The 114251-nt window shown below is 66.9% G+C and carries 105 protein-coding genes, 1 tRNA gene and 1 riboswitch (1 of these 107 running past the window's edge); of the genes, 56 read left to right on the forward strand and 50 right to left on the reverse strand.

Annotation, left to right across the window (positions count from 1 at the left end; genetic code table 11):
* Window positions 1–268: 268 nt before the first annotated feature.
* Together C8261_RS08580 and C8261_RS08585 are read left to right on the forward strand one after the other, a co-directional pair.
* Window positions 269–811, forward strand: coding sequence for a gamma carbonic anhydrase family protein (locus tag C8261_RS08580; RefSeq protein ID WP_107493272.1), 543 nt, complete (start codon window positions 269–271; stop codon window positions 809–811).
* A complete protein-coding gene (locus C8261_RS08585) occupies window positions 808–1308 on the forward strand; it encodes a GNAT family N-acetyltransferase (RefSeq protein WP_107493273.1) in 501 nt (166 codons plus the stop codon). The genes C8261_RS08580 and C8261_RS08585 overlap by 4 nt, the downstream gene beginning before the upstream one ends.
* A gap of 308 nt (window positions 1309–1616) precedes the next feature.
* Here C8261_RS08585 and C8261_RS08590 read toward each other — a convergent pair whose 3' ends face one another.
* The 4 genes from C8261_RS08590 to C8261_RS08605 all read right to left on the reverse strand — a co-directional run bounded on the left by C8261_RS08590 (window position 1617) and on the right by C8261_RS08605 (window position 8163).
* The gene (locus C8261_RS08590; protein ID WP_235864874.1) at window positions 1617–3227 is read right to left on the reverse strand and encodes a methyl-accepting chemotaxis protein; all 1611 of its coding nucleotides are present in this window, start codon (window positions 3225–3227) and stop codon (window positions 1617–1619) included.
* A gap of 442 nt (window positions 3228–3669) precedes the next feature.
* Window positions 3670–5880: a patatin-like phospholipase family protein gene (locus tag C8261_RS08595; RefSeq protein WP_107493275.1), complete on the reverse strand. Its 2211-nt coding sequence runs from the start codon at window positions 5878–5880 to the stop codon at window positions 3670–3672.
* The gene (locus C8261_RS08600; protein ID WP_107493276.1) at window positions 5880–7052 is read right to left on the reverse strand and encodes a hypothetical protein; all 1173 of its coding nucleotides are present in this window, start codon (window positions 7050–7052) and stop codon (window positions 5880–5882) included. The genes C8261_RS08595 and C8261_RS08600 overlap by 1 nt, the downstream gene beginning before the upstream one ends.
* Before the next feature lie 124 nt (window positions 7053–7176).
* Window positions 7177–8163 carry a glucokinase gene (locus tag C8261_RS08605; RefSeq protein ID WP_107493277.1) on the reverse strand — a complete coding sequence of 329 codons (987 nt, stop codon included), beginning with the start codon at window positions 8161–8163 and terminating at the stop codon, window positions 7177–7179.
* Between the two features lie 152 nt (window positions 8164–8315).
* Here C8261_RS08605 and C8261_RS17745 point away from each other — a divergent pair, with 152 nt between their 5' ends.
* Window positions 8316–8573: a DUF2934 domain-containing protein gene (locus C8261_RS17745; RefSeq protein WP_107493278.1), complete on the forward strand. Its 258-nt coding sequence runs from the start codon at window positions 8316–8318 to the stop codon at window positions 8571–8573.
* Between the two features lie 5 nt (window positions 8574–8578).
* Here the strand turns inward: C8261_RS17745 and glgB are convergent, their stop codons facing one another.
* Window positions 8579–10729, reverse strand: a complete 2151-nt coding sequence (glgB, locus tag C8261_RS08615; protein ID WP_219905167.1) for a 1,4-alpha-glucan branching protein GlgB — start codon at window positions 10727–10729, stop codon at window positions 8579–8581.
* Between the two features lie 89 nt (window positions 10730–10818).
* Here glgB and glgC point away from each other — a divergent pair, with 89 nt between their 5' ends.
* The 15 genes from glgC to C8261_RS08690 all read left to right on the forward strand — a co-directional run bounded on the left by glgC (window position 10819) and on the right by C8261_RS08690 (window position 29525).
* Complete coding sequence (gene glgC, locus C8261_RS08620) at window positions 10819–12078, forward strand: glucose-1-phosphate adenylyltransferase (RefSeq protein WP_107493280.1); 1260 nt, start codon at window positions 10819–10821, stop codon at window positions 12076–12078.
* Window positions 12075–13763 carry a glycoside hydrolase family 57 protein gene (locus C8261_RS08625; protein ID WP_107493281.1) on the forward strand — a complete coding sequence of 563 codons (1689 nt, stop codon included), beginning with the start codon at window positions 12075–12077 and terminating at the stop codon, window positions 13761–13763. The genes glgC and C8261_RS08625 overlap by 4 nt, the downstream gene beginning before the upstream one ends.
* Before the next feature lie 15 nt (window positions 13764–13778).
* Window positions 13779–16325, forward strand: a complete 2547-nt coding sequence (gene glgP, locus C8261_RS08630) for an alpha-glucan family phosphorylase (RefSeq protein ID WP_107493282.1) — start codon at window positions 13779–13781, stop codon at window positions 16323–16325.
* A 25-nt stretch (window positions 16326–16350) separates the two neighbouring features.
* A complete protein-coding gene (gene pgi, locus C8261_RS08635; RefSeq protein WP_107493283.1) occupies window positions 16351–17931 on the forward strand; it encodes a glucose-6-phosphate isomerase in 1581 nt (526 codons plus the stop codon).
* Window positions 17928–19370: a glycogen synthase GlgA gene (glgA, locus tag C8261_RS08640; RefSeq protein ID WP_107493284.1), complete on the forward strand. Its 1443-nt coding sequence runs from the start codon at window positions 17928–17930 to the stop codon at window positions 19368–19370. The genes pgi and glgA overlap by 4 nt, the downstream gene beginning before the upstream one ends.
* An 8-nt stretch (window positions 19371–19378) precedes the next feature.
* Window positions 19379–21478 carry a 4-alpha-glucanotransferase gene (malQ, locus tag C8261_RS08645; protein WP_107493285.1) on the forward strand — a complete coding sequence of 700 codons (2100 nt, stop codon included), beginning with the start codon at window positions 19379–19381 and terminating at the stop codon, window positions 21476–21478.
* 190 nt (window positions 21479–21668) lie between these two features.
* Window positions 21669–22094 carry a c-type cytochrome gene (locus tag C8261_RS08650; RefSeq protein WP_107493286.1) on the forward strand — a complete coding sequence of 142 codons (426 nt, stop codon included), beginning with the start codon at window positions 21669–21671 and terminating at the stop codon, window positions 22092–22094.
* Window positions 22095–22133: 39 nt separating this feature from the next.
* Window positions 22134–23513 (forward strand): cbb3-type cytochrome c oxidase subunit I, encoded by a 1380-nt coding sequence (locus C8261_RS08655; RefSeq protein ID WP_107493287.1) that lies wholly within the window; start codon window positions 22134–22136, stop codon window positions 23511–23513.
* A 186-nt stretch (window positions 23514–23699) separates the two neighbouring features.
* Window positions 23700–24293 (forward strand): cytochrome c oxidase subunit 3 family protein, encoded by a 594-nt coding sequence (locus tag C8261_RS08660; protein WP_107493288.1) that lies wholly within the window; start codon window positions 23700–23702, stop codon window positions 24291–24293.
* A gap of 8 nt (window positions 24294–24301) precedes the next feature.
* Window positions 24302–24580 (forward strand): cytochrome C oxidase subunit IV family protein, encoded by a 279-nt coding sequence (locus C8261_RS08665; protein WP_107493289.1) that lies wholly within the window; start codon window positions 24302–24304, stop codon window positions 24578–24580.
* Window positions 24580–25380: a CbbQ/NirQ/NorQ/GpvN family protein gene (locus C8261_RS08670; RefSeq protein WP_107493290.1), complete on the forward strand. Its 801-nt coding sequence runs from the start codon at window positions 24580–24582 to the stop codon at window positions 25378–25380. Before C8261_RS08665 ends, C8261_RS08670 begins: the two co-directional genes overlap by 1 nt.
* 65 nt (window positions 25381–25445) lie before the next feature.
* Complete coding sequence (locus C8261_RS08675; protein ID WP_107493495.1) at window positions 25446–25853, forward strand: hypothetical protein; 408 nt, start codon at window positions 25446–25448, stop codon at window positions 25851–25853.
* A gap of 9 nt (window positions 25854–25862) precedes the next feature.
* Complete coding sequence (locus C8261_RS08680; RefSeq protein WP_107493291.1) at window positions 25863–26873, forward strand: 4Fe-4S binding protein; 1011 nt, start codon at window positions 25863–25865, stop codon at window positions 26871–26873.
* A 26-nt stretch (window positions 26874–26899) separates the two neighbouring features.
* Complete coding sequence (locus tag C8261_RS17850; protein ID WP_107493292.1) at window positions 26900–28759, forward strand: nitric oxide reductase activation protein NorD; 1860 nt, start codon at window positions 26900–26902, stop codon at window positions 28757–28759.
* 4 nt (window positions 28760–28763) lie between these two features.
* Complete coding sequence (locus tag C8261_RS08690) at window positions 28764–29525, forward strand: Crp/Fnr family transcriptional regulator (RefSeq protein ID WP_107493293.1); 762 nt, start codon at window positions 28764–28766, stop codon at window positions 29523–29525.
* A 13-nt stretch (window positions 29526–29538) separates the two neighbouring features.
* Here the strand turns inward: C8261_RS08690 and C8261_RS17155 are convergent, their stop codons facing one another.
* The 27 genes from C8261_RS17155 to C8261_RS08805 all read right to left on the reverse strand — a co-directional run bounded on the left by C8261_RS17155 (window position 29539) and on the right by C8261_RS08805 (window position 50765).
* Complete coding sequence (locus tag C8261_RS17155) at window positions 29539–29790, reverse strand: hypothetical protein (protein ID WP_146161662.1); 252 nt, start codon at window positions 29788–29790, stop codon at window positions 29539–29541.
* A 64-nt stretch (window positions 29791–29854) separates the two neighbouring features.
* The gene (locus tag C8261_RS08695) at window positions 29855–30295 is read right to left on the reverse strand and encodes a nucleoside deaminase (RefSeq protein ID WP_107493294.1); all 441 of its coding nucleotides are present in this window, start codon (window positions 30293–30295) and stop codon (window positions 29855–29857) included.
* Window positions 30295–30708: a cupin domain-containing protein gene (locus C8261_RS08700; protein ID WP_107493295.1), complete on the reverse strand. Its 414-nt coding sequence runs from the start codon at window positions 30706–30708 to the stop codon at window positions 30295–30297. The genes C8261_RS08695 and C8261_RS08700 overlap by 1 nt, the downstream gene beginning before the upstream one ends.
* A complete protein-coding gene (gene arfB / locus C8261_RS08705) occupies window positions 30701–31105 on the reverse strand; it encodes an alternative ribosome rescue aminoacyl-tRNA hydrolase ArfB (protein ID WP_107493296.1) in 405 nt (134 codons plus the stop codon). Before arfB ends, C8261_RS08700 begins: the two co-directional genes overlap by 8 nt.
* Window positions 31106–31307: 202 nt before the next feature.
* Window positions 31308–33452 carry a coiled-coil domain-containing protein gene (locus C8261_RS08710; RefSeq protein WP_146161663.1) on the reverse strand — a complete coding sequence of 715 codons (2145 nt, stop codon included), beginning with the start codon at window positions 33450–33452 and terminating at the stop codon, window positions 31308–31310.
* A complete protein-coding gene (locus C8261_RS08715; RefSeq protein WP_107493298.1) occupies window positions 33449–33664 on the reverse strand; it encodes a hypothetical protein in 216 nt (71 codons plus the stop codon). Before C8261_RS08715 ends, C8261_RS08710 begins: the two co-directional genes overlap by 4 nt.
* Before the next feature lie 29 nt (window positions 33665–33693).
* Window positions 33694–34239, reverse strand: coding sequence for a hypothetical protein (locus C8261_RS08720; RefSeq protein ID WP_107493299.1), 546 nt, complete (start codon window positions 34237–34239; stop codon window positions 33694–33696).
* A 128-nt stretch (window positions 34240–34367) separates the two neighbouring features.
* A complete protein-coding gene (locus tag C8261_RS08725) occupies window positions 34368–34850 on the reverse strand; it encodes a hypothetical protein (RefSeq protein ID WP_181358896.1) in 483 nt (160 codons plus the stop codon).
* On the reverse strand, window positions 34847–35875 hold the full coding sequence (locus C8261_RS08730) for a phage major capsid protein (RefSeq protein ID WP_107493301.1): 1029 nt from the start codon (window positions 35873–35875) through the stop codon (window positions 34847–34849). Before C8261_RS08730 ends, C8261_RS08725 begins: the two co-directional genes overlap by 4 nt.
* A gap of 72 nt (window positions 35876–35947) precedes the next feature.
* Window positions 35948–36328, reverse strand: coding sequence for a hypothetical protein (locus C8261_RS08735; RefSeq protein WP_107493302.1), 381 nt, complete (start codon window positions 36326–36328; stop codon window positions 35948–35950).
* Window positions 36321–36788 carry a transposase gene (locus C8261_RS08740; RefSeq protein WP_181358897.1) on the reverse strand — a complete coding sequence of 156 codons (468 nt, stop codon included), beginning with the start codon at window positions 36786–36788 and terminating at the stop codon, window positions 36321–36323. The genes C8261_RS08735 and C8261_RS08740 overlap by 8 nt, the downstream gene beginning before the upstream one ends.
* 60 nt (window positions 36789–36848) lie before the next feature.
* On the reverse strand, window positions 36849–37085 hold the full coding sequence (locus C8261_RS17160) for a hypothetical protein (protein ID WP_146161664.1): 237 nt from the start codon (window positions 37083–37085) through the stop codon (window positions 36849–36851).
* A gap of 244 nt (window positions 37086–37329) precedes the next feature.
* Window positions 37330–38688, reverse strand: a complete 1359-nt coding sequence (locus tag C8261_RS08745) for a DUF3987 domain-containing protein (protein WP_107493304.1) — start codon at window positions 38686–38688, stop codon at window positions 37330–37332.
* Complete coding sequence (locus C8261_RS08750; RefSeq protein WP_146161665.1) at window positions 38685–39077, reverse strand: hypothetical protein; 393 nt, start codon at window positions 39075–39077, stop codon at window positions 38685–38687. Before C8261_RS08750 ends, C8261_RS08745 begins: the two co-directional genes overlap by 4 nt.
* Window positions 39078–39136: 59 nt before the next feature.
* Window positions 39137–39409 (reverse strand): hypothetical protein, encoded by a 273-nt coding sequence (locus C8261_RS08755; protein WP_107493306.1) that lies wholly within the window; start codon window positions 39407–39409, stop codon window positions 39137–39139.
* Window positions 39410–39508: 99 nt separating this feature from the next.
* On the reverse strand, window positions 39509–39673 hold the full coding sequence (locus C8261_RS17310) for a hypothetical protein (RefSeq protein WP_181358898.1): 165 nt from the start codon (window positions 39671–39673) through the stop codon (window positions 39509–39511).
* Entirely contained in the window at window positions 39663–39884 is a 222-nt protein-coding gene (locus C8261_RS17165; RefSeq protein ID WP_146161666.1) for a hypothetical protein, read from the reverse strand. Before C8261_RS17165 ends, C8261_RS17310 begins: the two co-directional genes overlap by 11 nt.
* 93 nt (window positions 39885–39977) lie before the next feature.
* Window positions 39978–40316 carry a hypothetical protein gene (locus tag C8261_RS08760; protein WP_146161667.1) on the reverse strand — a complete coding sequence of 113 codons (339 nt, stop codon included), beginning with the start codon at window positions 40314–40316 and terminating at the stop codon, window positions 39978–39980.
* A 331-nt stretch (window positions 40317–40647) separates the two neighbouring features.
* On the reverse strand, window positions 40648–40890 hold the full coding sequence (locus C8261_RS08765; RefSeq protein WP_107493308.1) for a helix-turn-helix transcriptional regulator: 243 nt from the start codon (window positions 40888–40890) through the stop codon (window positions 40648–40650).
* 118 nt (window positions 40891–41008) lie between these two features.
* Window positions 41009–42205: a tyrosine-type recombinase/integrase gene (locus tag C8261_RS08770; protein ID WP_107493309.1), complete on the reverse strand. Its 1197-nt coding sequence runs from the start codon at window positions 42203–42205 to the stop codon at window positions 41009–41011.
* Between the two features lie 186 nt (window positions 42206–42391).
* Window positions 42392–42467 (reverse strand) — tRNA-Val (locus C8261_RS08775).
* A 45-nt stretch (window positions 42468–42512) separates the two neighbouring features.
* Window positions 42513–42911 carry an HU family DNA-binding protein gene (locus C8261_RS08780; RefSeq protein ID WP_328588068.1) on the reverse strand — a complete coding sequence of 133 codons (399 nt, stop codon included), beginning with the start codon at window positions 42909–42911 and terminating at the stop codon, window positions 42513–42515.
* Window positions 42912–43031: 120 nt separating this feature from the next.
* On the reverse strand, window positions 43032–45446 hold the full coding sequence (gene lon, locus C8261_RS08785; RefSeq protein ID WP_107493311.1) for an endopeptidase La: 2415 nt from the start codon (window positions 45444–45446) through the stop codon (window positions 43032–43034).
* 74 nt (window positions 45447–45520) lie between these two features.
* Window positions 45521–46789, reverse strand: a complete 1269-nt coding sequence (gene clpX / locus C8261_RS08790; RefSeq protein WP_107493312.1) for an ATP-dependent Clp protease ATP-binding subunit ClpX — start codon at window positions 46787–46789, stop codon at window positions 45521–45523.
* Window positions 46790–46808: 19 nt separating this feature from the next.
* On the reverse strand, window positions 46809–47447 hold the full coding sequence (gene clpP / locus C8261_RS08795; RefSeq protein WP_107493313.1) for an ATP-dependent Clp endopeptidase proteolytic subunit ClpP: 639 nt from the start codon (window positions 47445–47447) through the stop codon (window positions 46809–46811).
* Window positions 47448–47467: 20 nt separating this feature from the next.
* The gene (tig, locus tag C8261_RS08800) at window positions 47468–48778 is read right to left on the reverse strand and encodes a trigger factor (protein ID WP_107493314.1); all 1311 of its coding nucleotides are present in this window, start codon (window positions 48776–48778) and stop codon (window positions 47468–47470) included.
* 190 nt (window positions 48779–48968) lie between these two features.
* Window positions 48969–50765 carry an EAL domain-containing protein gene (locus C8261_RS08805; protein WP_107493315.1) on the reverse strand — a complete coding sequence of 599 codons (1797 nt, stop codon included), beginning with the start codon at window positions 50763–50765 and terminating at the stop codon, window positions 48969–48971.
* A gap of 124 nt (window positions 50766–50889) precedes the next feature.
* Between C8261_RS08805 and C8261_RS08810 the strand changes: the two genes are divergently transcribed.
* The 3 genes from C8261_RS08810 to C8261_RS08820 are packed head-to-tail and all read left to right on the forward strand — an operon-like array spanning window position 50890 to window position 54571.
* Window positions 50890–52398, forward strand: coding sequence for an NAD(P)H-hydrate dehydratase (locus tag C8261_RS08810; protein ID WP_107493496.1), 1509 nt, complete (start codon window positions 50890–50892; stop codon window positions 52396–52398).
* A gap of 20 nt (window positions 52399–52418) precedes the next feature.
* On the forward strand, window positions 52419–53672 hold the full coding sequence (locus C8261_RS08815; RefSeq protein WP_107493316.1) for an HD-GYP domain-containing protein: 1254 nt from the start codon (window positions 52419–52421) through the stop codon (window positions 53670–53672).
* 14 nt (window positions 53673–53686) lie between these two features.
* Window positions 53687–54571 (forward strand): DMT family transporter, encoded by an 885-nt coding sequence (locus C8261_RS08820; protein WP_181358900.1) that lies wholly within the window; start codon window positions 53687–53689, stop codon window positions 54569–54571.
* 2 nt (window positions 54572–54573) lie between these two features.
* On the opposite strand, the gene C8261_RS08825 is transcribed toward C8261_RS08820, so the two are convergent.
* A complete protein-coding gene (locus C8261_RS08825; protein WP_107493317.1) occupies window positions 54574–55443 on the reverse strand; it encodes a DMT family transporter in 870 nt (289 codons plus the stop codon).
* A 250-nt stretch (window positions 55444–55693) separates the two neighbouring features.
* On the reverse strand, window positions 55694–56809 hold the full coding sequence (gene chrA / locus C8261_RS08830) for a chromate efflux transporter (RefSeq protein WP_456238934.1): 1116 nt from the start codon (window positions 56807–56809) through the stop codon (window positions 55694–55696).
* A gap of 73 nt (window positions 56810–56882) precedes the next feature.
* Between chrA and C8261_RS08835 the strand changes: the two genes are divergently transcribed.
* From C8261_RS08835 to C8261_RS08845, 3 genes are all read left to right on the forward strand, one after another.
* Window positions 56883–57374, forward strand: coding sequence for a flavodoxin family protein (locus tag C8261_RS08835; RefSeq protein WP_181358901.1), 492 nt, complete (start codon window positions 56883–56885; stop codon window positions 57372–57374).
* Window positions 57375–57511: 137 nt separating this feature from the next.
* Window positions 57512–58360 (forward strand): carboxylating nicotinate-nucleotide diphosphorylase, encoded by an 849-nt coding sequence (gene nadC, locus C8261_RS08840; RefSeq protein WP_107493318.1) that lies wholly within the window; start codon window positions 57512–57514, stop codon window positions 58358–58360.
* A 525-nt stretch (window positions 58361–58885) separates the two neighbouring features.
* The gene (locus tag C8261_RS08845) at window positions 58886–59326 is read left to right on the forward strand and encodes a DUF6678 family protein (RefSeq protein ID WP_107493319.1); all 441 of its coding nucleotides are present in this window, start codon (window positions 58886–58888) and stop codon (window positions 59324–59326) included.
* A 188-nt stretch (window positions 59327–59514) separates the two neighbouring features.
* On the opposite strand, the gene thrC is transcribed toward C8261_RS08845, so the two are convergent.
* The 4 genes from thrC to C8261_RS08865 all read right to left on the reverse strand — a co-directional run bounded on the left by thrC (window position 59515) and on the right by C8261_RS08865 (window position 64302).
* The gene (gene thrC / locus C8261_RS08850; RefSeq protein ID WP_107493320.1) at window positions 59515–60957 is read right to left on the reverse strand and encodes a threonine synthase; all 1443 of its coding nucleotides are present in this window, start codon (window positions 60955–60957) and stop codon (window positions 59515–59517) included.
* Between the two features lie 28 nt (window positions 60958–60985).
* Window positions 60986–61555, reverse strand: coding sequence for a Uma2 family endonuclease (locus C8261_RS08855; protein ID WP_107493321.1), 570 nt, complete (start codon window positions 61553–61555; stop codon window positions 60986–60988).
* 79 nt (window positions 61556–61634) lie between these two features.
* A complete protein-coding gene (locus C8261_RS08860) occupies window positions 61635–62945 on the reverse strand; it encodes a homoserine dehydrogenase (RefSeq protein ID WP_107493322.1) in 1311 nt (436 codons plus the stop codon).
* A gap of 58 nt (window positions 62946–63003) precedes the next feature.
* Window positions 63004–64302: a pyridoxal phosphate-dependent aminotransferase gene (locus C8261_RS08865; RefSeq protein WP_107493323.1), complete on the reverse strand. Its 1299-nt coding sequence runs from the start codon at window positions 64300–64302 to the stop codon at window positions 63004–63006.
* A 150-nt stretch (window positions 64303–64452) separates the two neighbouring features.
* On the opposite strand from C8261_RS08865, the gene C8261_RS08870 reads away from it, so the two are divergent.
* The 6 genes from C8261_RS08870 to C8261_RS08895 all read left to right on the forward strand — a co-directional run bounded on the left by C8261_RS08870 (window position 64453) and on the right by C8261_RS08895 (window position 70017).
* A complete protein-coding gene (locus tag C8261_RS08870; RefSeq protein ID WP_107493324.1) occupies window positions 64453–64833 on the forward strand; it encodes an Mth938-like domain-containing protein in 381 nt (126 codons plus the stop codon).
* A 76-nt stretch (window positions 64834–64909) separates the two neighbouring features.
* Entirely contained in the window at window positions 64910–65356 is a 447-nt protein-coding gene (locus C8261_RS08875; protein WP_107493325.1) for a peroxiredoxin, read from the forward strand.
* Between the two features lie 28 nt (window positions 65357–65384).
* Window positions 65385–66803, forward strand: a complete 1419-nt coding sequence (locus C8261_RS08880; RefSeq protein WP_107493326.1) for a PhoH family protein — start codon at window positions 65385–65387, stop codon at window positions 66801–66803.
* An 80-nt stretch (window positions 66804–66883) separates the two neighbouring features.
* A complete protein-coding gene (locus tag C8261_RS08885) occupies window positions 66884–68782 on the forward strand; it encodes a DUF294 nucleotidyltransferase-like domain-containing protein (protein WP_107493327.1) in 1899 nt (632 codons plus the stop codon).
* A complete protein-coding gene (locus C8261_RS08890; protein ID WP_107493328.1) occupies window positions 68779–69411 on the forward strand; it encodes a 3'-5' exonuclease in 633 nt (210 codons plus the stop codon). Before C8261_RS08885 ends, C8261_RS08890 begins: the two co-directional genes overlap by 4 nt.
* Before the next feature lie 57 nt (window positions 69412–69468).
* On the forward strand, window positions 69469–70017 hold the full coding sequence (locus C8261_RS08895; protein ID WP_107493329.1) for a C40 family peptidase: 549 nt from the start codon (window positions 69469–69471) through the stop codon (window positions 70015–70017).
* A gap of 28 nt (window positions 70018–70045) precedes the next feature.
* Here the strand turns inward: C8261_RS08895 and C8261_RS08900 are convergent, their stop codons facing one another.
* Window positions 70046–70387, reverse strand: a complete 342-nt coding sequence (locus C8261_RS08900; RefSeq protein ID WP_107493330.1) for a DUF2325 domain-containing protein — start codon at window positions 70385–70387, stop codon at window positions 70046–70048.
* 131 nt (window positions 70388–70518) lie between these two features.
* On the opposite strand from C8261_RS08900, the gene C8261_RS08905 reads away from it, so the two are divergent.
* The 5 genes from C8261_RS08905 to C8261_RS08925 all read left to right on the forward strand — a co-directional run bounded on the left by C8261_RS08905 (window position 70519) and on the right by C8261_RS08925 (window position 74160).
* Window positions 70519–71541, forward strand: coding sequence for an extracellular solute-binding protein (locus tag C8261_RS08905; protein ID WP_107493331.1), 1023 nt, complete (start codon window positions 70519–70521; stop codon window positions 71539–71541).
* A gap of 83 nt (window positions 71542–71624) precedes the next feature.
* The gene (locus C8261_RS08910; RefSeq protein WP_107493332.1) at window positions 71625–72527 is read left to right on the forward strand and encodes an alpha/beta hydrolase family protein; all 903 of its coding nucleotides are present in this window, start codon (window positions 71625–71627) and stop codon (window positions 72525–72527) included.
* Window positions 72524–72988 (forward strand): YaiI/YqxD family protein, encoded by a 465-nt coding sequence (locus C8261_RS08915; RefSeq protein ID WP_107493333.1) that lies wholly within the window; start codon window positions 72524–72526, stop codon window positions 72986–72988. Before C8261_RS08910 ends, C8261_RS08915 begins: the two co-directional genes overlap by 4 nt.
* Window positions 72989–73086: 98 nt before the next feature.
* On the forward strand, window positions 73087–73767 hold the full coding sequence (locus tag C8261_RS08920) for a hypothetical protein (RefSeq protein WP_107493334.1): 681 nt from the start codon (window positions 73087–73089) through the stop codon (window positions 73765–73767).
* Window positions 73768–73815: 48 nt separating this feature from the next.
* Window positions 73816–74160 (forward strand): zinc ribbon domain-containing protein YjdM, encoded by a 345-nt coding sequence (locus C8261_RS08925; RefSeq protein WP_107493335.1) that lies wholly within the window; start codon window positions 73816–73818, stop codon window positions 74158–74160.
* A gap of 7 nt (window positions 74161–74167) precedes the next feature.
* Here C8261_RS08925 and C8261_RS08930 read toward each other — a convergent pair whose 3' ends face one another.
* Together C8261_RS08930 and C8261_RS08935 are read right to left on the reverse strand one after the other, a co-directional pair.
* A complete protein-coding gene (locus C8261_RS08930) occupies window positions 74168–74848 on the reverse strand; it encodes a DUF3334 family protein (RefSeq protein WP_107493336.1) in 681 nt (226 codons plus the stop codon).
* A 326-nt stretch (window positions 74849–75174) separates the two neighbouring features.
* Window positions 75175–76068: a cation transporter gene (locus C8261_RS08935; RefSeq protein ID WP_107493337.1), complete on the reverse strand. Its 894-nt coding sequence runs from the start codon at window positions 76066–76068 to the stop codon at window positions 75175–75177.
* Between the two features lie 435 nt (window positions 76069–76503).
* Here C8261_RS08935 and C8261_RS08940 point away from each other — a divergent pair, with 435 nt between their 5' ends.
* Complete coding sequence (locus C8261_RS08940) at window positions 76504–77076, forward strand: lysozyme family protein (protein ID WP_107493338.1); 573 nt, start codon at window positions 76504–76506, stop codon at window positions 77074–77076.
* A gap of 44 nt (window positions 77077–77120) precedes the next feature.
* Complete coding sequence (locus tag C8261_RS08945) at window positions 77121–77843, forward strand: hypothetical protein (RefSeq protein WP_181358902.1); 723 nt, start codon at window positions 77121–77123, stop codon at window positions 77841–77843.
* 6 nt (window positions 77844–77849) lie between these two features.
* On the opposite strand, the gene C8261_RS08950 is transcribed toward C8261_RS08945, so the two are convergent.
* Window positions 77850–79430, reverse strand: a complete 1581-nt coding sequence (locus C8261_RS08950; protein WP_235864886.1) for an ABC transporter permease — start codon at window positions 79428–79430, stop codon at window positions 77850–77852.
* Between the two features lie 235 nt (window positions 79431–79665).
* Here C8261_RS08950 and C8261_RS08955 point away from each other — a divergent pair, with 235 nt between their 5' ends.
* From C8261_RS08955 to C8261_RS09010, 12 genes are all read left to right on the forward strand, one after another.
* The gene (locus tag C8261_RS08955) at window positions 79666–80790 is read left to right on the forward strand and encodes an ABC transporter ATP-binding protein (RefSeq protein ID WP_107493341.1); all 1125 of its coding nucleotides are present in this window, start codon (window positions 79666–79668) and stop codon (window positions 80788–80790) included.
* Window positions 80787–81503 carry a leucyl/phenylalanyl-tRNA--protein transferase gene (aat, locus tag C8261_RS08960; RefSeq protein WP_107493342.1) on the forward strand — a complete coding sequence of 239 codons (717 nt, stop codon included), beginning with the start codon at window positions 80787–80789 and terminating at the stop codon, window positions 81501–81503. Before C8261_RS08955 ends, aat begins: the two co-directional genes overlap by 4 nt.
* An 11-nt stretch (window positions 81504–81514) precedes the next feature.
* Window positions 81515–82261 carry an arginyltransferase gene (locus tag C8261_RS08965; RefSeq protein ID WP_107493343.1) on the forward strand — a complete coding sequence of 249 codons (747 nt, stop codon included), beginning with the start codon at window positions 81515–81517 and terminating at the stop codon, window positions 82259–82261.
* A 47-nt stretch (window positions 82262–82308) separates the two neighbouring features.
* Window positions 82309–83334, forward strand: a complete 1026-nt coding sequence (locus tag C8261_RS08970) for a quinone-dependent dihydroorotate dehydrogenase (RefSeq protein WP_107493344.1) — start codon at window positions 82309–82311, stop codon at window positions 83332–83334.
* Window positions 83335–83445: 111 nt separating this feature from the next.
* Window positions 83446–84030, forward strand: coding sequence for an electron transport complex subunit RsxA (rsxA, locus tag C8261_RS08975; protein ID WP_107493345.1), 585 nt, complete (start codon window positions 83446–83448; stop codon window positions 84028–84030).
* 82 nt (window positions 84031–84112) lie between these two features.
* On the forward strand, window positions 84113–84664 hold the full coding sequence (rsxB, locus tag C8261_RS08980; RefSeq protein WP_107493346.1) for an electron transport complex subunit RsxB: 552 nt from the start codon (window positions 84113–84115) through the stop codon (window positions 84662–84664).
* Window positions 84661–86352 (forward strand): electron transport complex subunit RsxC, encoded by a 1692-nt coding sequence (gene rsxC / locus C8261_RS08985; protein WP_107493347.1) that lies wholly within the window; start codon window positions 84661–84663, stop codon window positions 86350–86352. Before rsxB ends, rsxC begins: the two co-directional genes overlap by 4 nt.
* 17 nt (window positions 86353–86369) lie before the next feature.
* Complete coding sequence (locus tag C8261_RS08990) at window positions 86370–87374, forward strand: RnfABCDGE type electron transport complex subunit D (RefSeq protein WP_107493348.1); 1005 nt, start codon at window positions 86370–86372, stop codon at window positions 87372–87374.
* The gene (locus C8261_RS08995) at window positions 87371–88045 is read left to right on the forward strand and encodes an RnfABCDGE type electron transport complex subunit G (protein ID WP_107493349.1); all 675 of its coding nucleotides are present in this window, start codon (window positions 87371–87373) and stop codon (window positions 88043–88045) included. Before C8261_RS08990 ends, C8261_RS08995 begins: the two co-directional genes overlap by 4 nt.
* A gap of 4 nt (window positions 88046–88049) precedes the next feature.
* Window positions 88050–88754 (forward strand): electron transport complex subunit E, encoded by a 705-nt coding sequence (locus C8261_RS09000; protein WP_107493350.1) that lies wholly within the window; start codon window positions 88050–88052, stop codon window positions 88752–88754.
* 199 nt (window positions 88755–88953) lie between these two features.
* On the forward strand, window positions 88954–89586 hold the full coding sequence (gene nth, locus C8261_RS09005) for an endonuclease III (protein ID WP_107493499.1): 633 nt from the start codon (window positions 88954–88956) through the stop codon (window positions 89584–89586).
* A 14-nt stretch (window positions 89587–89600) separates the two neighbouring features.
* Complete coding sequence (locus C8261_RS09010; protein ID WP_107493352.1) at window positions 89601–90026, forward strand: DUF1841 family protein; 426 nt, start codon at window positions 89601–89603, stop codon at window positions 90024–90026.
* A gap of 103 nt (window positions 90027–90129) precedes the next feature.
* On the opposite strand, the gene C8261_RS09015 is transcribed toward C8261_RS09010, so the two are convergent.
* The 6 genes from C8261_RS09015 to C8261_RS09040 form a co-directional block, all read right to left on the reverse strand.
* Entirely contained in the window at window positions 90130–91497 is a 1368-nt protein-coding gene (locus C8261_RS09015) for an HlyD family type I secretion periplasmic adaptor subunit (protein WP_107493354.1), read from the reverse strand.
* A gap of 33 nt (window positions 91498–91530) precedes the next feature.
* A complete protein-coding gene (locus C8261_RS17750; RefSeq protein WP_107493356.1) occupies window positions 91531–100104 on the reverse strand; it encodes a calcium-binding protein in 8574 nt (2857 codons plus the stop codon).
* On the reverse strand, window positions 100101–101165 hold the full coding sequence (locus C8261_RS17170) for a hypothetical protein (RefSeq protein ID WP_181358903.1): 1065 nt from the start codon (window positions 101163–101165) through the stop codon (window positions 100101–100103). Before C8261_RS17170 ends, C8261_RS17750 begins: the two co-directional genes overlap by 4 nt.
* A 165-nt stretch (window positions 101166–101330) precedes the next feature.
* The gene (locus C8261_RS09030; protein ID WP_107493359.1) at window positions 101331–102632 is read right to left on the reverse strand and encodes a glycosyltransferase family 4 protein; all 1302 of its coding nucleotides are present in this window, start codon (window positions 102630–102632) and stop codon (window positions 101331–101333) included.
* Window positions 102629–104812: a peptidase domain-containing ABC transporter gene (locus C8261_RS09035; protein ID WP_219905168.1), complete on the reverse strand. Its 2184-nt coding sequence runs from the start codon at window positions 104810–104812 to the stop codon at window positions 102629–102631. The genes C8261_RS09030 and C8261_RS09035 overlap by 4 nt, the downstream gene beginning before the upstream one ends.
* 140 nt (window positions 104813–104952) lie before the next feature.
* On the reverse strand, window positions 104953–105183 hold the full coding sequence (locus C8261_RS09040) for a hypothetical protein (protein ID WP_219905169.1): 231 nt from the start codon (window positions 105181–105183) through the stop codon (window positions 104953–104955).
* Between the two features lie 125 nt (window positions 105184–105308).
* Here C8261_RS09040 and C8261_RS09045 point away from each other — a divergent pair, with 125 nt between their 5' ends.
* The 3 genes from C8261_RS09045 to C8261_RS09055 all read left to right on the forward strand — a co-directional run bounded on the left by C8261_RS09045 (window position 105309) and on the right by C8261_RS09055 (window position 108505).
* A complete protein-coding gene (locus tag C8261_RS09045) occupies window positions 105309–105899 on the forward strand; it encodes a LemA family protein (RefSeq protein WP_107493361.1) in 591 nt (196 codons plus the stop codon).
* Window positions 105900–105911: 12 nt separating this feature from the next.
* Entirely contained in the window at window positions 105912–107780 is a 1869-nt protein-coding gene (locus C8261_RS09050) for a M48 family metallopeptidase (protein WP_107493363.1), read from the forward strand.
* A gap of 80 nt (window positions 107781–107860) precedes the next feature.
* Window positions 107861–108505 carry a hypothetical protein gene (locus C8261_RS09055; RefSeq protein ID WP_107493364.1) on the forward strand — a complete coding sequence of 215 codons (645 nt, stop codon included), beginning with the start codon at window positions 107861–107863 and terminating at the stop codon, window positions 108503–108505.
* Between the two features lie 5 nt (window positions 108506–108510).
* Here the strand turns inward: C8261_RS09055 and C8261_RS09060 are convergent, their stop codons facing one another.
* Window positions 108511–109074 carry a TMEM165/GDT1 family protein gene (locus C8261_RS09060; protein WP_107493366.1) on the reverse strand — a complete coding sequence of 188 codons (564 nt, stop codon included), beginning with the start codon at window positions 109072–109074 and terminating at the stop codon, window positions 108511–108513.
* 99 nt (window positions 109075–109173) lie between these two features.
* Window positions 109174–109283: riboswitch (yybP-ykoY riboswitch) on the reverse strand.
* Window positions 109284–109414: 131 nt separating this feature from the next.
* Between C8261_RS09060 and C8261_RS09065 the strand changes: the two genes are divergently transcribed.
* From C8261_RS09065 to C8261_RS09080, 4 genes are read left to right on the forward strand one after another with little or no spacing between them, the layout of a single operon-like run.
* Entirely contained in the window at window positions 109415–110257 is an 843-nt protein-coding gene (locus tag C8261_RS09065; protein ID WP_107493368.1) for an AAA family ATPase, read from the forward strand.
* Between the two features lie 13 nt (window positions 110258–110270).
* Window positions 110271–111653, forward strand: coding sequence for an EAL and HDOD domain-containing protein (locus tag C8261_RS09070; protein ID WP_107493369.1), 1383 nt, complete (start codon window positions 110271–110273; stop codon window positions 111651–111653).
* A 10-nt stretch (window positions 111654–111663) separates the two neighbouring features.
* Window positions 111664–112842, forward strand: a complete 1179-nt coding sequence (locus C8261_RS09075; protein ID WP_107493371.1) for a vWA domain-containing protein — start codon at window positions 111664–111666, stop codon at window positions 112840–112842.
* 20 nt (window positions 112843–112862) lie between these two features.
* A complete protein-coding gene (locus tag C8261_RS09080) occupies window positions 112863–114083 on the forward strand; it encodes an HD-GYP domain-containing protein (protein ID WP_107493373.1) in 1221 nt (406 codons plus the stop codon).
* A gap of 24 nt (window positions 114084–114107) precedes the next feature.
* Here C8261_RS09080 and C8261_RS09085 read toward each other — a convergent pair whose 3' ends face one another.
* Window positions 114108–114251, reverse strand: partial view of an oxygen-binding di-iron domain-containing protein gene (locus tag C8261_RS09085; RefSeq protein ID WP_107493375.1) — the end only. Its footprint extends 627 nt past the window's final position; the window shows 144 of its 771 coding nt (coding positions 628–771); its start codon lies beyond the right edge, outside the window; the stop codon is at window positions 114108–114110.

Genomic DNA, 114251 nt, shown 5'->3' on the forward strand with positions numbered 1-114251 from the left:
TACCGACCACCGCCGCCCTGGTCTGCCTGGCCAGACGATTGCTGCGCACGGCGTTCGCCCTGTTCCGCACTCAAACGCAGTTCGACCCAGACAGGCTCTCTCGTGCTTGACCAGAACCATAGAATCTTGGGGCGAACGGAGTACCCGTTTCCTGCGTCCGCTTTGCCACGCCCACGGCGGGGCTTACCTCGCTCAGGGCGAACGGAATAGCGTATTTCGTTGCCGGGTTAATAGAATCGAGCTTTCCAGCAGATCAGGAGCCTCCACCGTGGCGATTCGCAAGTACCAGCAACACCTCCCGCAACTGGGCGAGCGCGTCTTCGTCGACGCTTCTGCGGTGGTGATTGGTGATGTCGAATTGGGCGAGGACAGTTCGGTGTGGCCGATGACCGTGATCCGTGGCGACATGCACCGCATCCGCATCGGTGCGCGCACCAGCGTGCAGGACGGCAGCGTGCTGCACGTCACCCACGCCGGACCGTTCAACCCGGACGGCTTTCCGCTGATCATCGGCGATGAGGTGACGATCGGCCACAAGGTCACCCTGCATGGCTGCACCCTCGGCAACCGGATTCTGGTCGGCATGGGCAGCATCGTCATGGACGGCGCGGTGGTCGAGGACGAGGTGATAATTGGTGCCGGAAGCCTGGTACCGCCGGGCAAACGCCTGGAAAGCGGCTACCTGTACGTCGGCAGCCCGGTGAAACAGGCGCGCCCGTTGACCGACAAGGAACGCAACTTCTTCAGCTACACGGCGGGTAACTACGTGAAGATCAAGGATCAGCACCTGGCAGAGGGTTCTCAACTGTGAGCGGCGAGCCGATCATCCGCCCCATCGAGGTGGCCGACTTCGACCAGACCTGGCCGATCATCCGTGACGTGGTGCGGGCGCAGGAAACCTATGCCTTCGATCCCGGCATGGATCGCGACACGGCCTGGAAGCTCTGGGTCGAACTGCCGCGCGCCACCTTCGTTGCCGAACTGGACGGGCAGATTCTCGGCACCTACTACATCAAGGCCAACGCTGCCGGGCCGGGCGATCATGTATGCAATTGCGGCTACATGACCGCACCCGCCGCCCGTGGCCGTGGCATCGCCAGCCGGCTCTGCGTCCATTCTCTGGAGATGGCACGCGAACTGGGCTTCAGCGCCATGCAGTTCAACAGCGTAGTGGCCACCAACACCGTTGCCGTTGCGTTGTGGCAAAAGCACGGCTTCGCCATCGTCGGCACCCTGCCAGGGGCCTACCGCCATGCGCGGCACGGGCTGGTGGATTGCCATGTGATGTTTCGTAGCTTGCTTGACTGAGAGATGTACGGCAGCAACTGCGCCTGCGCGTAACCCGAGCGAATGAGCAGGCACCACATCCGTTCGGGCTGAGCGAAGCAAGCCCCGCCGCGGCGTGGCCGAGCAAACGCAGGAAACGGGTACTCCGTTCGCCCTGAGCCCGTCAAAGGGCACTTGATGGCAGTGTCTTCGAACAGGCTTCGACGAGCTCAGGGCGGGCGGGAGAGCCTGTTTCACAGACTCGCCTTGCCACGCCCCCGGTGTGCGAACGGTTGCGGCTGTCTCCTGAGGGGGATGGGCGCCACGCTCGGAACGGCGCCCATCCCCTTTCAGTAACGGAACCTGGCAATCGTGCGATTCAGGTCCTCGGCAATGCTCTCCAGTGCGCGCGCGGAGTCGGCGGTGCTCATCACCGTGGCGCTGGTCTCCTCGACCATCTGTGCCACGCTTTCGACCTGCTGGGCAATCGCCGTGCTGGCGGTGCTCTGTTCGTGGGTCGCCAGGGCCACGTCCTTCGCGCGTTCAAGCGTCTCGACCGCGCCGTTGCGGATCAGGTCCAGCGAGCCGGCGGCATTGCGCGTCAATGCCACCCCGTTCTCGACCAGCGGCAGGGCGGCGTCCATGGCTTCGATCGCGCCCCCCGTCTCGCCCTGCATGGCCTTGACCATTTCGTCGATCTTCACCGTCGCCAACGCCGTGCGCTCGGCCAGGCCGCGCACTTCATCGGCCACCACCGCAAAGCCACGGCCCTGTTCCCCAGCGCGGGCCGCCTCGATGGCGGCATTGAGAGCGAGCAGATTGGTCTGGGCGGCGATTTCCTTGATGACGTTGGTAATCGACGATATTTCATCCGCCCGCCCGCCCAGGAGTCGAATCCGTTGTGCCGCCGAGCTCACGCTCTCGGCGATGCGGCTGATCTCTTCGGCAGCGCTGCGCACGGTGCCAGCCCCTTCCTCTGCGCGGGCCACCGCCTGATCGGAGTTGCTCTCGGTTTCCCTGGCGCTGTCGGAGATGTGGTTGACGCTGACGGTGAGTTCCTCGATCGCCGCGGCCATTGCGGCGGTGGCGTCCGACTGGGTGCGCGAGGCCAGCGCAACCTGACCGGCCGCTTCGGAGATGTGCTTGGCGCTGTCGCCCAGCGTGCGCGCAGTGCCACCCAGCCCACGCATGATGTCGCGCAGGCCACTCAGCATGTGCCCGAGGGACGAGAGCATGCTGCCCGCCGGAGGCTCGCCGAGATCGACCGTCAGGTCACCCCCGCTGGCGCGTTCCATGAGAACCATCACACTGGCCGGCTCGCCGCCGATCTGCCTGAGTATGGTGCGCGCAATCGCCCACACCAGGCCACCGACGACGGACAGCGCGAGGGCAATGACCACGGTAACCTTGAGCAGCTGTTGTTTGAATACCGCATCCAGGTCGTCGATGTAGAGCCCGGTACCGATTACCCAGTCCCATGGGGCAAACAGGGCCAGATGCTGCAGCTTTTCGACCTGTTCGTCGCTGCCGGGCTTGGGCGTCAGCGTGCTGGTGAAGCCATCGCCCTGCACCGCTGCCGCAACCAGGTTGCGAACGGTATGGCGCCCGGAACGATCCTGCCGGTCTGCATGACTGACCCCTTCGTATTCCGGACGGATGGGATGGACCACCCCCATGTAGGCGCGGTCATACACGTAGTAGTACTCGTTGCCGAGATAGCGCAGGCTGCGCAGCACCTTCTTTGCTTCGTCCTGCGCTTGCGCCCGGCTCAGCTCGCCGCGCTGCTCACGCTCGTGAAAACCGGCCGCAGCAGTGCGGGCGATATCGATCGCCGCGCGCAGGGTGGCCTTGCGGTCTTCCAGCAGCTGCGCTTTCAGGTGCGAAACCTGAAATGCAGCCAGCACCAGCATTCCCAGCATCGCTGCAACCACCGAGAGCAGCAGACGCCCTCTCAGGCTCATTGATCCCAACATGGCCGCCCCTCCAGATCTGGTCAGTTTTTATTACAGCCAACGCCCATTGCGGAGACGTTTGCCGCAGCTCCCGTGAGTTAGTTCTAGCAGGCATACCCATGTTGACGCCAGCCTAGCAGCCTGTCGGACTTGAGACTGATCTGCTGCGCCAGTGGGAGAAGCGCTCCATATCCGACCGCTTTCTCGTTGCATAGAACCACTATGCGCCTCGACAACGGCCGAATCTGGCCTCGCTTTCCCACTCGGCTCGCGACGATCGCTCAAGCCCGACAGACTGCTAGACAGCTATCCGCGCAACTGAAGGCATCTATCGGCAGGAAGGTGGATCAACTTTAGGGCCGGCTGGCGACTGCTCCCCCCGCCCGCCGGGGGCGGGCGATGCCACAGGCCAGTATGCAGGCCGAAGATGACAAGCCGACAGGCGGAAGCCTCAGTACGGCTGCCCGAAGAGCAGGTAGTAGCGCGGCTCCCCCACCCGCGAGGCGTAGGCGACGCCGAGGTAGAGCGGGCCGAGCACGGTGTCGGCGCCGAGGAACAGCGCCAGCGAACTGCGGTTGCCGGGCGAGGGGCGGTCGAGGGCGTAGTTGCGCAGCGCGGCCCATTCCACCGTGCCGCCGAGGTAGACCCCGCGGCCAATCATCTCCGGCAGGGTGTTGATGCGGCGGTAATAGGACAGGCTGCCCAGCGCCACCTGGTCGGCGGCCAGTTCGCCGTAGCGGTAGCCGGACAGGCGGAACAGCCCGCCCAGGGTGTAACGCCCGGCGGCGGGCAGTTCGCGGTCCGGGCTGCCGGCGAGGAGGAAGTTGACGAGGACGCTGTGCGGCCCCGATGAGGCCGCCCAGATGGCGTCGAAGGCGGCGTAGCGGTAGTCGAGATCGCTGCCGAAACGGGCGTCGTGCCATTCGCCGAGCACGCTGGCGCTGTAGCCGCGGCGCGGGAAGAAGGGACTGTCGAGGCGGTCGATCACCGCCGCCAGGCGCAGCTTGCCATGCTCGGTGCGCTGGCGCGGATAGACGTCTGCGCCGCTGACCACCTCGCCCTTTTCGCGCCCGCGGTGCCAGCCCAGGCGCAGTTCGCCCCACTCTCCCAGCTCGTAGCCGAGATCGACACCGGCGGTGCCCTCGCGCACGCGGAAGTCGGCAAGCTTGCGGCCGTCCTGATACACCGGCACGGTGCGGCTGCCGACCTGCAGCACGGGGGCGACGAACCACGAACTGCGCAGCCCGAGGGGCTGATAGAGCTCGCCGCGCAGGCGGTTGCTGGTACCGAGGTGGAGATCGAGATTGAGGCGGCCGTCCCAGGGGTTTATCCAGCGCCGCGACAGTCCGGCGTAGAGGCCGACCGCGCCGTCGCCTTCGAAGTCGGCGGCAAACCCGCCGCCGAAGCGCAGGTAGTTGGGCCCCCAGGACTTTTCCACCGCCTCCACCTTGAGGCGGCCGTAAGCGCCATCGCGCTCGACGCGGTAGCGCAGGCGTTCGAAGTCGCCGCCGGCGTAGAGGCGTTCGAGGTCGTTTTCCAGGCGCCGGCTGTCGAGCGCCACGCCGGTGCGCTGACGCAGGCCGGCCAGTACGCCGTGCTCGGGGACGTAGCGCAGGCCTTCGACCTCGACCGCGGTGATGATCGGCGCCGGGCGCCGCAGGCGGGTCTGGCGCTGGGCCTGCCAGCGCGCGTAGCTGTCGGCATCGACGGCAAAGCGCGCGAGTTGATCGGCGGCCGCACGTGCGGCCCGCTCGCCGAGCGGGATGGTCTCCAGCACGCGGCCGAAGTCGCGCGAGCTGATGTCGCCGAGCTCCACTTCCACCAGCGCGTCGCCGGCGCCGAGGCGACCGAGCTGCTGCTGGACGTTCTGCTCCAGGGCAAGGTTGATGGCCTGCAGGACGATGTCGGTGGCGGTGGTGAGGCGTTCGCGGCTGAGCGGCGGCGTGCCGAGATTGACCGCGATGACGTGCTCGCCGCACAGCTCGCGGCCGACATCGACGGGCAGATTCATCACCAGGCCACCATCGACGAGCAGGCGGCCGTCGTGCTCAATGGGCAGAAACACCCCCGGCACCGCCATGCTGGCGCGCATCGCGCGCCACAGCGGGCCGCCGTTCATCACCACCATCGCGCCGCTTTCCAGATCGGTGGCGATGGCGCGAAAGGGCAGCGCCAGGGTGTCGAAGCTGCTGCGCGACTCGGCATCGCCGGCAAGCCCGGTAAGAAAGCGGTCGAGCTGCTGGCCGGCGATGGCGCTGAGCGGCAGCAGGAAGCCCTCGGGCCCGTAGCCCATGGTGATCGCCGAGCGGTTGCCGGCCGCATCGAGCTTCTCGCGGAAGGGCTGGCGGTCGCGCGGCAGGGTGTTGAGGAACATCTCGTCCCAGTCGGCCTCGCGTACGCGGCGCTCCATCTCCTCCACGGAGAGGCCGGAGGCGTAGGCGCCGCCGACGATGGCGCCCATGCTGGTGCCGACCACGCAGTCGACCGGCACGCGCAGCTCTTCGAGCACCTTCAGCACGCCGAGGTGAGCCACCCCGCGCGCACCGCCGCCAGAGAGCACCAGCGCCACGCCGCGCACCTCCGTCCCGGCCGTCGCGGCGGCCACCGGCAGCGCCGCCAGCGCGCCCAGCGCCAGCGCCGTCAACAACGCAGCGACACGCATCAGGGAGTCATCCTGCGCAGCACCCGCTCGGCACTGTCGGCCAGCGCGGCAAGCGCTTCGAGGCGCGCACGCTTGCCGCGCCCCTGCCCCCACAGCAACTGGCTGCCCGCCCCGGCAAGCAAACCCACCCACCACAGGTGCGCACCAGCCAGGGCCAGTCGGCTGGCGCCTGCGGAAAGGAGGATCTCCGCCGTGCGCGCACCGAAATCCTCGCTGCGCGCCTCCAGCGGACGCGAACGGTCGGCAAAGCTCGCCAGGGCGAGAAAGGCCAGCCCCGCCCGTCCGGTCAGCCAGGTACTGGCCGGCGCCCCTGCCGGCGCAGCGGCCACACCGCTGGCCGAAGCCAGCACCGCCTCCACCGCTGCGGCATCGAGCGTGCCCTCGCGCGCCTGCTCGGCAATCGCGCGCAGCAGCAGCTCGGCAGCCAGCTCCGCCACCGGCGCCGGCGCAATGTCGTCATGGCGGGCAAGCGCCGCCTCCAGATGGGCGAGGGACTCCTCCGCGCGCGCCTGCAGCGCCGCGGCCGGCAGACCGGCACCATCCTCCACCACCAGTGCACCGGCGGCGAAGCGGGCGCAATGGCCGGCGGGCAGCTGGCCGCCGTTGAGCCAATCAACAAAGGCCGGCCGCAACCACTCCGTGCCGCCGCCATCGACCACCCGCGGCGGCACCGCGCGGCCACCACGCAGCTCGGCGTAACGCTGCGCCTGCGCGGCAATGCGCGCCGCCTGGGCGGCGAAATCGGCCTCGCTGAGGGCCGCGGCATCAAGGCTGGCACCAACGGTGCCAACCACGGCGCCGAAGGCGCCCCCCACTGCCGCACCCAGCGGCGCCGCCAACGTCTGCGCCCCCGCCAGCCCGGTCGCCGCGCGCCCCAGCGCCGTGCCGGAGCCCTGCAGTACGCGCGCGCCCAAGCCGCCGCCTTGCTCGCCACGCCCGTGCGCATTCTGGTCGAGGGCGCGGGCCGCAGCGCTGAGACCGCAGGCGGTATCACCAAGCGCCCGCGCCGCCACCCGCGCCGCCTCACCCACGCCATCGGCAACCGCCTCCTGCACCGCCCCCTTGCGACGGCCGAGTTCGTGCGCACCGCTGGCTGCGGCGTTCAACGAAGTCTTCAGCAACTGGCGGGCCAGCCTGCCGGCACGGCGGGCCTTGTCGGGGAGATCGGACATGGATTCAGGTTAACGGGGCATTCAGGTCAACAACGGGCGCGCACTCGGGCACACCATTCTGCCGTGGGACAACGCGGACAGCGGAACGATCACTGCCGGATGCCGCGGCCGGGCACTGGTGGGATTATCCACCACCCTCTCCGCGCTCGCAGGCTTGCATTTCTCGCCGCAGCGCCAGCGCCGCGCCCTTGAGCCCCAGCCAGGGATCCTTGACCAGACTCACCGGCAATGCCGCCATCCACGCCGCGAAGCGGCCCTTGTCGGCAAAGGCGGTGCAGAAGGTGGCGGCATCGAGGAGTTCGCCCAGCTGCGGGGCGATGCCGCCGGCGACATGGACGCCGCCGCGTGCACCGGTGGCGAGCGCCAGATCGCCGGTGACCTGGCCGAGAAGTTCGACGAACAGGGCGACCGCCGCCGCGGCCGCGCTGTCGCCGGCGCGGGCGGCGGCAACCACCCCGGCGGCGTCGGGCGCGGGGCCCGGCCGCTGGTCATGGCGTTCGCGGCAGAAGGCGTGAAGGGCCTCGATGCCGGCCCCCGAGAGCAGGCGTTCCACCGAGACCCGCCCGTGGCGGGCACGCATGAAGGCGAGCAGCTCGTCCTGCACGGCATTGCGCGGGGCGAAGGCGATGTGGCCACCCTCGGTGCTGCAGGCCTGCACGGTGCCGTCGTCATGCACGGCGCCAAAGGCGACGCCGAAGCCGGTACCGGCACCGACCAGCAGACGCAGCCCGGCGGCGTTGGCGGCGCCACGCTGGAGCACGCGCACACCGTCATCGCAGAGGGTGTCGACACCGTACACCGCGGCCTCGAAATCGTTGAACAGGCGCAGCGCGCTGCAGCGGTAGCGGGCCTGCAGCGTCGCGGCGCAGATGTCCCAGCCACGGTTGGTGAGCTGCACGCGCCCGTCGCCGACGGGCCCAGCCACGGCGAGCGCCACTGGCAGCCCGGCGAGATGGGCGCCGCCATAGGCATCGAGCACGGCCTCGAAGCTGGGGAAGTCGGCGTTGCGGAAGCTGCGCAAGGCGCTCAATGCGCAGGCGCCGCTGGCGTCGACGGCGACCAGCGCGAGACGGCTGTTGGTGCCGCCGATGTCGCCGGCCAGCACCTTCATGCGCCACCCCGCCGGCAACGCGGGCAACGCCGGCAGGCGGCAGCAAAAACCGTCCTTGCCGCCGGGCCATTCGTCTGCTGCAATGAAGCGGTACGCAGAAGCCGGCAGCGGATCCGCCAGCCGGCCCCTTTCAGCCACCGAGGAGGAAAACCATGGTCAGCAAGTCCGCCGCCGCCAAACCGTCCGCCCCCCCCGCAGCCCCCGCCGCTAAGCCGCGCGCGCGCAAGCGCAGCAACGCCGCAGCCGGCACGCTCAACGCCGAGCAGCGCAGCCACTACGTCGAGGTGGCGGCCTACTACATTGCCGAACGGCGCAACTTCACCCCCGGCGACCCGATGGCGGACTGGCTGGAGGCCGAAGCGGAGATCGACCGCCTGCTCTCCAGCGGGCACTTCGGTACGGCTCACTAGATCGTTCAGCACGGCTGCAGTACCACCGCGGCCAGCGGCGGCAGGGTCAGCACGAGACTGTGCGGCCACTGCTGCGAGCGCTCGGCGGTCGCCTGCACCTGACCGCCGTTACCGACGTCGCTGCCGCCGTAGTGGTGCGAATCGGTGTTCAGGCGTTCAGCGTAGGCGCCGGCCTGGGGCACGCCGATGCGGTAGTGCGGGCGCGGCACCGGGGTGAAGTTGCAGATCACCACGACGCAGCCGCCGCTGCGGTCGCGGCGCAGCCAGCTGAGCACCGATTGTTCGGCATCGTGACAGTCGATCCACTCGAAACCGCCGGCGTCGAAATCGAGCTCGTGGAGGGCGGGGATCTGCCGATGGCAGCGATTGAGATCCCCGACCAGGCGGGCGATGCCGGCATGGCGGGGGTCGTCGCCGAGCGCCCAGGGCAGGCTCTCGCCGGCACGCCACTCCCACGGCTGGCCGAACTCGCCGCCCATGAAGAGCAGCTTCTTGCCCGCGCTGAGGTACTGGTAGGCAAGCAGCAGACGCAGGCCGGCGCGGCGCTGCCAGTCGTCGCCGGGCATCTTGCCAAGCAGCGAGCCCTTGCCATGCACCACTTCGTCGTGCGACAGCGGCAGCACGAAGTTCTCGCTGTAGGCGTAGAGCTGTCCGAAGGTCAGGCGCTCGTGGTGATAGCGGCGGTGTACGGGGTCGCGCTGCAGGTAGTCGAGGGTGTCGTTCATCCACCCCATGTTCCACTTCATCGAGAACCCCAGCCCGCCCAGCCAGGTCGGCCGCGACACCATCGGCCAGGCGGTGGACTCCTCGGCAATGGTGAGGGCGCCGGGGAAGGCGCCGTGGACCATCTCGTTGAGTTCGCGCAGGAAGGCGATCGCCGCGAGGTTCTCGCGCCCGCCATGGACATTCGGCGTCCATTCGCCAGCGGCGCGCGAGTAGTCGAGGTAGAGCATGGAGGCCACGGCATCGACGCGCAGGCCGTCGACGTGGAACTCGCTCAGCCAGTAGTGCGCCGACGACAGCAGGAAGCTCTTCACCTCGTTGCGGTCGTAGTTGAACACCAACGTTCCCCAGTCGGGGTGGCGGGCCATGCGCGGGTCTTCGTGCTCGTACAGCGCGGTGCCATCGAAATGCGCCAGCGCCCAGTCGTCGGCGGGAAAGTGTCCGGGCACCCAGTCGAGGATGACGCCGATGCCGGCCTGATGCAGGCGGTCGATGAGGGCGCGCAGGTCGTCGGCGCTGCCGTAGCGGCTGGTGGCGGCGAAGAAGCCGGTGCACTGGTAACCCCACGATTCGTCCAGGGGGTGCTCCATCAGCGGCAGAAACTCTACGTGGGTGAAGCCCAGCGCACGCACGTGCTCGATCAACGGCGCGGCGATCTCGGCGTAGCTCAGGCAGCGCCCGTCGGCGTGGTGTCGCCAGCTGCCCAGGTGGAGCTCGTAGATGCTCATCGGCGCGTGCAGCCAGTCGGCCTGCGCGCGCGCCGCCATCCACGCCTGATCGCCCCACGCATGGGCCGGCGCGGCGGCGACGCACGACGCCGAGGCCGGGCGCAGTTCGGCGGCGCGCGCATATGGATCGGACTTCAGCAGCAAGGCGCCGCTGTCGCGGCTGCGGATCTCGAAGCGGTACAGCGCGCCGGCGCCGAGTGCGGGCACGAACAGTTCCCACACCCCGGAGGTGCCGAGGCTGGCGAGCGCATGGCGGCGCCCGTCCCAGTCGTTGAAGTCGCCGACCACCGAAACCCGGGCGGCATTCGGCGCCCACACGCGGAACAGCACACCGTCGCAGCCGTCGCGCCGGCAGGGGTGGGCCCCGAGCATGCGCCAGGCCTGCTGCAGCACTCCGGCGCCGAACAGGGCAAGCTCGTGCTGCGGCGGCTGCGGCGTGAAGGCATAGGCGTCGAGGCCCTCGTGGCCATCGACGCGCAGGCGCCACGGGCGCACCGGCGGCTGCGCGCCCTGCCATTCGAAAAGGCCACCGTCATGGACGCGGCTCATCGCCACCCAGGCGCCGTCGACCTGCAGCTCGACCCGCGCGGCATCGGCCCGCAGCACCCGCACACAGCAGCCCGCGGGGTGCGGATGAAGACCGAGGCAGGCAAACGGATCGTGCCCGCGCCCCTCGATCAGGGCCTGCAGTTGTTCGCTGGTCATCGACGGCCACCGCGCAGTGGAATGTCTGCGCATTCTAGCGCTACCATGCACGTCAACGCCGCCCCACCCCGCCACGGAGAGCGCCACGCATGAATCGGGACCACCTGACCCGTCAGACCTTCGGCATCGTGCTCGCCGGCGGCCGCGGCAGCCGCCTGCAGCAGCTCACCGACTGGCGCTGCAAGCCGGCGGTGCCGTTCGGCGGCAAATTCCGCATCATCGATTTCACGCTGTCGAACTGCGTGCATTCGGGCATTCGCCAGATCGGCGTGGCCACCCAGTACAAGGCGCAGAGCCTGATCCAGCACCTGCAGCGCGGCTGGAGCTTTCTCGACGGCCGCTTCCACGAGTTCATCGACATCCTGCCGGCGCAGCAGCAGCTCAACGAGAACTGGTACCAGGGCACCGCCGACGCGGTGATGCAGAACCTCGAGCTGATCCAGCGCAACCGCCCGCGCTACGTGCTGGTGCTGTCCGGCGACCACATCTACAAGATGAACTACCTGCGCATGCTCGAAGACCACGTCGACAGCGGCGCCGACCTTACCGTCGCCTGTATCGACGTGCCGCGCGCGGAGGCAACGGCATTCGGGGTGATGGACACCGACGAGCGCCGCCGGGTAACCGCCTTCGTCGAGAAACCGGCCGTACCGCCGGCGATGCCCGGCGACCCCGGGCGGGCGCTGGTGAGCATGGGCATCTATGTCTTCAATGCCGACTTCCTTGCCGATGCGCTGCACTTCGACCGCAGCTGCACCGGCTCGGAGCACGATTTCGGCCGCGACCTCATCCCCCGCCTGGTGCGCGACCACCACGTCAACGCCCACTACTTCCGCGACTCCTGCGTAGGCGCCGGCACCGGCCAGCCGCCCTACTGGCGCGATGTCGGTACCCTGGATGCCTACTGGGCGGCCAACATCGACCTCACCCAGGTGACCCCGGAGCTCAACCTCTATGACGAGGACTGGCCGATCTGGACCTACCAGCAGCAATTGCCACCGGCCAAGTTCGTCTTCGATTCCGACGGCCGCCGCGGCGTCGCCCTCGATTCGCTGGTCTCCGGCGGCGACATCATCAGCGGCGCCACGGTGCGCAGCAGCCTGCTGTTCTCCGCCGTGCATGTGCATAGCTATGCCGAGGTCGAGGCCTCGGTGATCCTCCCCGGGGTAGACATCGGCCGTGGCGCCCGCCTCAGGCGCGTGGTGGTGGACAAGCACTGCCACATCCCGCCGGGCATGGAGATCGGCTACGACCCCGAAGCCGATCGCCGGCGCTTCCACGTCAGTGCCGGCGGGGTCACCCTGGTGACTCCGGAGATGCTCGGCCAGCAGGTGCACCGCAGGCCATGAAGCCCGTCGATGTCGTCTTCCTGTGGCACATGCACCAGCCCGACTACCGCGATCACGGGGCCGGCGGCGAGTACCGCCTGCCGTGGGTGTACCTGCATGCCGTCAAGGACTACTGCGACATGGCGGCGCACCTCGAACGCCACCCTCATGTGCGCTGCGTGGTGAACTTCGTGCCGGTGCTGCTCGACCAGATCGACGACTACTGTGCGCAGTTCGCCAGCGGCCATTTCCGCGATCCCTTGCTGCGCCTGCTCGGCACTGCCGACCTCGACCACATCGACGACGCCGCGCGCGCCCTGCTCCTCGACACCTGCTTCAGCGCCAACCACGACCACATGCTGAAGCCCTTCCCGCACTACCTGCGCCTGCATCGCCTGCACCAGCTGGTGCGCGAGGACGGCCCGCCGGCCGACGACTATCTCTCCGGGGCCTACCTCGGCGACCTGCTGACCTGGTACCACCTCGCCTGGACCGGCGAGGCGGCACGGCGCAGCGATCCGCTCATCGCCCGCCTGATGAGCAAGGGCCAGGGCTTCAGCCACGCCGACCGCCTGGCGCTGCGCGCCGCCCTGGGCACCATGGTGGCCAGCGTCCTGCCGCGCTGGCGCGCGCTCGCCGCGCGCGGGCAGGTGGAACTCTCCGCCACCCCGCACACCCATCCGCTGGCCCCGCTGCTGCTCGACCTCCACTGCGCGCGTGAGGCCCTGCCCACCGCCCCCCTGCCGCTTGCCGAGGCCTACCCGGGCGGACGCAGCCGCGTCGAGGCGCAGATCGCCAGCGCCCGCGACGCCCACGCACGCCGCTTCGGCGCCCCGCCGCTGGGCCTGTGGCCGGCCGAAGGCGCGCTGTCGACGGCCTTTGCCGCGCAGCTCGCGGCCGCCGGTACGCGCTGGGCAGCAAGCGGCGAAGGGGTGCTGCGCAACAGCCTCGGCAATGCCGCCGACGCCAACGCGCCCTACCGCCCGTGGCAGCTTGCCGCCGCCCCCGGCCTGACCCTGTTCTTCCGCGACGACACTCTTTCCGACCGCATCGGCTTCGACTACGCGCGCTGGCACGGGCGCGACGCCGCCGCCGACCTGGTGAGCCGCATCGAGGCCATCGCCGCCGCAGCGGATGGCGCGCCGGCGCTGGTGAGCATCGTCCTCGACGGCGAGAACGCCTGGGAGACCTACCCCTACAATGGCTACTACTTCTTCGACGATCTCTACGGGCTGCTGCGCGAGCATCCGGCGATCCGCACCACCACCTACGCCGACGTGCTCGCCGACCCCGCCCACCGCCCCGCCGAGCTCCCCACCCTGGTCGCCGGCAGCTGGGTGTACGGGACGCTGTCCACGTGGATCGGCGAGGCGGCCAAGAACCGCGCCTGGGATCTGCTGTGTGCGGCCAAGAAGACCTTCGACCTGATCGCCTCCAGCGCCCGCCTCGACCCCGCGCAACTGGACGCCGCCACCCGCCAGCTCGCCGTGTGCGAGAGCTCCGACTGGTTCTGGTGGCTCAGCGACAGCGGCGCCGGCGAGGCCGCGGCGCGCTTTGACGCCCTTTTCCGCCACAACCTCGCCGAGCTCTACCGCTGCCTGCAGCTCGACCCCCCCGCCGTCCTCGCCCAGCCGCTGTGCGCCCCGGCCAGCACTGCCAGCACCGACGGCACCATGCGGCGCAGCACCGCCCCTGCCCAGCCCTGACCCGGAACCCTGCCGATGAAGCGCTTCGAGATCGAAGTCAATCCCCACATCCCGCCCCGCCTCGAGCGCCTGCAGGAGCTTGCCGGCAACCTCTGGTTCAGCTGGGACCGCCCCACCCGCGCCCTCTTCGCCCGTCTCTCGCCAGGGCTGTGGAGCGCCGTGCATCACAGCCCGAAGGCCTTCCTCAAGCGCATCGACCAGCAGCGCCTCGACGAGGCCGCCGAGGATCCGGTCTTCCTCGGCACCATGAAGCGCGTACTGGCGGCCTACGACGCCTACCACAACAATCCCGAGGTCGCCCAGCGCAACGGCAGCGAACTGGCTGCCGACGACCTGATCGCCTACTTCTGTGCCGAGTTCGGCTTTCATGAGAGCCTGCCGATCTACTCCGGCGGCCTCGGCATCCTCGCCGGCGACCACTGCAAGGGCGCCTCCGACCTGCGCCTGCCCTTCGTCGGAGTCGGCCTGCTCTACCGTCAGGGCTACTTCCGCCAGACCATAGACCGGGAAGGACGCCAGCACGCCCTGTTCTCCGCCAACGACTTCGAGGACATGCCCATCGAGCCGGTGCGCGCCGCCGACGGCAGCGAGCTCCACGTGCACGTCGAACTCCCCGGGCGCACCGTGCATGCCCGCCTGTGGCGCGCCCAGGTCGGCAACGTCAGCCTGGTGCTGCTCGACAGCGACATCGACGACAACAGCCCCGGCGACCGCAACATCACCCACCAGCTCTACGGCGGCGACCGCCGCATGCGCCTCGAACAGGAGATCCTCCTCGGCGTCGGCGGCGTGCGCGCGCTGCGCCTGCTCGGCCTGCAGCCGACGGTGTGGCACATCAACGAGGGCCATGCCGCATTCATGGTCATCGAACGCATCCGCGACTTCGTCGCCCAGGGCGCGGACTTCGCCACCGCCACCGAGGCCACCGCCGCCAACACCGTCTTCACCACCCATACCCCGGTGCCGGCCGGACACGACTACTTCGACCCGGCAATGATCCGCGACTACCTCGGCGGCTTCGCCGCCGAGCTCGGCGTGCCCGTCGACACCCTTGTCGCCCTCGGCCACAGCGGCGGCCGCCACGACTTCAACATGACCGCGCTGGCGGTGCGCGGCTCGCGCTTCCAGAACGGCGTCTCGCGCATCCACGGCAGCGTCTCGGCACGCATCTGCGCCGATCTGTGGCCGCAGATCGACCCCGCCGAGAACCCCCTCGACCACGTCACCAACGCCGTGCACGTACCCACCTTCCTGGCCACCGACTGGTACGAGACCTTCGACCGCTTCCTCGGCCTGGGCTGGCAGCACCGCCTCACCGAGCAGGAATGCTGGAACCGCGTACACGAGATCCCCGACCAGATCTTCTGGAGCGTGCGCCAGTCGCTGAAGGCCCAGCTGCTGTTCATGGTGCGCAACCGCATCCGCGCCCAGGTACTGCGCAACCAGGGCTCCGAGGCCCACATCGACCGCCTCCTGCGCCTTGCCGATCCGGCCAACCCGAACATCCTCACGGTGGGCTTCGCGCGCCGCTTCGCCACCTACAAGCGCGCCACCCTGCTGTTCCGCGACCTCGACTGGCTGCGCGAGATCATCGGCGACAGCCAGCGTCCGGTGCTCTTCCTCTTCGCCGGCAAGGCCCACCCTGCCGACGAACCCGGCCAGCAGCTGATCCGCGAAATCTCCCGCCTCACCCAGGAGCGCGGCCTGGAGGGTCAGGTGCTGCTGCTCGAAGACTACGACCTGCACGTCGCCCGCCGCCTCACCGCCGGCGTCGATGTATGGCTCAACACCCCGCTCTACCCCCTCGAAGCCTCGGGCACCTCGGGGATGAAGGCGGCCATCAATGGCACCCTCAACCTCTCGGTGCTCGATGGCTGGTGGGGCGAAGGTTACGACGGGCGCAATGGCTGGGCGATCAAGCCCGCCTCCGAATGCGAAACGCCGGAGCAGCGCGACCAGGAGGAAGCGCGCACGCTCTACGAACTGCTGCAGGACAGCGTGGTGCCGATGTACTACCGCAACGCCGCCGCCGGCTACTCGCCGGAGTGGGTGGCAATGGCCAAGCAGTCCATCGCCAGCATCCTGCCGCGCTTCAACATGAACCGCATGCTCGGCGAGTACACCGCCAAGTTCTACCAGCCCGCAGCCCGCCAGTGGCGCCGCCATGCCGCCGACGGCCTCGCCGGCGCGCGCACCCTGGCGGCGTGGAAGGCACGCGTGGCGGAAGCCTGGACAGGGGTGGCGGTGCGCGACATCGTCCGCCCGCAGGCACGGGTGCGCTATGGCGAAGCGCTGCGCTTCGAGGTCGCGGTGCGCCTCAACGGCCTCAGCCCGGAAGACGTCACCGTCGAGCTGGTGTTCTCGCGCCCCGGGGTGGATCCGCTGCACCGCCGGCGCAGCTTCATCCTCCTGCCGGCACAGGCGCTCGACGGCGGCGAGCACCTGTACGCCCTCGAGCTGACCCCCGAGCAATGCGGCAAGCTCGAATACCGCATCCGCGCCTACCCCTGCCACGCCCTGCTCACCCATCGCTTCGAGATGGGCCGGACGTTGTGGCTGTAAGACGAAATCGGGTATACATGCCCACATGACACTGACAACAACTCCCGAATGGCGTGAGCTCGCAACGCTCGCCGAGGCTCAACGCCACATCCACCTGCGCGAGCGCTTTGCCGCCGACCCGCAACGCTTCAGCCGCCACGCCATCCGCCACGGCGGCTTCCTGCTCGATTACTCCAAGCAGCGCCTCGACGACGCCGTGGTCGCCGCCCTGCATGCGCTCTGGCATGCCGCCGCAGTGCCTGCCTGGATCGCCCGCATGCGCGCCGGCGAAGCCATCAACCACACCGAAGGGCGCGCCGTGCGCCATGTCGACCTGCGCGCAGCGCAGCCGCCCGCCGAGGTCGCCGCCGTACTCGGACGCATGCAGGCATTCTGCGCACGCATTCACGACGGCAGCTGGCGCGGCGCCAGCGGCAAGCCCATCCGCGAGGTGGTCAACATCGGCATCGGCGGCTCCGACCTCGGCCCGCGCATGGCCACGCGCGCGCTCGCCGCGCACGCCCACCCCGGCCTGCGCGTACGCTTCGTCTCCAACATCGACGGCGCCGACCTCGCCACCGTGCTCGCCGACTGCGACCCCGCACAGACTCTCTTCATCGTCGTCAGCAAGACCTTCACCACCCAGGAAACCCTGCACAACGCCCGCTCCGCGCGCGCCTGGCTTACCGCCGCGCTGGGCGAGAACGCGGTGTCGCGGCATTTCGTCGCGGTGTCCACCAACCTGGAGGCCACCGCCGCCTTCGGCATCGCGGCGGAGAACGTCTTCGAGTTCTGGGACTGGGTGGGCGGGCGCTTCTCCTTGTGGTCGGCCGTCGGGCTGGCGCTGGCGCTGGCCATCGGCATGGACAACTTCCGCGCCCTGCTCGCCGGCGGCGCAGCGATGGACACGCACTTCTTCGACGCCCCGGTGCACACCAACCTGCCCGCCACCCTGGCCCTGCTGGAAGTGTGGAACACCAACTTCCTCGGTGCCCACAGCCGCGCCCTGCTGCCCTACAGCCAGTCGCTGGCGGAGCTGCCGCGCTACATCCAGCAGCTGGAGATGGAATCCAATGGCAAGCAGGTCGACCGCGCCGGCAAGCGCGTCGATCACGCCACCGCCCCCATCGTCTGGGGCGAAGCCGGCACCAATGGCCAGCACGCCTTCTACCAGCTCCTTCACCAGGGCGGCCGCCTGGTGCCGTGCGAGTTCATCGCCGTGCTGCGCCCGGACTTCGACCCCGGCGGCCACCATGACGCCCTGCTCGCCAACTGCCTTGCCCAGAGCGAGGCGCTGATGCGCGGTCGCACTGCCGACGAGGCGCCCGCCAGCACCAGCGCCGCACTCGCCCCCTACCAGGTCTTCGACGGCAACCAGCCGTCCACCACCCTGCTGCTGCCGCGACTCGATCCGCACACCCTGGGCCAGCTGATCGCGCTCTACGAACACAAGGTGTTCGCCCTCGGCGTGCTGTGGAATCTCAACGCCTTCGACCAGTGGGGGGTGGAATACGGCAAGGTGCTGGCCCGCCGCCTGCTGCCCATGCTCAGCGGCGAGGCCCCGGCCAGCGGCCTCGACAGCTCCACCGCCGGCCTGCTGGCGGCCTGCCTGGCCGCGCGGCGGTGAAGGTTCTCTTCGTCACCTCCGAGATCGCCCCCTGGGTCAAGACCGGCGGGCTTGCCGACGTCTCCGCCGCGCTGCCGGCGGCGCTGCGCGCAGCGGGCTGCGACGTGCGGGTGCTGGTGCCGGCCTACCCGGCGCTGCGAACGGCCTTTGCCGACGCCCCGATGCTCGCCGCCATCGCCGCGCCACGGCCGGGCATGCACGGCGCCGCCCTGCGCCTGGCGCACAGCCCCTCCGGAGTGCCGCTGTACCTGCTCGAATCGGCGCTGTGCTTCGAACGCGCCGGCAATCCCTACCTCGGCCCCGACGGCCGCGACTGGGGTGACAACGCCCTGCGCTTCGGCCTCCTCGGCCATGTCGCGGCACTGCTCGCCGATTCCGCCTCGCCACTGGACTGGCGCCCCGACATCCTGCACTGCAATGACTGGCAGAGCGCGCTGGCCCCTGCGCTGCTGCACTACCACGGCAGCAGCACACGCGCGGCAACGGTGATGACCGTGCACAACCTCGCCTTCCAGGGCCTCTTTGATGGCGCACTGCTGGCGCCACTGGGCCTGCCGGCGAGCGCCTGGCGCTTCGACGGGGTGGAGTTCCACGGCCGCCTGTCCTTCCTCAAGGCCGGCCTGCAGCACGCCGACGCACTCACCACGGTCAGCCCGACCTACGCCGCGGAGATCTGCACCCCCGCCCACGGCATGGGCCTCGACGGCCTGCTGCGCCACCGCGCCGCCGACCTGCACGGCATCGTCAACGGTATCGATACGCAGGAATGGAATCCGGCCACCGACCCCCACCTCGCCGCCCCTTACGACGCCGGCAGCATCGAACGCAAGGCGCTCAACCGCAGCGCCCTGCGCGCCGCCCTGGGGTTGCCTGACTGCCCCGCGACGCCGCTCATCGGCATGGTCAGCCGGCTCACCGGACAGAAGGGCGCCGATCTCGTCGCGGCCCTGCTCGCCGACCTCGACGACGCCCAGTTCGTCCTCCTCGGCAGCGGCGACGCCGCCCTCGAGGAGCTCTTCGGCACTCTCGCCGCCCGCCATCCGCAGCGCATCGCCGTGCGCATCGGCTTCGACGAGGCGCTCGCCCATCGCATCGAGGCCGGCGCCGATCTGTTCATGATGCCCTCGCGTTTCGAGCCCTGCGGCCTCAACCAGCTCTACAGCCTGCGCTACGGCACCCCGCCGCTGGTCCATGCCACCGGCGGCCTCGCCGACACGGTGATCGACGCCGCCGATGCGGAACGCGGCAACGGCTTCGTCTTCCGCACCCCCGGGCTCGCCGGACTCGCCGCGTGCACCCGCCGCGCGCTCGCCCTGTGGCGCGAGCAGCAGACGCTGTGGCGCCGCCTGCAGGAGCGCGGCATGCGTGCCGAGCACGGCTGGACAGCCTCCGCGCAGGCCTACCGGGCGCTCTACCGGACACTGCGCCAGCCGGCCTGAAGCGCCCCATGGATACCACCGCCGACCCCGCGCTGCTTGCCCAACTCGCTGCCCGCGCAGGCGTCATCACGGTGTATCACGACGTCGCCGGCACACGCCACGAGGCCAGCCCCGGCGCCCTCGCTGCCGTCCTCGCCGCGCTCGACCTCGACGCCAGCAGCGACGACGCCGTACGCGCCAGCCTGCGCACCCTCGACGACGACAACTGGGAAGTGCCGCTGCCACCCGCCAGCGTGCTCTGGCAGGGCGGCGCGTCCACGCTCGGCGTCGTGCGCGCGGCAGCGCTTGGCGGCGCGGCGCTGGCATGGCAGATCGAGCTCGAAGACGGCAGCCACCGCCGCGGGGCGATCGACGCTGCCGCAGTCATCGATGCCCGCGCCGGACAGGTGCGCGTCGCCCTCCCCCTGCCCGGCGACCTTCCCGCGGGCTACCACCGCCTGCACATCGACGGCGCCAGCGTCACCCTCATCGTCGCCCCCACACGGTGCTGGCTGCCCGCCGCCACACCGCAGGACGGGCGCTGCTGGGGGGTAGCCTGCCAGCTCTACGCCCTGCGCACCGCCGACGACTGGGGCATCGGCGATTTCGCCGCGCTCGCCGCACTCTGCGAGCACGCCGCCGGCCACGGTGCCGCGCTCGTCGGCATCAACCCGCTGCACGCCCTCTTCGCCGCCCGTGCCGAGGCCGCCAGCCCCTATTCACCGTCCTCGCGCCATTTCCTCAACCCGCTCTACATCGCCATCCCCACGGTCCCCGAGTTCGCCACCTGCACGGCCTTGCAGGAGCGCCTCCGCGACCCTGCCTGGCAGGCCGAACTGGCGCGCCTGCGCGCCCTTCCGGCGGTCGATTACAGCGCAGTCGGCGCGCTCAAGGAAAGCGCGCTGGCGCTGCTCTTCGCCACTTTCGAAGCCCTCCCGGCCACGCACCCGCGCCGCCGCGCCTACGACACCTTCTGCGCCGCAGGTGGCAGCGCACTGGCCAGCTTCGCCGCCTTCGAAGCCTGGCAGCTGCACCACCCCGACACTCCGCCGCCGCCAGCGCACGCCCTGCAGGACTTTGCCAGCAGCGCGGCAGCACTGTGCCGCCAGCGCGCCTGGCTGCAGTTCGAAGCCGACCGCCAGCTCGAAGCTGCCGCCGGCGCCTTGCGCGCGCAAGGGCACCCCGGCCTGTACCGCGACCTTGCCGTCGGCGCTGCCGCCGACGGCGCCGACCTGTGGATGCACCCGGAGCTCTTCTGCCGCGGTACCCGCATCGGCGCGCCCCCCGACCCCCTCGGCCCGCGCGGCCAGGACTGGGGTCTGCCGCCACTCAATCCGCGTCGCCTGCGCGCCCTCGCCTTCCGCCCGTGGATCGAGCTGCTGCGCGCCAACATGCGCCACGCCGGGGCGCTGCGCATCGACCACGTCATGGCCCTGCAGCAGCTGTTCTGGATTCCGCCCGCCCACGAAGCCGCCGACGGCCTCTACGTGCGCTATCCGTGCGACGAGCTGCTCGCCATCCTCTGCCTGGAAAGCCAGCGCCAGCGCTGCATGGTGATCGGTGAGGATCTCGGCACCGTGCCGGCGGGCTTCCGCGAGCGCATGGCCGCGGCCGGCGTGCTGTCCTACCGCCTGCTGTACTTCGAGCGCTGGGAAAGCGGGCTGTTCAAGCGCCCCGAGACCTATCCCGAACTCGCCGTAGCCACCCCCACCTCGCACGACGCCGCGCCGCTGGCGGGCTTCCTGCACGGCACCGACATCGCCCTGCGCCACGGCGCCGGTGCCCACACCCCGGGCAGCAGCGCCGAGGGCGACCGCGAAGCGCGCAGCCGCGACCTGCACATGCTCGCCGACGCCCTGCGTGACCAGGGGCTGCCGACCCCCGACGGCGACAGCACGGCCTTCATCGCCGCCTGCCACGCCTATCTGGCGCGCTCTCCGGCGATGGTGCTGATGCTCAACGCCGACGATCTCGCCGCCGAAACCCTGCCCGTCAACCTGCCCGGCACGGTGGATGAGTACCCCAACTGGCGCCGCCGTCTGCATATCGACGTCGCCGCCCTGTTCGCCAGCCCGGCCTTCCTCGCCAGCCTCGACGCCCTGCGCAGCAGCGCCCGCGCGGCACGCTGAAACCCTGCCGGCAGTGCAGCGCAGAGCCCGCGCGCTCTGCGCGCCCCCCTGATTTTGATACACATCATGGCCCGCCCTCCCGGCCAGTCAATACAGTGCGCCGAACCTCGCGGCGCCCTGGGCGTCCGCCGAGGCTGCACGAATCTGTTCAGTCACTCACACGGACGCACAAAACAATGAGGGGTAAACCATGAGCGGCACCTTTACCAAGGCAATGGCCCGCAACGTCTTCTACGGCGGCACGGTGTTCTTCTTCCTGCTCTTCCTGGCGCTCACCCTGGACACCACGAAAGCGCTGCCGAAAACCGACAACCGCCACAACATCACCGCCGATGTGGCCGCCGGCAAGCACATCTGGGAGACCCGCAACTGTCTCGGCTGCCACACCCTGCTCGGCGAGGGGGCTTACTACGCACCCGAGCTGGGCAACGTCTACAAGCGCCGCGGCCCGGACTTCATCAAGGCCTGGATGATGGCCCAGCCAACCGGCACCCCGGGACGCAGGCAGATGCCCAACTTCCATCTCAGCGACGAGGAGCTCGACCAGCTCATCGCCTTCCTCAAGTACGCCTCCGAGATCAACACCCAGAACTGGCCCCCCAACATCGAGGGCTGAAGGGATGAGCGAACCGAAAACTACAAGAGGAATGCAGTCATGAAATACAAGTCTCAAGCGGTGGCGATGCCGTACTTCATCGCCGCGATCGGGCTCTTCGTCGCGCAGATCGTCTTCGGCCTGATCCTCGGCATGCAGTACGTCGTCGGGGATTTCCTCTTCCCGGAGATTCCCTTCAACGTCGCCCGCATGGTGCACACCAACCTGCTCATCGTCTGGCTGCTGTTCGGCTTCATGGGGGCAGCCTATTACATGGTCCCCGAGGAGTCCGAAACCGAGCTCTTCAGCCCCAGGCTGGCGCTGGCGATGTTCTGGGTCTTCCTGATTGCCGGGGCGCTGACCATCATCGGCTACCTGACGGTGGATTACGCCACGCTGGCCAAATACACCGGCAACGACATCCTCGCCACCATGGGGCGGGAATTCCTCGAACAACCCTTGCTGACCAAGATCGGCATCGTCGTCGTGGCGCTGGTGTTCCTCTTCAACATCACCATGACCGTGCTCAAGGGCCGCAAGACCGCCATCAGCGTGGTCTTGCTGCTCGGTCTGTGGGGCCTGGCGATCTTCTTCCTGTTCTCCTTCTACAACCCCACCAACCTGGTGCTCGACAAGTACTACTGGTGGTGGGTGGTGCACCTCTGGGTGGAAGGCGTGTGGGAACTGATCATGGCCGCGCTGCTCGCCTTCGTGCTGATCAAGGTTACCGGGGTGGACCGCGAAGTCATCGAGAAGTGGCTGTACGTCATCATCGCGCTGGCCCTGGTCACCGGCATCATCGGTACCGGTCACCACTACTACTGGATCGGCACGCCGGAATACTGGCAGTGGTGGGGTTCGATCTTCTCCGCGCTGGAGCCGATTCCCTTCTTCGCCATGACCGTGTTCGCCTTCAACATGGTGAACCGCCGCCGTCGCGAGCACCCCAACAAGGCGGCCGTGCTGTGGGCACTGGGCACCGGCGTGATGGCCTTCCTGGGCGCCGGCGTGTGGGGCTTCCTGCACACCCTGGCGCCGGTGAACTACTACACCCACGGCTCGCAGATCACCGCGGCGCACGGCCACATGGCCTTCTACGGCGCCTACGTGATGGTCGTGATCACCATCATCAGCTACGCCATGCCCATCCTGCGCGGCCGTGCCTGCAACAGCCCGAAGGCCCAGGTGCTGGAAATGTGGAGCTTCTGGCTGATGACCATCGCCATGGTGTTCATCACGCTCTTCCTCACCGCCGCAGGCATCCTGCAGGTGTGGTTGCAGCGCGTCGCCGAAGAGCCGATGTCCTTCATGGCCGTCCAGGACCAGGTCGCCCTGTTCTACTGGATGCGTGAATGGAGCGGCGTGGTGTTCTTCATCGGCCTGCTGGCGTACGTGGCGAGCTTCTTCGTCAAGGGCAAGGAGCAGCCCGCAGGGGCCTGACCCCCGCGCGACAGCGTCTCTCCCCTGCGCCGCACCCAACCGGGGCGGCGCGGCGGATTCCGGGGTGGCTGCGGCCACCCTTTTTTTCGTCTACCCCACACTGCTGAAATGGTCTTTGAAAATCAGTAACTTGTGAAATTATCCCGTATCAAGTGAAAGACTCCGGCAGTTGGCCAGAATGCCGTCATGCGCGCAGCCTGCCCACCACTCCCAGCCCCCCGCACGCCACCCACACTGGCCGGCGACCTGGCGATCTGGATCTTCATCCTTGCCGAACTGCTGGCCTTCGGCGTGTTCTTCATCGCCTATGCCTTCGCGCGCGCCAACAATCCGGAGCTGTTCGCCGCCGAACAGCTCGCGCTCAACCGCGACGCCGGTGCCATCAACACCCTGCTGCTGCTCACCGCCAGCTACTTCGTGGTGCGTGCGGTGCACGCCGCCGAGGCCGGCCAGAGCCGCCACGGCGCACGCTGGCTGGTGGCCGCGCTGGGCTGCGCTGCCGGATTCGTGGCGATCAAGATCGGCGAGTATGCCGCTGCGTTTTCGGCCGGCATCAGCCTGTCGAGCAGCACCTTCCACATGTTCTACCTGTCGCTCACCTTCTTCCACTTCATGCACGTGCTGCTCGGCATGGTGATTCTCGGCGCGTTGTGGCTCAACGCGCGGCGCGGCCTCTACGGCCCGCACAACATGAACGGCATCGAGAGCGGCGCGGCCTACTGGCACATGGTGGATCTGGTGTGGCTGATCCTCTTCCCCCTCGTCTACGTCATTCGCTGAGGACGGCCATGAACCACGACATCCGCTCAGCCAACCGCCGCAGCACCGTGCTGTGGGTCCTGCTGCTCGCCGCCACCGTGTTCACCTGGGCGGTGGGTGAAGGCGGCAGCGGCGGCGCCGCGATCGCTGCCCTGCTGCTCGGCGTGGCCGCCCTCAAGGGCGCCGCCGTGATCCTCGATTTCATGGCGCTCGCCCGCGCCCCGCTGCTGTGGCAGCTCATCACCCTCGGCTGGCTCGTACTGGTGTGCGCGCTGATCGGACTGGCTTACTGGAAAGGAATGCCCTGATGGAACTCAACACGCCCAACCTGGAGATCCCCTTCTACCAGCCTGCCGGCGACGAGATCGAGGTCTTCGAGCACGCCTGGAAGAACCGCCTGCCGCTGCTCATCAAGGGCCCGACCGGCTGCGGCAAGACCCGCTTCGTCGCCCACATGGCCGCCCGCCTGGGGCGCCCGCTGTACACCGTGGCCTGCCACGACGACCTCACCGCGGCCGATCTGGTCGGCCGCCACCTGATCGGCGACGGCGAAACGGTGTGGTGCGACGGCCCGCTGACCCGCGCGGTGCGCGAAGGCGGCATCTGCTATCTGGACGAGGTGGTCGAGGCGCGCAAGGACACCACCGTGGTGCTCCACCCGCTGGCCGACGACCGCCGCCTGCTGCCCATCGACCGCACCGGCGAGCTGCTCGCCGCGCCGCCCGAGTTCATGCTGGTGGTGTCCTACAACCCGGGCTACCAGAACCTGCTGAAGGGCATGAAGCCCTCCACCCGCCAGCGCTTCGTCTCGCTGCGCTTCGACTTCCCCGATGCCACGCGCGAAGAGGCCGTGCTGCGCGGCGAGACCGGTTGCGACGCCGACCTGGCGCGCCGCCTGGTGGGCATCGCGCGCGCGCTGCGCGCGCTGAAGGACCAGGATCTGGAAGAAGCCGCCAGCACCCGCCTGCTGGTGTACGCCGCCACCCTGGTGCGCGCCGGCATGGCGCCGCTGGCCGCCTGCCGGGTGTCGATCGTCGAGAGCCTCACCGACGACCCGGAGATCGCCGACGCGCTGATGGAAGTGATCTCCGCCACCTTCGGCCACTGATGTTCGCCGCCCCGCTGGAGGGCTGCGCAATCGGCGCCAGACCACGCATCGAGGACAGCACGACGATGACCCACACCGACCCCGACCTGCTGAAGGAAAACATGCCCGGACCGCCGCTGGCGATCCTGGCCGAGGCGCTGTTCCTGATCAACCTGATGCTGCTGCCGGTGATCGGCTTCGTCATGCTGATGCTGCTCTGGCTGGTGCACCGCCGCCATCCCTCGCCGCTGGTACGCAACCACCTGCAGCAGACCGTGGCGGTGAGCATCAAGGGCGGCTTCATCCTGGTCGGCCTGAGCGTGGCGATCTTCCTGCTCGGCGGCTTCGACAATCCGTGGTCCTGGGTCATCGGCGTGCTGTACTTCGTCTGCCTGCATGCCGCGCTGATCATCTTCGGGGTGATGGGGCTCAATGCCGCCATCCTCCGCCACCCCTACCGCTACCCCGTGCTCGGCCCACGCCTGCCCGACTGAAGCCGTCCGATGTCTACCGATCAAGCACGCAGGATCATCCCCATCGTGGCGGCCGAACAGCAGGTCGGCCGGCTCGGGTTGAACCGGATGCAGAAACAGCGCATCGCCGCGCAGACCGGCTTCTTCCTGCTGTTCATCCTCGCCCCGGTATTCAACCTGCTGCGCTACGACCTGACCGCCGGCCATGCCTGGTTTCTCGGCATGGAATGGCATCTGGGCATCGACGACTTCACCGCCGGACGCATCGGCGCGGCGGAAGCCGGCGCCAACGTGCTGCTGCGCCTGTTCCTGCCGATCTTTGCCGGTGCGGCCGCCTTCATCTGGGTGGCCTGGAAGTGGGGGCGCCTCTACTGCGGCTGGCTGTGCCCGCACTTCTCGGTGGTCGAAGCGATCAACAAGCTCATGCTGCGCGCCTCCGGAAAACCCAGCGTGTGGGAGAAGGGCACCCTGCCGCCCTGGGAGCCCGACGGCAGCCCGCGCCGGCGCGATGCGCGCTGGTGGCTGCTGGTGGTCCCGGCGGCGGTACTGTTCGCGTTTACCTGGGCCGTGGTCTTCCTCACCTATCTGCTGCCCCCGGCGGAGGTGTACGGCAACCTGTTCGGCGGCACGCTGACGCGCAACCAGGCGCTGTTCATCGGAGTATTCACCGTGGTGCTGAGCCTCGAGTTCCTCTTTGCGCGCCATCTGTTCTGCCGCTTCGCCTGTGCGGTGGGCCTGTTCCAGAGCCTCGCCTGGGTGAGCAACCGCGACGCCATGGTGGTCGGCTTCCAGCGCCAGCGCGCCAGCCAGTGCGCCACCTGCCTGCCGGACCGTGAATCAGCCTGCGACATGGTCTGCCCGATGCGCCTGAACCCGCGCAACATCAAGCGCCACATGTTCACCTGCACGCAGTGCGGGCAGTGCCTGCAAGCCTGCGAGCAAAGCCAGCGCGACAACCCGGATGGCCCGCTGCTCAGCTGGGTGAGCAACGAGGCCGCACGCCAGAACGAGGCCGGTTTTCGCGCCGGCCGCAGCCAGTAGCCGGACGCCATAGGAATACACGCGACATGGAAGAAACCGTCGGCAAGATCTGGCACCGTCTGATCACCCGCGCCGCGGGGGTGAGCTACCCGGCCGCCGCGGTACGCCTGAAGGAAGTGGAACGCACCGCCGGGGTGTTCTTCCGCGCCCTCGGCGGCGACCCCGGCCTGCGCGTGGCCGCCGCCACGGTGGACCCGCATGCCACGCGGCGCGGCCTCATCGCCCGCATCGCCGGCATCGGCGACCGCGCCGCACACGCGCGCATGGACGACGTCACCCTGCGCCTGCCGCCGGAGATCGACGCCTTTCCGGAACGCACGCTGAACCACGACCTCTACCTGTGGCTGGCTGCGCTGGCCGCCGCACAGCAGCAACTGCTGCCCGGCCCGGACGGCGAAACCGATTTCCAGCGTCATCAGCGTGCGGTACTGGCCGCGCTCGATACCTGGCCCGGGGTAATTTCACGCTACCGCCGCCTGGTGGAGGCCTACGCGCCGCGCCGCCTGAAGGCCACCAGGATGCCGCCCGCCGAGCGCGCGCGCGAAGAGGCCATCGTCGCCGCACTGCGTGAGCCCGGCAGCGTCGTCGCACTCCCCGAAGTGCCCGCCGGCACCCCGCCCGCCGCCCCGGTGCTGCTCTGGCTGGCCGGCAGCGAGATCGGCCCGGCGCCGTTCACCCGTGCCAGCGACCCGGACCCGGAGAACACCACCACCGGCGGCCCGCCGCCCGCGGAGGAGACCGAGCGCCACGCGCATCGCGCCGAGCGGGTGGATCTGCCGCAGGAAAAGAACGGCCTGATGATGGTGTTCCGCGCCGAGAGCCTGCTGGCGGTCACCGAATTCCTCAAGGTCAACCGCCCCACCGACGACGAACCGGATCCCAACGCCGCCGACGCCGCGCGCGACCTCGACCAGCTCGCGCTCGCCGAGGACAGCGACCGGGTGGCCTCCAAGGTACGCTTCGACCTCGACCTGCCCTCCGCCGCGGAAGACGACGTCGTGCTGGGCGACGGCATTCCGCTGCCGGAATGGGACTACCGCAAGCAGCGCCTGCTGGAAGACCACGTGCGGCTCACCGAGATGGCCGCCCGCCACGCCCCGCCCTGCCCACTGCCGCAACCGCTCAAGCGCACCGCACGCCGCCTGCACCAGCAGTTCGCCGCCCTGCAGCCCGGCCGGCGCTGGCTTAAAGCGCAGCCCGACGGCACCGAACTGGACGTGGATGCCGCCGTGCGCGCGCAGACCGACCGCAGCTGCGGCCGCCACCCCTCCGAACAGCTCTACCTCTCGCTGCAGAAGCGCGAGCGCGACCTGTCCTGCCTGGTACTGGCCGACCTGTCGCTGTCCACCGACACCTGGGTGTCGTCGGACGCGCGCGTCATCGACGTGATCCGCGACGCCCTGCTGCTGTTCGGCGAGGCGCTGGGCGCCACCGGCGACGCCTTCGCGCTCGCCGGCTTCTCCTCGGTGAAACGCAGCAAGGTGCGTTTCCACCGCCTGAAGGACTTCAACGAACGCTTCGACGACCGCATCCGCGGGCGCATCATGGCGATCAAGCCGGGCTACTACACGCGGCTCGGTGCCGCCATCCGGCGCTGCACCCAGTTGCTGGAAAAGCACGGTGCGAGCCGCCGCATCCTGCTGATCCTGTCCGACGGCAAGCCCAACGACCTCGACCTGTACGACGGCCGCTACGGCATCGAGGACACCCGCGTCGCCATCATGGAAGCGCGGCGCGCCGGCCTCACCCCCTTCTGCGTCACCATCGACCGCGAAGGCGCCGGCTACCTGCCCCACCTCTTCGGCCCCGCCGGCTTCGCGGTGATCCGCAAGCCGGAAGAGCTCCCCGCCCGACTGCCCCTGTTTTACGCCCAACTGACGAGGTGAAGCGATGAAGCCCTTCGACCCGCCATGCACCTTCACGCCCGCCGTCACAGCACATGCTGACGCCGGCCTTGACGAGGAGCAGTTGCGCATCGGACGCCTGCTCGCCCACGCGCCACTGTTCAACGGTCTGTCCGCAGAGGAAGTGGCGCCCTTCATCCGTGGCGTGCGCGAGACGCGGATCGACCGTGGCGCCGTGCTGTTCCACAAGGGCGACCCGTGCAGTGGCTTTCATCTCGTCCTCGACGGACAGATCAAGCTCGCCTTCATCTCCGCCGACGGACATGAAAAGGTGATCGAGATCATCCGCGCTGGCCAGACCTTCGGCGAAGCCGTGATGTTCATGGACAAGCCCTATGTAGTGATGGCCCAGGCCCTGACCGAGTGCGCCCTGCTGCACATCTCCAAGCAGGTGGTGTTCGAGGAAATGGGGCGCGATCCACTCTTCTGCCGCAAGATCATCGCGGCGCTGTCCCAGCGCCTGCACCACCTGATCGCCGACGTCGAGAGCTACTCCTTGCGCTCGGCCCGCGAGCGCATCATCGTCTATCTGCTGCGCGAGGATCAGGGCGACGGCGAGGGCACCTGCAGCGGCGCAGTTACGCTGCGCCTGCCAACCAGCAAAGGCACCATCGCCTCACGCGTCAACCTCACCCAGGAGCACTTCTCGCGCGTCCTCCACGAACTCGCCGATGGCGGCCTGCTGCAGGTGGACGGGCGCAACATCCACATCCCGGACATTGGCCGCCTGCGTCAGATGCTGGACTGAGCCGCGTCAGGGCTCAGGCGCGCACCGGCATGAAGGCCAGCATGAGCAGGAAGGCCAGCCAGATGCACGCCAGCACCACCAGGCGGCGCGCCGCCACCGGCATCGCTGTGGGCGGCGGTGGCTGCTGCGCAGGGCGCAGCGCTTCGTCCTCGTCGACCCACGGTTCCAGCGGACGCGGCAGGTAATCACGGATCGACCCGGGCGGCGCCCCGGCTGCGGGCGAACTCTGGCGGGAAGGGGGGGATGAGAGGCGCTCGGCGGACATGGCCCCATTACACCCGCCGCCGCAGCCTGTGGCCATGATGCACATCAAGGCCCGCAGGCCGTCTTCAGTCCTCGCCGATGTCCTCGTGCCACAACGCCGGACACTCGGCGACGAACTCGCGCATCAGCTCAATGCACTCCGGCGCCTGCAACACCTCCACCGCCACGCCGCGGCTGCGCAGCAGCGCCTCCTCGCCCATGAAGCTGAGGTTCTCGCCTATCACCACGCGGGGAATGCCGTACAGAAGGATCGCGCCGGAGCACATCGGGCAGGGCGACAGTGTGGTGTACAGCACGGCCTCGCGGTATACCGCCGCGGGCTGACGGCCGGCGTTCTCGAAGGCGTCCATCTCGCCATGCAGGATGACGCTGCCCTGCTGCACGCGGCGGTTGTGCCCACGACCGATGATGCGCCCCTGATGGACGATCACCGAGCCGATGGGGATGCCCCCTTGCGCACGCCCGCGACGCGCCTCCTCGAGCGCTGCCTGCATGAACTCGTCCATCAGGATCTCCTCTGTCCGCTTTCCCGGGGCGTTTCCAGCACCTCGGTGTCGCGGTGATCATACGCCGGCGCACAGCAGCACAGGATACGCAGAGGGGCGTCACCGATCGCCTCGATGCAGTGCGGCGTTCCCGGCGGGATGCACACGGTGTCGCCGGGCGAGACCACGAAGCGGCTTTCGCCCAGGGTCATCCGCCCCTGCCCGGCCGTGACGTGGTAAAGCTCTTCGGTCAGGTAGTGGCGGTGCAGCAGCGTGCGCTCACCAGCGGCGACGGTGGCCTCGGCAAGCGACTGTGCGGCATTGCCATGAAGCGCGGGGTGCATGAGCTCGCGAATGAGCGAACCGTCGCGGGTGACGTAGGGCTCAACCTGCGCATAGCCCTGCAGCCGCCTGGGGGTGGTCGATTCACTCATCGATGCGCCCCCTGGCCGCCTTCAGCGAGGCGCGCCTGGACTTGCCCTCCAGACGCTTGAGCACCGAGGTGCGCGTCGGCCGGGTAGCCCGGCGCGCCCTGGGGGTGCGCGCAACGCTGGCGATGAGGGCATCCAGGCGGGCCAGTGCGTCGGCACGATTCTTTTCCTGGCTGCGGTAGCTCTGCGCCTTGATCACCACCACGCCGGCGGCGCTGATACGCTGGTCGCCAAGCGCCAGCAGGCGGCGGCGCAGCTCCTCGGGCAGCGAGGAGGCGGCGATGTCGAAACGCAGGTGCACCGCCGACGACACCTTGTTGACGTTCTGCCCCCCCGCACCCTGCGCCCGCACGGCGGTGATGACGACTTCGTCGGGATCGAGGGTGTAGGGAATGTTCATGTCGTCCGCCCATCGCCTGCGCCCGGAGACGCAAAAGACAAAGCCCGGAACATGTCCGGGCTTCGGGTGACTGGTGGTGCTGACTCACTTGAATTCTTCCTCAAAGCCGTTTAAATGGTTGGATTTCTTCCACAAGAAAAATCTGCATACCGTCAAAAATACCGTCAACGTGAAGCGGTAGCAGCTAAGACGGATGATAGCCTCACTTTCGGCCACCCCGGACCAGTGCTGCCCGCTTGAAGATGCGCGCAACGGCCTGAGCGGTTGCCTCATCGGTAGGGATGACCGCCGTTTGGCCGGTGGGCAGATGCACATGCACATCTGCTCCGCGGGGGGCGCTTTGCGCGGCGCGCGGCACAATCGCGCCGGTGGGGATGTTGCGAACGAGGCCGCCAGCGGCGTAGCCCGGCAGCCGCCCGCTGCGGTTGAGTTGCTCCAGGTACGCCAGCACGCCCGGTTGCAGCAGGGCCTCGCGGCGGACCACGAATTCGCCCGCATGCACGATACCGGCCGCCTGGTACTTGCTGCCGGCGCCGGTGTAGCCCCCGCGCGCAAAGCCCGGCAGATCGCCGCCGGCATCTACGCGGTTGACGGTGACGGTGACGGTTTTGTCGCGCAGGGTTTCAAGCTCCAGGTTTAGCGCCTTGATTTTGCTCACCGCCTCGGCGATGTCGGCATCAATGTTCACCGGGCTTTCGAGCGCTGCGCGCAGTTCGGCAATGCGCTCCTCTGCGGCTTCCAGCTGCTCCTGTTGCGCCGCGGCGGTCTCTTCGCTCTCCCGCGCCTTGCCCTCGGCAATGGTCGATTGCGCCTTGATGGCGGCCTGCTCGACCTTTCCAATCTGGTCGAGCATCCAGGCGGCGTAGTTGTCATCCTCCATCGCACTGGCGACCGCTTCGGCCTCTTTGGCGAGTTTGAGGGCGTTTTGGGCGAGCTCTTCGGCCCGTTCTGCGGGCGCGTGGTAGGCGGCGTTTTGCGCCATGGTTGCTGCGCGGCGGGCTTCGTCGAGCAGGACGCGCGGCGAGGTGGCGCCGGCCATGCTGGCGAACGGTGAGTCTTCAGGAAGTTGGTTGCTGCGGTTACGCCGCGCCTGCGCCTGCTGGCTGCGTTCGGTCAACGCCTGGTCGGCGGCCTGCAGCAGGTTGCGGGCCTCGGCGGCGGCAGCCTGCGCGCCCTCGGTACTGGCCTTCCATGCAGCCTCAAGGGCTGCTTTCAGCGCTACGGCACCCTTCAGGGCTTCGCTGCTGGCTTCGCGTTCCTTCTGCGCGCGCAGGGTGGCGAGGCGGGCCATTTCGCTTTGCAGCGCCCCCTGCGTGCGCTGCAGGTTGGCGGTGTCGCTCTCTTGCTTTTGAGCCTCGCCACGCTGGCGGGCACGCTGCGCTTCGAAATACTTGATAGCGTTTTCGAGTCGCTTTATCTCGCCTTCCAAATCGCCGAACGTGGCCAGGAGCCCGGCTTTGATGCTCCGCCCTGTCCTCAGTTCGGCGATTTGCTTTTGCAGGCGCTCAATCGTTGATTCAACGTCGCGCAGGCCGGTGCCGAACACCACATCTGGCGAGAGCCCGACCCCGGCGTTCTTGGCGTCCAGGATGCGGGTCAGATACTCATTGAGTACAGGTATCAGTTCTTGCCCGACAGCGATTTTCGCGCCTTGGGCGAGCTTTGCCATGCGCTCAAGGTCATCATTGAATTGCGCGGACGCACGGGCGAGATCCCCGCCGATCACCACGCCGAGCTTCTCCGCTTCTTCCCCGAGAGCCTGCAGGCCGGCGGCGCCGTTGTTGAGCATGGGAATGAGGGCGCGTCCGACCTGCTCGCCGAAGATCTTCACCGCTGCGGCGGTCTTTTCCGGGCCATCGGCCATTGCTGCGAAACGGGTGGCGAGGTCGGCAAACACTGCGTCTGCGCCGCGCACCTTGCCTTCGGCATCGACCGCCTCGACACCCAAGGCCTGCAGCGCCGCTGCGGCGCTGCCGCCGGCACCGCTGGCCAGTTCAGCAATTGCGCCGTTCAGTTTGGACAAGCCTTTTTCCAGCTCGCTGCTGGTGGCGTCGTTGAGCGCAGCGGCGTACTGCAGCTTGCTCAGGGCCTCTGTCGATACTCCCACCCGCTGCGCCAGCTTGCCGACCTCATCGGCCGTGTCAGCGGTGGCCTTGGCCATTGCCAGCAGGCCCGTCAGTGAGGCTGCGCCGCCGAGGCCGCCCAGGCTCAACGCCTTGCCTGCAATGCTGCTGAACGATACCAGGTCAGACTGCAACCGCTTCAGCGCGCCCTGCGCAGTGCGAACGCTGCGGTCAAATCCTGCGGCGTCGCCGGAAATCTTTACTTTTACCTCTGGCGTACTCATTTGTCGGCGCCCTCCAGTGCATCAGCTGCGCGCGCGCAGGCGGCCTGCGCCGTGCGCAGCGCGGTGGCGATGAGCTGGCGCGCCGCGGGTTCAGAGGCCTCAGCCAGCACCGCCGGCGGCAGTGATGCCAGGGCGTCGGCAAAGTCCTTGAGGTTTCCCACGGTGTCGCGCAGTTGCCGCAGCTCGCGGGGGGTGAGGGTAAGGGTGGTCATTGAAGTTTCTCCGGTGGGGTGGCGCCGGGTCATTCAGGGGGTGAATATTCGGCGTGAGGGTTCCATGTGCCGTGCTCGATCAGTTCCGCGGCGATTCTCTCTACGTCCGCCCAGCGCTCGGAAAGCACCGCCAGCGCGGTGCGTTGTGCGAATCCGTGGCCAGCCATGCCGGTGCCGAAGTGGGGCGCGAGGATCATGCGGGCGGTACTCCAGTCGGCGCTGTTCATGCGCACGGTGATGCCGCGCCAGGGGTGGGCGGTGTAAAGCAACTCGGCGAGGATGCCGGCGTGCCAACAGGCTGCAAGATGGGCTGCTGCCAATGGCTGGTCGTAGTCCTGAATGCAGTCATTGCCGACATCCGTTTTCGCCTGCTCAAAGTCGATGCTCACAACACCGCCGCGCACGGTAGCTGTTGCGCCGGTCATGGCGATGCCTGCCCAGTCGAGCAGTACCGCATGCCCCGCCTCGTGGTGCGCGGTGCGGGCAAGGTTCGGGCCTTGGAGGGCCGCGGGAAGCTCTGAGAGTGGCCACACGCGGCGCAGGGCGGTGTACGGCGGAAGGGGAAGAGGGGTCATGTGCAAATCGGTGGTGTGGGTGGCGAACCTTGCAGCGGGGTACCCAAGCCCGCGTCCGGTGGTTTGCCATGCGTGCTGTTTCAGCCTGTCAGCCACGCCCGGTGCCTATACCGCTGGCTATAACGAAATCACCTGTTCGCACCGCGCCAAGAGCCAAACTCGTCTTCGAGCAAGGCGCTATCGGGCGGCTCCTGAGGTACGCCGGCCTCATCGATGAGCGACTCCTGAGTCAGCAGGTTGTTGGCGGTGACGCCGCTAAGTGCGAACTGCTGCAGGCGTTGAAGGGCGGGGTTGACGCTCAAGTCGCCAGCCAAGCGCGCCAGGGCGTTGTATTCGGCGAGGACGCGGGCCACCTCTTCGAGCTGATCGGCAATCTTGTCGCGTCGTTGGGCCCAGTAGGCACGGTGGGCTGCAAAGGCCTCCTGCAGCACCTCCTGCAGAGTGCGTTCGGTCTGCTCGCACTCCCGCCGTTCTGCGGTCACTTTGTCGGGGGATCGGGAAGCAAGGCTGTCAGCCAGTCTGCCGAGGGCCTGGCGGTGCTTTTCTTCGGCTTTCTGAAGGCGCTTGACCGCCGCGTGGTAGTGTTCGCCGGGTTTGGTGCCAAACATCATTCACCTCCACGCACGGCGCCCATGCGACCCATGATCCTGGCGCCAAGGTCCGCGCGGGCCCTGAGTACGTGAGAGTCATCCTTGAAGCTGGTCGCGCGTTCAATCATCACAGCGGTGGTCGAACCGGCCAGCTTCAAAGTAACGCAGGCGGCGTGTTGCTCAGGGTCGCTGAAGAGAAACCAGCGCTGCGCGGGCAACAAGGGTGTGGCCGTAACAGTGATGTTGAGGCCCAGCTGATGGGTGAGCTTGAGGGCGGGCAGTTCGAGCTCGGCCGCCACCACCAGATGCCGGGCGGAAAGGTCTGCGGGGTTGCCTACCGGCGTCTGAAACCTGCGCATCATCGTCATGCCTGCGCTCAAATTGGTCTCGTCCAAGGGGCCGTCAATGATGTTCTTGCCGGGCACAAAGACCCGTTCGCCATCCAGCATTACCGGGTTGAGGTTGAGCCCCTGGTACAAAAGCCTGGCTTCGGTGCGGGCGCCGGCGTTACCCAGGCCGCCGATGATATTGGCGACCAGTCCGATATCATCGTTCTTGACCATCTGGCGGCTGATGTAGAGCAACCGACCGAAAGTGTTCAAGCGCACATTTTCGAGACGCTCAATCACTTTCTCCGAATTTTCTTCGCCCACAAATTGGTAACCAAACTCGTTCAACTCGCCGGTTACAGAGAGCTCGTCAGGCATGTCGAACTCGGGAAAGTCTGCAGGCTTGTAGTCGCGCAGCACGAGCTCGCCGCAGAACCGTCGATGTTCGGCTTGCGCCGTGAATCTGCGGGTAACGAGAGCCTGCACGCCAGCTGCAAAAGCAGTGTCAAAATGGTGCGTGGTGTAGTACTGCGCGCGAACGGGGGTGCCGGGGCGCTGGGCCAGACGGCTGCAAGCTTCTGCCAGGCCGGACAGGGGGCGCTCTGCCAGCGCCGAGGCCAGCGGATGAGGTGCTGATACGTGCTCGCCCAGCGCAAGCGCAAGTGCATCGGGGGCGGCGGCAATGATTTCAGCGGGGGGGAAGTTGTCGAGCAGCATGGCAGTTCCTTTTGTCTAGATGCTGCCATCTTGGTGTTTTCCTGCTGATGCTGCCTGCGTACTTCATCAGTTCTACCGGATCAGCTCATACAGGTTGCGCGCGGTGCCGGGTACGCGTAGTCCGCTGTCAAAAGCGCGGCGCAGCGCTTTGTCGACGGGGGAGATTGGTAGCTGAGGGTCGCGGAGCAGAAGGGGAAGAATGCGAGCTTCGAAACGCTTGACCGCAGCTTCAAGGCGCCCGGCGCAGCGCCAAGGGTCATCATCTCCGGCGAGCAGTTCGGCCGCCTCCTGCAAGGCTTTGTTGCGCTCGCGTACGCGGGAGGCACGATCGAGGCCGAGGGAATGCTGTAGGTCATCGCCAGCCAAGTGCTTGCGCATGCCTTCCGCCAGCCAGGCGGCGACTTCCGGGGAGAAGTCCCCGGCGGCAGCGCGGCGGACGAGTTCACTACTCATCCGAAGCCTTCCTGAACACTGGATCTTCAATGCGGCCTGGCCTGAACTCCATGCCGACAGCTCGCAGGCTGGCAGTCAGGTGCTGCTCGATCAGGTCGGCTACGGACAAGGCGGTGTCGACGTCGTTCTCGTGCAGCGTCTTGCGGAACGCACGGATCGCCGTTGCGCTAGGTGGGCGCGGCGCCCATGGATCGGTACCGATGAATTTGGCGAACGCGTGTGAGTCGAGCACCGCGTGTTCGGCTTGGCGGTCGGACATGTACCAGAGCCGCTTCAGCACATGGCAGCGCAACATCATCCGCAGGCTGTATCCCTTGCGGCCAGTGCGGCGAACGTCGGCCTGGTAGAACGGCCGGACGATCTCTTCGAGCAGGTTCCAGTCGACGGCGCGTTCCACCATACTCAGGATCTGCTCGCGCTTCGGGGTGGTGGCCTTCGGCCAGCGGATGGCGGTGAACAAGGCCGGGTGCGCAGAATCGGGGTTGCAACTCGGTTTCATGTGTTGCGTCCTGGTTGTTGCCTATGCGTTAGAGGTGTGGCCTAGCGGACCACCGAGGTTCGGATTACCCGCCTCGGTTTGGGCTGGGGAGGACCCGCGCATGCTTGCCTGCAGTTGCAGTAGCGCGCCCTGCAGCGCGCGGGCGGCGCTGGGCAGGTATTGCGGGTCTTCGGCGGGCAAGGGCTTGCCGCTGGTCAGTACGGCGTAGTTCCAGCCGGTGCCGGCCTCGCCTGTCAGGATGATGGTGATCGTCTTCATGGTCGTCCTTCTTGTGGTGTGGTTTGTTTTCTTTCTCTACGAATTTGACGAATTTGACTAAACATCAAGCAGGGCAAGGGATTCAGCTACGAACTGAGAAAACGAATTTACGAAAGAAGGGGGCCGGGTCTGTCATGGGTGGGGTCTAAGTTCGTAGTTCTTTCGTAGTTCTTTCGTTGCTGTATGCCTTGTGTTGTCTGGTCTTTCGTAAAATTCGTTTAATTCGTTCGTGCGTGCGCGACCTTCAGCCAGGCCAATACCGCATTGGCGCTCGCCCGTTGCCAGGGCCGGTGGCTTCCTTGCGGGCCACGATCAGCGGCGGTGCCATGCTGGTGAGCCGTTCCAGTGCGCCCTTGACGGGCTTCACCTTGTTGTTATGCCAGTAGCGTTGAATGGCGGTCAGGGTGATGCCCGGTTGTGCGCGGATCAGTTCGAGCACCTCGGCCTCGAACTCGCTCAACTGGTCGTCTTCGCCGTCGCCCGTGCGGAACACGTAGGCGGCGGACTCGGCCCAGTAATCGATCCAGGCCATTGCGGCGAAGAGGTCGCAGGGTTCGATCTCGTCGCGGTTGTCGAGCAGGGCGAACACCATGGCGAGCATCCGCGCATAGACTTCGGTGCGGGCCAGCAGACTGCCGATCTTGCCTTCCCGGTCGCGGGTCAGGCGTGGGTACAGATCGCACCAGAGTTCTGCCGCCTCGTCGCCCAGGCGCACTTCACGCTCGCAGTTGCCATGCAGGTTTCCGCCGGTAGCAGACATCACTGCATCGGTCAGGCGCAGCGCCAGGCGTTCGATGGATGACGCCCTGGTGGGCTTTGGCAGGGGCACCAGCTTGGGGCGATAGACGAACAGCACCATGAAGCGATTCAGCAGCCCGTTGGCGGTGTCGCCTTCGGTGGCCTTCTCGCGCAGTTCCTGCCCGGTGATGTGGCCGCCGATCACCACGTGCGGCCGGCTAGCGCGCGTCGTGGCCGTCTTGGTTAGCGGCTCGATGTCGCGGCCGTCCCACAGGTTGCGCACGGTAGCCGACAACGTGTTGCCCTCGCGCCGGCAGTGCGCCAGCATGTTGGCGAACTCGGCTTCGAGCACCAGCAACCGCTTGTCGTGCACGCCGGGGTCACCCCCCTTGCCCTTGTCGTCGGCCTCCTTGGCGTCGCGGATCGCGTGGGCGATGCCCTCGCCGGTCGATAGCCCGCCGGCATGGATGCGCAGCCGTGCATCGGTCTTGAGGCGCTCGGCCAGCTTGGTGTCGACAATCGAAAACAGCAGCCGCACCAGCGTCTCGGACGTGCCCTTGCGGGCCTTGCCCGACTTGCCCGCGATGATGCCGTACAGCCGGCAGTGGATCACCGCGTCGCCGATGCGCTGGAAGGCGGTGCGGCCGACCATGGCGCAGAAGAACACCAGCACGTTGAAGGCCACCGCCACCGGGTGCGCCTCGGAGTTCTCGCACGCGGCGTCGCAGATATCCTTCAGCAGTGGCGGGAAGCCCTCGGGACGCATCTGCGGCGGCGTCAGCGGGCTATCGTCGGCCGGGCGCGGGCTGTCTGCGGCAGGTACTGCGGTGGTGTCCGATACGGTCGGAAAGCCAGGAGCGTTCATACCGCCACCTCAATGCCGCGTTCGACTGACTTGACCAGCCGCCACCGGCCGCGCTCTACGTTGAGCACCCAGAGGCGCCGCGGGTTGTTCTGCAGAGCCTGCCGGGTGATTGCTCGCAGACGCTCGGGGGCGCTGGCGGTGGGCCAGTAGCAGATCTGCACGTCGAGTCCTGAGAGGAACTGCAGATCAAGCTCTGCGGGCTCAGCGTCAGGAGGGCAGACAACCTGCGGTGCTGCGACCACGCCCGGACGGTCGCGGGGTGGCCAGCGATCCAGGCGCAGGATCACATACGCGGGCATCAAACCCTGACGACGCACTTCAGCCACCTGCTTACCGAAGGCGGGCAAGCGGCAGGGTTGTGGTGCGGGCGGACTACTCTTGATCGTCATGTTCACAGCCATTTCAAGGCGGAGGCGGGGAGCCCGGCGCATGGCCGGGCTGGTGATGGTCAGGAGGCGGTTTCCTGAGCCTTGATGTCGCTATGGATCGATCCGACGAAGTCCTTCAGCATGTACTCAACCGAGAAATTGCCGATGTGCTCAACCAGAACTTGAGCGAGGCGAAACTCGCGCGTTTCAGCGCCTTCATCTTCCAAAAGTTCGCAGATAGCCATTGCCAGCGCGCACGATTGATTGGCTTTGTCGAGCAGGCAGCCCAACATTTCTTCAGCCTGGCGGGCGCGGTCAAGAAGAGGCAGGGAGCCGTATTTGAATTGAGACATGATGTGAAACCTCCTTTCACGTTGCGGTCGAGTGCCGGGCACTTTTTGCGCCCGGGCGCCCCGGTTGCCTGATTCGTCCCGTCAGGCTGGCGGTGTTGCTCATGCTGCTGATGGTGCTTCGGCCAGATCGAGGGCGGCACGGATGGTGTTCTCGGTGTCGTTGAAGGCGACATCGGCGTTGAGGCCGGCCACCGTCACCAGCGCGGTGCGCAGGGCGGCGTAAAGGGTCGGCGCGGCCATGGCTGCGAGAAACTCAGCCTCCATGGCTGCGCCTCATGTGCTTCTCGAGGTACCGCAGCGACCTTGCCGCATCCTCATTGCCGGCGGTGGCCATCCGTTCGAGCTGGCGCTTTGCCTGGCGGCGCTGCGCACGGCTGCCGTGCTCGGCAACGAAGGCGACATCAAAGGTGCCTAGCTGGCGACGGTCTCCAGAGTGGCCGAGGTCGGCACCCTTGGGGTAGGAGTCATGTGCCATGGTCACGCCCTCCCGGTGAAGCTCAGGCGGTGGGCGAGCACCGGGCCGAGGAAACGGCGGAGCGCCCGATAGCGGCGGAAGGTGGCGACCGGGCTATTCATGGGCGCCACCTTCCGCCAGATCGAGGGCGGCACGGATGGCGTGCTCGGCGTCATCGAAGGCGCCATCGGCGTTGAGGCCGGCCACCGTCACCAGCGCGGCGCGCAGGGCGGCATGCAGGGCAGGAGCGGCGGCGATCAGGCATTCGTTCGCGTCGGCCTGTTCGATGCCGACGCCACCGGACCAGACTTCGCAGATCGGCAGGCCGGCGCCGGCCATGCTGGCGATCTGGCGATGGCCGCAGCGACGCCAGGGGCCGGGGGTGAAACGGGGGGCGGTGAAGGTGTGCGCCATGGGCGCGTGGGCAGGCATGCCCGATGCGGGGTTACGCATGGCTGGTGCTCCTGAGTTTGCGGTTTGAATCCCGCTCCCTTCCGCGACGAAGGGGTGGCGGGCGCATGCGGGGTTCGCGGACCGGAACTCAGGAACCGGCAAGCCTTGCGGCTTCCCCACACGGCCCGCCATAGAAACGGCAGCACATGCGGTGGACGTAAAAAATCCGCCAGGGTGGCGGATACATCCGCCTGAGTTATCCGGGCCGCGACGCCCGTTGCCTGTTGTTTGCAGGCAGGGGCGATGATGCGCCGATGAGGAGGGCAGTGTCAAGCGCATCGCGGCTCACTCCCCGTTGCGTGCCACTCCAGCGGGACAATGCGCGCGGCGCTCATTGTTGGCCCCCGGTCAGGGTGGCGAGATGGCGGCGGATGACTCCTACGCGCCAGCGGGTGCAGGCGGGGCCGGTTTTGACCGGGGGCGCTATCCGGCCCAGGCGAACGTCACGCCAAATAGAGGACTCAGAGCGCCCCAGTAGCAGCGCGAGATCCTTGACGGTGAGGCTGAGGGCTGCGTCCGGCAGGTTGTCCAGCTTTGCCAGGGCGGCGGTAACGGCGGTGGCTTGAGGTTGCATCTATCGCTCCAGGGGCGCGCCGGGTGGCGCTTCATACCCCGAGATGCTCCCCGCTGATCTGTGACACCGTTACCCTAAGGTGTCACAATTTTCTATGCGATCTGTGCTGCGATTGGAATCACGTCTGCCCCTTGCGAAGCATGTCCAGGTAGTCCGCCCACGCCTGCATCATCGCCTTGCGCTGGGGCAGGAACTTCGTCCTGTTGTACGTCGCCCCGAGCAAATCGGGCACCTGGTGGGCGAGTTGATGCTCGATCACAGCCGCATCCACCCCAAGCACCTCATGCAGGATCGTGCGCGCCATGGCCCTGAAGCCGTGGCCGGTAATCTCCTTCTTGGTGTCGTAGCCCATGCGCTTGAGGGCGTTGTTCACGGTGCCCTCGGACATGGGCTTGCCGTGGTCCCGAACGCCCTGAAAAACGTATCGACCGTGCCCAGTGAGCGGCTGTAGGTCGCGCAGGATCTCGACCGCCTGCCGGGCCAGCGGAACGATGTGCTCGCGGCGCTTTTTCATCTTCTCGGCAGGTATCCGCCACTCCCCATGATCGATGTCGATCTCGGACCATTCCGCCTGGCGCAGCTCACCCGGCCGGACAAACAGCATGGGCGCCAGGCGCAGCGCACTGCGGACGATCAGCGATCCCTTGTAAGCCTCGATGGCCCTGAGCAGCGGGCCCACCTCCCCCGCGTCCGTGATGGCGGGGAAGTGCTTCTTCGCCACCGGCGTCAGCGCGCCTTGCAGGTCGGCAGCGGGGTTGCGGTCGGCACGACCGGTGGCGATGGCGTAGCGGAAAATCTGCCCGGCGGTCTGCTTTGCACGGTGCGCTGTGTCGATGGCTCCTCGCTCTTCGATGCGGCGCAGCGTCAGCAGCAGTTCAGGCGCGGCGATCTCGCCCACGGGCCGGCTGCCCAGCCAGGGAAACAGGTCTTTCTCCAGGACCGCGAGTGTTTTCTCTTGCGTCGAGGCGGTCCACATCGCGCTCTTGCGTTTGTGCCACTCGCGACCGATGGCCTCGAAGCCGTTGGCCACGGCTTCAACACGGGCCTGCTTGCCGGCCTTCTTGGCAGCGCCGGGATCTGTTCCTGCGGCGAGCAACTCGCGGGCCTGGTCGCGCCGCTTGCGGGCCTCGGCCAGGGATACATCGGGGTATCCGCCCAGGGCCAGGGTCTTGCGCTTTCCATCAAAGCGGTAGTCGAGTCGCCACAGCTTCCCGCCGGTCGGCTGTACCAGCAGGTATAGCCCGCGTTCGTCGGCAAGTTTGCGGGCCTTGTCGGTTGGTTTGGCTTGCCTGACGGCGATGTCGTTCAGCGGCATTTTTCACCCCTCGCAGATACCCGCCATGGCGGTATACCGTCAAGGGTACCGTGTACCGTCATGTGTACCGCCATTTTTGACGGTATGTGGTGCGCTGACGTGCTACGGCATGACACAAGAAAAAACCCGCAAAGCCTTTGGCAGTGCGGGTTTTGGTGCTGCTTGCCACGCTGTGGCAGGTGTTCTTGGTGGGTGCTGACGGGGTCGAACCGCCGACATTCGCCTTGTAAGGGCGACGCTCTACCAACTGAGCTAAGCACCCGCGTTGACCGGTGCGGCTCGGTTGAAAAGCGCCCAGTCAAGCCCGCTAGTTTACTGCATCCTTCAGGCCTTTGCCAGCACGGAATTTGGGTACCTTGGCGGCCTTGATCTTGATGCTCTTGCCGGTACGGGGGTTGCGCCCGGTACGGGCAGCGCGCTCACCGACGTAGAAGGTGCCGAAGCCGACCAGGGTCACGGAGTCTTCGTTGTTGAGGGCCTGCTTGATCGCATCGATGGCTGCATCGAGCGCCTTGCCGGCGGCGGATTTGGAGATTTCTGCCTGTGCTGCGATTTCGTCAATCAGTTCGGATTTGTTCACGTATGCCCCCTCACGGATATGAATGCAAAACGTTGAATACTCGCAAACCCTGAACCGGCGCGGCATCCAGGGCCATTCCAGATGCGTCGAAGCTCGCACGGCAGTTATAGCTCGGGCAAAACCCATGTGTCAAGCGGGTTTCGCCGAATTTACAGATCCCCGCCGCCATCACTGTCGTCATAGCAAAAATGAATGAAAAAGGCCGGAGCATCCCTGCCCCGGCCTTTCTACTGATGCTGCGCAGACTCAGTGCGCGCGGATCTTCGCCGCCGCTTCGTCGGCGGCGGGCGGCACCGCCGCCTCGCCCTCGGCCGTCTCGGGGAGCGGCTCGGGGACGCGTTCGAGGGCACGCTGGAGCACCTGGTCGATCCACTTCACCGGCACGATCTCGATGGCATTTTTGATGTTGTCGGGAATTTCCGCCAGATCCTTGACGTTCTCTTCCGGGATCAACGCCGTGGTGATGCCGCCGCGCACCGCGGCGAGCAGTTTCTCCTTGAGACCGCCGATGGCCAGCACCTCGCCACGCAGGGTGATCTCGCCAGTCATCGCCACATCGCAACGCACCGGGATGCCGGTGAGCACCGACACCAGTGCGGTGGAGATCGCTACCCCGGCAGACGGACCATCCTTGGGGATGGCGCCTTCGGGCAGGTGGATGTGGATGTCGCTCTTCTGGTAGAAGTCGCCGTCGATGCCCAGCGAACGGGCGCGCTTGCGGACCACCGAAAGTGCTGCCTGGATGGACTCCTGCATCACTTCGCCGAGCTTGCCGGTGGTCATCACCTTGCCCTTGCCGGGCAGCACCACCGCCTCGACGGTGAGCAGCTCACCACCGACCTCGGTCCACGCCAGCCCGGTGACCTGACCGATCTGGTTTTCCTTCTCGGCCATGCCGAAGCTGTACTTGCGCACGCCCAGGTACTTGTCGAGATTCCTGGCATTGACGACGATCTTGCTGGCGCGCTTGCGCAGCACCAGCGACTTCACCACCTTGCGGCAGATCTTGGAGATCTCGCGCTCCATGCTGCGCACGCCGGCCTCGCGGGTGTAGTAGCGGCAGACGTCGCGCAGGGCCTCTTCGGTGACGGAGATCTCGTCGCGCTTGAGACCGTTGTTCTTCATCTGCTTGGGGAGCAGATAGCGCTGGGCGATGTTGACCTTCTCGTCCTCGGTGTAGCCGGACAGGCGGATCACTTCCATGCGGTCGAGCAGCGCCGCGGGAATGTTGAGGGTGTTGGCGGTGGCAACGAACATCACGTCGGAGAGATCGAAATCGACTTCGACGTAGTGGTCCTGGAAGGTGTGGTTCTGTTCCGGGTCGAGCACTTCGAGCAGCGCCGAGGAGGGGTCGCCGCGGAAATCCATGCCCAGCTTGTCGACCTCGTCGAGCAGGAAGAGCGGGTTCTTGACCCCGACCTTGCTCATGTTCTGGAGGATCTTGCCCGGCATGGAGCCGATGTAGGTGCGGCGGTGGCCGCGAATCTCGGCCTCGTCACGGACGCCACCGAGGGCCATGCGCACGAACTTGCGGTTGGTGGCCTTGGCGATGGACTGGCCGAGCGAAGTCTTGCCCACGCCGGGAGGGCCGACCAGGCAGAGGATGGGAGCCTTGACCTTGTCGACGCGCTGCTGCACGGCAAGGTATTCGAGAATGCGTTCCTTGACGCGTTCGAGGCCGTAGTGGTCCTTGTCGAGGATCTTCTCGGCTTCGGCCAGATCCTTGCTGACGCGGGACTTCTTCTTCCACGGCAGGCCGATCAGGGTTTCGATGAAGTTGCGCACCACGGTGGCTTCCGCGGACATCGGCGACATCAGGCGCAGCTTCTTGAACTCCGCCTGGGCCTTGGCGAACGCATCCTTGGGCATGCCGGCGGACTTGATCTTCTTGTCCATCTCCTCAAGGTCGGCACCCTCCTCACCTTCGCCGAGTTCCTTCTGGATGGCCTTGACCTGCTCGTTGAGGTAGTACTCGCGCTGGCTTTTCTCCATCTGACGCTTGACGCGGCCGCGGATGCGCTTTTCCACCTGCAGGATGTCGAGCTCGGTTTCCAGCTGCGAGAGCAGACGTTCGAGACGCTCGGTGGTGTCGAACATCTCCAGCACCTCCTGCTTCTGCTCGAGCTTGAGCGGCAGGTGGGCGGCAATGGTGTCGGCCAGGCGGCCGGGTTCCTCGATGCCCGACAGCGAGGTGAGGATCTCCGGCGGGATCTTCTTGTTGAGTTTCACGTACTGGTCGAACTGGGCGATGATCGCCCGGCGCATTGCCTCGACCTCGTTGTTGCCGGTATCGGGCTGCGCAATCGGGGTGACGCGGGCCATGAACACACTGCGCAGATCCTCGACCGAGTCGAGGCGGGCACGCTGCACACCCTCGACCAGCACCTTGATGGTGCCGTCGGGCAGCTTGAGCATCTGCAGGATGTTGGCGGTGCAGCCGATGTCGTAGAGGTCCTCGGCGGAAGGCTCATCCTTGGCAGCGGACTTCTGCGCCACCAGCAGGATGCTCTTGCCGGCCTCCATGGCGTTCTCCAGCGCCTTGATGGACTTCGGGCGACCCACGAAGAGCGGGATCACCATATGCGGAAAGACCACCACGTCGCGCAGCGGCAGCAGCGGCATTTCCTGTTGCTGATCGGGGAGGTCGAGCGGACCTGGCATGATTATTACCCTTTACAAGACGCGTTGAGCCCAGATATGGGCTCAAGCGGGAAATTCAAGCGGTCCGGCAGGAATCAGTTGGAGCCGGACACCTTGGGCTGATCGGCGTAGATGAGGAGCGGTTTGGCGCCTTCCTCGATGGTGTTCTCGTCGACGACGACCTTTTCGACCCCTTTCAGCGCCGGCAGTTCGTACATGATGTCGAGCAGCGCGCCTTCGAGGATGGAGCGCAGGCCACGGGCACCGGTCTTGCGGCGGATGGCCTTGCGTGCCACCGCGTGCAGCGCCGGCTGGCGGAATTCGAGATCGACCCCTTCCATCGAGAAGAGCTTCTGGTACTGCTTGACCAGCGCGTTCTTGGGTTCGACGAGGATCTGGATGAGGGCCGCCTCATCGAGCTCCTGCAGGGTGGCGACTACCGGCAGGCGGCCGACGAATTCGGGGATGAGGCCGAACTTGACCAGATCCTCGGGCTCGACCTGGCGGAAGGTCTCGGTGAGGTTCTTGCCCTGGCGGCTCTTGACCTCGGCACCGAAGCCGATGCCGGCCTTTTCGGTACGGTCGCGGATGACCTTGTCGAGACCGTCGAAGGCACCACCGCAGATGAACAGGATGTTGGTGGTGTCGATCTGGATGAAATCCTGATTGGGGTGCTTGCGCCCGCCCTGCGGCGGAATCGACGCCACCGTGCCTTCGATCAGCTTCAGCAGGGCCTGCTGCACGCCCTCGCCGGAGACGTCGCGGGTGATCGAGGGGTTGTCCGACTTGCGCGAGATCTTGTCGATCTCGTCGATGTAGACGATGCCGTGCTGGGCGCGATCGACATCGTAATCGCACTTCTGCAGCAGCTTCTGGATGATGTTCTCGACGTCCTCGCCGACGTAGCCGGCTTCGGTCAGCGTGGTGGCGTCGGCCATCACGAAGGGGACGTTGAGCATGCGCGCGAGGGTCTGCGCGAGCAGGGTCTTGCCCGAGCCGGTGGGGCCGATGAGCAGGATGTTGCTCTTGGAAAGCTCGACTTCGTCGTCGCGCCCGCCGATGTGGCGCAGGCGCTTGTAGTGGTTGTACACCGCCACCGACAGGTTGCGCTTGGCCTGGCGCTGGCCGATCACGTACTGATCGAGGATGTCGCAGATTTCCTGCGGCGTCGGCAGGTTGTTGCCGTCAGCTTCCGCGCCGCCGTCGCCGGCGATCTCGTCGCGGATGATGTCGTTGCAAAGCTCGATGCACTCGTCGCAGATGAAGACCGACGGACCCGCGATGAGCTTGCGGACCTCGTGCTGGCTCTTGCCGCAGAACGAGCAGTACAGCAGCTTGTCGCCGCCCGTCTTCTTTTCCGTCATGGTCTTCCCCGTTGCTTGATCAGGAGTCGCTGCGGCTGGTGAGCACCTTGTCCACCAGGCCGTATTCGACCGCCGCGGCCGCCGACATGAAGTTGTCGCGATCGGTGTCCTTCTCGATCTGCTCGATGCTCTGCCCGCTGTGCTTGGCGAGCATGCCGTTGAGGCGCTCGCGCAGGTAGAGGATCTCGCGCGCGTGAATCTCGATGTCCGAGGCCTGGCCCTGGAAGCCGCCCAGCGGCTGGTGGATCATCACCCGCGAGTTGGGCAGGCAATAGCGCTTGCCCTTCTCGCCGGCAGCCAGCAGGAAGGCGCCCATGCTCGCCGCCTGGCCGATGCACAGGGTGCTCACGTGCGGCTTGATGAACTGCATGGTGTCGTAGATCGCCATGCCGGCGGTGACCGAACCGCCCGGCGAGTTGATGTAGAAGTGGATGTCCTTGTCGGGATTCTCCGACTCCAGGAACAGCAACTGCGCCACGATGAGGTTGGCGGTAACGTCATTGACCGGGCCGACGAGGAACACCACGCGCTCCTTCAGCAGGCGCGAATAGATGTCGTAGGCGCGCTCGCCGCGCCCGCTCTGTTCGACCACCATCGGCACCAGGCCGAGGCCGACCGGGTCCCAGGTACTTCCGTGCTGTGGTGTTCCGTTGTTCATCGTCCGTTGCTACGCGTCCCTCAGGCCGCGTTCCCCATCAGTTCGTCAAAGGAAATGGCCTTGTCGCTGGTCTTGGCTGCGGCGACCGCCCAGGCGACCACGTTGTCCTCGATCACCACTGCTTCAGCCTGCGCCAGGCGCTCCGGCTGAGCATAGTACCAGCGTACCAGTTCGGAAGGATCTTCGTAAGACTGCGCCATGTCCTCGACCAGCGCACGGATCTGCTCCGGCTTGGCGTGCAGCTCGCGGGCCTTGACCAGCTCGGCCATGATCAGGCCGAGCTTCACGCGGCGTACCGCCTGCTCGGTGAACCAGCCGACATTGACGGGGATGTCCTTCGCCTTCAGACCGCGCGCCTCGAGGTCGCGGCGGGCGTTGTCGGCCAGCTGCTGGGCTTCCTGGTCGACCAGCGCCTTCGGCACTTCGATCGGGTGGGCGGCAAGCAGGGCTTCCATCACCTGCTCCTTGACCTTGGCCTGGATGCGGCGCTTCACTTCACGTTCGAGGTTGCTCTTGACCTCTTCGCGCAGCTTCGCCACGTCGCCGTCGGCGACACCCATGGCACGGGCGAAATCGGCATCGATCTCGGGCAGCTGCGGCGCTTCGACGCGCTTCAGGGCGACTTCGAACTGCACCGTCTGGCCGGCCAGGTGGGCGGCGTGGTAGTCGGCGGGGAAGGTCATGTCGAAGGTCTTGCCCTCACCGGCCTTGAGGCCGCGCACAGCTTCCTCGAAATCCTTCAGCATCGAACCGGCGCCGAGCACGAAGGGGAAATCCTGCGCCTGGCCGCCTTCGAAGACTTCGCCGTCCTTGCGCCCGGTAAAGTCGATGACCACGCGATCACCGTCTTCGGCGGCCTTCTCGGCAGCGGCAAAGGTGGTGCGCTGCTTGCGCAGCACTTCGAGGGTCTTGTCGACTTCGGCATCGCCGACGACGAGCTGCGGGCGCTCGATGCTCTGCGCGGAGAGATCGCCCGGAACGACATCCGGGTACACCTCGAAGACGGCGGAGAACTCCAGCACCGTCACATCGTCGCTTTCCGACTTCTTCGGCTCGATGCGCGGATAACCGGCAACGCGCAGGTTCTGTTCGCGCACCTGCTCGACGAAGGCCTTCTCGACCGCAGCGCCGATGGCTTCGGAGCGCGCCTGGGCACCATGGGTCTGCTCGACGATCTTCATCGGCACCTTGCCCGGACGGAAACCCGGCATCTTCACCGTGCGCGCCATGCGCTTGAGACGGGCTTCAACTTCCTTGTCGATGTCGGCCATCGGCACGGACATGTCGATACGGCGCTCAAGCGAGCTCTGCGATTCCTGGTTGGTTTCCATTAACACGTTCCTGAGAAGTCAAGGTTCACACCCGCCACCGGCATTGCCCGGGGCACGCATCCGGCGTGGACGCAAGGGTGCATGTTGCAAACAAACGGCGATTCTAGCACAGCCCTCCGGGCTTGCTTCCAGCCCGGACAGGCGCGCTACTGACGGTCATGGGAGACGGCGGCAGGACGCCGCCAGGGGCTCAGCCGGCGGCTTCGAGCACGGGCCTCAGACGGGCCCCGAAGCTGATGTGGATGCCGCTGCCGTGCTGCTTGGCAAGTTTCTTCGCCGCCGCCGCGGCGGAGGCCACCTCTTCGGGCGAATGGAACTGTCCGGCGCCGGCGCGCAGCACGCCGGCGGCCATCGTGGTGAGCGGAAACATGACCTTGAAACCGCGGCGGTCCTCGCTTTCGAAGCCGTTGCGGGTCAGCTCCTCGGCATCGAAGAGATCGCGCGCGTGAAGGTTGAAGTCGCGCACCACACGCTCGCAGCGCTGCCGCCAGTCCTCGCTCTGGAACAGCACGACGAAATCGTCGCCGCCGACGTGACCGACGAAATCATGCGCGGCATCGGCATGGGCAAGTATCACCCGTGCGGCAAGCTTGATCATTTCGTCGCCCCGCCAGTAGCCGTAGAGGTCGTTGTAGGGCTTGAAATGATTGAGGTCGAAGTAGCACGCGGCAAAATCGACTCCGGCGTCGAGGAGGCGACGGATGTGCTCGGTGATGGGGATGTTGCCGGGCAGGAAGGTCAGCGGATTGGCATGACGGGCGGCCTCGATGCGCCGCTCGGTGACCGCACGTACCAGGCTCTCGCCGGTGGCAAGGCCGGCGTAGCGCCCTTCTTCGGTGATGATGAAGCCTTCGTGGAGGTAGCGCTGATCCTCCCCGGTGAGCACCGAGATGAGCGAATCGATCGGCGCGGCGGCCTCCACGCGCAGTGGCGTGGCGTTCATGAACAGCGTGCACGGCCGCCTTCCGTAGAGCTCGCGCGAGAAAGGCTGGGCGAACTTGTCGACGAAATGGCGGCGATTGACCAGGCCGATCGGATACTGCTTCTCCACTACGGCAACCGCATGCAGTTGCGGATGATGGGTGAACAACTGCATCAGATCGCCGTTGGGGGCATCGGCGGCGATCGTCGGCGCCTGCAGCAGCAGGCGACCGACCGTCTCGGCGACATCGGGGCGCGGCGCGGAATTGGGCAGCACGGCGATCTTCGACGATGCCAGCACCCCGCGCGCGACCTCCGGCACCACGGCCCCGGGCGCTGCCGCCGGCTTGCCGAACAGGTAGCCCTGGCCATAGTGACAACCGAGATCACGGAGTACGCCGAGCTCGGCAGCCTCCTCGATGCCCTCGGCGACAATGGGCGTGCCGAAGGCCTCGGCGAGCTTGAGGATCGCCCGGATCACCTCGACCTTGCGGCTGTCCTGATGGATGCCGCGCACAAAGAACTTGTCCAGCTTCACCAGTTCCGGCTTCAACTGCGCCCACAGGCGCAGGCTGGAGCGCCCATCGCCGAAATCGTCGAGTGCCAGTCCGACGCCCTGCCCGGCGAGCGCGGCAAAACAGCCCTGCAGGGCGTCCACATCATCGACGCGCTCATGCTCGGTCAGCTCCAGCACCAGCCGCCCCGGCGCCAGGCCCTGCTCCACCGCATGGCGCAACAGGCGCCCGCCGTGCTCACGGCCGAAGTGTGCGATCACCGGCGCACTGAGATTGAGGAAGAGCTTGCCGGGCAGGCGCAGCGCGGCAAAGGAGGACATTGCGCCGAGGCAGGCGGCGACTTCGAGATCGAAGCTCAACCCGGCCTGGCGGGCAACGCGCAGGAGATCGTCGGGCGCATGCAAGGGACTGCCCTGCGGGCCGCGCATCAGCGCCTCATAGCCCAGAATGACGGCCTGACCGAGATCCACGATGGGCTGGAAGACGAACTCCAGTGCCTGCGCTTCGAGCACCTGCCGAAGCATGATGGGCTGTCCGGGGCCGTAGAGCATGTATTACCTGTGTCGTATGTATGGCGGCACGAGGATAGCCCCCGCAGATGAAGCTTCGATGAAGCCGGCACGCGCACCGCGCTCTGGCCTTACAATCGCAGCCTCGACCACCGCCGCCGCAGCCATGTTCCTGCCCGCCCAACCGATCTACCCCGTCGCCGGCATCCGCGAGATCGAGGCGCGTGCCATGCCGGGGGCCAAGCCCTCGCTGATGGAACGCGCCGGACGCGCCGCCGCGGAGGACGCCGTGCGTCTCATCATGGACCGCCCCGGCCCCATTCTGGTGGCCTGCGGTCCGGGCAACAATGGCGGCGACGGCTTCGTGCTGGCGCGCCATTTCCGCCAGGCCGGGCGCGAAGTGGTGGCCGCCTTTGCCGACGATGCGGCGCGCTTCCCCGCCGATGCCGCCACCGCCTACGCCAACTACCGCAACAGCGGCGGCGACACGGTGAGCAGCCTGCCGGCGGCGCCGGCCGACGGCTGGGCGCTGGTCATCGATGCACTGTTCGGCATCGGCCTCACCCGCCCCCTGGAGGGGCGCTACGCCCAGTGGGTGGACAGCCTCAGCCGCGTGCCCTCGCCGCGCCTGGCGATCGACATGCCGAGCGGCCTCGACACCGACAGCGGACGCGTCCTCGGCACCTGTTTCCGTGCCACCCACACCACCACCTTCATCGCCCTCAAACCCGGCCTGCTCACCCTCGACGGCCCCGATCACGCCGGCGAGATCTCCGTACAGCGCCTCGACGTCGATGCCGCCGGCTGGCTGCAGCCGCTCGGCCGCGCGGTGCGCCCCAGTCTCTTCGCCCACCGCCTGCAGCCGCGGCGGCGCAACTCGCACAAGGGCAGCTATGGCGATGCCGCCATCCTCGGCGGCGCTCCCGGCATGTGCGGCGCCGCCCTGCTGGCCGCCCGCGCCGCCCTCTGGCTGGGCAGTGGCAGGGTCTTCGCCGGCCTGCTCGACGATGCCGCGCCGCGCGTCGACGTCGCCCATCCGGAACTCATGCTGCGCGCCGCCAGCGCCCTGCCCGAGCAGCTCAGCGCACTCGCCGTCGGCCCCGGACTGGGGCAGTCGGACAGCGCACACGGCCTGCTGAGCGCGGCAATCACCCGCGATCTGGCGCTCGTGCTCGATGCCGATGCCCTCAACCTGCTCGCCGCCGATCCTGCACTGCAGGCGGCAGTCACCGCGCGCAGCGCCCCCACCGTGCTCACCCCGCACCCGAGCGAGGCGGCGCGCCTGCTTGGCTGCGATACCGCCACCGTGCAGAACGACCGCCTCGCCGCCGCACTGGCGCTCTCCGGGCGCCTGCGCGCACACACGGTGCTGAAGGGCTGCGGCAGCATCGTCGCCTGCCCGGACGGGCGCTGGTTCATCAATGACAGCGGCCACCCCGGCATGGCCAGCGCAGGCATGGGCGACGTCCTCACCGGCCTCATCACCGCACTGCTGGCCCAGGGCTGGGACGCCGAATGCGCGCTGCTCGCCGCCACCCACCTGCACGGCTGCGCCGCCGACCGCCTTGCCCGTGACGGCATCGGCCCCGTCGGCCTGAGTGCCGGCGAACTCATCGGCGCCGCGCGCAGCCTCTTCAACGGCTGGCTCACCGAGGCCGCCCGCAACGGCTTCTGAGCCATTCCCCGCACCGCCCCATGGACAAGCTCGCCGTCGACCGCCTGCAACCCGGCATCTTCATCTCGCTCACTGCGGTGGGCTGGGTACGCCATCCCTTCATGCTCAACGAGTTCCGCCTCTCCAGCCAGCGCCAGATCGACGCCCTGCGCGAGATGGGGCTGCGCGACGTAGCCTGGGATCCCGCACGCAGCACCGCCACGCCCTTGCCGGAGCGCGCCGCGGAGGACAGCGCCGACGACGAAGAGATCGACTTCGGCGGCAGCGCACTGGCCGGCATGCTCGACGACAAGCGCCACCGCCTCGCCCAGCTGCGCCAGCAACGCGAGCGCCTGGCGCGCCGTGAACGCCAGTACGAGCAGGATGCGGTCGTGGCCAGCGAGATCCTGAAGGGCTTTCCCGGCCGCGCCAGCGACGCCCACGCCAAGTCGCGGCAGCTTTCCGGCCAGGTGGTGGACAGCCTGATCGGCCAGGAAAACGTCCTCATCCACCTCGTCAACCAGAAGAGCCGCGAGGCCGGCCCCACCTTTCACGCCCTCAACGTGATGATGCTGGCGCTGCTCCTCGGCCGCGCGCTGGGCCTGCCCGAGGACGAGATGCGCCACCTCGGCGCCGGCGCCCTCCTCCACGACGTCGGCAAGGCCGAGATTCCGCCACGCATCCTGCGCGCGGCCACGCGCACGCCGCCGGAAGAAGAGTTCTACCGCGCCCACATCGGCTACGGCATCAAGGCCGTGGCCGGCGCCCGCGCAATGCAGATCGCCGAGCGCAACATCATCGCCTGCCATCACGAGCGCTGGGACGGCAGCGGCTTTCCCAACAAGCTCGCCGGCGAAAAGATCCCCCGCCTGGCGCGCATCGTCGCCATCGCCAACCGCTACGACAACCTCTGCAATCCCTTCGACCTGAAGCTGGCGATGACGCCGGCCGAAGCCGTGCGCCATCTTTTCAAGAGCGAGGGGGCGCATTTCGACCCGGCGCTGCTGCAGGCCTTCGTCAAGACCCTCGGGGTCTATCCGCCGGGATCCTTCGTCCTGCTCTCCAACGGCGCCGTCGGCCTGGTGGTGGAGACCCGCCACGAAGCCCTGCTGCAACCACTGGTGATGCTGTACGACCGCGACATCCCGCGCAACGAGGCGATGCTGCTCGACCTGCGCGACGTCGACCTGAAGATCGAATCCGCCGCCAACCCCGCCAAGCTGCCCGCCGAGGTGGTCGAGTACCTCGCCCCGCGCGGACGCCTCGACTACTACGTCGAAGGCGCCGCCAGGTAAGCCGGCCGCGTCACATGCCCGCAGCCCCGGCCGGCAGCGTCCTGCGCGCCATCGTGCTGCTGCTCGGCGCGCTCTTCCTGTTCGTGCTCCTCGACGCCACCGCCAAGCATCTCGCCCGCAGCTACCCGGTACCGATGCTGGTGTGGGCGCGCTACACCGTGCACTTCGTCCTCATGCTCGCCCTGCTGGCACCGACGCTGCGCGGGCGCCTGGTGTCCACCGCACGCCCCGCCCGCCAGGTAGTGCGCGCGTTGTGCCTGCTCGCGGTGACCTTCTTCGGCATGGCGGCACTGGCGCGCATGCCGCTGGCGGAAACCACCGCCATCCTCTTCGCCGCGCCGCTGCTGGTCACCCTGCTGGCGCGCCCGCTGCTGGGCGAAGAGATCGGCGCGCTGCGCTGGATGGCCGTGCTCACCGGCTTCGTCGGCGTGCTGCTGATCGCCCGTCCGGGCGGCGGACTGGTTACCGAAGGCGTGCTGCTGGCACTGGCCGGCGCAGTCAGCTACGCCTTCTACCAGATCCTCACGCGCCAGCTCACCGCCACCGAAAGCCCCGTCACCATGCTGTTCTATACCGCCCTGGTCGGCACCGCGGCGATGACGCCGCTGCTGCCGTGGATCTGGAGCGGGCCGCTGCCGGACTTCGGCGACGCGCTGCTGATCGCCTCGCTGGGCATCTACGGCGGCACCGGCCACTTCCTGCTCATCCGCGCCTTCCGTGACGCCCCCGCGTCCACGCTGTCGCCCATCCTCTACGTCCAGCTGGCGTGGGCAACCCTGGTCGGCTGGCTGGCCTTCGGCGACTTCCCCGACGGTCTGGCCTTCGCCGGCATCGTCGTGATCGGCTGTGCCGGCGCGATGATTGCCCTGCACAGCCGCGGCGCCAGGCGCGCGCGCTGACTTCAGCGCGGCAGGCGGATCACCCCGGTGGCCAGGCCGGTGCCGAGAAGGATCACCGCGCTGCCGGCAAGCATCGACAAGGTCACCGTTTCGTCGATGAACAAGGCCCCCCACAGCATGCCGAACACCGGAATGAGGAGGGTCACCGTCACCGCGCGCTGCGGCCCCACCCGCGCCATCAGGCGGAAGAAAAGCACGAAGGCGAGGCCGGTACACAGCACCGCCAGCATGATGCCGGCCAGCCAGGAGCCCGCAGACGGCGGCTGCGCCGGCCAGTAGGCAATGGCCAGCGGCGCGAGCAACAACGCGGCGTAGAACTGGCTGCCGGTGGCGGTGAGCATGGGCGGCGCGCCGGTCAGGTAACGCTTGGTGATCGCCGCCGAGATGCCGTAGCTCAGCGTCGCCCCCAGACAGGCGAGCACCGCGGGCACCACGGCGTCACCGGCAATGGCAATCTTGTCCCAGACCAGCACCATCACCCCCGCCACCCCGGCGCACAGGCCCAGCGTCGCCCCCACGCTGAGGCGGTCGCGCAGCCACACCCAGGCCACCAGCGCAGTAAACAGCGGCGTAGTGGCATTGACCACCGAGGCGAAACCCGCCGTCACCGTCAGCGTCGCCCAGGCATAAAGCACGAAAGGCAGCGCCGAACTGGTCAGCCCCAGCACCGCCAGCACCCCGGCGCGCCGCCACAGCTGCAGCAAACCGCCGGACCAGGCCAGCAAGGGCAGCAACACCAGCGCCGCCAGGCCGACGCGCAACTCGATCAGCGCGAAAGGGCCGAACTCCGGCACGGCGATGCGGGTGAACAGGAAGGAGCCGCCCCACAGGGCGGCCAACAGGAAGAGTTCGAAGAGGTCGCGGGCTTTCAAGAGAGGATGGATTCAGGAAGTGGAGCCGGAGCGCGCTCGCCGCGGCGGCCCCCGACGATAGCGGCAGGCGGCCGGCAAGGCACGGTACAAGGGCGCAAGCCTACACCGACACTGGCCTGGTCGTTTCGCCATGCAGCCTGAGAGGCTGCAACAGCCGCTCAGAGAGCGGCGAGCACGCCGCCGGCCAGCGCGCTGGCGAGCACCACCAGCCAGGGCGGCAGCTTCCAGAACATCAGCGCCACCAGCGCGATCAAGGCCAGACCGAAATCCCGGGGGCCAAAGATCGCGCTTGTCCATACCGGTTGGTAGAGGGCGGCCAGGAGACTCCGACCACTGCCGCGTTGACCCCACAGAGCGCCGCCCGCACACGGGCATTGGCGCGCAGGCGCTCCCAGAACGGCAGCGCCCCGGCAAGCAGCAGAAAGGCCGGCAGAAAGATCGCCAACAGGCACAGCAGCCCGCCCAGCCAGCCGCTCGGCGCATCGTTCATGGCCGCGCCGAGAAAGGCCGCAAAGGTGAACAACGGCCCCGGAACCGCCTGTGCCGCACCGTAACCGGCGAGGAAGACGTCGCTGTCCACCCAGCCCGTGGGCACCACCTCGGCCTGCAGCAGCGGCAGCACCACATGGCCGCCACCAAAGACCAGCGCCCCGGCGCGGTAGAAGGCATCCACCATCGCCACGGCCTGCCCGGGAAAGGCAGCGGCCGCCAGCGGCAGTCCGAGCAGCAGGATCACGAACAGGCCCAGCCAGAGCATGCCCGTGCGTGCGCCGAAGGGCAGCGCCAGGGGCTCATGCCCCGACTCCGCCGCCGGCCTGAACAATGCCAGCCCGAGCAGGCCGGCGGCCACGATGGTGGCGACCTGCGCCCACGCCGTCGGCACCCACAGCACAAAGCAGGCCGCCGCCGCCATCATCCCCACCCGCGGCACGTCGGGGCACAGGCTGCGCGCCATGCCCCACACCGCCTGCGCCACCACGGCCACCGCCACCACCTTGAGGCCGTGCAGCGCCCCCGCCGGCATGAGCTCCCCGTAGGCACCGAGCCCCAGTGCAAACAGCACCAGAACCAGCGCCGACGGCAAAGTGAACCCCGCCCACGCCGCCAGGGCGCCGGCATGGCCGGCGCGCGAGAGCCCCAGCGCCAGCCCCACCTGACTGCTCGCCGGACCGGGAAGGAACTGGCACAAGGCCACCAGATCGGCATAGCTGCGCTCCGACAGCCAGCGCCGGCGGGTGACGAACTCATCGCGGAAATAGCCCAGATGGGCCACCGGCCCGCCAAAGGAAGTCAGCCCCAGGCGCAGGAAGATCACAAAGACCTCCCACGCCCCCTGTCCGCGGCCTGCCGCCTTGCTGTCGTGCACGTCCTGCTCCATTGGTCGGAAAAGGAAGGATAATCGAAGGCCGCTGTTACATGACCTCGAAACACGCGCAACCGTGCCCACCCTGCTCATCGTCCACCACTCCCAGACCGGCGGCACGCGGCAGATGGCCGAGGCCGCCGCTGCGGGTGCGGCCACGGAGGCGGCGGTCAGGGTCAGACTGCTGCACGCTGCGCAGGCAGGGCCGGCCGACGTGCTCGACGCCGACGGCTACATCTTCGCCACTCCGGAGAACCTCGCCGCAATCTCCGGACTGCTGAAGGACTTCTTTGACCGCTGCTACTACCCCGCCCTCGGCCGCATCGCCGGACGCCCCTACGCCGCGATGATCTGCGCCGGCAGCGACGGCAGCAATGCCGCACGCCAGATCGAGCGCATCGCCACCGGCTGGCGACTGAAGGCGGTGGCAGAGGCGCTGATCGTGTGCACCCACGCCCAGAGCACGGAAGCCATTCTCGCCCCCAAGCACATCGCCGCCGCGGAGCTGGCACGCTGCAACGAACTCGGCGCGGCACTGGCGACCGGCCTGGCGCTCGGCGTGTTCTAGGGCCTGGCACGTCACGAGGGGGCCGAGGCGCCGTGAGGGAGTACGGCGTGCCACGGCGAGCGTATCGGCACCCGCAGTAGGGACAGGGTGAGAAATGCGGGCTAGAATCGGCCCATCTCAGCGCACCACCCGTAGCCATGACCCTCACCGAACAGCTCCGCATCGAAATCCAGCGCTCCGTTGCCGCCTCGCTTGCCGAAGACGTCGGCACCGGCGATCTCACCGCCCGCCTGATTCCCGCCGCCACCCAGGCCCGTGGCCGTGTGATCACTCGCGAAGATGCGGTGATCTGCGGCACCGCCTGGTTCGAGGCCACCTTCGCCGCCCTCAGCCCCACTGCAAACGTGCTCTGGCACGTCCGCGACGGCGAGCGCGTGCAGCCCGGCCAGCCCCTGTGCGACGTCGATGCCGATGCCCGCACCCTGCTCACCGCCGAGCGCACGGCGCTGAACTTCCTGCAACTGCTCTCCGGCACCGCCACCGTGACGCGCCGCTTCGTCGACGCCGTGGAAGGCACCCAGGCGAAGATCGTCGACACCCGCAAGACCCTGCCCGGCCTGCGCCTGGCGCAGAAGTACGCCGTCGCCGTGGGTGGCGGCACCAATCACCGCATCGGCCTGTACGACGGCATCCTGGTGAAGGAAAACCACATCATCGCCGCCGGCGGCATCCGCCAGGTGGTCGAACAGGCGCGCGCAATCGCGCCGTCGAACGTGTTCATCGAGGTCGAGGTGGAAAACCTAGCCCAGCTGCGCGAAGCGCTGGACGCCGGCGTGACCATGATCCTGCTCGACAACATGAGCCTGGAAGAGATGCGCGAAGCGGTGGCCATCACCGCCGGGCGGGCGGAGCTGGAAGCCTCCGGCGGGGTCAACCTGGAGCGCGTGCGGGCGATTGCGGAAACCGGCGTGGACCGCATCTCCATCGGCAGCCTGACCAAGGACGTGCGCGCCCTCGACCTGTCGCTGCGCCACATCGAAGAGTAAGCATTCCGCGCAAGCAGATTTGCATCAAGGGCGCGTCAAACGACCCTGTCGCTCGACTGCCCTGCGATACCGTCGAAAGCACCCGCATTGCGCAAGTCGCAACTGCGGGGCGCCCGCTTTTCGTGCGTCCCTTGCGAGGCCAGACACTCTGCGGACCTCCGCTTCCGGCCATCAGCCGTCGGTCATGGTTACATTTCGATTTCAAGGGCGGGACCGGACCCCAATCCCCTTGAGTGGCCGGTTTTCAGCGGCCAACTTGAACCCCGCCCTGGCTCGACCCGGCCAGAAGCCGTCACTGGTCACCCGACCCGGATAGCCGTCATCCGGGCGAGGCGGTATGCTACCGGCCTGTATGCAAGATCGGTCGCCTCGACCCCGAAATCACTCGGCTGCTGCTTTTCCTGCCTTGTTACTCTGTGGTTCGCGTAATCTCTGCTTCTAAACAGTAACTTGCAGAACACGTTATCAGGCATTCCGATGTTACGCGGCATAGCTGTCGCCAGAAAACAAAGTTAGGCTTTTGTCATGATCTCGCTGCCACTTGCTGATGCTGTTCCCGCCGGAGAAGAAAAGGAAGCCATTGCATCTCAGGCTCGAAGAACGTTTTCAGGGGCACTCGCTAACGACACGAAGTGGAATGAGCTACTGCAACATGTGCGGAGTCTTGAAGGGTGGCAGCCTTCGTATCGATCAAAATGGGTAAATGGCCACGTATCAGAATGGGATACCGAGTGGTACTACCACCTGCCATTCCCATTCGTAGGCGTCGAATGGTTCGACATTGGGCTGCACGAACATGTCCGTTCTGGAAGGCTGATAGCCCCAGCGATCATTGACCACACGGAAGAAATTACGAGCGTCCTGGCAAAAATTGGCTTCGACTTCGAGGTGAGAGACGATGTCGCAAGGATCTGGGGCTACTTCCCAAAATCGTATGAAGATTTTCCTCCCGTCACGCCGGCCTAACATTGCGGTCAAAGCCGCTCCCTGCGGTCGCTGGACGCTGCGCGATAAAGCGCCGCGCAGCGCCCTTTACCTACAACGTTGAGCGACTGCTTTCCACAAAGCTCGATGGCTGCAACGGGCCGGTAGCAACCCAGAGCAAACAGCAACCCCACAAACGGGGCGCCCACCTCGCGCCCCGTGCCTTGTCTTCAGCCCACGCGCTCGACGATGAAGCGCTTGACCGCATCGACGTCCGGCGCCATCACTTCCACGCGCTGCGGCAGCTTCTCGATGCCTTCGAGGTCCGCGGGACGCTCCGGCTCGCGGCCCAGGGCCTCGCGGATGGTTTCGGCGAACTTCACCGGCAGCGCGGTTTCCAGCACCAGCACGGGCACGCCGGCGGGCACTTCGGCGGCGCATTCCCAGGCCACCTTGACGCCGTCGGCGGTGTGGGTGTCGATCATCACGCCGTACTTTTCGAAGACCTTGCGGATGGTCGCCAGACGGTCGGCGTGGCTGCTCGCCCCCGACACGAAACCGAAATCGCCGATGCGGGCGAAGTCGGCCGAGGCGGACAGGTCGAAGGGACGCCCGGCGTCCACCTCGGCCCACAGCGCGGCGACCTTCTGCGGGTCGCGGCCGACGAGGTCGAAGACGAAGCGCTCGAAGTTGGAGGCCTTGGAGATGTCCATCGACGGGCTGGAGGTGACATGCGTCTCCGCGGCCTTGCGCGGGCGGTACACGCCGCTGCGGAAGAACTCGTCGAGGACGTCGTTCTCGTTGGTGGCGAGGATCAGCTTGGCCACCGGCAGGCCCATCATGCGCGCGATGTGGCCGGCGCAGATGTTGCCGAAGTTGCCCGAGGGCACGCAGAAGGCGACCTGCTGGTCGTTGGATTCGGTGGCGGCGAAATAGCCCTTGAAGTAGTACACGATCTGCGCCGCGACGCGCGCCCAGTTGATCGAGTTGACCGCGCCGATCTTGTGCTGGGCCTTGAAGGCGGCATCGTTGGAGACTGCCTTGACGATGTCCTGGGCGTCGTCGAACATGCCGGTGACGGCGATGTTGTAGATGTTGTCGTCCTGCAGGGAATACATCTGCGCGCGCTGGAAGGCGCTCATCTTGCCGTGCGGCGAGAGCATGAAGACGCGCACGCCGTGCTTGCCGCGCATGGCGTATTCGGCCGCCGAGCCGGTGTCACCGGAGGTGGCACCGAGGATGTTGATGCTCTGCCCGTGCTTGTCCAGCACGTACTCGAACAGGTTGCCGAGCAGCTGCATGGCCATGTCCTTGAAGGCCAGCGTGGGGCCGTTGGACAGTTCCAGCAAACCCAGCCTGCCCTCTTCCAGCCAGTGCACCGGAGTAATCTCGGCCGTGTCATCACCGGCGCGCGCGTGGCAGTACACCGCCGCGGTGTAGGTCTTGTCGCAGATCGCTTTCAGATCCGCCGGGGGGATGTCGGTGATGAACTTGGACAGGATGGCGTAGGCCAGCTCGGCGTAGGAGAGCGTGCGCCAGGCGTCCAGTTCGGCGCGGCTGACCTGAGGGTAGCTTTCCGGCAGGTAGAGGCCGCCGTCAGGGGCGAGGCCGCCGAGCAGGATGTCGCAGAATTCGGGGCGGCCGGCGTGGCCGCGGGTAGAGAGATACTTCACGAAAAATCCTTCAATGTGGATGCGGGCTTCAGTCCCCGCCCGGAATCGCCTCGATGCCGTCGAAGATCTCGGCGAGGCTCAGCCGGCAGGCGATGGCTTCGAGCGGAAAATCCTCGGCCCCGGTGTAGTCATAGAGCGTGAACAGCCCGTTCTCGCCGCGACGGAAGAGGTCCACGCGGCGGTTCTCCGGGTCGACCAGCAGGTATTCACGCAGTGCAGGCAGGCGACGGTAAGCGGCAAATTTGGTGTCGTAGTCATACCCGCGGGTCGATTCCGACAGTACCTCGACGATCACCGTGGGTGCCCGGAACAGGTAGTCGGTGCGCAGGTCGGCCGCGTCGCAGGTGACGAAGACGTCCGGGTAGAACACCATGTCCTCGCCGATCTGAACTTTCAGCGACGGGCCAAACACCTGCCCAGACTTGCCTTTGAGCTGCTGCCTGAGGGCGAAGAGAACGTTGCCGGTCACCAGCCCATGGATGCGCTTGACCCCGACCATGGCGAACACCTCGCCACGGTAATACTCGTGGCGTTCGTCCTGTTCGTTCTCCCAGGCCAGGTAATCGGCCAGCGAGAGCTGTTGCTGGGGCAGCGCCATGGTGCTTCCTCCGCGCGGTTCGAGACTCGATTGTCAAGGGCAATCCACCCGCCGTCCAGCGGGCGGATTGCACGCCCGCTTACTGCAGGTTTTCCAGGCGCAGGCGGGTGACCTTGCCGCACACCACCGGCAGCGCCTCGATCCTGGCGATCGCGGCGTTGGCGTTCTTCTCCACCGTCTGGTGGGTCAGCATGATGATGTCGGTCTGCGCTTCGCCCTCGGCCGGCTCCTTCTGGATCATGGCGTCGATGGAGATGTCGCTGTCGGCCAGGATGCGGGTGATGTCGGCGAGCACGCCCGGCTTGTCTTCCACACGCATGCGCAGGTAGTAGGAGGTGAGCACTTCCTCGATCGGCAGCACGGCGATGTCCTGCACCTGGTCGGGCTGGAAGGCCAGATGCGGCACGCGGTGCTCGGGGTCGGCGGTGTGCAGGCGGGTGACGTCCACCAGGTCGGCGATCACCGCGCTGGCGGTCGGCTCGGCACCGGCACCCTTGCCGTAGTAAAGCGTGGCGCCGACGGCGTCACCCTGCACCAGCACGGCGTTCATCGCCCCTTCGACGTTGGCGATGAGGCGCTTTTCCGGGATCAGGGTGGGATGCACGCGCAGTTCCACGCCGTTGTCGCGCTTGCGCGAGATGCCCAGCAGCTTGATGCGGTAGCCAAGCTGCTCGGCATAGGTGATGTCGGCCGATTCCAGCTTGGTGATGCCCTCGATGTAGGCCTTGTCGAACTGCATCGGGATACCGAAGGCCATCGCGCTCATGATGGTGGCCTTGTGCGCGGCGTCCACGCCTTCGATGTCGAAGGTGGGGTCGGCTTCGGCATAGCCCAGCGCCTGGGCTTCCTTGAGCACCTCGGCAAAGGGCAGGCCCTTGTCGCGCATCTCGGAGAGGATGAAGTTGGTGGTGCCGTTGATGATGCCGGCCAGCCACTGGATGCGGTTGGCGGTGAGGCCTTCGCGCAGCGCCTTGATGATGGGGATGCCACCGGCCACCGCGGCCTCGAAGGCCACCATGACGCCCTTCTTCTGCGCCGCGGCGAAGATTTCGTTGCCGTGCACCGCGAGCAGCGCCTTGTTGGCGGTGACCACGTGCTTGCCGTTGTCGATGGCCTTCAGCACCAGGTCCTTGGCCACGCCGTAGCCGCCGATCAGCTCGACGACGATGTCGATTTCGGGATCGGCCACCACCGCAAAGGCGTCGTCGGTCAGCTTGACGCCGCCACCGGTCACACTGCGGGCCAGCTCGAGGTTCTTGTCGGCCACCGTGGTAATGCGGATCGGCCGCCCGGCGCGCCGGGTGATTTCCTCTTCGTTACGTTTCAGAACGTTGAAGGTGCCGCCGCCGACGGTACCGATGCCCAGCAGGCCTACGTTGATCGGTTTCATGCAGTGTGTTTCCGTGTCGTCGTTGAAGGGTTGATGTGGTGTTGGCTGGCGCGCCGGCTCAGTCGGTGCCGTGGCGCTTGCGGTAGTGCTCCAGGAAGCGGGCGATGCGCCCGACGGCGTCGCGCAGGTCGTCCTCGTGGGGCAGGAAGACGAGGCGGAAGTGGTCGGGATGCGGCCAGTTGAAGCCGGAGCCCTGCACCAGCAGCACGCGTTCCTCTTCCAGCAGTTCGGCGATGAAGGCCTGGTCGTCCTCGATGGGATAGACCTTGGGGTCCAGGCGCGGGAACATGTACAGCGTGGCCTTGGGCTTGACGCAGTTCACCCCTGGGATGGCGCTGATCAGTTCGTACGCCAGGTCGCGCTGGCGGCGCATGCGCCCGCCTTCGGCGACCAGGTCGTCGATGCTCTGGTAGCCGCCCAGCGCGGTCTGGATGGCGTACTGGCCGGGCACGTTGGCGCACAGGCGCATCGAGGCCAGCATGTTGAGGCCCTCGATGTAGTCGCCGGCACGGCGCTTGTCGCCGCACACCACCATCCAGCCGGCGCGGTAGCCGCAGGAGCGGTAGTTCTTCGACAGGCCGTTGAAGACGATGGTGAGCACGTCCTCGGACAGCGCGGCCAGCGAGGTGTGGGTGACGCCCTCGTAGAGCACCTTGTCGTAGACCTCGTCGGCATAGAGGATCAGGTCGTGCTCGCGGGCGAGCTGGATGATCTCCTTCAGCACCTCGTCCGGGTACACCGCCCCGGTCGGGTTGTTGGGGTTGATCACCACGATGGCGCGGGTGTTCGGCGTGATCCTGGCGCGCATGTCGGCGATGTCCGGCAGCCAGCCGGCGCCTTCGTCGCACAGGTAGTGCACCGGGCGCCCGCCGGAGAGGCTCACCGCGGCGGTCCACAGCGGATAGTCGGGCGCCGGCACCAGCACCTCGTCGCCGGCGTTGAGCAGCGCGTTCATCGCCATCACGATGAGCTCGGAGACGCCGTTGCCGATGTAGATGTCCTCGATGTCCACACCCTTGATGTGCTTCTGCTGGGTGTAGTGCATCACCGCCTTGCGCGCGGAGAAGATGCCCTTGGAGTCCGAATAGCCTGCCGAGTTGGGCAGGTTGCGGATCATGTCCATCTGGATCTCTTCGGGCGCGTCGAAACCGAAGGCGGCCAGGTTGCCGATGTTCAGCTTGATGATCTTGTGGCCTTCGTCTTCCATCTGCTTGGCGCGGGTGAGCACCGGGCCACGGATGTCGTAGCACACGTCATTGAGCTTGGACGACTTGCGGATCGGCCGGGCGGCGGCGGCCTCGGCCTTGACCGCCTCGGTGGGTGCCACAGCCAGGTTCAGGGGTTTCGCCGCTTTCATTTCCGTCGTCCTCGTCGTATCGTCCGCAAACCGTTGCGGCAACCGTCTTCCCCGCGCCGTGCGTGGAAAAGACTGCTATCTTAGCCGCGCTGCCGCAGCGCGGCAATTTGGCCTGCCCACCTACCCTTCCCGCACCTGCGGCAGAAGCTCATGAAGCTGCATTTCGACCCCCTTTCCGAACTCAACATCATTACCGGCTACGCCCGCGACCACGTGCTGATCAACAAGGTGCGCCACGACGGCAACCTGCTCGTGACGCCGGCGGAGATCCACGGCGGCTGGGCCCCCGGCGGCTTTGCGGGGCTCAGCGCGGACGACTTTGCCGCCGTGCAGGCCCTTGCGCCGCAGGTCGTCATCGTCGGCACCGGCACGCGCCAGCGCTTTCCTGCCCCCGCACTGCTGCGCCCGCTGATCGATGCCGGCACCGGCTTCGAGATCATGGATCTGGCCGCGGCCTGCCGCACCTACAACATCCTTGCCGGCGAAGGCCGCAGGGTGGTCGCCGCACTGCTGGTCGACGACGGCGGGTGAGCACGGTCACGTCGGCACGATTGTCAGCGCTGCCCCGACTCCGCTACCCTGCGTGTACCTGCCCCAAGGAGACGCCATGAACCTGCCCGACCTCACCCTGCCGGCCACCGGCGGCGGCACCCTTGCCCTCCCTACGCTCTGCGGCACCAAGGTGGTGCTGTATTTCTATCCCAAGGACAACACCCCCGGCTGCACCAACGAGACCAAGGATTTCGGCGCGCTGCACGGCGAATTCGCCGCGGCCGGCTGCAAGGTGTTCGGCATCAGCCGCGACAGCCTGAAATCGCACGAGGGCTTCAAGGCCAAGCTGGAACTGCCCTTCGAACTGCTCTCCGACGCCGATGAGGCGCTGTGCAACGCGCTCGGCGTGATCAAGATGAAGAACATGTACGGCAAGCAGGTGCGCGGCATCGAACGCTCCACCTTCGTGTTCGCCGCCGACGGCAGCCTGGCGCGCGAGTGGCGCGGGGTGAAGGTGCCCGGCCACGCCGAGGAAGTGCTCGAATTCGTCCGCAGCCTGTAACCGACCAACCCGACCCGCGAGCCGCCCGATGACCAAGCGCGCCACCCGCAGCACCAAGTCCAAAGCCGCCACCAAGCTGTTCGTCCTCGACACCAACGTGCTGATGCACGACCCCACCAGCCTGTTCCGCTTCGAAGAGCACGACATCTACGTGCCGATCATGACGCTGGAGGAGCTCGACGCCAACAAGAAGGGCATGAGCGAAGTGGCGCGCAACGCCCGCCAGGCCAGCCGGACGATGGACGAGATCGTCACCTCCTCGCTCGACGACATGCACGCCGGCATCCCGCTCGACACACCCTCCCACGGGCTGGCCAGCGGCAAGCTGTTCCTGCAGACCGAGGCGATCAAGGTCGAACTGCCCGATGCCCTGCCCACCGCCAAGGGCGACAACCAGATCCTCGCGGTGATCATGCATCTCGTGGAGCGCAATCCGAAGCGTCCGGTGATCCTGGTCTCCAAGGACATCAACATGCGCATCAAGGCCCGCGCGCTGGGCCTGGCGGCGCAGGACTACTTCAACGACAAGGTGCTGGAGGATACCGACCTCCTGTACACCGGCACCCGCGAACTGCCCGCCGATTTCTGGGACACCCACGCCAAGGGCATGGAGTCGTGGAAGGAGGAAGGTCACACCTGGTACCGCGTCAACGGCCCGCTGGCGGCGGAGCTGCTGGCCAACGAGTTCGTCTACCAGGACGGCGAAGCGGCGCTGGAAGCCTGGGTGAAGGAAAAACGCGGCGCCACCGCGGTGCTGCAGACCCTCACCGACTTCCATCACCACAAGAACAACGTCTGGGGCATCACCGCGCGCAACCGCGAACAGAATTTCGCCCTCAACCTGCTGATGAACCCCGACATCGACTTCGTCTCCCTGCTCGGTCAGGCCGGCACCGGCAAGACCCTGCTGACCCTGGCCGCCGGGCTCACCCAGGTGCTGGAGACCAAGCGCTACTCGGAGATCATCATGACCCGGGTCACCGTCCCGGTGGGTGAGGACATCGGCTTCCTGCCCGGCACGGAGGAAGAGAAGATGGCGCCGTGGATGGGCGCACTGGAGGACAACCTCGACGTCCTCAACGGCACCACCGCCGAAGGCGGCGAATGGGGGCGTGCCGCCACCCGCGACCTGATCCGCAGCCGCATCAAGATCAAGAGCCTCAACTTCATGCGCGGGCGCACCTTCATCAACAAGTTCCTCATCATCGACGAGGCGCAGAACCTCACGCCCAAGCAGATGAAGACCCTGATCACCCGCGCCGGCCCCGGCACCAAGGTGGTCTGCCTGGGCAACATCGCGCAGATCGACACGCCCTACCTCACCGAAGGCAGCTCCGGCCTCACCTTTGCGGTGGACCGCTTCAAGGGCTGGGCGCATTCCGGCCACATCACCCTGCAGCGCGGCGAACGTTCGCGCCTCGCCGACCACGCCGCCGAGGTCTTGTAGCCCGCCCTGGCGCGCCGGCGGATATCCCCCGGCGCGGCAGATGCGGGATAATGGCGCACCCTAACGCGGATCCGCGCGCCATGACCAACACCGCCCCCGACCAGCTGGTCGGCGCCAGCACCGACTTCCTGCGGCGCTTCTCGCCCTTCGACCGCATGGAGGCCGATGCGCTGACTTTTCTGGCCCAGCGCGCCGTACTCGGCTTTCACGCCCGCGGCAGCGAGATCCTCAGCCCGGAGATGGGGCAGCCGCGCCACTTCCACATCATCCAGCGCGGCAAGGTGCAGGCCCGCCAGAGCGGGCCGGCCACGGTCACCGAATACACCACGCTCAACATGGGCCCCGGGGAGTGTTTCCCGATCGGCGCCATCACTGCCCAACGTCCTTCCACCAACGCCTACGTGGCGGTGGAAGACAGCTTCGTGTTCCAGATCGGCGTGGACGACTTCATGGAGCTGATGCGCATCAGCCCGGTCTTCCACCTCTTCTGCACGCAGTACATCGCCAGCCTGCTCAACCAGTCGCGCCAGCAACTGCAGACCACCTTCGCGCAGCGTGCCAGCGACCAGCAGACCATGACCACGCCGCTGGGCGAACTGATCAAGCAGGCGCCGGTGTCGGTAGGGCCGGAAACCGTCACCCGCAGCGCACTGGAGAAGATGGCCGAATTGCGCATCGGCTGCATGGTGGTGGTGGACGAACAGCAGCGCCCGCTTGGCGTGCTGACCCAGAGCGACCTGCTGCCGCGCGTGGTGCTGCCGGCCTTCGACCTCGGCCGCCCCATCGTCGAGGTGACGACCCCGGCGCCGCGCACCCTGCCGGCCACCGCCACCGCCTACGACGCCGCACTGGAGATGGCCACTCACGGCGTGCGCCACCTGCTCGTGGTCGATGCCGAAGGCCGCCTCTGCGGCGTCGTCTCGGAGCGCGACCTGTTCTCCCTGCAGCGCCTCAGCCTGCGCCAGATCCGCGCCAGCATCGAAGGAGCGGGAGACATCGAGGCCCTGCAGAGCGCCGCCACCGACATCCGCCAGCTCGCCCTCAACCTCATCGCCCAGGGCATCGGCGCCGAGCAGCTGACGCGCTTCATCTCCGCGCTCAACGACGCCCTCACCCGCCGCATCATCGATCTGGCCATCGCCCGCCACGACCTCCACGGCGTCGATTACGCCTGGCTGGCCTTCGGCTCCGAAGGGCGTCACGAGCAGACCCTGTCCACCGACCAGGACAATGGCCTCATCTACACCTGCAGCGACCCTGCCGCGCAGGACGCCCACAAGCTGCGCCTGCTGGCGATGGCGCGCGAGGTCAACAACGATCTGGCAGCCTGCGGCTTCCCGCTCTGCAAGGGCAACGTGATGGCCAGCAACCCCGAGCTGTGCCTGACCCCGCAGCAGTGGCAGAACCGTTTCGGCAAGTGGATCGGCGAACCCGACCCGCAGGCCCTGCTCAATGCCTCGATCTATTTCGACTTCCGCGTCATCCACGGCCGCCAGAGTCTCGGCGACCAGTTGCGCAGCTGGCTCAACCGCGCCGCGCGCGGCAACTCCGCCTTCCAGCGCCTGATGGCGGTCAATGCGCTCGACGCCCAGCCCCCCCTGGGCCGCCTGCGCGACTTCGTCGTCGAGGCAGACGGCTGCATCGACCTGAAGAAATCCGGTGCCCGCCTCTTCGTCGACGCCGCACGCATCTTCGCGCTGCGTACCGGCGCCGAAGCCTCCGGCACGGTGCAGCGCCTGCGCCAGTCGGCGGTGAAGATGGGGGTGCCGGAAGAGGAAAGCGCGGCAATCATCGACGGTTTCCACTTCATCCAGCTGCTGCGCCTGCGTGCCCAGCATCTCGACACCGAGCACGACGCGCCGGGCGACAACCGCATCAATCCCGAGCACCTCAACGAGCTCGACCGCCGCATCCTCAAGGAAGCCTTCCGGCAGGCCCGCAAACTGCAGGCCCGCCTGCGCCTGGACTACCAGCTATGAGCACGTGGCTGAACCGCCTGCGCCCCGGCCGCGACCAGCCCGGGCAGCGCGCCGCGCTGCAGCGCTGGCAGGCCCTGCCAGCCGCCGAGCTCGGCCGCGCGCACTTCGACACCCGCTATGTGGTCATCAATACCGAGGCCACCGGCCTCGACCCCGAACGCGACCGCCTCCTCGCGGTGGCCGCGATCGCCATCGACGGCGGCCTCATCAGGGCGCAGGAGAGCTACTACGCCAGCCTTGCCGATGACCCCGGCGCCGCACTTGCCGGGCTCCTGGAATTCGCCGGCAAGGCACCGCTGGTGGTGTTCGGCGCCGGCTTCAACCGCAGGCTGCTCGAACGCGCCTGGCAGACCCACCTCGGCGGCGTGCCGGAAACCATCTGGCTGGATCTGTTCTGGCTGCTGCCGGCGGTCTTTCGCCCCGGCCTCGACGGCCCCACGCGCCTGGCGCAGTGGATGAAGATCTTCGACATCGAAACCTTCCAGCGCCATCACGCCCTCGGCGACGCCTGGGCCATCGCCCAGCTCCTGCTCGCCCTGCTCGCCCGGGCGCCGCGCCTGGGCGCAGGGACCGCGCGCGCGCTCGCCGACCTCGAACGCAGCCGGCGCCAGTTCACCACGCCGGCCTGAGGCCTGTACGCCGCGGGGATTTACAGAGCCGTCGGCGCTGCGTATATTCGCGCGCAAATGCTTTTCCGCCGCCTCTCGCCCCTTCTTCTTGTCATAGTGCTCGCCGCCGCTCCCGCACACGCGGAGGAAACGGTCGTCGACCACGCCGTCGACGAGGGCAGCAACCCCGGCGCGGTGCTGGTCATGCAGTACACCACGGCGGCACAGCAGCTGGTGAATCAGGGCATGCGCTACCTTGGCATCCCCTACCGCTTCGGCGGCACCTCGCCGGAGAGCGGGCTGGACTGCAGCGGTCTGGTACAGAACGTGTTCCGCAACGCCGTCGGCCTCGACCTCCCGCGCACCGCGCGCGAAATGGCCGGACTCGGCGAGCACGTCACCCGCAGCGAACTGCAGCCCGGTGACCTGGTGTTCTTCAACACCATGCGGCGCGCCTTCTCCCACGTCGGCATCTACCTCGGCGACGGCCAGTTCCTCCATGCGCCCTCGCGCGGCGGTGCGGTGCGGGTCGAAAGCATGGGCACCGGCTACTGGGCGCAGCGCTTCAACGGCGCACGCCGCCTGCTGCCCAGCCACGACCTCCTTCCTGCCACGCTGCCGTTCTGACCCCGCAGGCCGGGAGGCCGCCGGCAGTTCAGCGCTTCTTCCGTCCGCAGCCTTCCTTGCCGCCGCAGGTCGAGCACTCCTCGGCACTCATGCGCCGCCCCAGGGCTTCCTGCAGGGCACACACCGATCGCCGGCAACAGACAAACATCACCCCCTCGCGGCTCGCCGCCTCGCGAAAGCGCTGCATGACGTTGTGACCGAGGAAGTCGGTGAACAGGATCACCACCTGGATGCCCGCAGGCAGGGGCGCGCTGCGGCGCTGGTGAGTGGTATCGCGCCCGCTCACATGGGCGGCGATGCGGATGCCGAACTGGGCAAGTACATCCGGAATGTTGCCGAGGCGGTCGGCACCGACGATCAGGGCATTCATGAAAATTCCTTAAGTGATAATGATTCTCATGAATAGTAGTGCCAGCGCGATGCGTTTGCAACTGCAAATCTTTCTCGTTAATATCCTTGTCCAGATTTCAACCGTTTTTTCACCTCACAGGCAGAGCACTCATGATCAGAAAAGCCGTCCTCACCTCGCTGGTCGCCGCCCTCGGCTTCTCCTCCTTCGGCGCCAGCGCCAGCGAGCAGGTTCTCAATGTCTATTCCGCCCGCCACTACCAGACCGACGATGCGCTGTACGGCAACTTCACCGCGCAGACCGGCATCCGCGTCAACCGCATCGAAGCGCGTGAGGACGAACTGATCGAGCGCATCCGCAACGAAGGCGCCAACAGCCCGGCCGACGTCTTCATCACCGTAGACGCCTCCCGCCTTGCCAAGGCCGATGAGATGGGCCTCTTCGCTCCGGTCAAGTCCGCCGCCCTGGAAGCCCGCATTCCCGCCCACCTGCGCACCGACACCTGGATCGCCTTCTCGACCCGCGCGCGCGTCATCGTGTACAACCCGACGATGGTGAAGGCCGAGCAGGTGCAGAACTACGAAGACCTCGCCAAGCCCGAACTGAAGGGCCAGGTGTGCACCCGCTCCGGCAGCCACCCCTACAACCTGTCGCTGGGTGCGGCGCTCATCGAGCACAACGGCGCTGCTGCCACCGAGCAGTGGGCAAGCGGCCTGGTGGCCAACTTCGCACGCAGCCCGCGCGGCGGCGACACTGACCAGATCCGCGCAGTCGCTGCCGGCGAGTGCGGCGTGGCCATCGCCAACAGCTACTACTACGCGCGCCTGATGAACTCCTCCCGCCCGGAAGACCAGCAGGTCATCGCCGCCACCGCCTTCGTGTGGCCCAACCAGCAAGGCAAGGGCACCCACATCAACGTCTCCGGCGCCGGCATCCTCAAGCACGCCCCCAACCGTGAAGCGGCGGTGAAGTTCCTCGAATACCTCGCCTCCGACCAGGCCCAGGTGTACTTTGCCGACGGCAACAACGAGTGGCCGGCCGTGCCGACCGTGAAGGTCAACAACCCGGCTCTCGACAAGCTCGGCGAGTTCAAGGTTGACACCCTGGAGATGGGCCGCATCGCCCGCTCGGTGCCGGAAGCGCAGCGCATCTTCGACCGCGCCGGCTACCGCTGAACCCTGCCAGCCCGGCAGACGACGGCCGCCTGCGGGCGGCCGTCGACGTTTACCGCCCGGCCGTGCTCGGGCACAGTACACCCATGACACCCGGCACCATCCTGCCCGCCGGCGCGGCACTCGCCGCCGCCCTCTTCCTTGCCTTCGACCGCCTGGTGCGGCGCGGGCTGGCCCCGGCACGCATTCCCCCCGATGAAACCCCGGCCGACCTCGGTCTCGACTACGCCGAGGTCGCCATCCCCACCGCCAATGACAAGCAGCTGCAAGGCTGGCTGGTCGGCATGGAAGACGGCATCAGCCGCCCGGCGGTGGTGCTGCTGCATGGCTGGGGCGGCAATGCCGCCACCCTGCTGCCGCTGCTGCAGCCGCTGGTCGACGGCGGCTTCGCCGTCCTGATGATCGATGCACGCTGCCACGGACGCAGCGACGAAGACCACTTCACCTCCTTGCCGCGCTTTGCCGAGGACCTCCACCATGCGGTGGACTGGCTGTATGCCCGCCACGCCCTGGCGCCCGGCAGCATCGCCGTGCTCGGCCACTCCGTCGGCGCCGGCGCCGCCCTGCTGGTGGCGTCGCAACGCGACGATCTCGCTGCCGCCATCAGTCTCTCTGCCTTCGCCCATCCCGCGGCGATGATGAAGCGCTTCCTCGCCGCCCACCGCGTCCCCTACCGCCCGCTGGGCTGGGCCGTGCTGCGCTACGTCGAGCGCGTCATCGGCCACCGTTTCGACGACATCGCCCCGCAGCACACCATCGCCCGCGCACGCTGCCCGGTGATGCTGGTCCACGGCGCCGATGACAGCACCGTGCCGGTGGCCGAAGCACACGCCATCCACGCCGCGCGCGGCGACGCGGCCGTTGCGCTGCACGTCATCGCGGGCAGCCATGACGAGTTCGGCAATGCCGCCGAGCGCGCCGCGGCCAGCGCCCGGGTGGTGGACTTCCTGCGCGCGGCAATGAACGCCGGGCGGCGTTGCGTCCGATGAAGATCTGGGTCGATGCCGACGCCTGTCCCGCGGCCATCAAGGAGATCCTCTTCCGCGCCGCGCGGCGCACCGGGATCGAGCTCACCCTGGTCGCCAACCAGATGCTGCGCACGCCCCCCTCGCCCTCGATAAGGGCCGTGCAGGTGCCCAGCGGCGCCGATGTCGCCGACCGCTGGATCATCGCAGCGTGCGCCGCCGGCGACCTTGTCATCACCGCCGACATTCCCCTCGCCGCCGAGGTCATCGCCCGCGGCGCACGGGTCATCGACCCACGCGGCGAGCAGATCGACGCCGGCACCATCGGCGAGCGCCTGGCGATGCGCAACTTCCTCGACCAGTTGCGCGGCAGCGGCGTCGACACCGGCGGCCCGGCGGCGTTCTCGGCCGCGGATGCAAAGGCCTTCGGCGCCCGCCTCGACGCCCTGCTCAGCCGCGAACTGGCCGCCCGTCGCCAGCGGTAACGCCTGCCGTGCCATTCGTCAGCCGCACATTGATGCCCAAGGCATACGCACATAGAATCCGCTGCAGCCACCCGCCGCGGCTTCCACCACCGAATCCGATGTCCAGCAGCCCCGTCCCCCTCCCCGCCGCCGACCGCAACCAGCTCAGACGGCGCCTGCACAGGCTCCACGGCCACATCGCGCACATGTACCTGAGCCCGACCGGGCATGTCGCGGTTGCCGCCGGATACCTGCTGTTCAACAGCGACCAGGCGCTGCTGCTGGGTTTCGTCGATACCAACGGCCATCGCGCCGCGGCCGACGCGGTACGGGACGATTACCAGCGCATCCGCCAGCTACCGCGCAGCACCCCGGTGGCCTGCTGCGCCCACCTTTCCCGCCTGCGCCTGCCCGCCCACGAAGTCGCCCGTCTCAACGATGCCCGCATCACCAGCGCCCACCGCGAACTGCGCGAGCTCTTCGACGATTTCGACGACTTTCCGCAACCGGCGCGGCTGGCCCTGTTCGACATGGTCTTCGCGCACAACGGCAAGATCCTCGCCCCCGCCCAGCCACCGCTGCGCGGCAGCATCGCAGCCGGCAACTGGCTCGCCGCGGCAGCCCACACCTGGCGTCCGGCCGCCGCCTGCAGCCACAGCCAGCGCTACGTCTCCAGGCTCTTCGCACAGGCGGCGCTGTACGACCATCACCAGCCGGGACGCGCGCGGCTGCGCCAGGGCGACGAGCGCTTGCGCCTGCAGGACGCCGGCAGCCTGCGGCGCAGCGACGGTTTGCGGTAACATCGTCGCCCCCGCCCACCGCCGGGCACCATCACCCCAGGACACCCCATGCCCGCCTTCCCGCCCTGCCCGCAATGCGCCAGGGACAACACCTACCCGGACGGCGAGCTTCTCGTCTGTGCCGACTGCGGCCATGAATGGCCGGCCGGCGCAACGGCCGAGGAACACGAGGACAGCGAACGCCGGGTCGTCGACGCCAACGGCAATGTGCTGCTCAGTGGCGATGCCGTGGTGCTGATCAAGGATCTCAAGGTCAAGGGTTCATCGACCACGCTCAAGGTCGGTACCCGCATCAAGAACATCCGCATCGTCGGCAGCGGCGACCACGAAGTGGACTGCCGCACGGATGCTGGCAATTTCATGCTCAAGGCCTGCTTCCTGCGCAAGGCCTGAGCTGCCGCTACATCCCCAGGGAACGCAGCAGCTCGTCGCTGTCGTCGGCCGCAGCCGAAGGCGCTGCCGCCTTGCCGCCACCAGCGTTGGCCTGCTCGATCAGCGCATCCGGATCGGGCACCTCCTGGCACTCGAAATCCTTCAGCTTGATGAACTCGGTGCGGTCCATCGCCAGTTCGAGGTAGAAGATGTTGCCGCGCCCGGTGTAGAAGGTCACCCGGCGCGCCTCCGGCTCGTCGAGGTTGGTATCCACGCTGAGCATCACCTGCTTGTTGAGGGCCAGCATCTTGGGCTGGTTCTGGGTGATGTGGGTATCGAGCTCGCGCGCCACCTTGCCGGTGAAATCGCCGACGATCTGGTTCATCAGCTCGCCCATGACGTTGCTGACCTCGTCCGAGGTGTGCGAGGTGGCAAGCTCGGCCTTCGCCATGCCCATCCCGAGCATGTAGCGCTCGTAGAGCTCCATCGCTGCGGCGGCCGAGAAGTTGATCACCACGAGACCGGAAAAGCCGCCGTCGAAAAGCACGAAGCAGCCGATATCGGGTTTCAGGCAGGTCTTGCTGATGCGCTGGACCATGCCCGAATAACGCAGCTCGCTGCCGGTGGACACGGTCAGCACCCTGCTCACCGAATCGCACAGGCTGCGCAGGATGTCCTCGGTTCCGAATACCGCTTCTTGTTCTGGCATGAGCCCCTCCCCTGTACGGATGATTTTTCCGAACACTGTTGATCGAATTACCCTGGAAACCACAACCGGACGCCTCCGCCGGCCCCTGCGCGGAAACCTCCGCGGCGGCCCGGAATCGTCCGGTTCATGCGCCCTTCAAGGGCGCAGCAAGCGGTGGACAGCGGTTTTCACGGTTATAACACAGCGGCAACGCCAGCTCGGAGTGTGTGAAGAAATCGTCGCCAGCGGGTCGAGGCAAGGCGCGCGGCTCATCAGCCAGATGGACGAGGGAGCGCGCACCGCGCAGTACCGCCAGCGGTACGCACAGTAGATCTGCGCACACACTCTCAGCGCAGGCGCAGAATCCTCACCGCGCCCAGCAGCACCACGACACCGATCAGCACGCCGACCACCCAGTCCGGCCAGGCGCTGCCGGTCCACGCCACCAGCGCGCCGGCGGCGATCACCCCGGCATTGGCTATGACGTCATTGGCCGAGAAGATGTAGCTCGCCCGCATGTGCGCGCCGCCATGACGATGACGGGCGATCAGCAGCAGGCAGGCGACATTGGCGAGCAGGGCCAGCAGCGCCACCGACATCATCCCCACGGCCTGCGGCTCGGCGCCCACCAGGATGCGCCGCCCCGTCTCCGTCAGCGCCCCCAGGGCCAGCAGCAACTGCAGCACCCCAGCCAGACGCGCCGCACCCAGCTTGTGATGGGCCGCGCGCCCCACCGCATACAAGGCCACCCCATACACCGCCGCATCGGCAAACATGTCCATGGCGTCGGCAAGCAGGCCGGCGGAGCGGGCCCAGATGCCGGCCACCAGTTCGATCGCGAACATCACCGCATTGATCGCCAGCAGCACCCACAGCACGCGCGCCTCGGCAGCATCATCGACCTGCGGCAATGCCCCCTGTGCGGCATCCAGCGCCTCGCTGGCAACGATCGCCGCACCGTAGCCGAGCGGCTCGAGTGCAGCCAGCACGGCCTCCGCAGCGCCGCGGTGATCGACCGTCAGCATGCGCGCCGGCAGATCGAAATGCAGCGCCGCCACCGGCACCGCCGTCAGCGCCATGCGCACCATCTGCTCTTCCGACGGGCAGTCCATGCCGGGAATGCGAAAGCGCGTGCGCAACTGCGGCAGCGCTTCGCCCAGGTCGACATGAACGGGCCCGGGCAGCCCGGCCGGTGCCGACGGCCGGCAGGCACATTCTCCACTGCAGGGTGTCTGCTGCATGGTTGATCCGTATGGTCTGTGAAAAGAGGGCCATGGCGCAGTCCGCGTTCACATCGGCGATCTTGCTTGCTGATTGATGGCTCACGACAGTGTACCGCTGCACGCCATATGGAGCTTTTTCCGCTGCTTCGCGGAGAAAGTCTGCTCCCTCCCCCTGAACGGGAAGGCACCTTCTATCAGCGCCTGGCCAGCTCCGATCTTCAAGCGCACGTGATGACGATCGATATGAATTTCTCACCAACAGCGCAACACGACACTGCAGGCAGCGCTGATTCCGCCGGCGTCTGACTGGGAGCCCCCGGCAATGGGCAGGCTCTGCCTTGCCAACTTGAGTGCCGCACCGCCGACCGTACTGCACTGGCACTGAGGGCCATAGCCCGTCATAATACCAAAAGAATATCCATTTCAAATTCATGCACACGGAGTCCTTATCTCATGCTGAGTGCCCACGAGAACGCCGTCCTGATGCGCAAGCTGGAGCGCTATGAGGGCCGCGTCCCGCACATGTACCTCGACGCCCGCGGTTACGTCACCGTTGGCGTTGGTCACTTGCTAGCCGACCTTGCTGCAGCCCAGAAGCTGGCGTTTGCAAGGGCGAACGGTTCGGCCGCAAGTGCGGACGATATTCGTGGGGATTTCGAAAGTCTGCTCACGCTCCCTGGCAACCGCCTCGCGGCCTATTACAGACCTCACGTACGGCTAACGCTCCCGGAGCAGGAAATTGATCGACTTACGACCGCCCACATCAGCAGCTTTCACCGCGAACTGCAGACGATCTATCCCGGATTTGACGGTTTTCCCACCCCGGCCAGACTTGCCCTTTTCGACCTGATCTTCAATGTCGGAGCAAGCAACCTGCGCACTGCATGGCCTTCACTGAACGCCGCGATCAGGGCGCGCGACTGGGCCGGTGCAGCAACGCACTCACGCCGCGCCCCACCCGTGTCCGCACAACGCAATCAGTACGTTCGAAACCTTTTCGAAGAAGCTGCAACAGTCACCCAATGAACGCTTGCATCTCGCTTTCCGCGCGCCCTGTTTGCACCCTCACCGTGATTGCCTTGCTGACCGGATGCAGCGCAAACACGCCCCTCCCGCCCCCACGTTCTGGTGTTGAGCCTGCAGTCGGCACGGGCTTCACCCTGCCGGCCCTGCTCGCCGTTCCTCCGCAGGCAGACAGCGCAGCCTCTGCGCACGATCTGCTCGACGCCGCCTGGTACGCCACTTTCGAACTGGCCCCGCAACGAACACCGGAAGCTGCCGCCCCCTACGCCACCTGCTCCGCCTACCTCGAACGGGCTCATGAGCAACTCGCGCCGGTTGACGAGAGCGCCGCCGCAGCCTTCATGGAGATCGCGGCGATGTGCGAGGCCACCGCGCTGATTGCCCAGGCGCGCCCGGCTGCGCACTCATGGATCGGCGACGCCGCCATCGACGAAGCGCTGCCCGTGCACCTGCCGGCGGAGTTCGCCCTGCGGGTGGCGGAGTCCGGGCGCATTCCCGCCGGTGATGAGCGCCGCTGGGCAGAGGTGGAGCCGGACATCAAGGGGCACCGCCTGACGGTCGACAGCGTGCGCTTCAGCCATCCTCACGGCATCCAGGAAATAGCCCTGGTGGCGCGCGCGGACTTCGACGGCGACGGCATCGAGGATCTCCTCCTGCTCTCCCGCGATTACGTCGACGCCGGCAGCTATGCCGCCTTCCGCCTCTTCCTGCTCACCCGCCTGGAGAACGGGGAACCCTACCGGACGATAAGGCTGTTCCCGCGCTCCTGAGCACGCTCAGGTCGTCGGTCGTTCGCCGCGCACGATCTGCCGTGAAATGATGAACATCGGCAGCAGCCCCACCACGACGATGGTCAATGCCGCGGTGGAGGCTTCGGCCAGACGTTCGTCGGCGGCCAGGGTGTGGGCCTGGGTGGCCAGGGTATCGAAGTTGAACGGGCGCATCACCAGCGTCGCCGGCAGTTCCTTCATGACGTCGACGAACACCAGCAGGCCGGCGGTGAGCAGGCTGCCGCGCAGGATGGGCACGTGCACGCGACCGAGGGTGAGCCACTTGCCGTAACCCAGGCTGCGCGCGGCGTCGTCCATGCTCGGGGTGATCTTGCCGAGACTGGATTCGACGGTGTGCAGGGCCACCGCCAGGAAGCGGCTGAGGTAGGCATACACCAGCGCGGCGATGCCGCCGGTGAGCAGCAGGCCGGGATTGACGCCGAAGCTCGCCTCCCACCAGGCGGCGAGCAGGTTGTCGAGGCGGGTTACCGGGATCAGGATGCCGACCGCGATCACCGAACCGGGCACTGCGTAGCCGAGCGCCACCACGCGGTTGAGGAACTCCGGCAGGCGCGAACGTGCCAGCCGCGCGGCGTAGGCAAGCAGCACCGCCAACACCACGGCAAGCACGGCGGTCACCGCCGCAAGCACGAAGCTGTTGCGCGCCAGTTGCACGAAGCGCGGGCCGAACTGGCTGTCGCCGACCTCGATGGCCATCTCCAGCAGCAGGTAGCCGGGAAGCAGGAAGCCGAAGAACAGCGGCAGGAAGCAGGCCAGCGCGGCCAGCGCGCCGCCCAGCGGCGACAGGCGCTTGCGCACCGGCCGCGGGGCGCTGCGCGAGGTGTTGTGGAAACGCGCGCGCCCGCGGCTGGCACGTTCGAGGAGCAGCACGAGAATGACGAAGGCAAGCAGCGAGGCCGACAACTGCGCCGCTGCGACACGGTCGCCGAGCGAGAACCAGGCGCGATAGATGCCGGTGGTGAAGGTCTGCACGCCGAAGTAAGACACCGTGCCGTAGTCCGCCAGCGTCTCCATCAGCGCCAGCGCAGTGCCCGCCACCACCGCCGGGCGGGCCAGCGGCAGCGAGACGCGGAAGAAACCGCCCCACGGCCCCAGCCCCAGTGAGCGGCCGGCCTCCAGCATGCCGCCGGCACGCTCCAGGAAGGCGGTGCGCACCAGCATGTAGACGTAGGGGTAGAGCACGAACATGAACATCGCCACCGCCCCGCCCACCGAGCGTACGTCCGGGAACCAGTAGTCGCCCCGCCGCCATTCGAAGGTTTCGCGCAGCCAGCTCTGCACCGGGCCGACGAACTGCAGGTAGTCGGTATATACGTAGGCCATGACGTAGGCCGGCATCGCCAGCGGCAGCACCAGCGCCCACTCGAAGAAGCGCCGCCCCGGAAAATCGTGCATGGTGGTCAGCCACGCCGTGGTGATGCCGATGCTCGCCACCCCGATGCCGACGCCGACGCAGAGGATGAGGGTATTGCGCACGAACTCGCCGAGCACGGTGTCGGCAAGGTGCGCCCAGGTATCCGAAGTGCCGCCGCTGAGGACGTTGGAGAACACCGACAGCACCGGCATGGCGATGGCCAGCGCGACCACCACCGCGATCAGCGTCAGCGTCGACCAGCGCCGCCCGATGCGTGCGCCCAGTGCCGCGCTGGCGTGCCTGAGGGCCTGTGTTGCGTTCATGAAGGGTCCGTTGCTTGCGGAAAGGGGTGGAGTACGCAGAAAATTATAATTGATCGCATTTGAGATTCCGCGGTGCAATAATCGCTTCCGTCACTTCCGCCGCCCGCACTCCTCAGGACAGCGCATGTCTCACCTGGAACTTGCCGACATCGACCTCGCCTTCGGCACCCACAGCGTGGTGCGCAAGCTCAGCCTGCGCCTGGAGAAGGGCCGCATCGGCTGCCTGCTGGGGCCTTCCGGCTGCGGCAAGACCACGGTACTGCGCTGCATCGCCGGTTTCGAACGCGTTGCCGGCGGCGAGGTCCGCCTCGACGGCGAGCTGGTCAGCAGCGCCGCGCTGCACACCCCCCCGGAACAGCGCCGCATCGGCATGGTGTTCCAGGACTACGCCCTCTTCCCCCACCTCACCGTGGCCGGCAACATCGCCTTCGGCCTGCGCGGCATGGCCGCACGCGAACGCGAAGCGCGGGTGGCCGAACTGCTGGCCATCGTCGGCCTCGCCGAACAGGGCGGCAAGTACCCCCACGAGATGTCCGGCGGCCAGCAGCAGCGTGTCGCGCTCGCCCGCGCGCTGGCACCGCGGCCGGCGCTGCTGCTGCTCGACGAGCCCTTCTCCAACCTCGATGTGGAACTGCGCGAACGCCTCTCCCACGAAGTCCGCGACATCATCAAGGCCACCGGCACCACGGCAGTGCTGGTCACCCACGACCAGCACGAGGCCTTTGCCGTTGCCGACGACATCGGCATCATGAACGAGGGCCGCATCCAGCAGTGGGACACGCCCTACAACCTCTATCACCGCCCGCGCAACCGCTTCGTCGCCGACTTCATCGGCCAGGGCGTGCTGCTCCCCGGCACCGTCCTCGACGACCGCCAGGTGCGCGTCGAACTGGGCACCCTGCACAGCGCCATTCCGGTCGAATGCGGCAGCGGTTGCCACAACTGCGCGCGCGGGTGCACGGTGGACGTGCTGCTGCGCCCCGACGACATCGTCCATGACGACGCCAGCACGCTCAAGGCACGGGTGGTCAAGAAGGCCTTCCGCGGCGCCGACATCCTGTACACCCTGGCGCTGCCCAGCGGCACCCGCGTGCTGTCGCTGGTGCCCAGCCACCACAACCACGCCATCGGCGAGAACATCGGCATCCGTCTCGACGTCGACCATGTGGTGACCTTCCACGACGACAGCAGCGAGGCCCTGCTCGCCGAGGCCGGCAGCGCGCCCGCGCTGGTGCAGATCCGCGCATGATCCCCTGGCTGACCGACCGGCCGGCCTTTCCCCCGCTCACCCAGGCGCTCGCCAACCCGCCCGGCCTGCTCGCCGCCGGTGGCGCGCTCGACCCCGAATGGCTGCTGGCAGCCTACCGGCGCGGCATCTTTCCATGGTTCAGCGCCGGCGAACCCATCCTGTGGTGGAGCCCGGACCCGCGCCTGGTGCTGCGCCCGGAGGAGATCCGCATCACCCGCTCGCTGCGCCGCACGCTGCGCCAGCGGCGCTTCGAGGTGCGCTTCGACACCGCCTTCGATGCGGTCATGGCCGCCTGCGCCGCCCCCCGCGAACCCGGCGGCGGCACCTGGATCACCGCCGAGATGCAGGCTGCCTACTGCCGGATGCACGAACTGGGCTACGCCCACAGTGTCGAAAGCTGGCAGGACGACCGCCTCGTCGGCGGGCTGTACGGCATCGCACTGGGGCAGGCCTTCTTCGGCGAATCGATGTTCAGCCGCGTCAGTGATGCCTCCAAGGTCGCCCTCGCCCATCTCGCGCGCTTTCTTGAGAGCCGGGGATACGCCGTGATAGATTGCCAGATGACCACCCCGCACCTGCTCTCCATGGGTGCCCGCGAGATGCCGCGCGCCGACTTTGCCGCCGGCCTCGCGCACTGGACCCAGGCCGGCGCCGCGCCGCAGCGCTGGCCCGCCGGTGCGGGCGCCGCCATCGACTGGGGGAGCGGCCGCTGAGCCGACACGCAATGCAGCACGACTATCCTTACGGGCTGATCCAGTTCTACGCCACCGCGCCCTATCCGTGCTCCTACCTGCCCGACCGCCAGGCACGCTCGCAGGTGGCCACCCCCGGCCATCTCATCGACCCCTACGTGTACAGCGAACTGGTGCGCAGCGGCTTCCGCCGCTCCGGCACCTTCACCTACCGCCCGCACTGCGACAACTGCCGGGCCTGCGTGCCGGTGCGCATCGACGTCCGCCAGTTCGTCCCCGACCGCAGCCAGCGCCGCGCGCGCACGCGCCACGCCGCGCTGCAGGCGCGCGAATGCGCGCTGGGCTTCCACGAAGAGCACTACGCCCTCTACCAGCGCTACCAGAACGTGCGCCACGCCGGCGGCGGCATGGACCAGGACAGCCGCGAGCAATACACCCACTTCCTGCTGCAGAGCCACGTCGACACCCGTCTGGTGGAATTCCGCGAACGCGGCATGCTGCGCATGGTGAGCGTCATCGACCGCCTCACCGACGGCCTCTCCAGCGTCTACACCTTCTTCGATCCGGCGCTGCCGCACTGCAGCTTCGGCACCTACGGCATCCTCTGGCAGATCGACACCTGCCGCCGCCTGCAGCTGCCCTACCTCTATCTCGGCTACTGGATCGCAGAGAGTCCCAAGATGGCCTACAAGGCCCGCTTTGCGGCCCTGCAGGGGCGCATCGACGGTGACTGGCGGGCGCTGCCGGCCTCTTCCGGAAGTCTTACGCCGCAGGGCTGAAGGCGACGGCTGCGCCAAGCCGTCGCCGAAGCGGTAGAATCCGCGCCATGCTCTACGACCTCGCCCGCCCGCTGCTGTTTTCGCTCGACGCCGAAACCGCCCACGAATTCACCCTTGCCACACTCAATGTCGCCGGCCGCGTGCTGCCCCGCGGCAAGCCGCTGGCCGCCGAGCCGGTGCGCGTGATGGGGCTGGATTTTCCCAACCGCGTCGGCCTGGCCGCCGGGCTCGACAAGAATGGCGAGGCCATCGACGGGCTCGCGCGCATGGGTTTCGGCTTTCTCGAAATCGGCACCGTGACGCCGCGGCCGCAGCCGGGCAATCCGCGCCCGCGGCTGTTCCGCCTGCCCGAAGTGCGCGGCATCATCAACCGCATGGGGTTCAACAACCACGGCGTGGACGTGCTGGTGGCCAACGTCAGGGCGGCAAAATACCGCGGCATCCTCGGCATCAACATCGGCAAGAACTTCGATACCGCGATCGAGCGCGCCGCCGACGACTACCTTGCCTGCCTCGACAAGGTCTATGCGCTGGCAAGCTACGTCACCGTCAATATCTCCTCGCCGAACACCGCCAACCTGCGCCAGCTGCAGGGCGAGTCCGAACTCGACGACCTCCTCGGCCGCCTCAAGGCCAGCCAGGAGCGACTGGCCGACCAGCACGGCCGCTACGTCCCGCTGGTGCTGAAGATCGCGCCCGATCTCGACGATGCGCAGGTCACCAACATCGCCGACGCCCTGCGCCGCCATCGCATCGACGGCGTGATCGCCACCAACACGACGATCTCGCGCGACAAGGTGCAGGGCGTGCGCTATGCCGAACAGCAGGGCGGTCTGTCCGGCGCGCCGGTGTTCGAGGCCTCCACCGCGGTGGTCGCCAAACTGGTGCGCGCGCTCGCCGGCGAACTGCCGGTGATCGCCGCCGGCGGCATCACCGATGCGCGCAGCGCACGCGCCAAGCTCGACGCCGGCGCCGCGCTGGTGCAGCTATACAGCGGCCTGATCTACCGCGGCCCGGGGCTGGTGGGCGAGTGCGTGCGTGCCACCGACGACGGTCGTGGCACAACAGCATAGAACCGGCAATCATATGTCCATGTCGCCGGCGGGCTTGAGCCCCGCCGCAGGGCGGGGGATAATCCCGCGATTCCAAGCAGTGGCGCTTCGCTCGCGGAGCATCGGCCAGACATGAGCAGCTACATCTTCGTCGTCATCGGCGCGGTTCTCGTCAACAATGTGGTGTTCATCCGCATTCTTGGCCTGTGCCCCTTCATGGGCGTCTCCAAGAAGCTCGAAACCGCCGTCGGCATGGGCGCGGCGACCACCTTCGTGCTCACCCTCGGCGCCGGCACCAGCTACCTGATCGACCACTACCTGCTGCAGCCCTTCGATCTGGCCTACCTGCGCACCCTGTCCTTCATCGTGGTGATCGCCGCCATCGTCCAGTTCACCGAGCTGGTGATCCAGAAGACCAGCCCGCTGCTGCACCAGGTGCTGGGCATCTACCTGCCGCTGATCACCACCAACTGCGCCGTGCTCGGCGTGCCGCTGCTCAACGTCGGCCTCAACCACAACCTGCTCGAAGCCCTGCTGTTCGGCTTCGGCTCCTCGCTCGGTTTCACCATGGCGCTGGTGCTGTTCGCCGGCATCCGCGAGCGCCTCGACGGCGCCGACGTACCGCTGCCCTTCAAGGGTACCGCCATCGCCATGATCACCGCCGGCTTCATGAGTCTCGCCTTCATGGGCTTCGCCGGACTGGACCGCTTCCATTGACCGCCGGCAACAGCGCGGCACACAACAACCATAGCGGCCAGCGCCCGCCTTTCAACCCCTTGCCCCGACCCCACCCCAACGCATGCTGACTGCCCTCCTGATCATGGCCGGAATCGCCGTCGTGCTCGGTGCGGCGCTCGGCTATGCCTCGATCCGCTTCAAGGTCGAAGGCGACCCGCTGGTCGAGAAGATCGACGCCATCCTGCCGCAGACCCAGTGCGGCCAGTGCGGCTACCCCGGCTGCAAGCCCTATGCGCAGGCAGTGGCCAACGGCGAGGCCGACATCAACCAGTGCCCGCCGGGCGGCGAGGAAGGCATCCGCAAGCTCGCCGACCTCCTCGGCCGCGAGTTCAAGCCGCTCTCCGAAGAGCACGGAGTGGAGAAGCCCAAGTCGGTGGCCTTCATCGACGAGCAGACCTGCATCGGCTGCACGCTGTGCATCCAGGCCTGCCCGGTGGATGCCATCGTCGGCGCCGCCAAGCAGATGCACACCGTGGTCGAGCCCCTGTGCACCGGCTGCGAGCTGTGCGTGGCCCCCTGCCCGGTGGACTGCATCACCATGGAGCCGGTCGCCGAGACGGTGGAGACCTGGAAGTGGAAGTACCCGGTGGTGGAAATCAGGAAGGCCTCATGAGCGTTCGTCTGTTCAGTTTCCACGGCGGCGTCAAGACCGACGGCCACAAGCACGAATCCTGCGGCACGCCGATCCGCTCCGCGCCCTTGCCCGGCAGGCTGGTCGTCCCCCTGCGCCAGAGTGCGCGCGCGGCCTCCGAATGCCTCGTCGTGGCGGGCCAGAAGGTGTTCAAGGGCGAGCGCATCGGCGCACCGGTGGGCGTGCTCGGCACCGCCGTGCATGCGCCCACCTCGGGCACCGTGGTGGCAATCGGCGACCACCTCATGCCCCACCCCTCCGGGCTCAGCACGCTGGCGGTGGAGATCGAGCCCGACGGCGAGGAACGCTGGATCGAGCACGCACCTTTCGACTGGCAACAGAGCTCGCGCGCCGAAGCCCTCGCCCACCTGCGCGACTGCGGCCTCGTCGGCCTCGGCGGTGCGACCTTCCCCAGTCACGTCAAGCTCGGCACCGGCAGCGGCATCCACACCCTGATCCTCAACGGCGCCGAATGCGAGCCGTGGATCACCTGCGACGACCGCCTGATGCGCGAACGCGCCGCCGACATCCTCGTCGGCGCCCGCATCCTGCGCCACCTGATCGGCGCCGAGCGCCTGCTGATCGGCATCGAGGACAACAAACCGGAAGCCATCGCCGCGATGCGCAGCGCCTGCGCCGCACTGCCCGGCGCCGAGGTGGTGGTGATCCCGGCGGTGTACCCGGCCGGCGGCGAGAAGCAGCTCATCCGCACCCTCACCGGCATCGAGATCCCCTACGGCCGCCTCGGCGGCGAATTCGGCGTGCAGTGCTTCAACGTCGGCACCGCACATGCGGTGTACCGGGCGATGGAACATGGCGAACCACTGATCAGCCGCATCGTCACCCTCACCGGCAACGTCGACCAGCCCGGCAACTTCGAGGTCCTGATCGGCACGCCGGTTGAAGACCTGCTCGCCCTCGCCGGCCCGCGCCGCGCCGATACCGACCGCATCATCATGGGCGGGCCGATGATGGGCTTCGCCCTCCCCGACCTCCATGTACCGGTGGTGAAGGCCAGCAACTGCCTGATCTCCGCATCGCAGAAGCTCTTCCCCAGCGCCCCGCCGGAACAGGCCTGCATCCGCTGCGGCAGCTGCGCGCGCGCCTGCCCCGCGGAGCTGCAACCCTTCGAGATGTACTGGCACGCGCGTGCGAAGAACTTCGGCAAGGCGCAGGAATACCACCTCTTCGACTGCATCGAGTGCGGCTGCTGCAGCTACGTGTGCCCCTCGCACATCCCGCTGGTCGATTACTTCCGCTTCGCCAAGAGCGAGATCTGGGCGCGCGAACGCGACAAGAACGCCGCCGACCAGGCCCGCGAGCGCTTCGAGTTCCGCAACTGGCGGCAGGAACGCGAAAAAGAGGAGAAGGCCGCCAAGCTCGCCGCCAAGGCCGCCGAGACGCGCGCCAAGCTCGCCGAAGGTGGCGAGGCCAGCGACAGCCCCGCAGCAGCCGCCGCGGAAGACCCCAAGAAGGCCCTCGTCGCCGCCGCACTGGCCCGCGCCAAGGCACAGAAGGCTGCGGTGGCGCCAAAGAACACCGAAGGGCTGAGCAGCGAGAAGCAGGCCGAGATCGACGAGATCGAGCGCCGCCGCCGCGAACTCGGCCTCGACGCCCCGCCGTCGGCCGCCGACGACGCCCCCCAAAAAACCGAGGCGCGCGACGCCTGAGCGCCCGAGCCGACGCGATGATCCATTCCCCCTACATCCGCAAGCAGGCCAGCGTCCGCCAGGTGATGTTCACCGTGCTGCTGGCCCTCCTCCCCGGCATCGCCGCCTACGTCTGGCAGGTCGGCGCCGGCATCCTGGTCAACCTCGCCATCGCCACCCTCACCGCGCTCGCCGCCGAGGCCCTCGTCCTGCGTCTGCGCAAGCGCCCCATCGGCACCAGCCTGGGCGACCTCTCGGCGGTGGTGACGGCATGGCTGGTGGCACTGTGCTTTCCCACCATCGTGCCGTGGTGGGTCACCGTCATCGCCGTGCTGGTGGCCATCATCGCCGTCAAGCACCTCTACGGCGGGCTCGGGCAGAACCCCTTCAATCCGGCAATGGTGGCCTACTGCACGATGATCATCGCCTATCCCGCGCTGATGTCGCAGTGGCCGCCTGCCGGCGAGCTCGATTTCGCCACCCAGCTCGACCTCATCCTCGGCGGCGCACGCGACCTTGACGCCATCACCGGCGCCACCGCGCTGGACGCCCTGCGCACCGGTCTGCGCGTCGGCGAGGCCGACGTCGCCACCCTGCTCAAGCAGGACAGCTTCGGCGCCGTCGGCGGACGCGGCTGGGAATGGGTCGGCCTCGGCTACCTGCTCGGCGGCCTCTTCCTGCTTGCCCGCCGGGTCATCACCTGGCACATGCCGGTGGCCTTCATCGCCGCCCTGGCCGCCACCGCGGCCGTATTCTGGGTGGCCAGCCCCGGCCAGTTCGCCTCGCCGCTCTTCCACCTCGCCAGCGGCGGCGCCATGCTGGCGGCCTTCTTCATCGTCACCGACCCCGTTTCGGGGGCCACCACGCCGCGCGGCAAACTCATCTTCGCCGCCGGCGTCGGCGTTCTCGCCTATCTCATCCGCAACTTCGGCGCCTATCCCGAGGGCATCGCCTTCGCGGTGCTGCTGATGAACATGTGCGTGCCGCTGATCGACATGAAGACCCAGCCGCGCGTCTTCGGCCACCGCGGGGACAAGCCATGAACGCCCGCTATACCGCCGCGCGCACCTCGCTGCGCACCGCCGCCATCATGCTGGTGTTCAGCCTGCTGTTCACCGCCGCCATGGCCTTCACCTACACCCTTACCCGCCCGGCCATCGAAGCCTCCGAACTGGCCGAGAAGATGCGCCTGATCAACGAAGTGCTGCCCGCCGGCAGCTACGACAACGACCTCCTCGGCGACGTCCTCCACCTCGGGCCCACGCCCGAGCTGGGGCTCAGCCGCGGCGGCGCGGTGTACCGCGCACGCCGTAACGGCGAGGCAGTGGCCCTGCTGATCGAGGCCGAAGCCGCCGACGGCTACGCCGGGCGCATCCAGCTGGTGCTGGCGGTGGACACCGACGGCCGCGTCTCCGGCGTACGCGTCACCGCCCACAAGGAAACCCCCGGCCTCGGCGACTACATCGACCCGCAGAAGGACCGCAACAAGGAACGCCCGTGGATCGGCCAGTTTGCCGGCATCACCCACGACCAGGTCGATCCCGCAGTATGGAAGGTCAAGCGTGACGGCGGCGTCTTCGACGCCCGTGCCGGCGCCACCATCAGCGCCCGTGCCGTCACCAACGCCACCGGGCGCGCACTGCGCTGGGCCGTTGCCCACCGCGACGCACTGTTCGCCGCCGAAACCGGCAGCACCCTGCCCCCCCAGGAGTAAGGCCATGGACATGCAGAAATTCCGCGACAACGCCTGGAACGGCCTGTGGAAGCAGAACCCCGGCCTGGTCCAGTTGCTCGGCCTGTGCCCCATCCTCGCCATCAGCACCAGCATGGTCAATGCGGTCAGCCTCGGCCTGGCCACCATCCTTGTGATGGCGGTGGCCAACCTCGCGGTGGCCAGCCTGCGCAACTTCATTCCCTACGAAATCCGCATCCCGGTGTTCATCCTCATCATCGCCGCGCTGGTGACCATGGTGGATCTGGCCTTCAACGCCTACTTCCACAGCCTCTACCTGGTGCTGGGGATCTTCATTCCGCTGATCGTCACCAACTGCATCGTCCTCGCCCGCGTCGAAGCCTACGCCGCCAAGAACGACCCCCTCAGCTCCACCCTCGACGGCGTCATGATGGGCATCGGCCTGGTCTGGGTGCTCGCCGTCCTCGGCGGACTGCGCGAACTGCTCGGCAGCGGCACGCTGTTCGCCGGCATCGACATGATCATCCCCAGCCTCAGCGCCGTACAGGTGTTCGGCGACGACTACCCCGGCTTCCTCATCGCCATCCTGCCGCCCGGCGCCTTCTTCGTCTTCGGCCTGATGATCGCCGCGTTTAACTGGCTCAACCAGCGCAGCGCAGCACGCCAGCGCGCCCAGCCGCAAGCCGTCGCCCAAGACAAGCCTGGCGAAGAACAACCGGCCGTCGCGTAACCTGGATGAAGCGCAGCGCAATCCGGGAGAGCCTTCCCGCCAACCACCAGCCGTCCCGGATTCCACTTCCTTCAACCGACCATCACGTAGCCCGGATGAAGCGCAGCGCAATCCGGGAAAACGTTCCCGCCGACCACCAGCCGTCCCGGATTCCACTTCGTTACATCCGGGCTACGTTTATTGCGGCCGCCCTGCGATGATGAAGCGCGAGGCCATCCGCGAGTTCTTCCGCCGCCTGGCGGAGGCCAACCCCCATCCCACCACCGAACTGGAATATGGCTCGCCCTACCAGTTGCTGGTGGCGGTGGTGCTCTCCGCACAGGCCACCGACAAGAGCGTCAACCTCGCCACCCGCAGACTGTTCGCCGCCGCCCCAACGCCGGAGGCGATGATCACCCTGGGCGAGGACAGCGTCGCCGAACACATCAAGACCATTGGCCTGTTCCGCAACAAGGCGAAGAACACCGTGAGCCTGTCACGCCAGTTGCTGGAACGCCACGGCGGCGAGGTGCCGCACAACCGCGCCGCGCTCGAAGCCCTGCCCGGCGTCGGCCGCAAGACTGCCAACGTGGTGCTCAACACGGTCTTCGGCGACCCGGTCATGGCGGTGGACACCCACATCTTCCGCCTCTCCAACCGCAGCGGGCTGGCGCCGGGCAAGGACGTGCTGGCGGTCGAACAGGCGCTGATGCGCCGCGTACCCAAGGACTACCTGAAGGACGCCCATCACTGGCTGATCCTGCACGGGCGCTATGTGTGCACCGCGCGCAAACCGCTGTGCGGCGCCTGCCTCGTGCGCGATCTGTGCACATTCCGCGACAAGACCGACTGAAGCCCGGAGACCCCATGTTCAATCCCTCGCGCGAGCAGGTGCGCAACTTCTTCATCGCCGCCTGGCGCAAGCAGCACGCCAGCGAAGCCCTGACCGCCATGGAAAGCATGGCGGTGGACATCATCAGCCTGCACCCGGAATACCACCCCATGCTGGAAGACCCGGAGGCCGTGGCGCGCGAGTTCAGCCCGGACGACGGCCAGGTGAACCCCTTCTTGCACCTGTCGCTGCATCTGGCCATCGAAGAACAACTCTCCATCGACCAGCCCCCCGGCATCCGCGCCGCAGTGGCCACCCTGCAACTCGCCCGCGGCAACCGCCACGACGCGCTGCACGAAGTGCTCGAATGCCTTGGCGAAACGGTGTTCAACGCCCAGCGCAACAACGCCCCGCCGGACGGCGCAGCCTACCTGGAATGCGTGCGCCGACGCGGCGGCTGACAGGACCCGCCGCGCACCGCCTTCACGAAGTCAGTCGTTGGTCGGCTTTTGAATACCTTGCAAGCATTCGCCCCGAGCCTTCGATTAAGCTCAGAACAGGCTCTCATCGCTCACGCCCAGCCTCATGCCAGGCTTTCTGGATCGGCGAGAGCAGATACTCGATCACCGTACGCCGACCCAGGACGACCTCGGCTGAGCTGTGCATGCCTGGGGCAAGCGAGTAGCGCTGCCCATCCAGCTCCAGTGACGACTGGTCCAGTGAAACCAGCGCCCGGTAGCGCATCGGTTGCCCCCCAACGGTAGCCTGACCGCGTTCGCGCGCTTCCTCCTCGCTCTGGGCGTCTGCACTGACGAGTTCCACCACGCCCGTACCCATGCCGTACTTCTGGAACCGATATGTAGCAAACTTGAGTTTCACGGGTTGCCCTGGGCGGACGAATCCGATGTCCTCGTTCGATAGCCAAACCTCTGCTTTCAAGGTCTCGTTTTCTGGCACCAGGGTTGCCAGAACCGTTCCCGGTTGGACAACAGTACCGGTCGTGTGTGTGGCGAGATCCTTGATCACGCCGTCCTGAGGCGCCCGCAGCTCGGCAAGACTGCGGCGGTGGACCTGTTTGACGAGCTCCTGCGCAAGGCGGTCGAGGACACCTTGAACCTCGTGTCGCTCGGCATGAAGCGCGCGCAGGTAGTCAGCACGAATCTGTGTGAGCTTCTCGCGTGACTGTCTGATGCTCGCCTCGGCCGAGGCGATGAGGTGCTCCTGGGTCGCCAGCTCCTGCTCGCGTTCTATACGCTCACGGCGCTTGTCGCCTGCCATCAGCACGCCCGCGAAGCCCTCGGCGACCAGACGATCGAATGCCGCCTCCTGCTCCCGGTAGATCGGCAGGATCGCCTGTAGCCTCGTGCGCTGCTGCAGCGCTGCGCCCTTCTCACGTTCTGTCCGGGTCAGGCGGGCGCCTTCCTCGGACAGGGCTGCCGCCAGCGCGTCCCGATTTGCCTCGAACTGTCTCAATGCCTCGCTGAACACAGCGTGTGGCAGATCGTCGACAGGAATGAAGTCCTTGCCACCGATTTCCGCATCAATGCGCGCCAACTGGGCGCGTTTGCGCGCCATGTCGGTGGTTACGGCCTCAAGGTCGGCGTCCATCGCAAGTGTATCCATGCGCATGAGTACCTGCCCCAAGCCGACTCGCTCTCCCTCGCGGACAACAATCTCTCGCACGATTCCGGCTTCCGAGGGTTGCACTATCTGCAGGTAGCTCGCAGGCACCAAGCGTCCCTCCGCCACTGCGATGATATCGAGCTTCCCGGTCATCGCCCAGATCAGCAGGAAGCCGATCAGCCCGACCAAGGTCCACAGGATCTTTCTTCCCAGCGGATTTGGGGCGGTATCCTGGAGACGGATCAGCGGCGGGTGAAAACGTTGGTAGCCCAGTTCTCCGTCAGCATTCTTGGTAGTGTGCGTCGTCATTGTGTCGAATTTGCGGGATCGTAGCGTTCAGGTTTAGCACGGCAAACGGATGACGCCCTCATGCAGGCCGGAAAACGCCTTGAGCTGACCACCCGAGGGTAGCAAGCCGACGGTATCGGCGCCCAGGCGGTTCAGCGCCGCATTTCCGCTTACCAGTCCGGCAAGCCCCCCAAGATCAGCCCCGTGGCGCCTGTCCTGCCACATGGGACTTGCCTGCCGTTCTGCATCGAGACGCGCCAGCGCTTCCTGCAACTGCCGCCATTGATGTTGTACGGCTGCTGCAGCAGTCCTGGCAGGCGTTGGTGCTTGCCAGTAGGGATCGAGCAAGCCTGCCGGCACACTTTGACTCAGTGCAGCCAGCAAGGATCCAGCGCCGTTTGAGTTGCCGTGCGACCCACCGAAGAGTTGCTCCAGTACGTCCTGCCCGGTGTTGCGGTTCGTCTTCGCGGTCTGGCTGCCGCCCCAGGCCCCGAAGAGGTTGCCTGGCAGATTTCCGGGGAGGAGCGCATCGAAGCAATTGCCTCCACCCATGTCATACACGGTCCTGTTGCCAAAGCTGACCCTGAAGCTGTCCGCGGCGACCGAACTGTTACCATGGCCGTCGCTCGCCACCACCCTGATGTCGAGGCTGCCCCTTGCCGTGGCGGGGGCAGTGCCGCTAAAACTGCGCGTCTCAGCATCAAAAGCCAGCCATTTCGGCAGAGGCTGGCCGTTCGTCAGCGTAGCCGAATAGCTCAGCACGTCACTGAGGTCGCGGTCGGTGAAACTGCCTTCGGGAATCTGCCACGAAAACTCCCGGCCGCGTGCCAGTTGCACGTTTGAAAGCCGGCGCGCCAGCTCGGGGGCGTCGTTGGTGCCGTGAACACTCACCACGAGCTCCCCAGGGGTCACGTTCTGGCCGTCGCTCGCCAGATAGCCGAAGCGCTCCTCGGCGCTCTCGCCCACTCCCAGGCCCTGAACCTTCGGCGAGAAGTTGTCCAGCATATAGGCGTAGCCGCCGTTGGGCAGCAGTGTGAGCCAGCCGTACTCCCCGCGTCGGACCCCCGCATCGGTCACGCACAGCGTTGCGCTGTCGGGGTGGCTATCGTTGGCAAGCACATTACCCCAGGCCAGCAACGTGCGGTCTTCCTGAACTGTCGCGGCATCGGGCAGGGTCACTGGCCCGCTGTGCGCGTCTTCCGCAGCCTCGACGTGGAGGACGAAGGTCTGGCTCGCCGAGGCGCCAGCAAGGTCGGTGGCGGTGACCTGGATAGCGTACTCGCCAGCGGCGGGCGGTGTGCCAATGAAGGCAGAGGCCGAAGCGTCGAAGCTCAGCCAGTCCGGTAGCGCGGTGCCGTCGGCAAGGGTGGCTGAGAGGGTCAACTGATCCCCGGGGTCGATGTCGTGGAAAGCTCCGTCCGGCAGTTGCCACGCCCAGGCCGCACGCTGCTGGCCCGTCTGGTCGGATAGCAACACCCCCGCGGTCGGCGCATCATTGACGTTATGCACGGTCACGCGCATGTCCTGGGTCACCGAAAAGCCGTACTCGTCCCACGCCTCGACAACGATGTCAAGGTCGCCCACGTCATCGTTGCGTGGTGTGCCGCTGAACACGCCGCGCGCAGAATCAAACAGCAGCCATGCCGGCAAAGGGCTACCGTCTGCCATGCGGGCGTGCAAGGTCAACGAACCACCAAAAGGATCTTCGAATGCGCCAGCAGGCAACGCAACACGGAACGGCGCATCCTGCACCGCCTCGACCGGGGCGATGCTCGCGCCCACCACTGGCGCGCTCTTGAGCATTGCCGGCAGTGAGGCGAAGCGTCCGTCATCGAAGGCCAGAGCCATCACCGCCGGCATCCCGTCCCTCATGTTGGCATGGAAATCGGGAAGGCGGATTGTGTCACCAGGCCCGTAGTGGATGAGCAGCGTTTCGCCGTCCCAACCCAGGGTCAGCTCTTCGAGCAAAATCCCAGCACCAAAGACGATGAAGTTGTCGCTCGGGTCATCGATGATCGTATCGACGCCGTCGCCCAACTCGAAATGGTAGGCATCCACGCCAGCCCCCCCAATCAGGGTGTCGTTGCCACGGCCACCATGGAAACGATTGAAGCCCTCACCACCGATCAACACATCATCGCCGCCGTGCCCGTACAGACGATCGTCTAGGTTGCTGCCCTGGATCGTGTTGCCACCCTCGTCGCCCTCGACCGAAAACCCCCAGGACACCAGCGTGGCGTAATCCACCACCGTACCGTCGGCGAACAGGAAGTGTTCCACCGCGTGGCCCCCGCCAAGCACATCGTCGCGATTGAAGCCCGCAAGCCGCAGCACGTCACCCTCGCCGCCATAAAGCACCAACAGCCTATGCCCACCTTCGCCATCCTCGGCAAAGGACAGCCGCTCCTGCAGGCTTTCGGGCGTGATGCCGGGACCGAAGCGCACCGTGTTGCCGGCATCGCTGGATGCACTATCGGAGATGTTCACCTCGCCGTCACCGATATTGATCGCGTATATGTCTTCGGAGCGTTCGCCGTAGCGGATGCCGCGGGCGACCAGGGCCTCGAAGCTCAATACCTCGCCCGTCCACGACAAATCCACCTCGTTGATCGGCGGCTGCATGCCGGGCACGCGCGGATCGAAGCCGGCAAAGCGCACACTGCCGCCGTCCTCGCCCAGCACCAGCAGCAAGTCGCGCCCATCGAAAGCGAGTTGCAGGTCATCCGCATCGACATCGCCGGTCAGTTCGAGCCGGTTGAAGTCCCCCTCACGCCAGGTCTCAACGATGGTTACATGCGCCGCAGGAGTGCCACCCTCGCGATGGATGTGGTAGGTATCGGACCCTATGCCACCCACCAGCAGATCTGAACCGCCCTCACTCGCGAAGTGGTCGTCCCCATCGCCGCCGACCAGAGTGTCGGCAAACATCGTACCCGTGAGCCATGCCCCTTCGTCACCGCCAGACTGCGTGACACCGGAAACCTCGATGCCTTCGGCGGCAATCTCGCTGCCGTCTGCAAAACGGAATACATCAACCGAGCGCGTCAGGGTTGCCCGATGCGGCGCGTAGCCACGCAGGATCACGCGGTCGCCTGGGCGGTCCGCGAATTCGATCACCAGATCGCCGTCGCGTTCGGAATAGCGCAGATCCTCGGGCCGGATGCCTTCACCAAACTGCAGGATGTTGGGCGCGTCGTCGAACACCGGATCGTCGTAGTCCCAGTCGCCGACGTAGTCCCAGTCGCCGCTGCTGTCCCAGTCAACCGCGGAAACCTGGGGTGCGGCGGAGGGCGAGATAATATCGGGCCCCTCGCCAACACCATGCCCCCCGCGCAGGGGGCGGTGCTCATCATCGATCACCACCTCTTCGTCACCGGTGTGATAAACGTAGGTATCTCCACCCCACCCGCCGTACAGTTCGTCCCGGCCGGGGCCGCCCCGCAGCGTATCGGCGCCGTGGCCACCATGCAGCGTGTCATTTCCCGCGCCGCCTTCGAGCCAGTCGTCGCCGTCGCCACCATACAGCAGGTCGTCGCCATCGCCGCCGAGGAGGATGTCGTCACCCGCCAGTCCGATCACGATGTCGTTGCCCGCGCCCGCGTCGATTGCATCAACCCCTGCGGTGCCGTAGATCACGTCATCACCCGCTGTGGGCGTGTTGTGCGCCAGCGCGGCGCCACCGAACATGTCACCGCTTTGTGCATAGGCCACCGCTTCCAGGCCGCCTGCAGGCGCAACGGTGCCGGTCAGCTCGAAGTCGGTTGCCACGAAGGCCAGCGGCGCGGTTGCGCTGGCTGCCCGCAGTTCAGCGCCTTGTGCGTTGGCCCAGGCGGCAAGGTCGAAGATGCGCGCGCGCCCTTCAGCGTCGATGAACTGAACGCGTTCGAGATCGCCCGACAGATCGACCAGCGTGCTGCCCTCAAGAACGATGCTGCCACCCAGTCCCCCATCGACCACCAGCACGAGCCGGCCATCCGCGGCAAGGTAGGCGCCCAGCATGATGGGTGTGATGCCACCGCCAAAGGAAAGGGTGTCCACACCATCGCCGGCAGTCAGCACATCATCGCCGTCACCATAATTGAACAGGAAGGTGTCATCTCCCGCGCCACCGTCGATGACATCATTGCCGCTCTCGCCTGCAATCAGGTCGTCGCCGAAACCGCCGTAAACGGTATCGTCACCGCTGCCTGCTGAAACAATGTTGTCACCGCCGAGAACGACGATGTTGTCGTTGTTGGCCCCCGCGCGGATCACCACGGATTCTCCGGTGTAATCCTCTATCTGGTCGTCCGCGGCGCTGCCGAGCAGCAGCGTGGGATCGCCTCCATGGCGCACCTGGTATCCCATCACGCCGCCGTCCGCCCGCGCGATCATCTCCTCAAGGCTGAACTCCGTGCCGTCGTCGAAGCGGAAACGCCTCACCGCGGCGCGCCCGAGATCGCCCCCGCTCTGGCTGCGGATGATCACCGCATCGTCGCCGCCGAGGCCGATCACCAGACCGGAATAGCCGACATCTCCAGGTTGCAGGATCCCCCAGGTGCGCGCGCCCATTTGCACGTTGATATCCTCAACCCGGATGCCCGGCCCAAAGAGCACCGTATCGTCTGCGACAGTGGCGTTCGCCGCATACACCGAATCCAGTCCGCTGCCGCGCTCGATGATGTATGCGTTGCTCCCCGCACCGCCATAAAGCTGATCTCGACCAGCACCGCCGTTGAGGGTGTCGTCACCGTCACCGCCGTAAAGCGTGTCACGCCCCGCCCCGCCCAGGAGCAGATCGTCGCCCGCCTCGCCGTAAAGCTGATTATTGCCGCCACCGCCGACCAGGGTATCGGCGCCCTCACGGCCATACAGCGTACTGTGCTTGTCACTGCCGGTGATGAGGTCGTCCGCCGGCGAGCCATAGAGAATCTCGGAGTCACTGTGAACACCGACAAGCGCCGTGACGTTCGCCGCGCTGAGAATCGCGCCGTTGGAAAACTCGAAGCGCTCAATGCGCCCGCCCGACCATGTGCCGAACCAGTTGCCGATGCGTACCGAATCCCCGGACGCATCGATTGTCGCAACAAGGTCACCGTCCTCTCTGGCAAAGCTGACGCCAAGCTGGTCAACGCCGGGCTTGAACACCACTTTGCCGCGTCCGCCCTCAATGCTGTCGTCTCCGTCTCCCATCCCGAAGACATAGGTGTCGTAGCCTCCAAGGTTGACGTAGGTGTCGTTTCCAGCGCCGCCATCGAGGATATCGTTGTCATAACCTGAGACGATCCTGTCATCTCCGTCAGTGCCGACCACAGCGCGCATGTCCAGCGCGCTCCTGTCCCACACCGTGCCGTCGGCAAAGCGAAGCTGCTCAACGCCGACCCCGTCATTTGCCGCGAAGTAGCTCGCCTGGCTGCGAACAAACACTTTGGTACCGTCATGCAGGCTGATCATCATGTCGCCACTGCGCGTATAGCGCACCGTGACGTCTGCGGGTGCAATACCATCGGCCAGTTCGATTGTATCGACGCTCGCCCGGTCGTACCCCTCCTCGATCACGTTAAAGCCGTCACCCAAACCGAAGCGGTAGGTATCCGAACCGCTACCACCACGCAAGGTGTCGCTGCCCGGACCGGCAATCAGCAGATCGTCGCCTTTGCCCCCCATCAGCAGGTCGTCGCCCGCGCCACCGGACAAGGTGTCGTTGCCATCGCGGCCCAGCAAAGTGTCGTTGCCGCCATTACCGACAATGGAATTGTCGCGCCCGACATGGCCTTGCAACGTGTCATCGCCGTCGCTGCCGATCAGCACGCGGCTGCGGATAGCCTCTGCGTCCCACACCGTGCCGTCCGAAAACACGATCTCCTCGACCCCATACCGATGGCCGCCGACGAAGTGCTTCTTCACCGTGATCGTCTCGCCGGTATCGACGATGGTCAGCACCAGATCATCGACGTTCCACCAGTTGCCCTGGTCACGCACTCGCTGCAGGCGCACATCCGTTGGCGCAACGCCGGCCTTCAGCTCGATGCGGTCGATATCAGCTGCGAGCCACGAATCCTCAAAGATAACGTCGTTGCCGTCACCGCGGCCGAAGCGGTAGGTATCCGAACCCGAACCCCCACGCAGCTCGTCGTTGCCAACCCCGCCGTCAAGGGTGTCGTTGCCGGAAGCTCCGAAGAGCGTATCGTTGCCGCGCCCCCCAGCAATCAGATTGTCTCGCCCGGCGATGCCGTAGATGACGTCATCGCCATCTCCGCCGCTCAGCACCCGGTTAAAAATAGCCTCGGAGTCCCACACCGTACCGTCGGCAAACACGATCTCCTCGATCGCATGCCGTGACCCGGCCGCAAAGTGCTTCCTGACGGTAATCGTTTCGCCGGTATCAGCGATGCTCAACACCAGGTCATCGACGCTCCGCCAGTTGTTAGGATCACGCATGCGAGCCAGGCGCACGTCCGCCGGCGCCACGCCGGCCTTCAGCTCTATGCGATCCACCTCACCGGCATGCCACGAATCCTCGATGATCGTGTCGTGCCCGTCGCCCCGCCCGAAGCGGTAGGTGTCCGAGCCTGTACCCCCACGCAACTCGTCGTTGCCGGCCCCACCATCCAAGGTGTCGTTGCCTGCACCCCCAATCAGCGTGTCGTTGCCCCCGCGCCCCAGGATCAGGTCGTTGCCCCCCCGGCCATCGATAAAATCGTCAAGCTCGGTGCCGCGCAGAATGTCGTTGCCCTCGGTGGCGGAGTTACTGTCGACCCAGCCCACGAGCGGGGCCTCCAGCGCGGCGGAGACATCTTCACCCAGCGGCGCCATCATGGTCTTGAACGACAACATGTCCAGCGTTCCGGCCAGTCCGAGGCCACGCACCGACCGCACGAACTCGCCCAACTGCTCGAGTCCGTATCCGCGATCCCTTTCGATCAGCCCGGCAAGGCTCGCCGCAACTTCAGACAGATCGCCAACGATGCTCGCGGTTTCTTCATCCCAGCCATAGCGGATATCGAGGAACAGGTCCTTCAGATGGCTTTGCGCCATCAGTTGCCCAAACACCATCGCTTCGAGCTGCCCATAGGCCTGATTGAGCGTGCGCGCCGCATCCCGCCCCGGGTTGCTACCCCAGGTCCGTTGTGACCACGCCTGGCCGAGAAAGGCCTCCAACGCCTCAAGCCGCCGTGCATCCCCGATGGCATTACCCCAGCCGCGATTGGTGCGGCTGGCCGGATGCACGCCATCCACTCCTGCCCAGCGATAGATGATGTGCGGCATCAGGGCATTGCGCTCAGCGCCATCGGTCTCGGCCACAAAGCGTTCGACCAGGCCCTTGAGCACGTCGTCGCGCACCATCGCCTGGTGCAGGTCATGCACCTTGCCGTAGCCACGCGCATCGGGCAGCAGCGCGATCTCCTCGGGCACCTCCAGCCATTCGGTGGGGATGCTGTAGGCGGCATCCTTGACGAACCACACGTCGGCGGCGGTGCGTGTTTCGCCCCCGGTGGTGACGAAGCTGCCCACCTGTTTGTGGGCATTGCCATGCGCGTCGACGTGGTTCGAATGACTGTAGGTCACATTGATGGCCTGCACACCCGCCTCTTCCAGCGTGAGCAACTCGCCTTCACCTGTGCGCCCATCGACGTTGGCGTCCACCCACACCCGCAATTCGGCAAAGGCCGGATCGTTGGCGTCGATTACGCCGTCGCCGTTAATATCCAATTCCCGCAATGCTTCGAAGCCATTGACCGCCTTTAGCCCGCTGGCGAGCACGGTTTCGGAGCCGAACAGCTCGCGGCCAGAGTTGATCGCGCCGTCGCCGTTGCGATCCCATACCAGCAATCCGTCACCCGCGCCCAGCCAGCCGGTACGCTCGGCGAAGCCGTCGGCGGCGTGGTCGAAGTACACGCCCGCATCGAGACCAACCGTGTTGATGCCGGTGCCATCCAGATCCAGGATGACGGGGGAGGCGAAACGGGAAGCGGTTTGGGTTTGGTCGCCGATTCTGCGGAAGATGTCGTCGAGGTTCTTGCTCAGCCTCAGCAATCTATCGAGTAGTCCCCTCTCAAAGCTATCCCAAGACGGGATCCACTGTGGAATGGGAGCCGAACCGAGCGTGTCGCTTATGCGCAATAGTCGCTCGACGGTCTCTCTTTCCTTGACCGCCCAATATCGATCCCAACGATTTCCTGTTAGCGATGAAACGTCACCTAGTCTGTCGGGCGACAAGTTGCTCGCACGGGCGGCTTCATTTGCAGGAACCATGAGCGTATCGAAAGCCTGCGCCGCATCCTTTGCGGCTATGTACGTCTCGGAGGTTGAGCCAAGTCCCGGCGGATTGCCCAGATCGCCATTCCGGCGTAAGTCGTGAATGCCGTCGAGCATCGCCCGATCTGCCGCGATGATCGCATCCCAGAAGTTATGGATGGCTGTCAGCGTTTGATCTGAACTCTTCCAGGCTCGGATTGCAGAGTCATAGGCTAAGTCATGGTCCTTGAACTGCTGGTCTAGTTGGTCGGCAACAGGCCCACTCGGATCAACTGACTGGCTTTCAGAAGTGAACTGCCCATTCGACCAGCCACCCCCACCCCAGTACCCGTAGGTCCATGTGCGAGCCCCCTCGGGATTTCTTTGCCAAACTATTCGTGCCTCGCTCATTCCTGACTCCTCTGGTCAAAAATCGTCATCATCTCGATGGGCTGGCATTGATCGTCGTCAAAACGCAGGACAACCACCCTTCGCGGCCCGGCATACTCATCCGCCACCGTCAGCACAGCCGCGCGCCCATCCGGGGTCATGGATTGCCCTGCGATGTAACTCCAGTTGCCCCCGTCGAATGTGCAACGCTCATCACCGAACACCACGTCGACGTCGTAGTGGTACGGAGCAGCTCTCGCCTGCTCATCCCAGTTCGCGATGAATACACGCAGACATCGGGATGACTCGTAATCGCAGGCAAGATCACGAGTTTCATCCCCCAGTTGTTCCAAGTGTCTTGTATCCGGCTCAGAACCGTCATGTGATTTTCCTTTTACAAAAAAAGAGAAATCCTTTCGAGGAGATCTGGGTGACGCTCTGTGTGCCCGGTCATTAACCCAGAAAACGCCCGCGCCACTCAGATAGTTTGGCCATCTCTGCCAGAAAGCACTCTCTTCCGCAACGAACGTTTCATCGACCACGCCATTCGCATTCACAAGCGTCCAAGTTATCCCCCAACGCTTACATGCACCGGGTTCGTCTTCCGGAGCCTTACATGTTCGAACCAGGAACAACCCTGGCATAATCTCAAGAGGAAAGTTAAGGGCAATCGATCGGTATATGTGGTCAGGTGGCCTGTGTGGATTGGCGACATCCCATTTAAGTAGATCTCCAACACTCCGGTCGCCAATAAGGTGGGTGAGCAACAATTCGTACCCATGCAGACCGAAACGAATGCTGTTGGTGAACGGCGGGGCCGGCAGTTCGCGCGCCTCAATCCTGTCGGCGAAATTGAAATCAAACAGGAACAACCTCGGTGAAGCTGTGTCTGATCGATCCAGCGCAGCCACCATCATCCCGTCGGCGCTGATGGTCGCTTGCAGCGAAGAGGGCTTGGTCGAGGGGTAGTCGGGCTTGCCGCACGAGGCTGTGAAGAGCGCGATCACCGCAACGGATACAAACAAGCCCAATATCCGCACGGAGAAGCGCCACGCCCCCAAGGCCGCCGATGCGGGCGCCACGCGCTTTGCGACCCTGCTGCAGAGCCAAGCCTCCCCTGCACCCAGCCAGACAGGCCGCCCGCTAAGCTTCAACCGAAAGGGCAAGAACTGGCCCACTGCGCCGCTGATGCCCCCACACAGTCTGAGCCAAGCCACCCCACCTTTCCGATCAGTTGGCCTTTGCATTCACTTTCTCCCTTGCCTCTGCGATTCCCAGCCACCGCGAAAACCTCGAGCCGCGTAGCTAACATCGAACCTTGTTGCGCTTACCCTTGCCTGCGCTCGGATGGCTTTTTTCGTACTTTCACCTTCGAATGCCTGCAGGGCACACTGCGATATACCCTCCACATCAGTGAATTCCACCAACACCCCGTTCTCCCCATCACTAATGACCTCTTCCACCGGCGCAGTGCGCGATCCGATGACCAGGCAGCCGGCCGACAGGGCTTCGAGCGCAGACCACGACAGCACGAAGGGGTAGGTGAGGTATATGTGGGCAGCGGAGACCTGCAGCACACGGCGGTAGTCGGCGCGTGCTAGCCGGCCCGTAAAGTGGGTACGGGCGGGATCCAGACTGACTTCGCGCAGGAGTTTTTCGCGCCAGTTGGGGGCGTCGTCCGGGCTGGGGCCGTAGCTGACTTCGTCACCGCCCACGATGATGGCGTGGCAGTGCGGGTGCAGGCGCTGAATGCGGGCCAGGGCGCGCATGAAGATGTGGAAGCCACGATAGGGTTCGAGGTTGCGGGCAACAAAGGTGATGACCGGGTCGCCCGCGGCGAGCTCGACGCCGGAGGGCGTCCTGAAGCGGGCCTGGGGGTCGGGCGCGAAGTAGCGGGTGTCGATGCCTTCGTGCTGAACGGTGATCTTGTGCTGGAATTCGGCCGGGTGCTGGGCGCGCTGCCATGCCGTGGGGCTGATGCCGAGGTCGCATTGGGCGAGGTTGAGCGCGTGCAGGGCGTTCCAGGTGCGCATACGGGCGTGGATGTCGGGGCCGACGGGGAATTCGGGGTCGAAGCCGACATCCGCACCGGGTTTGCCGTAGTACCACTCGCACAGGTGGATGAGGCGGGCGTCGGGGAATACGTCGCGCAGGTAGAGGGTCTCCCCCCAGCCGGGGTGAGCGAGGACGACGTCCGGCTTGTAGCCCTGGCGGGCAAGACGCCCGAGCGTGCGGGCGACCGCCTGACCGTGCAGCACCGCGCCTTCCATTTGCCGCAGATAGGGGTGCTGGGCCTTGGCCGGTGCGCGGTGCAGGCGATAGCGCTGCCACGCGACACCGGGCAAGCCGGGGGCGGTTTCGCGCCCGAGGCCCAACACCTGCAGGCCGGGCTGGGTGGCCCAGGCGCGAGCAAGCTCGCGAAACTGCCCGGGGAAGTTCTGGTGGATGATCAGCAGGCGGGTATCGGGACTGCGCGCGGCGGTCAGTTTGCCCGGCTCGCGGCACGTGGGTACGGCGAGCCCGTCGAGACTTGACGCCGGATGCCTCATGCCCCCTCCTTGACCAGCGCCATGGTGGCGGCGTGGCGATCCATCTGCACCACCTCGTCCACTTGCAGGCCGCGAGGCACCTGGTGGGTGATGAAGATCATGGTGACCTTGCCTTTGAGGCGGTTTATGGTGTGGGCAAAGTGTTCGGCTGTGTGCTGATCGAGGTTGGAGATGGCCTCATCGAAGATCAGCACTTTGGGGCGCTTGAGCAGTGCGCGGGCAATGGCGATGCGCTGCCGCTGGCCACCGGAAAGGCCGGTGCCGCGCTCGCCGATCTCGGTCTGGTAACCCTGCGGCAGGGCTTCGATGACGTCGTGGATTTCCGCAGCCTTGCAGGCTGCGATGATGTCTTCGAAGCCTGCATGAGACTGGGCCATGAGCAGGTTGTCGTACACCGTGCCGGAGAACAGTACGGTTTCCTGTGGCACTACGCCGAAGTAGGCGCGCAGCTCGTTGGCAGCAAGGGTGCGGATGTCGCGCCCATCGATGACGATTTGCCCTTCCTGCGGAAAGTAGAAACCCTGCAACAGCTTTGCCAGCGTGCTCTTGCCGCAACCCGAAGGGCCCATCAGCACGGTGAGCTTGCCAGTAGGCAGGGCGAGATTGAGGCTACGGTACAGCCAGGGGTGTTGCTCGGAATAGCGGAAGCCAAGGTCGCGCACCTCAATGCGCCCGGCGCCGCCGCGGGTGCGCTGGGGCGTAAGGGTGACCGGCTCCTGCGGCATGTCGAGGATGTCGGCGAGGCGCTTGACCGCGACGCTGGCCTGTTGAAACTCCTGCCACAGCCCGACCAGGCGCATCACCGGCTGCGACAGGCGGCTGGCAAACATCTGGAAGGCGACGAGCATGCCGACGGTGAAGCCGCTGTTCTGCATCACGTACCAGGCGCCGACGATGAGGATGGACAGCGTCATCGTTTGTTCCAGCGCGCCAGCTGTAACCTGATAGGTGTTGCCGACCTGGCGCGTGGAGAAGCTCGCCGACAGGTATTGCGCCAGATAGCCGCCGTAGCGCTTGTCGACATTGGGCTCCATCTGTAACGACTTGACGGTAGCCATGCCGGCCAGGTACTCGGTGAGGAAGGCCTGGTTGCGCGCACCTAGCAGGAACTGCTTGTCCAGGCGGGCGCGGAAGATGGGCACCATGACCATACTGGCGAGGACGATCAGCACCAGCACGGCAACCACGATAAGGGTGAGCTGCCAACTGTAGAGCAGCATCACGGCGAGGAAGATGAACAGAAAGGGAAAATCCAGCACCAGGGTGACCGCCGCGCCCGAAACGAAATCACGCAGGCTTTCGATGCCGTTGAGGCGCGCCACCAGCGTACCGGTGGGACGCTGTTCAAAGTAGCCCACGGGCAGGCGCAGCAGGTGACGCATGACTTTTTCCCCCAGCACTGCGTCAATGCGGCAGCCGGTGTGCAGCACCAGGTACTGCCGCAGCCAGGTCATCAGGCTGGTGAAGATCATGAATACCACCATCGCCACGCCGAGCACGGTCAGTGTGCTCTGTGCGTGATGGGCGATGACCTTGTCGATGATGACCTGCGTGAACAAGGGTGTGGCCAGGGCAACGAGCTGGATACTCAGACTGGCGAGCAGCACGTCGCGCCACAGGCTCCGGTGGCGGAGCAGTTCGGGCACGAACCAGGAGAAACCGAAGGGCTTGCGCTCGCCATGGGGTGTGGCAGCGTCGCGCTCGCCGTGTGCATCCTTCAGCGCAGGAGCGGTCTCTGTGACCAGCAAGAGCTGTGGCGCGAGCACTGCGCGGGCCTCGGCAACGGGAAATTTGCGCGGTGCCTTGTCGTCGGGTCCGACCAGGGCAAGCTGGTCATCGGCAAGACCCAGAATGAACACTGGCTGCACGAAGCCAGGCTCCCCCGTGTCCGCGGCCGGTTCGTCGGGCTGCGCAGAGCTGTGCAGAAAGGCAATGGCGGGAAAGGCAATCTGCGTCCAGTCGGCACCGTCAGGAAGCGGTGCGAGGCCGGCATCAATGCCTAGTCCAGCCAGGGCCTCGACCAGTGCTGGCAGATCGCAGGGTGGTGACAGGTGCCTAAGCAGCAACTCCGCATCGAAAGGACGGCCGAAACGGGTCGCAAGGCTGCCAAGCAGCCACAGCAGCGCCGCGGTGGGCAGTCGCGCGCTTGAAGGGGAGAGGCGGTCGGAACGGGTGGTCACGCGTGATCGCAAATTGCGCAAGTGTCGGACAAGTGCGAACTTAGCACCAGGGCATATTACATACAACTACAAAATTAGCACCTACGCATTAACCAAAGAGCACAGAAACAGGTTGAGGCGCCCCGCCAGGAGCCCCCCCCCTAAACCCCGTTCAGGGAGTTTGGAACCCGCACCGGCCGTTCGCAACGCACATCGCGAAACGGCCCGCGCACCCGCTCCCAGCCTTCCCCTGGCGACGTCTGCGCGCAGTGCAGCGCGCCATTGAGCTTGCTGCGCCACTGATACCAGGGCGCAGGTGCAGCCACTGCCGCCGAGGTGGCGAACAGCGCGGCAAGCAGCAGGAAACGGACAAGGCGGGCAGGCATCGGCATGGATCTACCAGTGAGCGTCCTTCAGGATAGTCCTCCGCCTCCCGCCCCTCAAGCGCGAAGCCTGTGCGCGTTTGCATTTCCACGGTAGGATGCGCCTTCCACCCTTTACAGCGGAGACCTGCGGCATGTCTACCACCTGGATCGTCATCGCCATCCTCGTCGTCCTCGTCGGCTACGTCGTGGTCATTTACAACGGCCTGGTCGCACTGCGCAACCGGGTCAGCAACGCCTTCTCGCAGATCGACGTGCAACTGCAGCGCCGCTACGACCTCATTCCCAACCTGGTGGAAACCGCCAAGGGCTACATGCAGCATGAGCGCGACACCCTGGAGGCGGTGATCAATGCCCGCAACCAGGCCCAGAGCGCTGCGCGCCGTGCCGAAGGCGACCCCGCCGATGCCGGCGCGATGCGCGCGCTGATGGGGGCGGAATCGGTGCTCGGCGGTGCGCTGGGGCGCTTCTTCGCCCTTGCCGAGGCCTACCCCGACCTCAAGGCCAACCAGAACATGGCGCAGTTGCAGGAAGAACTGGCCAGTACCGAGAACCGCATCGCCTTCGCCCGCCAGGCCTACAACGACGCGGTGACCACCTACAACATCAAGCGCGAGCAGTTCCCCGACGTGCTGGTGGCCAACAATTTCGGCTTCCGCCCTGCCGAACAGTGGCAGATGGACGACACCGCGGCGCGCCAGCCGGTGAAGGTGAGCTTCAACTAAGCCGCCCTCGGGATGGACTTTTTCGCTGCACAGGACCACGCCCGCCGGGCCAGCCGGCAACTGGTGGGCTGGTTTGCCGCCGCGGTGGTGGCGATCATACTGGTGATCTACCTGCTGCTGGCCTTCGTGCTCGGCAGCGGCGAAGGGCCCTACGGCCCGCAGCCGGTAAGCTGGTGGCAGCCCGAACTGCTGCTCGCCACCGCGGTGGTGGTGGGCGGCTTCATCCTCCTCGGCTCGCTGTACAAGATCCTCACCCTCGCCAGTGGCGGCGGCGCGGCGGTTGCCGAGGCGCTCGGCGGGCGCTTGGTACCGCGCGCCACCACCGACGCGCTGGAGCGGCGGCTGGTCAACGTCGTCGACGAGATGGCCATCGCCGCCGGCATCCCCGCGCCACCGGTGTACGTCCTCGACGGCGAACAGGGCATCAACGCCTTTGCCGCCGGCACGCGTACCACCGAGGGGGTGGTGGCGGTAACCCGCGGCACGCTCGAACAGCTCTCGCGCGATGAACTGCAGGGCGTCATCGCCCATGAGTTCAGCCACATCCTCAACGGCGACATGCGCCTCAACCTGCGCCTGATCGGCGTGCTCCACGGCATCCTGCTGCTCACCCTCATCGGCCGCATCCTCGCGCGCAGCGCGCGCGGCTCCGACAAGGGCGCCGCGCCGATGATCATCATGGGGCTGGTGCTGATCGTCGTCGGCTATGTCGGCGTGCTGTTCGGCAAGATCATCAAGGCCGCGGTGTCGCGCCAGCGCGAGTTCCTCGCCGATGCTGCGGCGGTGCAGTTCACCCGCAACCCTGCGGGCATCGCCGGCGCCCTGCAGCGCATCGCCGGCCACGGCTCGGCGATCGGCCATCCACGCGCCGAAGAGGCCAGCCACATGTTCTTCGGCAGCGGCATGGCGCTGTCACGGATGTTCGCCACCCATCCGCCGCTCGACGAACGCATCCGCCGCATCGATCCCTCCTTCCGTGGCGCGCCGCGCAGTGCCGCCAGCACCGGCAGCGCTGCCACCACGCCCGCCGCCGCGGGCTTTGCCGGCAGCGCGGAGCGCGCAGCACAGCCGCTTTCGGCGGCGGCCTTCGCCGCCAGCGTGGGCACGGTGCGCCCGCAGCACGTCGACTTTGCCCGCCGCCTGCTCGCCGGGCTGCCGCCGGCCTTCGTGGACGAGGTGCATCACCCCGCCGGCGCCCAGGCAGCGGTGTTCGCCCTCCTGCTGGCCGAAGACGCCACCATCCGCACGCGCCAGCTCGACATCGTGCGCAGCCGCCACGGCGACGGCAGCGCCAGCGCCTGCGCCGAACTTCGTGACACTCTGCGCGCCGCCGGCAGCAGGGCGCGCCTGCCCATTCTCGACATTGCCATTCCGGCGCTGCGCGAGCCCGCCGAAGAAGCCCGCCGTCAGGTGCTTGACAGCGTCGATGCGCTGATCCGCGCCGACGGCCGCGTCTCCCTGTTCGAGTATGCCCTGCAGCGCATCCTCCACCATGCCCTGCTGCCGCCCCGCACCCGGTACCGCGGCAATACCTCGCCGACCCAGTTGCACGCCGACATCACCGTGCTGCTGAGCCTGCTCGCCCGCGCCGGGCACGGCGACGCCTCGCTGGCCGAGGAGGCCTTCGCCGCCGCGGCGCGGCAGGCCCCCACCGATGGGCCGTGGACCCTGCTCGAACGCGCCGAGATGCGCCCCGAGCGCATCGACCAGGCCCTCGATCATCTTGCCGCCACCACCCCACCCTTTCGCGCCCGCCTGATCGAGGCCTGCGCCACCGCGGTGATGCACGACGGCCAGGTCAACGCGAGCGAGTTCGAACTCCTGCGCGTGGTCTGCGAAGCCCTCGACTGCCCGGTGCCGCCACTGACCGAAGGCGCCTGACGCGGCGCGCCGCCGGCTTCGTTTCCCATGTCATAATCCGGCACCCCCCGCCGGCGCCCGACCCTTTTCCGGAGACAGCATTGAGAACCCTGCTCGCCACCTTCCTCTGCCTGCTCACCCTCGCCTGCAGCAAAGGCGAGGCAGAGCAGGGATCACCGCTCACCGAGAGCAGCGACGGCAGCCGCTACGTCAACGCCTACTTCGGCCTCGAAGTGGTCAAACCGGCAGGCTGGTACGCCCAGGACCCCGAGGCCACGATGGCGATGAGCGCCAGAGGGGTGAACATGATGGCCGGTGACAGCAAGGGCATGAAGGCGCTGCTCGACGAATCCCTGCGCACCACCCTGCCCATCTTCGCCTTCTTCCAGCACGTTCCCGGCGCCGCGGCAAGCAGCAACCCCAGCGTCATCGCGGTGGCGGAAAACATCGCCATCATGCCGGGCATCAAGTCGGGCTGCGACTATCTCTTCCACGCCCGCCAGATCCTTGCCAGTTCGGCCATGCAGCCGGACATTTCGGCAGGCTGCCAGATCCAGACCGTCAATGGCGTGCCCTTCGGTTCCTTCGAGGTACGCACCGAACTCGGCGGCCGCACGGTGGTGCAGCGCTATCTCGCCTGCGTGCAGGGCGAGCACGCGCTCGGGGTGATCCAGACCTACTTCAACGACAGCGACAAGGCCAGGGTCGACGCCGTTGTCGACAGTATCAAGCTCAGTTGCTCCTGACCCCCTCAAGCGCCGATATCCATCAGCACCAGCGCACCAAGGACCACGAAGATACAGGCGGCGATGCCATGCACCAGGCGCACCGGCATGCGGTGGGCGAGGCGGTCGCCGACCAGCACCGCGGGGGCATTGGCGATCATCATGCCCAGCGTGGTGCCGGCCACCACGGCAACGAAGGCCTCGTACTGGGCAGCCAGCGCCACTGTGGCGATCTGGGTCTTGTCGCCCATCTCGGCAAGGAAGAACGCCACCAGGGTGGCACCGAAGACGCCGAAGCGCAGCGGCTGCACCTCGTCCTCGTCGAGCTTGTCGGGGACCATGATCCACGCTGCCATGGCGATGAAGGACAACCCCAGCACCCAGCGCAGCACCTCCGGCCCGAGCAGGCCGGTGATCCAGGTGCCCACCGCCGCGGCGAAGGCGTGATTGGCCAGGGTGGCGACGAGGATCCCGGCAATGATCGGCCATGGCTTGCGGAAACGCGCCGCCAGCACGAAGGACAGCAACTGGGTCTTGTCGCCGATTTCGGCGAGGGCGACGATGCCGGTGGAGACGAGGAAGGCTTCCATATGCGGGGTACCCGGGGCCGGCAGTGAATGAAACCCATGACCGCGCCACACCCCCGGCCCTTGCAGGGTGGCACGGTCAAAGGTCTCGCCAGGCCCTGCGGCGCGCTTCACGCGCGTCCGCTCGCTGCCTGCACCATGTCCGCGTGGACAAGTCTGTTGATGCAGGCCCCGGTCGCAATGCCGGGCGGCTACTCCCCGATGACGGGGGCGGATTCTACGCCAAGCCTCGGCAAACTGGAAGGCAAAGGCGCCCGCAGGCGTTGCGCCGATGCACAATCCGCCACAGTCTCCGCGCCACCGGCAGGCCTATAATTGGCGGACGCCATGGAGGAAGGACGCAATGCGCTTTGAAGGCACACAGGACTACGTTGCCACCGCCGACCTGACCCTCGCCGTGAATGCCGCCATCACCCTGCAGCGCCCGCTGCTGCTGAAGGGCGAGCCCGGCACCGGCAAGACCATGCTCGCCGAGGAAGTTGCCCGCGCCCTCGGCCTGCCGCTGTTGCAGTGGCACATCAAGTCCACCACCAAGGCCCAGCAGGGGCTCTACGAGTACGACGCCGTATCGCGCCTGCGCGATTCGCAACTGGGCGAGGACCGCGTCCGCGACATTGCCAACTACATCGTCAAGGGCGTGCTGTGGCAGGCCTTCGAGGCCGACACCCCGACGGTGGTGCTGATCGACGAAATCGACAAGGCCGACATCGAGTTTCCCAACGACCTGCTGCGCGAACTCGACCGCATGGAGTTCCATGTCTACGAGACCCGCCAGACCGTGCGCGCACGCCACCGTCCGCTGGTGTTCATCACCTCCAACAACGAGAAGGAACTGCCCGACGCCTTCCTGCGCCGCTGCTTCTTCCACTACATCCGTTTCCCCGACCGCGACACCATGCAGGCCATCGTGGACGTGCACTTCCCCGGACTGAAGAAGGCCCTGCTCGCCGAGGCGCTGGAGGTGTTCTTTGGCCTGCGCGAGGTACCGGGACTGAAGAAGAAGCCTTCGACCTCGGAGTTGCTCGACTGGCTGAAGCTGCTGATGGCCGAAGACATTCCGCCCGAGGCGCTGAAGGCCCGCGACAACAAGGAGATCGTGCCGCCACTGGCCGGAGCGCTGCTGAAGAACGAACAGGACCTGCACCTCTTCGAGCGCCTGGTGATGATGGCGCGCCACAACCGCTGAGGCGCCCGCCGCCATGCTGAAGACCTTCCTCGACTGGCTGCGCGGCCTCGGCCGCCCCCCTGCGACAGCGCCCCCGGCAGCGGCGGCGGCCTTCGCGCAGCTCAATCATGATGCCCCGCTGCGCGCCACCGTGAAGGCCGAGGACGACCCGCACTCACCACCGGTCACCTACCTGTGCCGGGAGACCATCCTCGGCCGCGACCAGCGCATCGCCGGCTACCAGTTCATGCTCCACGAAGGCACGCGCAACCACATCCGCCACAGCAGCCGGCGCATTCAGCACGTCTATGCCGAAGTGCTGGTGCGCAATCTCGCCCATGCCGACATCGGCCGCCTGCTCGGTCACCGTCTGGCCTTCATCGAGGTGCCCGATTCCTTCCTCGACCACCCCTGTCTGGCCGACCTGCCGGCGGCCCACATGGTGCTGATGCTCACCTCCCTGCCGGACGTCGGCGCCCTGCCCGCGGCGGCGCTCGCCGAGCGCATCGACAGCCTGCGCGAGGCGGGTTTCCGCATCGCCGTGCCCGACCCCCTGCAGAATGCCAGCGCCGCCCCCCTGCTGACCCACGCCGACGTGGTCGTCGCCCGCGCACCTGCGCTCGATGCCCTGCACGAACTCGAACTGCGCCGCTTGATGGCGCGCAGTGCCCCCCATGCGCGCCTGCTGATCCGCGACCTGCCGGCCCTGGAAGACTTCCGTTTTGCCTTTCGCATCGGCGCAGCGCTGTTCCAGGGCCCCTTCATCACCAGCCGCGAAGACTGGACCGAACACGACCTCAGCCCCAGCACGCTGCGCATCACCCGTCTGCTCCGCCGCCTGCGCGAGAACGGCGAAACGCATGACCTCGCCGCGCTCCTCAAGGAGGACGCCGCCCTTGCGCTGCGCCTGCTGCGCTACGTGAACGCCGCCGCGAATGCCTTCGTCGAGCCGATCAGCTCCATCGAGCACGCCCTCGTCATCCTCGGCCGCGAACGCCTGCAGCGCTGGCTGATCCTGCTCTCGTGCAGCACCGCGGGGCAGGACGGGCGCGCGGCCTCGGCGCTGGAGACCGCCCTCATCCGCGCACGGATGATGGAACTGCTTGCCGACGGCGAGACCGTGGCGCAGTGCGAGGCCCTCTTCCTCGTCGGCCTGCTGTCGCTCGCCGACGTCATCATGCAGACCCCCCTCGACAAGGCCCTCGCCCCGCTCGCGCTCGCCGACGACATCGGCGACGCCCTGCTGCACGCCCGCGGCCCGCTGTATCCGCTGCTCGCACTGGCCATCGCCTGCGAACGCGGCCACGGCGACGCCGCAGACCTGCGCCGCGCCGCCGCGGCCTGTGGCATCAGCCCGCAGCAGGCCACCGCCTGCCATCTCGAAGCGATGGCGTGGGCAATGACGGTGCAGGACTGAGGCGGCGGCTATGCTGGTCGATTTCTTCCTCCACCTCAAGGCCCGCCGCCTGCCGGTGTCCACGCGCGAATACCTGACCCTGCTCGAGGGCCTGCGCGCACGCGTGTGCGGGCACGACATGGAGGCCTTCTACCATTTCGCGCGCACCTGCCTGGTGAAGGACGAAAGCCTCTACGACCGCTTCGACCAGGCCTTCGGCGAGTACTTCAAGGGCGTCAGCGAGATCCCCGGCCTGGAAGCAGCGCTGCCGGAAGAATGGCTGCGCGCGATGATGAAGAAGCACCTCACGCCGGAGGAGCAGGCGCGCCTCGAGAAGCTCGGCTGGGACAAGCTGATGGCGGAGTTCCGCAAGCGCCTGGAAGAGCAGAAAGGCCGCCATCAGGGCGGCAGCAAATGGATCGGCACCGGCGGCTCCTCGCCCTTCGGCAACAGCGGCACTCACCCGGAGGGCATCCGCGTCGGCGGCGACTCCGCCGGTAAGCGCAGCGCGGTGAAGGTGTGGGAGAAGCGCGAGTTCCGCAATCTCGACGACAGCGTCGAGCTCGGCACGCGCAACATCAAGGTGGCACTGCGCCGCCTGCGCCGCTTTGCACGCGAAGGCGCAGCCGAGGAACTCGATCTCGACGGCACCATCGCGGCCACCGCAAGGAACGCCGGCTGGCTCGATCTGCTGATGCGCCCGGAGCGCCACAACGCGGTGAAGGTGCTGCTCTTCCTCGATGTCGGCGGCTCGATGGACGACCACGTCAAGGTCTGCGAAGAGCTGTTTTCCGCCTGTCGCAGCGAGTTCAAGCACCTCGAGCACTACTACTTCCACAACTGCGTATACGAGAGCGTGTGGCGCGACAGCAGCCGCCGGCACCACGAGCGCACGCCGCTGATCGACGTCATCCACCGCTACGGGCCGGACTACAAGCTGATCTTCGTCGGCGACGCCACCATGAGCCCCTACGAGATCCTCCATCAGCACGGTTCCATCGAGCACATGAACAGCGAGCCCGGCGCGGCCTGGCTGCGCCGGCTGCTCGACGCCTACCCCGCGGCGGCCTGGCTCAACCCCGAGCCCGAGCGCCTGTGGCCCTATCGCAAGTCCATCGACATCATCCGCCAGCTCGTCGGCGAACGCATGTACCCCCTCACCCTGGCCGGACTGGAGCGCGCCACCGCCCAGCTCAGCCGCCGTCATTGATCCCGATCCGGCAGACCCCCATGCTCAAGCGTATTCCCGTCAAGCATCTCAAGCCCGGCATGTACATCCACGAGCTGTGCGGCTCGTGGATGGAGCACCCGTTCTGGCGCAGCGCCTTCCTCCTCGACGACCCGGCGGACCTCCACCGCATCGTCGAGTGCGGCATCCATGAGGTATGGATCGATACCGACAAAGGCGCCGATGTCATCAGTGCCGAAGCGGTGGACAAGGCCGATCGCGACGCCGAGGTCGAGCGCGAACTGGCGCGCGCCGCCACCGCCCCGGCCCCGCGCCCGGCGTCGATGAAGGAGGAACTGGCGCGCGCGGCGCAGATCTGTTCGCGCTCCAAGGAAGCGGTGGTATCGATGTTCTCCGAGGTGCGCATGGGGCGCGCCATCGACGCCGAAGCCGCGATGCCGCTGGTCGAGGAAATCTCCCAGTCGGTGGCGCGCAATCCCGGCGCGCTGATCAGCCTGGCGCGCCTGAAGACCGCCGACGACTACACCTACATGCACTCGGTGGCGGTGTGCGCACTGATGCTCGCCCTCGCCCGTCAGCTCGGCCTCGACGAAGCGCAGACCAGGCAGGCCGGCCTCGCCGGCCTGCTCCACGACCTCGGCAAGGCGCTGATCCCCAACGAGATCCTCAACAAGCCCGGCAAGCTCAGCGACGAGGAGTTCGAGATCATCAAGGGCCATCCGGCCGCCGGCCACCAGTTGCTGGTCGAAGGCAGCGGCGCCGACGCGGTGGTGATGGATGTCTGCCTGCACCACCACGAAAAGGTCGACGGCAGCGGCTACCCGCACCACCTCAAAGCCGACCAGATCAGTCTGTTCGCCAAGATGGGCGCGGTGTGCGACGTCTATGACGCGATCACCTCCAACCGTCCCTACAAGGCCGGCTGGGATCCGGCGGAATCGATCCGGCGGATGGTCGAATGGAGCAAGGGGCACTTCGACGAGACCATCTTTCAGGCCTTCGTGCGCAGCGTCGGCATCTACCCGGTGGGTTCGCTGGTGCGTCTGGAGTCCGGGCGTCTCGGGGTGGTCATGGAACAGGGCAGCAAGTCGCTGCTGCAGCCGCGCGTGCGGGTGTTCTATTCCACCCGCGCCGACGCCCACATCGTTCCGGAAATCGTGGACCTCGCCCGCCCCGGCTGCGCCGACCGCATCAAGGGCACGGAAGACCCCTCACGCTGGCACTTCCGCGACCTCGAACGCTTCTGGCAGGTCCAGACCTGAAAGGCCGCGCCTGCGGCGTGCTGCTCAGGGGGCGCGGTAGTTGCGCTCGTCCATCAGATCGACACCGCACTGCAGGTTCTCGACCCAGTCGATGAAGCGGTTGCACATCGCCTTGCCGACGAAGCGCGCGCCGTGCTGCGGCACGATCATTTCGATGTCGAGCGTGCG

It is taken from the genome of Pseudothauera lacus (genome assembly GCF_003034845.1).
Classification (GTDB): Bacteria; Pseudomonadota; Gammaproteobacteria; order Burkholderiales; family Rhodocyclaceae; genus Pseudothauera; species Pseudothauera lacus.

Excerpts from the sequence above, each read along its gene's own strand:
- C8261_RS09045 (WP_107493361.1), top strand. The coding sequence starts at position 105,309 with ATGTCTACCACCTGGATCGTCATCGCCATCCTCGTCGTCCTCGTCGGC.
- C8261_RS17850 (WP_107493292.1), top strand. The coding sequence starts at position 26,900 with ATGGAAGAAACCGTCGGCAAGATCTGGCACCGTCTGATCACCCGCGCC.
- rsxA (WP_107493345.1), top strand. The coding sequence starts at position 83,446 with ATGAGCAGCTACATCTTCGTCGTCATCGGCGCGGTTCTCGTCAACAAT.
- C8261_RS09065 (WP_107493368.1), top strand. The coding sequence starts at position 109,415 with ATGCGCTTTGAAGGCACACAGGACTACGTTGCCACCGCCGACCTGACC.
- C8261_RS08905 (WP_107493331.1), top strand. The coding sequence starts at position 70,519 with ATGATCAGAAAAGCCGTCCTCACCTCGCTGGTCGCCGCCCTCGGCTTC.
- C8261_RS08915 (WP_107493333.1), top strand. The coding sequence starts at position 72,524 with ATGAAGATCTGGGTCGATGCCGACGCCTGTCCCGCGGCCATCAAGGAG.
- C8261_RS08600 (WP_107493276.1), bottom strand. The coding sequence starts at position 7,052 with ATGTCCGATCTCCCCGACAAGGCCCGCCGTGCCGGCAGGCTGGCCCGC.
- C8261_RS08870 (WP_107493324.1), top strand. The coding sequence starts at position 64,453 with ATGAAGCTGCATTTCGACCCCCTTTCCGAACTCAACATCATTACCGGC.
- C8261_RS08665 (WP_107493289.1), top strand. The coding sequence starts at position 24,302 with ATGAACCACGACATCCGCTCAGCCAACCGCCGCAGCACCGTGCTGTGG.
- C8261_RS08770 (WP_107493309.1), bottom strand. The coding sequence starts at position 42,205 with ATGCCGCTGAACGACATCGCCGTCAGGCAAGCCAAACCAACCGACAAG.
- C8261_RS08885 (WP_107493327.1), top strand. The coding sequence starts at position 66,884 with ATGACCAACACCGCCCCCGACCAGCTGGTCGGCGCCAGCACCGACTTC.
- C8261_RS08595 (WP_107493275.1), bottom strand. The coding sequence starts at position 5,880 with ATGCGTGTCGCTGCGTTGTTGACGGCGCTGGCGCTGGGCGCGCTGGCG.
- glgC (WP_107493280.1), top strand. The coding sequence starts at position 10,819 with ATGAATCGGGACCACCTGACCCGTCAGACCTTCGGCATCGTGCTCGCC.
- C8261_RS08955 (WP_107493341.1), top strand. The coding sequence starts at position 79,666 with ATGTCTCACCTGGAACTTGCCGACATCGACCTCGCCTTCGGCACCCAC.
- C8261_RS08720 (WP_107493299.1), bottom strand. The coding sequence starts at position 34,239 with ATGACCCCTCTTCCCCTTCCGCCGTACACCGCCCTGCGCCGCGTGTGG.
- C8261_RS09040 (WP_219905169.1), bottom strand. The coding sequence starts at position 105,183 with ATGCCGATGCCTGCCCGCCTTGTCCGTTTCCTGCTGCTTGCCGCGCTG.
- C8261_RS08940 (WP_107493338.1), top strand. The coding sequence starts at position 76,504 with ATGCTGAGTGCCCACGAGAACGCCGTCCTGATGCGCAAGCTGGAGCGC.
- C8261_RS08900 (WP_107493330.1), bottom strand. The coding sequence starts at position 70,387 with ATGAATGCCCTGATCGTCGGTGCCGACCGCCTCGGCAACATTCCGGAT.
- C8261_RS09060 (WP_107493366.1), bottom strand. The coding sequence starts at position 109,074 with ATGGAAGCCTTCCTCGTCTCCACCGGCATCGTCGCCCTCGCCGAAATC.
- C8261_RS08625 (WP_107493281.1), top strand. The coding sequence starts at position 12,075 with ATGAAGCCCGTCGATGTCGTCTTCCTGTGGCACATGCACCAGCCCGAC.
- C8261_RS08675 (WP_107493495.1), top strand. The coding sequence starts at position 25,446 with ATGACCCACACCGACCCCGACCTGCTGAAGGAAAACATGCCCGGACCG.
- C8261_RS08660 (WP_107493288.1), top strand. The coding sequence starts at position 23,700 with ATGCGCGCAGCCTGCCCACCACTCCCAGCCCCCCGCACGCCACCCACA.
- C8261_RS08970 (WP_107493344.1), top strand. The coding sequence starts at position 82,309 with ATGCTCTACGACCTCGCCCGCCCGCTGCTGTTTTCGCTCGACGCCGAA.
- C8261_RS08950 (WP_235864886.1), bottom strand. The coding sequence starts at position 79,430 with ATGCCGGTGCTGTCGGTGTTCTCCAACGTCCTCAGCGGCGGCACTTCG.
- clpX (WP_107493312.1), bottom strand. The coding sequence starts at position 46,789 with ATGACGGAAAAGAAGACGGGCGGCGACAAGCTGCTGTACTGCTCGTTC.
- C8261_RS08820 (WP_181358900.1), top strand. The coding sequence starts at position 53,687 with ATGCCCGCAGCCCCGGCCGGCAGCGTCCTGCGCGCCATCGTGCTGCTG.
- C8261_RS08590 (WP_235864874.1), bottom strand. The coding sequence starts at position 3,227 with ATGAGCCTGAGAGGGCGTCTGCTGCTCTCGGTGGTTGCAGCGATGCTG.
- C8261_RS09080 (WP_107493373.1), top strand. The coding sequence starts at position 112,863 with ATGCTCAAGCGTATTCCCGTCAAGCATCTCAAGCCCGGCATGTACATC.
- C8261_RS08895 (WP_107493329.1), top strand. The coding sequence starts at position 69,469 with ATGCTTTTCCGCCGCCTCTCGCCCCTTCTTCTTGTCATAGTGCTCGCC.
- C8261_RS08700 (WP_107493295.1), bottom strand. The coding sequence starts at position 30,708 with ATGAGTGAATCGACCACCCCCAGGCGGCTGCAGGGCTATGCGCAGGTT.
- C8261_RS08920 (WP_107493334.1), top strand. The coding sequence starts at position 73,087 with ATGTCCAGCAGCCCCGTCCCCCTCCCCGCCGCCGACCGCAACCAGCTC.
- C8261_RS09030 (WP_107493359.1), bottom strand. The coding sequence starts at position 102,632 with ATGAGGCATCCGGCGTCAAGTCTCGACGGGCTCGCCGTACCCACGTGC.
- C8261_RS08750 (WP_146161665.1), bottom strand. The coding sequence starts at position 39,077 with ATGACGATCAAGAGTAGTCCGCCCGCACCACAACCCTGCCGCTTGCCC.
- C8261_RS08855 (WP_107493321.1), bottom strand. The coding sequence starts at position 61,555 with ATGGCGCTGCCCCAGCAACAGCTCTCGCTGGCCGATTACCTGGCCTGG.
- C8261_RS08730 (WP_107493301.1), bottom strand. The coding sequence starts at position 35,875 with ATGCTGCTCGACAACTTCCCCCCCGCTGAAATCATTGCCGCCGCCCCC.
- C8261_RS09070 (WP_107493369.1), top strand. The coding sequence starts at position 110,271 with ATGCTGAAGACCTTCCTCGACTGGCTGCGCGGCCTCGGCCGCCCCCCT.
- C8261_RS08725 (WP_181358896.1), bottom strand. The coding sequence starts at position 34,850 with ATGATGTTTGGCACCAAACCCGGCGAACACTACCACGCGGCGGTCAAG.
- C8261_RS08810 (WP_107493496.1), top strand. The coding sequence starts at position 50,890 with ATGTTCCTGCCCGCCCAACCGATCTACCCCGTCGCCGGCATCCGCGAG.
- C8261_RS08845 (WP_107493319.1), top strand. The coding sequence starts at position 58,886 with ATGATCTCGCTGCCACTTGCTGATGCTGTTCCCGCCGGAGAAGAAAAG.
- C8261_RS08990 (WP_107493348.1), top strand. The coding sequence starts at position 86,370 with ATGATCCATTCCCCCTACATCCGCAAGCAGGCCAGCGTCCGCCAGGTG.
- C8261_RS09010 (WP_107493352.1), top strand. The coding sequence starts at position 89,601 with ATGTTCAATCCCTCGCGCGAGCAGGTGCGCAACTTCTTCATCGCCGCC.
- nth (WP_107493499.1), top strand. The coding sequence starts at position 88,954 with ATGAAGCGCGAGGCCATCCGCGAGTTCTTCCGCCGCCTGGCGGAGGCC.
- C8261_RS17750 (WP_107493356.1), bottom strand. The coding sequence starts at position 100,104 with ATGAGCGAGGCACGAATAGTTTGGCAAAGAAATCCCGAGGGGGCTCGC.
- C8261_RS09050 (WP_107493363.1), top strand. The coding sequence starts at position 105,912 with ATGGACTTTTTCGCTGCACAGGACCACGCCCGCCGGGCCAGCCGGCAA.
- pgi (WP_107493283.1), top strand. The coding sequence starts at position 16,351 with ATGACACTGACAACAACTCCCGAATGGCGTGAGCTCGCAACGCTCGCC.
- C8261_RS08735 (WP_107493302.1), bottom strand. The coding sequence starts at position 36,328 with ATGAGTAGTGAACTCGTCCGCCGCGCTGCCGCCGGGGACTTCTCCCCG.
- malQ (WP_107493285.1), top strand. The coding sequence starts at position 19,379 with ATGGATACCACCGCCGACCCCGCGCTGCTTGCCCAACTCGCTGCCCGC.
- C8261_RS08965 (WP_107493343.1), top strand. The coding sequence starts at position 81,515 with ATGCAGCACGACTATCCTTACGGGCTGATCCAGTTCTACGCCACCGCG.
- C8261_RS17165 (WP_146161666.1), bottom strand. The coding sequence starts at position 39,884 with ATGGCACATGACTCCTACCCCAAGGGTGCCGACCTCGGCCACTCTGGA.
- C8261_RS08690 (WP_107493293.1), top strand. The coding sequence starts at position 28,764 with ATGAAGCCCTTCGACCCGCCATGCACCTTCACGCCCGCCGTCACAGCA.
- C8261_RS08710 (WP_146161663.1), bottom strand. The coding sequence starts at position 33,452 with ATGAGTACGCCAGAGGTAAAAGTAAAGATTTCCGGCGACGCCGCAGGA.
- C8261_RS08670 (WP_107493290.1), top strand. The coding sequence starts at position 24,580 with ATGGAACTCAACACGCCCAACCTGGAGATCCCCTTCTACCAGCCTGCC.
- C8261_RS17745 (WP_107493278.1), top strand. The coding sequence starts at position 8,316 with ATGGTCAGCAAGTCCGCCGCCGCCAAACCGTCCGCCCCCCCCGCAGCC.
- aat (WP_107493342.1), top strand. The coding sequence starts at position 80,787 with ATGATCCCCTGGCTGACCGACCGGCCGGCCTTTCCCCCGCTCACCCAG.
- C8261_RS08860 (WP_107493322.1), bottom strand. The coding sequence starts at position 62,945 with ATGAAACCGATCAACGTAGGCCTGCTGGGCATCGGTACCGTCGGCGGC.
- C8261_RS08880 (WP_107493326.1), top strand. The coding sequence starts at position 65,385 with ATGACCAAGCGCGCCACCCGCAGCACCAAGTCCAAAGCCGCCACCAAG.
- tig (WP_107493314.1), bottom strand. The coding sequence starts at position 48,778 with ATGGAAACCAACCAGGAATCGCAGAGCTCGCTTGAGCGCCGTATCGAC.
- C8261_RS08805 (WP_107493315.1), bottom strand. The coding sequence starts at position 50,765 with ATGCTCTACGGCCCCGGACAGCCCATCATGCTTCGGCAGGTGCTCGAA.
- C8261_RS08995 (WP_107493349.1), top strand. The coding sequence starts at position 87,371 with ATGAACGCCCGCTATACCGCCGCGCGCACCTCGCTGCGCACCGCCGCC.
- C8261_RS08910 (WP_107493332.1), top strand. The coding sequence starts at position 71,625 with ATGACACCCGGCACCATCCTGCCCGCCGGCGCGGCACTCGCCGCCGCC.
- C8261_RS08655 (WP_107493287.1), top strand. The coding sequence starts at position 22,134 with ATGAAATACAAGTCTCAAGCGGTGGCGATGCCGTACTTCATCGCCGCG.
- clpP (WP_107493313.1), bottom strand. The coding sequence starts at position 47,447 with ATGAACAACGGAACACCACAGCACGGAAGTACCTGGGACCCGGTCGGC.
- C8261_RS17160 (WP_146161664.1), bottom strand. The coding sequence starts at position 37,085 with ATGAAGACGATCACCATCATCCTGACAGGCGAGGCCGGCACCGGCTGG.
- C8261_RS08865 (WP_107493323.1), bottom strand. The coding sequence starts at position 64,302 with ATGAAAGCGGCGAAACCCCTGAACCTGGCTGTGGCACCCACCGAGGCG.
- C8261_RS08925 (WP_107493335.1), top strand. The coding sequence starts at position 73,816 with ATGCCCGCCTTCCCGCCCTGCCCGCAATGCGCCAGGGACAACACCTAC.
- lon (WP_107493311.1), bottom strand. The coding sequence starts at position 45,446 with ATGCCAGGTCCGCTCGACCTCCCCGATCAGCAACAGGAAATGCCGCTG.
- glgP (WP_107493282.1), top strand. The coding sequence starts at position 13,779 with ATGAAGCGCTTCGAGATCGAAGTCAATCCCCACATCCCGCCCCGCCTC.
- C8261_RS08745 (WP_107493304.1), bottom strand. The coding sequence starts at position 38,688 with ATGAACGCTCCTGGCTTTCCGACCGTATCGGACACCACCGCAGTACCT.
- C8261_RS08780 (WP_328588068.1), bottom strand. The coding sequence starts at position 42,911 with ATGGGTTTTGCCCGAGCTATAACTGCCGTGCGAGCTTCGACGCATCTG.
- arfB (WP_107493296.1), bottom strand. The coding sequence starts at position 31,105 with ATGAACATTCCCTACACCCTCGATCCCGACGAAGTCGTCATCACCGCC.
- C8261_RS08875 (WP_107493325.1), top strand. The coding sequence starts at position 64,910 with ATGAACCTGCCCGACCTCACCCTGCCGGCCACCGGCGGCGGCACCCTT.
- C8261_RS08760 (WP_146161667.1), bottom strand. The coding sequence starts at position 40,316 with ATGCGTAACCCCGCATCGGGCATGCCTGCCCACGCGCCCATGGCGCAC.
- C8261_RS09000 (WP_107493350.1), top strand. The coding sequence starts at position 88,050 with ATGGACATGCAGAAATTCCGCGACAACGCCTGGAACGGCCTGTGGAAG.
- C8261_RS08930 (WP_107493336.1), bottom strand. The coding sequence starts at position 74,848 with ATGCCAGAACAAGAAGCGGTATTCGGAACCGAGGACATCCTGCGCAGC.
- C8261_RS17155 (WP_146161662.1), bottom strand. The coding sequence starts at position 29,790 with ATGTCCGCCGAGCGCCTCTCATCCCCCCCTTCCCGCCAGAGTTCGCCC.
- rsxC (WP_107493347.1), top strand. The coding sequence starts at position 84,661 with ATGAGCGTTCGTCTGTTCAGTTTCCACGGCGGCGTCAAGACCGACGGC.
- C8261_RS08890 (WP_107493328.1), top strand. The coding sequence starts at position 68,779 with ATGAGCACGTGGCTGAACCGCCTGCGCCCCGGCCGCGACCAGCCCGGG.
- rsxB (WP_107493346.1), top strand. The coding sequence starts at position 84,113 with ATGCTGACTGCCCTCCTGATCATGGCCGGAATCGCCGTCGTGCTCGGT.
- C8261_RS08695 (WP_107493294.1), bottom strand. The coding sequence starts at position 30,295 with ATGGACGAGTTCATGCAGGCAGCGCTCGAGGAGGCGCGTCGCGGGCGT.
- C8261_RS08605 (WP_107493277.1), bottom strand. The coding sequence starts at position 8,163 with ATGAAGGTGCTGGCCGGCGACATCGGCGGCACCAACAGCCGTCTCGCG.
- C8261_RS09015 (WP_107493354.1), bottom strand. The coding sequence starts at position 91,497 with ATGACGACGCACACTACCAAGAATGCTGACGGAGAACTGGGCTACCAA.
- C8261_RS08935 (WP_107493337.1), bottom strand. The coding sequence starts at position 76,068 with ATGCAGCAGACACCCTGCAGTGGAGAATGTGCCTGCCGGCCGTCGGCA.
- C8261_RS08650 (WP_107493286.1), top strand. The coding sequence starts at position 21,669 with ATGAGCGGCACCTTTACCAAGGCAATGGCCCGCAACGTCTTCTACGGC.
- C8261_RS17310 (WP_181358898.1), bottom strand. The coding sequence starts at position 39,673 with ATGGAGGCTGAGTTTCTCGCAGCCATGGCCGCGCCGACCCTTTACGCC.
- C8261_RS08815 (WP_107493316.1), top strand. The coding sequence starts at position 52,419 with ATGGACAAGCTCGCCGTCGACCGCCTGCAACCCGGCATCTTCATCTCG.
- C8261_RS08755 (WP_107493306.1), bottom strand. The coding sequence starts at position 39,409 with ATGTCTCAATTCAAATACGGCTCCCTGCCTCTTCTTGACCGCGCCCGC.
- nadC (WP_107493318.1), top strand. The coding sequence starts at position 57,512 with ATGACCCTCACCGAACAGCTCCGCATCGAAATCCAGCGCTCCGTTGCC.
- C8261_RS08715 (WP_107493298.1), bottom strand. The coding sequence starts at position 33,664 with ATGACCACCCTTACCCTCACCCCCCGCGAGCTGCGGCAACTGCGCGAC.
- glgB (WP_219905167.1), bottom strand. The coding sequence starts at position 10,729 with ATGACCAGCGAACAACTGCAGGCCCTGATCGAGGGGCGCGGGCACGAT.
- C8261_RS09075 (WP_107493371.1), top strand. The coding sequence starts at position 111,664 with ATGCTGGTCGATTTCTTCCTCCACCTCAAGGCCCGCCGCCTGCCGGTG.
- C8261_RS08765 (WP_107493308.1), bottom strand. The coding sequence starts at position 40,890 with ATGCAACCTCAAGCCACCGCCGTTACCGCCGCCCTGGCAAAGCTGGAC.
- C8261_RS08680 (WP_107493291.1), top strand. The coding sequence starts at position 25,863 with ATGTCTACCGATCAAGCACGCAGGATCATCCCCATCGTGGCGGCCGAA.